Annotated in this window: 66 protein-coding genes and 2 rRNA genes; 24 read left to right on the top strand and 44 right to left on the bottom strand. The window is 75.4% G+C overall.

The features are described 5' to 3' along the window. The first annotated feature begins 302 nt into the window (after window positions 1-302). Window positions 303-791: an HNH endonuclease signature motif containing protein gene (locus VEW93_04365; protein ID HYI61021.1), complete on the top strand. Its 489-nt coding sequence runs from the start codon at window positions 303-305 to the stop codon at window positions 789-791. Between the two features lie 15 nt (window positions 792-806). On the opposite strand, the gene VEW93_04360 is transcribed toward VEW93_04365, so the two are convergent. The 7 genes from VEW93_04360 to VEW93_04330 form a co-directional block, all read right to left on the bottom strand. Next, a complete protein-coding gene (locus VEW93_04360) occupies window positions 807-1,031 on the bottom strand; it encodes a hypothetical protein (protein ID HYI61020.1) in 225 nt (74 codons plus the stop codon). A 49-nt stretch (window positions 1,032-1,080) separates the two neighbouring features. Then, window positions 1,081-2,175 carry a hydroxymethylglutaryl-CoA lyase gene (locus tag VEW93_04355; protein HYI61019.1) on the bottom strand — a complete coding sequence of 365 codons (1,095 nt, stop codon included), beginning with the start codon at window positions 2,173-2,175 and terminating at the stop codon, window positions 1,081-1,083. Window positions 2,176-2,218: 43 nt separating this feature from the next. Continuing rightward, complete coding sequence (locus tag VEW93_04350; GenBank protein HYI61018.1) at window positions 2,219-3,820, bottom strand: acyl-CoA carboxylase subunit beta; 1,602 nt, start codon at window positions 3,818-3,820, stop codon at window positions 2,219-2,221. A gap of 96 nt (window positions 3,821-3,916) precedes the next feature. Further along, complete coding sequence (locus tag VEW93_04345; GenBank protein ID HYI61017.1) at window positions 3,917-4,996, bottom strand: PP2C family protein-serine/threonine phosphatase; 1,080 nt, start codon at window positions 4,994-4,996, stop codon at window positions 3,917-3,919. Between the two features lie 122 nt (window positions 4,997-5,118). Beyond that, entirely contained in the window at window positions 5,119-5,481 is a 363-nt protein-coding gene (locus VEW93_04340) for a DUF4326 domain-containing protein (GenBank protein HYI61016.1), read from the bottom strand. Further along, window positions 5,474-6,901 (bottom strand): FAD-binding oxidoreductase, encoded by a 1,428-nt coding sequence (locus VEW93_04335; GenBank protein ID HYI61015.1) that lies wholly within the window; start codon window positions 6,899-6,901, stop codon window positions 5,474-5,476. Before VEW93_04335 ends, VEW93_04340 begins: the two co-directional genes overlap by 8 nt. A 7-nt stretch (window positions 6,902-6,908) precedes the next feature. Next, window positions 6,909-7,865 carry a crotonase/enoyl-CoA hydratase family protein gene (locus tag VEW93_04330; GenBank protein ID HYI61014.1) on the bottom strand — a complete coding sequence of 319 codons (957 nt, stop codon included), beginning with the start codon at window positions 7,863-7,865 and terminating at the stop codon, window positions 6,909-6,911. Window positions 7,866-8,115: 250 nt separating this feature from the next. On the opposite strand from VEW93_04330, the gene VEW93_04325 reads away from it, so the two are divergent. Then, window positions 8,116-9,474, top strand: coding sequence for a lytic murein transglycosylase (locus VEW93_04325; protein ID HYI61013.1), 1,359 nt, complete (start codon window positions 8,116-8,118; stop codon window positions 9,472-9,474). Window positions 9,475-9,489: 15 nt separating this feature from the next. On the opposite strand, the gene VEW93_04320 is transcribed toward VEW93_04325, so the two are convergent. Beyond that, window positions 9,490-10,593, bottom strand: a complete 1,104-nt coding sequence (locus VEW93_04320) for a tetratricopeptide repeat protein (GenBank protein HYI61012.1) — start codon at window positions 10,591-10,593, stop codon at window positions 9,490-9,492. A 438-nt stretch (window positions 10,594-11,031) separates the two neighbouring features. Here VEW93_04320 and VEW93_04315 point away from each other — a divergent pair, with 438 nt between their 5' ends. The 6 genes from VEW93_04315 to VEW93_04290 are packed head-to-tail and all read left to right on the top strand — an operon-like array spanning window position 11,032 to window position 17,739. Beyond that, window positions 11,032-12,546, top strand: coding sequence for an ABC transporter substrate-binding protein (locus tag VEW93_04315; protein ID HYI61011.1), 1,515 nt, complete (start codon window positions 11,032-11,034; stop codon window positions 12,544-12,546). 29 nt (window positions 12,547-12,575) lie between these two features. Further along, window positions 12,576-13,730 (top strand): ABC transporter permease, encoded by a 1,155-nt coding sequence (locus VEW93_04310; protein ID HYI61010.1) that lies wholly within the window; start codon window positions 12,576-12,578, stop codon window positions 13,728-13,730. After that, entirely contained in the window at window positions 13,711-14,694 is a 984-nt protein-coding gene (locus VEW93_04305) for an ABC transporter permease (protein HYI61009.1), read from the top strand. Before VEW93_04310 ends, VEW93_04305 begins: the two co-directional genes overlap by 20 nt. Continuing rightward, window positions 14,691-15,908, top strand: a complete 1,218-nt coding sequence (locus VEW93_04300) for an ABC transporter ATP-binding protein (GenBank protein HYI61008.1) — start codon at window positions 14,691-14,693, stop codon at window positions 15,906-15,908. The genes VEW93_04305 and VEW93_04300 overlap by 4 nt, the downstream gene beginning before the upstream one ends. Beyond that, on the top strand, window positions 15,908-17,125 hold the full coding sequence (locus VEW93_04295) for an ABC transporter ATP-binding protein (protein HYI61007.1): 1,218 nt from the start codon (window positions 15,908-15,910) through the stop codon (window positions 17,123-17,125). The genes VEW93_04300 and VEW93_04295 overlap by 1 nt, the downstream gene beginning before the upstream one ends. Window positions 17,126-17,151: 26 nt before the next feature. Beyond that, the gene (locus VEW93_04290) at window positions 17,152-17,739 is read left to right on the top strand and encodes a helix-turn-helix domain-containing protein (protein ID HYI61006.1); all 588 of its coding nucleotides are present in this window, start codon (window positions 17,152-17,154) and stop codon (window positions 17,737-17,739) included. A gap of 131 nt (window positions 17,740-17,870) precedes the next feature. Here the strand turns inward: VEW93_04290 and VEW93_04285 are convergent, their stop codons facing one another. From VEW93_04285 to VEW93_04270, 4 genes are read right to left on the bottom strand one after another with little or no spacing between them, the layout of a single operon-like run. Further along, window positions 17,871-19,526 carry an AMP-binding protein gene (locus VEW93_04285; protein ID HYI61005.1) on the bottom strand — a complete coding sequence of 552 codons (1,656 nt, stop codon included), beginning with the start codon at window positions 19,524-19,526 and terminating at the stop codon, window positions 17,871-17,873. Window positions 19,527-19,562: 36 nt separating this feature from the next. Further along, window positions 19,563-20,036: a peptidylprolyl isomerase gene (locus tag VEW93_04280; GenBank protein ID HYI61004.1), complete on the bottom strand. Its 474-nt coding sequence runs from the start codon at window positions 20,034-20,036 to the stop codon at window positions 19,563-19,565. 57 nt (window positions 20,037-20,093) lie between these two features. Continuing rightward, window positions 20,094-21,938 carry a hypothetical protein gene (locus tag VEW93_04275; protein HYI61003.1) on the bottom strand — a complete coding sequence of 615 codons (1,845 nt, stop codon included), beginning with the start codon at window positions 21,936-21,938 and terminating at the stop codon, window positions 20,094-20,096. Next, window positions 21,935-24,682 (bottom strand): glycosyltransferase family 39 protein, encoded by a 2,748-nt coding sequence (locus tag VEW93_04270; protein ID HYI61002.1) that lies wholly within the window; start codon window positions 24,680-24,682, stop codon window positions 21,935-21,937. Before VEW93_04270 ends, VEW93_04275 begins: the two co-directional genes overlap by 4 nt. An 80-nt stretch (window positions 24,683-24,762) precedes the next feature. Here VEW93_04270 and VEW93_04265 point away from each other — a divergent pair, with 80 nt between their 5' ends. Together VEW93_04265 and VEW93_04260 are read left to right on the top strand one after the other, a co-directional pair. Further along, entirely contained in the window at window positions 24,763-25,881 is a 1,119-nt protein-coding gene (locus VEW93_04265; protein HYI61001.1) for an aminotransferase class I/II-fold pyridoxal phosphate-dependent enzyme, read from the top strand. A 103-nt stretch (window positions 25,882-25,984) separates the two neighbouring features. Further along, window positions 25,985-26,857 carry a hypothetical protein gene (locus VEW93_04260; GenBank protein HYI61000.1) on the top strand — a complete coding sequence of 291 codons (873 nt, stop codon included), beginning with the start codon at window positions 25,985-25,987 and terminating at the stop codon, window positions 26,855-26,857. A gap of 9 nt (window positions 26,858-26,866) precedes the next feature. Here VEW93_04260 and VEW93_04255 read toward each other — a convergent pair whose 3' ends face one another. Continuing rightward, window positions 26,867-27,121: a hypothetical protein gene (locus VEW93_04255; GenBank protein HYI60999.1), complete on the bottom strand. Its 255-nt coding sequence runs from the start codon at window positions 27,119-27,121 to the stop codon at window positions 26,867-26,869. Window positions 27,122-27,264: 143 nt separating this feature from the next. On the opposite strand from VEW93_04255, the gene VEW93_04250 reads away from it, so the two are divergent. After that, window positions 27,265-27,501, top strand: a complete 237-nt coding sequence (locus VEW93_04250) for a hypothetical protein (GenBank protein ID HYI60998.1) — start codon at window positions 27,265-27,267, stop codon at window positions 27,499-27,501. Window positions 27,502-27,511: 10 nt separating this feature from the next. Here the strand turns inward: VEW93_04250 and VEW93_04245 are convergent, their stop codons facing one another. Together VEW93_04245 and VEW93_04240 are read right to left on the bottom strand one after the other, a co-directional pair. Then, window positions 27,512-29,128 carry a glycosyltransferase family 39 protein gene (locus tag VEW93_04245; GenBank protein ID HYI60997.1) on the bottom strand — a complete coding sequence of 539 codons (1,617 nt, stop codon included), beginning with the start codon at window positions 29,126-29,128 and terminating at the stop codon, window positions 27,512-27,514. 44 nt (window positions 29,129-29,172) lie between these two features. After that, on the bottom strand, window positions 29,173-30,381 hold the full coding sequence (locus VEW93_04240; protein ID HYI60996.1) for an acyltransferase: 1,209 nt from the start codon (window positions 30,379-30,381) through the stop codon (window positions 29,173-29,175). A 179-nt stretch (window positions 30,382-30,560) separates the two neighbouring features. Between VEW93_04240 and VEW93_04235 the strand changes: the two genes are divergently transcribed. Then, on the top strand, window positions 30,561-32,153 hold the full coding sequence (locus VEW93_04235) for an NAD(P)/FAD-dependent oxidoreductase (protein ID HYI60995.1): 1,593 nt from the start codon (window positions 30,561-30,563) through the stop codon (window positions 32,151-32,153). A 61-nt stretch (window positions 32,154-32,214) separates the two neighbouring features. Here VEW93_04235 and VEW93_04230 read toward each other — a convergent pair whose 3' ends face one another. Both VEW93_04230 and VEW93_04225 read right to left on the bottom strand, forming a co-directional pair. Then, window positions 32,215-33,324 (bottom strand): phosphotransferase family protein, encoded by a 1,110-nt coding sequence (locus VEW93_04230; protein HYI60994.1) that lies wholly within the window; start codon window positions 33,322-33,324, stop codon window positions 32,215-32,217. Window positions 33,325-33,401: 77 nt separating this feature from the next. Beyond that, complete coding sequence (locus tag VEW93_04225; GenBank protein HYI60993.1) at window positions 33,402-34,853, bottom strand: aldehyde dehydrogenase; 1,452 nt, start codon at window positions 34,851-34,853, stop codon at window positions 33,402-33,404. Between the two features lie 235 nt (window positions 34,854-35,088). Between VEW93_04225 and VEW93_04220 the strand changes: the two genes are divergently transcribed. From VEW93_04220 to pgl, 7 genes are all read left to right on the top strand, one after another. Next, complete coding sequence (locus tag VEW93_04220; GenBank protein HYI60992.1) at window positions 35,089-36,672, top strand: hypothetical protein; 1,584 nt, start codon at window positions 35,089-35,091, stop codon at window positions 36,670-36,672. A gap of 49 nt (window positions 36,673-36,721) precedes the next feature. Continuing rightward, a complete protein-coding gene (locus VEW93_04215; protein HYI60991.1) occupies window positions 36,722-37,579 on the top strand; it encodes a hypothetical protein in 858 nt (285 codons plus the stop codon). Continuing rightward, the gene (locus VEW93_04210) at window positions 37,558-37,854 is read left to right on the top strand and encodes a hypothetical protein (GenBank protein HYI60990.1); all 297 of its coding nucleotides are present in this window, start codon (window positions 37,558-37,560) and stop codon (window positions 37,852-37,854) included. The genes VEW93_04215 and VEW93_04210 overlap by 22 nt, the downstream gene beginning before the upstream one ends. A gap of 13 nt (window positions 37,855-37,867) precedes the next feature. Continuing rightward, window positions 37,868-39,442: a hypothetical protein gene (locus VEW93_04205; protein HYI60989.1), complete on the top strand. Its 1,575-nt coding sequence runs from the start codon at window positions 37,868-37,870 to the stop codon at window positions 39,440-39,442. A 73-nt stretch (window positions 39,443-39,515) separates the two neighbouring features. Continuing rightward, the gene (gene tkt, locus VEW93_04200) at window positions 39,516-41,492 is read left to right on the top strand and encodes a transketolase (protein HYI60988.1); all 1,977 of its coding nucleotides are present in this window, start codon (window positions 39,516-39,518) and stop codon (window positions 41,490-41,492) included. Window positions 41,493-41,520: 28 nt separating this feature from the next. After that, on the top strand, window positions 41,521-42,648 hold the full coding sequence (gene tal / locus VEW93_04195; GenBank protein ID HYI60987.1) for a transaldolase: 1,128 nt from the start codon (window positions 41,521-41,523) through the stop codon (window positions 42,646-42,648). 7 nt (window positions 42,649-42,655) lie between these two features. Further along, complete coding sequence (pgl, locus tag VEW93_04190; GenBank protein ID HYI60986.1) at window positions 42,656-43,327, top strand: 6-phosphogluconolactonase; 672 nt, start codon at window positions 42,656-42,658, stop codon at window positions 43,325-43,327. Here the strand turns inward: pgl and VEW93_04185 are convergent, their stop codons facing one another. The 3 genes from VEW93_04185 to VEW93_04175 form a co-directional block, all read right to left on the bottom strand. Then, window positions 43,328-45,646, bottom strand: a complete 2,319-nt coding sequence (locus VEW93_04185) for a tetratricopeptide repeat protein (protein ID HYI60985.1) — start codon at window positions 45,644-45,646, stop codon at window positions 43,328-43,330. Then, the gene (locus tag VEW93_04180) at window positions 45,643-46,887 is read right to left on the bottom strand and encodes an AAA family ATPase (GenBank protein ID HYI60984.1); all 1,245 of its coding nucleotides are present in this window, start codon (window positions 46,885-46,887) and stop codon (window positions 45,643-45,645) included. The genes VEW93_04185 and VEW93_04180 overlap by 4 nt, the downstream gene beginning before the upstream one ends. Before the next feature lie 79 nt (window positions 46,888-46,966). Beyond that, window positions 46,967-49,579 carry a protein kinase gene (locus VEW93_04175; protein ID HYI60983.1) on the bottom strand — a complete coding sequence of 871 codons (2,613 nt, stop codon included), beginning with the start codon at window positions 49,577-49,579 and terminating at the stop codon, window positions 46,967-46,969. 133 nt (window positions 49,580-49,712) lie between these two features. On the opposite strand from VEW93_04175, the gene VEW93_04170 reads away from it, so the two are divergent. The 3 genes from VEW93_04170 to VEW93_04160 all read left to right on the top strand — a co-directional run bounded on the left by VEW93_04170 (window position 49,713) and on the right by VEW93_04160 (window position 53,075). After that, window positions 49,713-50,609 carry a metal-dependent hydrolase gene (locus tag VEW93_04170; GenBank protein ID HYI60982.1) on the top strand — a complete coding sequence of 299 codons (897 nt, stop codon included), beginning with the start codon at window positions 49,713-49,715 and terminating at the stop codon, window positions 50,607-50,609. 73 nt (window positions 50,610-50,682) lie between these two features. After that, complete coding sequence (locus tag VEW93_04165) at window positions 50,683-51,681, top strand: alpha/beta fold hydrolase (GenBank protein HYI60981.1); 999 nt, start codon at window positions 50,683-50,685, stop codon at window positions 51,679-51,681. After that, window positions 51,678-53,075, top strand: a complete 1,398-nt coding sequence (locus VEW93_04160) for an MFS transporter (protein ID HYI60980.1) — start codon at window positions 51,678-51,680, stop codon at window positions 53,073-53,075. Before VEW93_04165 ends, VEW93_04160 begins: the two co-directional genes overlap by 4 nt. Window positions 53,076-53,106: 31 nt before the next feature. On the opposite strand, the gene argS is transcribed toward VEW93_04160, so the two are convergent. The 17 genes from argS to infC all read right to left on the bottom strand — a co-directional run bounded on the left by argS (window position 53,107) and on the right by infC (window position 72,385). Continuing rightward, complete coding sequence (gene argS, locus VEW93_04155; protein ID HYI60979.1) at window positions 53,107-54,861, bottom strand: arginine--tRNA ligase; 1,755 nt, start codon at window positions 54,859-54,861, stop codon at window positions 53,107-53,109. A gap of 43 nt (window positions 54,862-54,904) precedes the next feature. Then, window positions 54,905-56,974, bottom strand: coding sequence for an acyltransferase family protein (locus tag VEW93_04150; GenBank protein HYI60978.1), 2,070 nt, complete (start codon window positions 56,972-56,974; stop codon window positions 54,905-54,907). A 36-nt stretch (window positions 56,975-57,010) separates the two neighbouring features. After that, on the bottom strand, window positions 57,011-58,444 hold the full coding sequence (argH, locus tag VEW93_04145) for an argininosuccinate lyase (protein HYI60977.1): 1,434 nt from the start codon (window positions 58,442-58,444) through the stop codon (window positions 57,011-57,013). After that, window positions 58,444-59,646, bottom strand: coding sequence for an argininosuccinate synthase (locus tag VEW93_04140; GenBank protein HYI60976.1), 1,203 nt, complete (start codon window positions 59,644-59,646; stop codon window positions 58,444-58,446). The genes argH and VEW93_04140 overlap by 1 nt, the downstream gene beginning before the upstream one ends. Before the next feature lie 5 nt (window positions 59,647-59,651). After that, entirely contained in the window at window positions 59,652-60,167 is a 516-nt protein-coding gene (gene argR, locus VEW93_04135) for an arginine repressor (GenBank protein HYI60975.1), read from the bottom strand. Then, the gene (argF, locus tag VEW93_04130) at window positions 60,164-61,057 is read right to left on the bottom strand and encodes an ornithine carbamoyltransferase (protein HYI60974.1); all 894 of its coding nucleotides are present in this window, start codon (window positions 61,055-61,057) and stop codon (window positions 60,164-60,166) included. The genes argR and argF overlap by 4 nt, the downstream gene beginning before the upstream one ends. Beyond that, window positions 61,054-62,256, bottom strand: a complete 1,203-nt coding sequence (locus tag VEW93_04125; GenBank protein HYI60973.1) for an acetylornithine transaminase — start codon at window positions 62,254-62,256, stop codon at window positions 61,054-61,056. Before VEW93_04125 ends, argF begins: the two co-directional genes overlap by 4 nt. Further along, window positions 62,253-63,161 (bottom strand): acetylglutamate kinase, encoded by a 909-nt coding sequence (gene argB, locus VEW93_04120; protein HYI60972.1) that lies wholly within the window; start codon window positions 63,159-63,161, stop codon window positions 62,253-62,255. Before argB ends, VEW93_04125 begins: the two co-directional genes overlap by 4 nt. A gap of 78 nt (window positions 63,162-63,239) precedes the next feature. Then, window positions 63,240-64,409 carry a bifunctional glutamate N-acetyltransferase/amino-acid acetyltransferase ArgJ gene (argJ, locus tag VEW93_04115; GenBank protein HYI60971.1) on the bottom strand — a complete coding sequence of 390 codons (1,170 nt, stop codon included), beginning with the start codon at window positions 64,407-64,409 and terminating at the stop codon, window positions 63,240-63,242. 28 nt (window positions 64,410-64,437) lie between these two features. Continuing rightward, window positions 64,438-65,472 (bottom strand): N-acetyl-gamma-glutamyl-phosphate reductase, encoded by a 1,035-nt coding sequence (argC, locus tag VEW93_04110; protein HYI60970.1) that lies wholly within the window; start codon window positions 65,470-65,472, stop codon window positions 64,438-64,440. A gap of 59 nt (window positions 65,473-65,531) precedes the next feature. After that, complete coding sequence (pheT, locus tag VEW93_04105) at window positions 65,532-67,940, bottom strand: phenylalanine--tRNA ligase subunit beta (protein HYI60969.1); 2,409 nt, start codon at window positions 67,938-67,940, stop codon at window positions 65,532-65,534. Further along, entirely contained in the window at window positions 67,940-68,950 is a 1,011-nt protein-coding gene (gene pheS, locus VEW93_04100; protein ID HYI60968.1) for a phenylalanine--tRNA ligase subunit alpha, read from the bottom strand. Before pheS ends, pheT begins: the two co-directional genes overlap by 1 nt. Window positions 68,951-69,018: 68 nt before the next feature. After that, window positions 69,019-69,780 (bottom strand): HAMP domain-containing sensor histidine kinase, encoded by a 762-nt coding sequence (locus VEW93_04095; GenBank protein HYI60967.1) that lies wholly within the window; start codon window positions 69,778-69,780, stop codon window positions 69,019-69,021. Next, complete coding sequence (locus VEW93_04090) at window positions 69,777-70,568, bottom strand: RNA methyltransferase (GenBank protein HYI60966.1); 792 nt, start codon at window positions 70,566-70,568, stop codon at window positions 69,777-69,779. The genes VEW93_04095 and VEW93_04090 overlap by 4 nt, the downstream gene beginning before the upstream one ends. A 122-nt stretch (window positions 70,569-70,690) precedes the next feature. Then, window positions 70,691-71,053 (bottom strand): 50S ribosomal protein L20, encoded by a 363-nt coding sequence (gene rplT, locus VEW93_04085; protein ID HYI60965.1) that lies wholly within the window; start codon window positions 71,051-71,053, stop codon window positions 70,691-70,693. 50 nt (window positions 71,054-71,103) lie between these two features. Continuing rightward, window positions 71,104-71,301 carry a 50S ribosomal protein L35 gene (gene rpmI, locus VEW93_04080; GenBank protein HYI60964.1) on the bottom strand — a complete coding sequence of 66 codons (198 nt, stop codon included), beginning with the start codon at window positions 71,299-71,301 and terminating at the stop codon, window positions 71,104-71,106. A 34-nt stretch (window positions 71,302-71,335) separates the two neighbouring features. After that, window positions 71,336-72,385, bottom strand: coding sequence for a translation initiation factor IF-3 (gene infC, locus VEW93_04075; protein HYI60963.1), 1,050 nt, complete (start codon window positions 72,383-72,385; stop codon window positions 71,336-71,338). On the opposite strand from infC, the gene VEW93_04070 reads away from it, so the two are divergent. Continuing rightward, window positions 72,353-72,814: a DUF1844 domain-containing protein gene (locus VEW93_04070; protein ID HYI60962.1), complete on the top strand. Its 462-nt coding sequence runs from the start codon at window positions 72,353-72,355 to the stop codon at window positions 72,812-72,814. The genes infC and VEW93_04070 overlap by 33 nt on opposite strands. Continuing rightward, window positions 72,811-73,797 (top strand): UDP-glucose 4-epimerase GalE, encoded by a 987-nt coding sequence (galE, locus tag VEW93_04065; GenBank protein HYI60961.1) that lies wholly within the window; start codon window positions 72,811-72,813, stop codon window positions 73,795-73,797. Before VEW93_04070 ends, galE begins: the two co-directional genes overlap by 4 nt. Window positions 73,798-73,800: 3 nt before the next feature. Here galE and VEW93_04060 read toward each other — a convergent pair whose 3' ends face one another. From VEW93_04060 to VEW93_04030, 7 genes are all read right to left on the bottom strand, one after another. Further along, the gene (locus VEW93_04060; GenBank protein ID HYI60960.1) at window positions 73,801-74,823 is read right to left on the bottom strand and encodes a 2-oxoacid:ferredoxin oxidoreductase subunit beta; all 1,023 of its coding nucleotides are present in this window, start codon (window positions 74,821-74,823) and stop codon (window positions 73,801-73,803) included. Between the two features lie 46 nt (window positions 74,824-74,869). Beyond that, the gene (locus VEW93_04055) at window positions 74,870-76,747 is read right to left on the bottom strand and encodes a 2-oxoacid:acceptor oxidoreductase subunit alpha (GenBank protein ID HYI60959.1); all 1,878 of its coding nucleotides are present in this window, start codon (window positions 76,745-76,747) and stop codon (window positions 74,870-74,872) included. A gap of 484 nt (window positions 76,748-77,231) precedes the next feature. Further along, a complete protein-coding gene (locus VEW93_04050) occupies window positions 77,232-78,245 on the bottom strand; it encodes a tryptophan--tRNA ligase (protein ID HYI60958.1) in 1,014 nt (337 codons plus the stop codon). Beyond that, window positions 78,246-79,133, bottom strand: coding sequence for a fructose bisphosphate aldolase (locus VEW93_04045; GenBank protein ID HYI60957.1), 888 nt, complete (start codon window positions 79,131-79,133; stop codon window positions 78,246-78,248). Between the two features lie 72 nt (window positions 79,134-79,205). Further along, a complete protein-coding gene (locus VEW93_04040; GenBank protein ID HYI60956.1) occupies window positions 79,206-79,895 on the bottom strand; it encodes a tetratricopeptide repeat protein in 690 nt (229 codons plus the stop codon). An 893-nt stretch (window positions 79,896-80,788) separates the two neighbouring features. Then, window positions 80,789-80,905, bottom strand: a 5S ribosomal RNA gene (rrf, locus tag VEW93_04035). 79 nt (window positions 80,906-80,984) lie between these two features. Next, a 23S ribosomal RNA gene (locus tag VEW93_04030) occupies window positions 80,985-81,657 on the bottom strand; the annotation flags it as partial.

The following is an 81,657-nucleotide window of genomic DNA, read 5'->3' as shown; positions in this document are numbered from 1 at the left end:
CCGACCCGGACCCGATCCAACCTGCCGCCCCGGCCGGGCCCACCACGACCGCGACCCCGACCAGCGGTCGGCCCCTGGACCCTCACGACGAGCGCCCGACACCTCAACGACAAGACAGCCCGCCGGTCGACCGACCTTCCGCGAGGGCCCACCGCCACGACCGCCCAGCACCAGGTGCACCGCCCCTGTTCCCCGAGCCTGAACGACTCGACCGAGCTGAACGATCCACCTCCAGCCCCACCTCTGCCGCCTCCCCCGATCCCACCACCAGCCCGCCGCCGAGACCGGACGCACCACCAGGCGTGCCCCTGTCGCAGCGACGCTTCGCCGAACGACGACGCACCGGCGGCAACCGCCGAGCCCCAGCCCAGGTCATGGTCCACGCCAGCTACGAGGCCCTCATCCGCGGCCACACCATCGACGGCGAGACCTGCGACGTCCCCGGCCTCGGACCCGTACCGGTCACCTTCGCCCGCACCCTCGCCCGCGACGCGCTCCTCAAGACCGTGATCACCAAAGGCACCGACATCGCCGTCATCAGCACCGACCGCCGCTACGTCCCCGCCCCCATCCGCGCCGCCCTCATCGCCCGCGACCGCACCTGCGTCGTGCCCGACTGCTCCGCCCGACACCACCTCCAGATCCACCACTGGCGCACCGACTACGCCCACGACGGCCCCACCCAACTCGACAACCTCGCCCGCCTCTGCCGCCCCCACCACGACCTCATCACCTACAGCGCCTGGACCCTCACCGGCGGACCCGGACACTGGGACCTCCGGCCCCCGTGACCCGGGCGGTGTCGGTCAGATGTGGGTGACGACCCAGCCGATGCCCTGGATCAGCCGCCAGCCCAGGTAGACGACCAGCGCGACCATGAGGACGTAGAAGTGCCAGGGCGCCCGGCCGCTGCGCTCCCGGTCCGGCTCGTCGTCGGGGCTGGCGATGAAGGCGCCGCACTCCTTGCACGTCCCGTCCATGGCCAGGGAGCTGGGGTTGTAGAAGCGGTCGCACCCGTCGCACCACGGCACCGCGACACCCTGCCCCACCCTGCCTCGCCGGGGCCAAACGGAGGGTGGGTCAGGCCGAGGGGGCCCGGCGGGTGCGGGGGCCGGCGTGAGCCACGCCGCTGGGGACGGGCCGGCCCACCAGGCCCTCCACCAGCAGGGCGGCGTCGACCAAGCCCTCGATGTCGATGCCGGTGTGCACGCCCAGGTCGTCGAGGAGGGCCACCAGCTCCTCGGTGGCCAGGTTGCCGCCGGCCCCGTGGGCGAAGGGCGACCCGCCCAGGCCCCCCACCGCGGTGTCGAAGCGGGTGATGCCCAGGGCCAGGGCGGCATAGGCGTTCACCAGCGCCGTGCCCCGGGTGTCGTGGAGGTGCAGCCCCAGGCCGGAGAGGCCGTGCGTCTCGACCGAGGCCACCACGTTCCGGGCCCGCGACTCGCCGTGGACCAGGGAGCTGCCGTCCAGGGACAGGGCCCCGTCCAGGGCGGCGACCAGATCGGCCACCCGGCGGGGGGTGGCCATGCCGGTGGTGTCGGCGAAGGTCAAGGCGCTCACCCCGGCAGCAGCCAGGCGACGGGCCAGGGTCACCACCTCGGCGGGGGCGATCTCGCCCTCGTACGGCGACCCGAAGGCGCAGGAGATCACCGCGTCGACCGGGACCCCCACCACCGGCACCTCGTCCAGCTCGGCGCCACCGTGGCGGGCGCCGCGGCCGTCGGCGGCGCGGGCCAACTCGACGATGCGGGCGATGGCCTCCACCGACTCCTCGGTGCTCATGCGCACGTTGCGCTGGTTGTAGGTCTCCGACGCCGAGATGGTCACCGTCAGCTCGTCCAGGTCGGACTCCAGCGCCATCTCCGCCCCCCGGGGGTTGGGCACCAGGGCGGCGTAGGTGACCCCGGGGCGGCGCTCGATGCCGGCCACCACCTCGGCCGCGCCGGCCATGGCCGGCACCGCCTTGGGCGACACGAAGGCCGCCACCTCGATGCGACTGACCCCGGCGTCGGCCAGGGCGTGCACCAGCCGCACCCGGTCCGGCACCGGCACCGGCTCCTCCGGCTGCAACCCGTCCCGGGGTCCCACGTCCCGGATGGTCACCGCGGCCGGCAACGTCACCGTGGCGGGCCGCGCCGTCGTCGCCCCCGGCGCGCTCACCGCTCCCCCCGGCATCGCGTCATCGGCCCGACCTGATCCCCAACCGACAGCAGCACGGTCACACCGGGGGGACGCCGTGGCGGCGATCGGAGAAGTGGCGATCCTTGCCCTCGGCCCGGCCCAGGCGGCGCACCAGCTCGTCGCGCAGGGCCTCGGGCTCGACGACGGCGTCGACCACCAGCTCCGAGGCCAGGCGCAGCAGGTCGACGTCGGCCTCGTAGATGGCCCGCTGCTCGGCCACGAAGGCCTCCCGGGCCACCGGGTCGTCGATCTCGGCGATCTTGTTGGCGAACACCGCGTTCACCGCCGCCTCCGGGCCCATGACCGCGACCTTGGCCGTGGGCAGGGCCAGGGTGGCCTCGGGCTCGAAGGCCGGGCCGGACATGGCGTACAGGCCGGCGCCGTAGGCCTTGCGCAGCACCACGCACACCTTGGGCACCGTGGCTTCCGAGATGGCCGTCACCATCTTGGCGCCGTGGCGGATGATGCCCTGGGCCTCGACCTGGGTGCCGATCATGAAGCCGGGCACGTCGGCCAGGAACACCAACGGGATGTTGAAGGCGTCGCAGCACCACACGAAGCGGGACGCCTTGTCGGCCGAGTCGACGAACAGCACGCCGCCCTTCTGGGCCGGGTTGTTGGCCACGATGCCCACCGGCCGGCCCTCCAGGAGCCCCAGCCCCACCACCAGCTCGGGCGCGAAGAGCGGCTTGAGCTCGAAGAAGCTCTCGGCGTCGACCAGGCCCTCGATCACCGCGTGGACGTCGTAGCCGGCCTTGTCGTCCTCGGGCACGACCCCGGTCACCAGGGGCCGGGCCGGGCCGGCCGGCTGGTAGCGGGGCGGCGTGTCGCGCCAGGACGGCGGGAAGTAGGTGAACCAGGCCCGGGCCTGGTCGATGGCGTCGGCGTCGTCGGTGGCCAGGTTGTCGCCGCACCCCGACACGGTGGCGTGCATGCGGGCGCCGCCGGTCTCCTCCAGGGTGGCCCGCTCACCGATGACCATCTCGGCCATCCGGGGCGAGCCCAGGTACATCGAGGCGTTGCCCTCGACCATGATCACGATGTCGCAGAAGCTCGGGATGTAGGCGCCGCCGGCGGCGGACGGGCCGAACAGGCAGCAGATCTGCGGCACCCGGCCCGAGAGCTTGATCTGGTTGTAGAAGATGCGCCCGGCGCCCCGGCGCCCCGGGAAGAGCTGGACCTGGTCGGTGATGCGGGCCCCGGCCGAGTCGACCAGCCAGAAGACGGGCAGCTCCTGGCGCAGGGCCAGCTCGGTGGCCCTGATGATCTTCTCGACCGTGCGGGCCCCCCACGAGCCGGCCTTGACCGTCGGGTCGTTGGCCACCACCACCACGGTGCGACCGTCGATGCAGCCGGTCCCGGTGACCACCCCGTCGGCCGGGAGGTCGGCCGCCGCGGTGTTGGCCAGCAGGGCGTCCTCCACGAACGAGCCCGGGTCCAGCAGCAGGTCGAGGCGGTCCCGGACGAACAGCTTGCCCTGGCGCTCCAGCTTGTCGCCCACCTTGGCCAGGTTCCCGGCCAGGGCCCGCTCGGCGGCGGCGGCCACCCGGTCGGCGGTGGTGGGCTCGCCCTCCGGCCCCGGCCGCGAGGTCGGCGCCGGGCCGGGGCCGGCAGAGGTCAGGTCGGCGGCCTCGGTCACGGCGGCGAGCCTACCGACCGGGCCAGCGCACCCCGGGAACGACGTGCCAGCCCCGCCGGGCCACGCCGGCCGGAGACCCGGGCCCGAGCCAGGCGGCTACGTGCGGCGGATGGCCAGGATGGCGGTGTCGTCGGTGAGGGGCGTGTCGGCGAAGTCCTTGGCCGCCTCCAGCAGGGTCTTGCACAACACGTCGGGGGCCACACCGGGGTCGCGGCGCAAGACGTTGCCGATGCGCTCCTCGCCGAAGAAGTCGTTGCCGTTGCGGGCCTCGGCCAGGCCGTCGGTGTACATGAGGAGCAGGTCGCCGGTGGCCAGCGGCAGCTCCCGGCTGGTGAAGGCGCCCTGCGGGTCGAGCATCAGCAGGGGGCCGGTGTGGCGCAGGGGCCGCACCTCGCGGTCGTGCCACAGCCAGGCCGTCGGGTGGCCGGCCGAGGCCCAGCGCAGGGTGCCGGCCTCGGTGTCGAACACGACGACGCACAAGGAGATGAACTCCTCGACCCGCTCCAGGGCCGACATGCGGTCGTTCAGCTCCTCCAGGGCCTGCCCCGGGTCGCGGTACTGCCGCAGGAACACCCGCAGGAGGTACTTGGCCTGGAGGGCGGTGATCGAGGGCTCGATGCCGTGCCCGGTGACGTCGCCGATGACCGCGGCCACCCGCCCCCGGCCCAGGTCGTACACGTCGAAGAAGTCGCCGGCCATGACCCCGGTGCCGGCCTTGTACACCCGACCCAGCTCGAAGCCGACCAGGCTGGGCAGCACCTCGGGGGCCAGGCGGGCCGCCCACCGCTGGGGGGCGAGCTGGTCCTGGGTGAGCACCTCCTCGGCCCGGCGTTCGATGTCGTAGCGGTCGTCGGCCAGGCGGGACTCCCGCACGAAGTCGCGGGCCGAGAGCACCGACACCGCCACCGGCACCAGGATCAGGCCGAACAGCAGCTCCACGTCGGCCCGGTCGGAGAGGGCCAGGGCGGCGCACGCCCCGCACAGCACGGCGTACAGGGTGGTGGTGTGCACGTCCTTGCGGAAGGCCGACCGGGCCAGCACCGCGGCGTCGGACGCCGGGCCCCGGTCGGCCAGCACCCGGTGGTACACCCGCCCCAGCCGGCGGGCCGAGCGGGCCCACACCAGGGTGGCGATGCCGCAGGCCACGGCGATGAGGACGAGGACGAGGGAGGTCATGGCAGGGTCGACCGGGCTCGGCCGGAGAGCGGCGGAGGTGCGGGGGCGGCGGGGCGGGTGGCAACCGTCCGACGGAGCCGGCCGCCCGATGGTACCGGTCGCGCGTGACAGCGGGCCGACGATCAGGTGTCGATCCGGTTGGCCAGCTCCAGCAGGATCTCGGCGTGGCAGGGCACCGGACGCCCCTCGGGGTCGACCAGCGGGCACCAGCAGGCCAGGTCGCGACCGGCCAGGGCGGCGCGGACCTCGGCCGGCGTCGGAGCCGGGGGCGTGACGTCGCCCCGCTGCCGGCGGTGCGGGCCGGCTTCGTCGTGCCACGTCGCCTCGCCCTCGACGACCAGGGCCCGGTACAGGCGCACCGCCTCCTCCCGGGTGAAGGGCCCCACCGGGAACGGGTTGCCCCAGCGGGAGGGCCGGGCCACCACGACGGCCCCGGGCGGCTTCCGCCAGCCCCTGGTCCGCCGGAGCTGGATGCGCTCAGGCACCGGCCCGCCCCCCGCGCCGGCCGGGCCCGCCAGCGGCGTCCGGCGGCGGCAGGAGGGCGCCGGGGTTGAGGATGCCGGCCGGGTCGAGGGCGGCCTTCACCGCCCGCATGGCGGCCACCGCGTCGTCACCCCGCTGGCGGGCCAGCCAGGCCCGCTTGGCCGTGCCGACGCCGTGCTCGGCGCTGATGCTCCCCCGCCGGTCGAGCACCAGGCCCAGCACCACGTCGTCGACGGCGTGGTCGTCGGGCGCCACCCCGCTCACGTTCACGTGCAGGTTGCCGTCGCCCAGGTGGCCGAACAGCCACGTCCGGGCCTGCGGGGCCACCGCCGCCACCCGGGCCGGCACCTCCTCGGCGAAGGCGGCCAGCTCCGGCGCCGGCAGCGACACGTCGAGCTTGTGGTGGGGGCCGAGGGCGGCGATGGCCTCGGTCAGGGCCTCACGCGGGCGCCACAGCGCGGCTCGGCGGGGCCCGTCCTCGGCCACCAGCGTCTCGCACACGCCCTCCAGCGCCGCCACCGCCCGGCCCAGGGCCGTGACCTGCTCGCCCACCCCGGCGCACTCGACCAGCACCGTCACCGGGGGCGAGGGCCCGAGGGCGGGGGCGACGCCCAGGTGCCCGGCCACCAGCTCGGCCTCGGCGGCCCGGTAGGCCTCGGCCGCCTCCAACCCGGCCAGGCCCCGGCGCAGCTGCCCCACGGCGGCCACCGCGGCGCCCATCGACCGGAAGCCCAGGGCGGCGACGGCCCGGTCCGGCTGGTGGGCCACCAGCCGCAGCCGGGCCGCGGCCACCACCCCCAGGGTGCCCTCGCTGCCGCACAGCAGGCCGGAGAGGTGGTAGCCGGTGGCGTCCTTCTCCAACCGGCCCAGGTCCCGGACCACGGCCCCCGAGCCCAGCACGGCCTCGACCCCCAGGAGCTGGGCCCGGGTGGAGCCGTGGCGGATGACGTGCAGGCCCCCGGCGTCGGTGGCCACCGAGCCCCCCACCGTGGCCGTGTCCCGGGCCCCCCAGTCGACGCCGTAGGCCCACCCCGCGGCTCGGGCCGCGGCCTGCACGACGGCGATGGGCGTGCCGGCCCCGGCCGTCAGCTGCCCGGCGGCCGCGTCCACGTCGGTGACGCCGGAGAGGCGGGCCAGGGACAGGACCACCTCCCCGGCCAGGGGCACCGACCCGCCGACCAGGCCGGTGTTGCCACCCTGGGGCACGACGGCCACGCCGGCCGCGGCGCAGGCCGCGACCACGGCCCCGATCTCGGCGGTGGACCCGGGCCGGACCACCGCCGGCGTCGCCCCCCGGAAGCGCCCGGTCCAGTCCACGGCGTACCCGGCCGTGACCTCGGGGTCGACCAGGACGTGGGCCGACCCCACGGCGGCCTCCAGATCGCGCCGGAGGGCGGCCGGCAACGGCTCCGGCCCGGTCACGGCCCGCTCAGGCGCCGTCGGCGAACCGGGGGGCGCGGCCCTCCAGCTCGGCCATGACCGCCTCGACCTGGTTGGGGCTGCCCATCAGGGCCTCCATACGCCGGGACTCGTCCACCAGGGACTCCTCCAGCGGGCGGGTGCCGGCCGCGTTGAGGAGGGCCTTGGCCCCCCGGACGGCCTCCGGGTTCCGGCCCGCGATCTCGGCCGCCAGGGCCCGGGCGTCGCCCAGCGGGTCCTCGGAGACGTGGGTGACCAGGCCCAGCCCGTGGGCCTCGGCCCCGGTGATGCGCCGGCCGGTGAACACCAGCTCCTTGGCCACGTCCAGCCCGCACAGCCGCACCAGCATCTGCGGCCCGGTCATGTCGGGCAGCAGGCCCCAGCGGACCTCCATGACCGACAGCTTGGCGTCGGCGGCGGCGATGCGGATGTCCGCCCCCAGGGCGATCTGCAGGCCGCCGCCCAGGACGTGGCCGTGGAGTGCGGCCACCACCGGCTGCGGGAGGGCGTGCCAGACGTGGGCCACCTCCTGGAACAGGTTGGAGGGCCGGCCCGGCAGGCGGTCCACGATCGACCGCGTCCCCGACAGGGCGCTGGCCACCGCCCCCGCGCCGTCGCCGGCCTCGCCACCACCGCCGTTGCTGGACCGGTCGCCGGCCTGGGCCGGGGGCGGGGCGGCCATGGCCCCGAAGCTGGACGTGTCCAGGCCGGCGCAGAACGACCGGCCCTCGCCGTGGAGGACGACGGCCCGCACCGTGGGGTCGGCCGCCACCCGGTCGCCGGCGGCCACGATGGAGGCGAACATGCGCCCGTCGAGGGCGTTCATCTTGTCGGGGCGGGCCAGCCGGACCTCGGCCACCCCGTCGGCCACGGTCACCACCACCCGGTCGGAGTCGGGCTCCCGGGCCGGGGGCCGCTCGGCCCCGGACGACGACGGCGCGGACGGAGCGGGCGCGGAGCTGGTCACGCCCCGAGAGTACGCCCGCCGGAGACCAGGCCCCTGCCGACGAGGCGCTCACGGTGTGGGCGGTGCGGCCGATGGGTAGCGGGTCGGCCGCTGCGCCGGCGACCGGTGTGATCCTCTCGCCGCCGCGTCGCACCCCGAACCACCCATGCGCCCCTCGGACCACCCCGCCCCCCGCCCCGCCGTCGGTCCGGCGCGCCCGTCCGGCCCCGCCCGGGCCGCCGGGGCCCTGGTCACCCGGTCCCTGGTCACGATGGCTGTCGCCGCCGCCCTCGCCGCGCTGGTGGCCGTGGTGCCGGCCGCCTCCGTCGGCGCCCAGGCCGGACCCGGCCGAACCTCCGGCCCGGCCGCCGCCGCGGCCGCACCGACCGACCCCGCCGAGCCCGTCGATCCCACCGGCCCGGCCGACCCCGCGGACCCCGCTGACCCCACCGGCGCCGGCAGCACCGGCGGCGCGCCGGCCGTCGAGGAGGCGCCGCCGGTGGGGCCGCTGCCCGAGCTGGCCGAGGAGCTGGCCGACGTGGAGGTCACCAGCGAGGCCTACGACACGGCCGTGGCCCGCCGGTCACGGCTGACCGACGAGCGGGCCGCGGCCCTGCGGCTCATCCGGGAGAAGACGGTCGAGATCGAGCAGCTCACGGCCCGGGACGCGGCCCTCACCCAGGCCATCGAGGATGCCCGCTCCAACGCCCGCTACTGGGAGGGCCAGGCCGAGCGCATCGCCGCCTCCATGCGGGAGATCGCCATCAGCTCCTACATCAGCGGCTCCGCCGGCTCCCTCGACCCGGTGCTGACCTTCGACGCCGAGGCCCAGCAGGACATGGCCACCCAGGACGTCACCGTGGGCAGCCTGTCCGAGCGCCGGCTGGCCGAGCTGCAGCAGGCCCGCCGCAACGCCCGCAACAACCGCAACACCGAGCAGATCTCCACCGCCCTGCGGGGCGGGGTGCGCGACGGCCTGGCCGCGGCCCGCGCCACCCGCGACGAGGCCACCGCGGACGAGGCCCGCCTGGGGGTGGCCCTGGTCGAGGCCCAGGCCGGCCTGGCCGAGGCGAGCCGGCTGGCCACCGTCGTCGGCGCCGACTTCCCCCTCGTGGTCCTGGACGCCTACTGGAAGGGCGCCGAGCTCATGTCGCTGCTGAGCCCCGGGTGCGGCGTCCCCTGGTGGGGCCTGGCCGGCATCGGCAAGGTCGAGTCGCGGCACGGCACCTACGGGGGGTCCGAGGTCCGGGCCGACGGGAGCCTGACCAAGCCCATCATCGGCATCCCCCTCACCGGCTTCGGGGGGACCGCGGCCATCGGCGACTCCGACGGCGGGGTGGTCGACGGTGACCCCACCGTGGACCGCGCCGCCGGGCCCATGCAGTTCATCCCCCAGACCTGGGCGTCCTGGGGCCGCGACGGTGACGGGAACGACCGGATCGAGATCCAGAACATCTACGACGCCGCCGCCGGCGCCGCCGCCTACCTGTGCGCCAGCGGCGCCCTGGCCGACGACGCCGGGCTCAGCCGGGGCTACTTCTCCTACAACCACTCCCTGGAGTACGTCGCCTCGGTGCTGGCCCAGGCCAAGGGTTACGCGGCCTCGGTCGTCGTGCCCGCCGGGGGCTGAACGCCGGAGCCGGCCTCAGGCCGGGGGATCGGGCCGCAGGCCCGGCAGGGTGAGCTCGCCCTGGTCCGACCGGTCGCCGCCCGTGTCGGCTGCGTCGTCGGCGGTGCCGGGCGCCCCGCCTCCGGAGCCAGGCGCGTCGACGGCGGGGGTCTCGGTCGAGGCCTCGGGCAGGCGGGCGGCCAGGACGTCCACGTCGGCGGGCACCTCGCCCAGGTCGCGCAGCACCGACAGCTCGGCGGTGTCGGGGTCGACCAGCCCGTCGAGGACGTCGAGGTCGTGCTCGGCCTGCTCGGCGTCGCGGTCGCGGCCCAGGTCTCGGAAGGCACCCCGGGCCCGGCGCAGGGCGTTGCGGGCCTCGTCGGAGCGGCCCACGGCGTGCAGGGCCACGCCCATGTTCAGGTCGCAGGCCGCCTCGTCGGCCCGGCGGGCCAGGGAGGAGAAGATGCCCCGGGCGCTGAGCAGCCGCTCGATGGCGTCGTCGGCCTGGCCGTTGTCTAGGAGCGCCACCCCCAGGTCGAAGTCGCTGACCGCGGCCAGGTCGGGGCGCCGGTGGCCCAGGAAGGTGGCCCGGGCGCCGGCCAGCAGGGCCACGGCCTCGGCCACCTCGCCCTCGTCGTGGAGGAGCACGGCCCGGTCCAGGGCGCACACCGCGGCCCGCACCGGCATGCCCACCGCCTCGTAGGCCTGCTCGGCCCGGTGCAGGGCCCGCCGGGCCTCCACGGGCCGGCCGATGGCCCGCAGGCTGCGGGCCGCGGCCACCTCGCAGCCGGCGGCGTCGGGGCCCCGCCGGTCGTCGTCCACGAAGACCCGGCGGGCCCGCTTCAGCAGGGCCAGGGCGTCCTCGTGGTGGTCGGCGTCGGCCAGGCAGTCGGCCGCCAGGCGCTGGGCCCGGGCCGCGGCCACCGGCTGCTGGGCCTGGTGCAGGGCGGCGACGGCGCGGCCCGCGGCCTCGGCCGCCTCCACCGCGCCGCCGGCGGCCCGGCAGGCCAGGGCCAGGGCCACCAGGGCCCGGCCGCTCTCGACGGGGGTGCCGGCGGCGTCCACCGCGGCCCGGGCCGCAGCCACCGGGTCGTCGGAGTCGCCCGGCGCACCCGGCTGGCTGTCCCCCGTGTCGGTCACGGGCCGACCCTATCGCCGGGTCCCCGGCCGGCCCGGCAACCGCTCCCGGAGGCGTGGGGCCCGCCCCCTTCCGACCACGGCCCGGGGCCCGGGGCCGGCCGCGGACCCGCCTCACGGGGGCGGCCACGCTTCCTGAACGCGGTTTGTTGACGCATTGCCAAGGACGTTCTAGGTTGCCGCCGCCACACCGCCATGACGGCCGTCACAAGCCGCCCACGACGTGGTTGCCAAGCCCAATCCACCTCACCGAACCGTTTGGGTGGGCCGCCTCGAGCGGCTCCATCCCGCCACAGGGGGTTCCTCGTGATCCACGTTCGTCGGCGGTCCCACCGCCTTCTCGCCGTCCTGCTTCCGCTGGCGCTGGTCGTCGCCTCCTGCGGAGGAAAGGAAGGGGGCGACGAGAACACGGAGGTCGGTGACCCCGAGCGCGGTGGGTCGGTGACCTACGCCCTGGAGGCCGAGACCACCGATGGCTGGTGCCTGCCGGAGGCCCAGCTGGCCATCTCCGGGATCATGGTGGCCCGGACCGTCTACGACACGCTCACCGCCCCCAACGCCGCGGGCGAGTACGTGCCCTACCTGGCCAAGTCGGTCACCCCCAACGACTCCTACGACGAGTGGACCATCACCCTCCGGGACGGCATCAAGTTCCACGACGGCACCGACCTCACCGCCGAGGTGGTCAAGAACAACCTGGACGCCTACCGGGGCTCGTACGACAACCGGCCCAACGTGCTGCTGTTCCGGTTCGTCCTGGCCAACATCGACACCGTCGAGGTCACCGGGGACATGGAGGTCACGGTGACCACCAAGGTGCCGTGGGTGGCCTTCCCGGCCTTCCTGCACGGCAGCGGGCGCATCGGCATCCTGGCCCAGGCCCAGCTCGACAACGAGGACGCCTGCGACACCGAGCTGATCGGCACCGGGCCGTTCAAGCTGGAGAGCTGGGAGGTCAACCAGGAGTTCGTGGCGGTCAAGAACCCCAACTACTGGCAGGACGCCCCCGACGGCCAGCCCTACCCCTACCTCGACGAGATCCGCTTCCGGCCCATCATCGAGCCCGAGCAGCGGGTCAACGCCATGGAGTCGGGCAACATCGACCTGCTGCACGCCTCCGGGGCACCCGAGTTCCTCACCTTGCGCGACCTGAAGGAGAACGGCCAGGCCAACACGTACGAGTCGGCCGAGAACGCCGAGGTCACGTTCCTGCAGATGAACACGTCCGAGCCCCCGCTGGACGACATCCGGGTGCGCCAGGCCCTGGCCCTCTCCATCGACCGCGAGGACTACCGGCAGGTCATCAACCAGGGCCTGTTCCAGCAGGCCACCGGCCCCTTCGCCCCCGGGTCGATCGGCTACCTGGAGGAGACCGGCTTCCCCAAGGAGGGTGACATCGAGGAGGCCACCCGCCTGGTCGAGGAGTACGAGGCCGAGAACGGCCCCATCGAGCTCACCTACCAGGCCACGCCGGGCACCCAGACCCAGCAGATCGCCCAGTACGTCCAGCAGGCGTTCGGGAACATCGGCATGGACATCAACCTGACCACCATCGAACAGGCCGAGCTGATCTCCAACGCCATCGCCGGCGACTTCCAGATCCAGGGCTTCCGCAACTACCCGGGCGGCGACCCCGACGAGCTCTACGTGTGGTGGTCGACCGGCTCGCCGGCCAACTTCGCCCGCATCGACGACCCGGAGATCCAGCGCCTCCTCGACGAGGGCCGCTCCGAGCCCGACCCCGACGCCCGCAAGCAGATCTACCAGGACCTGAACCGCCGCTTCGGCGAGCAGGTGTGGAGCCTGTGGGCCAACTGGACCGAGTGGATCGTGGGCAGCCGACCCGAGGTCCACGGCTTCTCGGCCGAGGAGCAGCCCAAGCTGCCCGACGGCTCCGCCCCGTTCAAGGGCCTGCCCACCGGGCACCCGGTCCAGGGCATCTGGGTCGAGCAGTGAACCCGGCCTGACCGAGCCCGGATCCACGCGTGCTCTCCTCTTCCCCCCTCCTCAAGACCCTGGTCACCGTCTCGGCGGTGCTCGTGGGCCTGGTGGTGGCCGTCGTGCTGGTGGCCACCGGCAACACCCTCGTCCTCCTGCTCGCCATCGCCGCCCTCCTCCTGGGGGCGGCGGTGGCGACGCTGGGCGTGGCCCAGGTGGCCCGCAAGCTGGCCCAGCTCACCGTGGTGCTCTTCGTGGTCACCATCTTCACCTTCCTGCTCGTGCGGCTGCTGCCGGGCGAGCCCGAGGACCTGCTCGTACCCCTGAGCACCAGCGGTGAGGACGAGACGGCCCGGCGGGTGGTGCAGGAGCGCAAGGACGCCATCCGCGAGGACCTGGGGCTCAACGACTCGCTCCCCTCGCAGTACGTCAGCTGGGTCAGCGACTTCGCCACCGGCGACCTGGGCAACGAGTACACCGTGTCGAGCACCCGGCCGGTGGAGGACAAGGTGTCGCGGGCCGTGCCGGCCTCGCTCCAGCTCATCCTCTACTCCCAGCTCATCGCCCTGCTCATCGCCATCCCCCTCGGGGTGCTGACGGCCTACCGGCAGAACGGCCTGTTCGACCGGATCGCCAACGCCAGCGCCTTCGGGATGCTGTCGCTGCCCAACTTCGCCCTGGCCCTGCTGCTGGCCTACTGGATCGGCGTGCGCTCGTCGCTGCCGGTGAACCCCCAGGGCTACGCCGAGTTCGGGTTGGACACCATGGGCGACCACTTCCGGCAGATGGTCCTGCCCGCGGTCAGCCTGGCCGTGGGCCAGATCGCGGTCTACATGCGCCTGCTCCGCAGCGACATGATCCAGACCCTCCAGGAGGACTTCATCCTCATGGCCAAGTCGAAGGGCGTGTCCAGCAGCCGGGTGCTGTGGCGCCACGCCCTCCGGCCCTCCAGCCTCACCCTGCTCACCGTGGCCGGCCTCAACGTCGGGGCCCTGATCGGCGGGGCCGTGGTGATCGAGGTCATCTTCGGCATCCCGGGCATGGGCTCGCTCATCGCCGAGTCGATCCTGCGCCGCCAGTACGTGGTGCTCCAGAGCTGCGTGGCCATCGTGGCCATCGCCTTCGTGCTGATCAACGCCGTGCTCGACATCGTCTACTCCATCCTCGACCCCCGGATCCGCAATGTCCGCGCTGCCTCCTGACATCGTCGACCCGCCCACCCCCGAGGCGCCGGCCGAGGTCGAGGACGCGGCGGCGGCCGGCGGGGCCAAGCGACCGGGCCTGGGCGTCATCGGGTGGCTGTCGGCGGCGTGGCTGATCCTGGTGGCCCTGGTGGCCATCCTGGCCCCCGTCCTGCCCGTCGACGACCCCACCCAGCCGGTCCGGGGCCTGGCCCGGCAGGGGCTCATGTCCGACGGCCACATCCTGGGCGGCGACGCCCTGGGGCGCGACGTCCTGTCCCGCCTGGTCTTCGGGGCCCGTTCGTCGCTGCTGGTGGGCGTGGGCTCGGTGCTCCTCGGGCTGGTGGTGGGGGGCACGCTGGGGCTGATCTCGGGGTTCCGCCGGGGCCGGGCCGACACCTTCCTCTCCAGCCTGTTCGACATCCTGCTGGCCTTCCCCCAGCTGGTGCTGGCCCTCAGCCTGGTCGCCTTCCTCCGCCCCGACCCGGGCCAGGGCAGCGGGGCGGCGGCGGCCACCGGGGGGGCGGCGGCCGAGGTGCCCAAGAGCGGCCTCACCACCATCCAGATCCTGATCATCGCCCTCGGCGTGGTGGCCATCCCGCTCCTGGCCCGCATCACCCGGGCCACCACCCTGAGCTGGGCCCAGCGCGAGTTCGTGCTGGCCGCCCGGGCCCAGGGGGCGAAGAACGCCCGCCTGATGGTCCGGGAGGTGCTGCCCAACGTGCTGCCCGCCATGTTCTCCATCGCCCTGCTGGGCGTGGGCGTGGCCATCATCGCCGAGGGCGGCCTGAGCATCCTGGGGGTCGGCATCGAGCTGCCCACCCCGTCGTGGGGGAACATGATCGCCGAGAACCGCAACGTCCGGAACGCCCCCACCAACGCCCTGTTCTCCCCGATCGTGGCGGTGTTCCTGACCTTGATGGCCCTCAACTACCTGGGCGACGCCGTGCGCCGGAAGTTCGACGTCCGGGACAGCGCGCTGTGAGCACCGACCACCTCCTCGATGTCCGGGCCATCTCCACCACCTTCGGGACGCCCCGCGGCCCCGTCCGGGCCGTGGAGGACGTGTCCTTCACCCTCGACCGGGGGCACACCCTGGGCATCGTGGGCGAGTCCGGCTCGGGCAAGTCCGTCCTGTCCCGCTCGATCATGGGGCTGGTCCCCAACAACGCCACCGTCACCGGCAGCGTGCGCTTCGACAGCTTCGAGATGGTCGGCGCCTCGCCCCGGGCCCTGCGCAAGGTGTGGGGCGCCCAGATGGCCATGGTGTTCCAGGACCCCATGACGGCCCTGAACCCGGTCCAGAAGATCGGCCAACAGATCATCGAGTCCATCCGGGAGCACCTGGACTACTCCGGCGTCCAGCAGCGGGAGGCGGCCGTGGCCCTGCTGCGGTCGGTGGGCATCCCCGAGCCCGAGCGCCGCCTCTCGCAGTACCCGCACGAGCTCTCGGGCGGCATGCGCCAGCGGGTGGTCATCGCCATCGCCCTGGCCTGCGGCCCGGCGCTGCTCTTCGCCGATGAGCCCACCACCGCCCTCGACGTCACCGTCCAGGCCCAGATCCTCGACCTGCTGGCCGCCCAGCAGGAGGAGCGCCGCATGGGCGTGGTCCTGGTCACCCACGACCTGGGCGTGGTGGCCACCCGGGCCGACGACATCGCGGTGATGTACGGGGGCCGCATCGTGGAGAAGGCCCCCACCGACGTGCTCTTCCGCGAGATGCGCCACCCCTACACCGAGGCCCTGCTCAAGTCGATCCCCCGCCTCGACCTGCCCAGCCACACCCGGCTGGAGGCCATCGGCGGGCGCCCGCCCGACCTGCTCCACCCGCCCCGGGGCTGCCGCTTCGCCCCCCGCTGCCCGTACGCTCGGGAGCGGTGCCACGAGGTGGAGCCCCCGCTGGAGGACGCCGGCGACGGCCACCTGTACCGGTGCTGGTACCCGGTGGGCATCGCCTCGGAGCAGACCACCCTGGCCTCGGTGGTGGAGCACGCCCAGGAGCGCGAGCCGGGCGACGCCGTGGCGGCCGAGCCCGTCCTGGACACGCCGGCCGACGAGGCCTCGGGCGCGGCCACCGACCCCCCCTCCACCCCGCCCCGCGAGGTGGCCACCGGCGCCGGGGACGGCACCACCGGCGATGCCGCCCCGGCTCGCGACGACCCCCCGCCCGCTCCCCCCGCCCCCGAAGGGACCCGCTGATGGCCGGCCACGGCGACGCCCACCTCGGCCCGGCCGACGAGGCGCTCCTGCGCGTCGAGAACCTGCACGTCCGCTTCCCCACCGGGCGGGGCACCGTCTTCGCCGTCACCGACGTGTCCCTGGACATCCGGCGGGGCGAGACGCTCGGCCTCGTCGGCGAGTCGGGCTGCGGCAAGTCGACCACCGGCCGGGCCATCCTCCAGCTCCCGCCCCCCACCGAGGGCAAGGTGCTCTTCGAGGGCACCGACCTGGCCGCCCTGCGGGGCGAGACCCTGCGGCGGGTCCGCACCCGGCTCCAGATGATCTTCCAGGACCCGATCTCCTCGCTGAACCCCAACCGCAAGGTCGAGGACATCGTGGCCGAGGGCATCCGCATCTGGGACCCTCCGCCCCGCTCCCCCATCACCCTGGTGGGCATGGCCCTGGCCGCGGTTGGCGCCGTGGTCCTGCTGCTCTCGGCCTTCGGCGTGCTGGGCCTGTTCGCCGTGGGCGTGGCCCTGCTGCTGGCCGGGGCGGCCGTGGGCCTGGTGCACGTGGTGGGCGGGGTGGGCCAGCGCATGACCGACGCCGAGCGGGCCAAGGTGCACGAGGTGCTGGAGGCCGTCGGCCTCGACCCCGAGGCGGCCTGGGGCCGGCGCCCCCACCAGTTCTCGGGCGGCCAGTGCCAGCGCATCTCCATCGCCCGCTCGGTGGTCACCGAGCCCGACCTCATCATCTGCGACGAGCCGGTCTCGGCCCTCGACGTCTCGGTCCAAGCCCAGATCCTCAACCTGCTCGAGGACCTGAAGGCCCGCTACGGCCTTACCCTGGTCTTCATCGCCCACGACCTGGCCGTGGTCAAGAACGTGAGCGACCGGGTGGCGGTGATGTACCTGGGCCGGATGTGCGAGGTGGGACCGCCGGAGATCATCTACTCCCGGCCCGCCCACCCGTACACCGACGCCCTGCTGGCCGCCATCCCCGAGCCCGACCCGGACCTGCGCCACCAGCAGCGGGAGGCCCTGGCCGGCGAGCTGCCCTCGCCCCTGGCCCCGCCCAGCGGGTGCCACTTCCGGACCCGGTGCCCCCGGGCCCAGCAGGACTGCGTCGAGGTGGTGCCGATCATGGCCCCCACCGGCGACGGGCGCTTCGTGGCTTGCCACCACCCGCTGGTCGACGTACAGGTCGACCTGGCCACCAGCGGCCGGGCCGCACGCAGCGGGCCCGACCAGGGCTGAGCCTCGGCCGGCCGGGGGCAGAGGGCATGGCCGGCAGGACGACGCGAACCCGCCTCGACCCGGGGGTCCGGCGGGCGCTGATCCTCGACGCCGCCGAGCGGGCCCTGGCCGACCGCCTCCCCTCGGAGGTCACCTTCGAGGAGATCGCCGATGCCGCCCAGGTGTCCCGCGGCCTGGTCTACAACTACTTCAAGGACCGGACCGGGCTGCTGGTGGCCCTGGCCGCCCGCACCCTGGAACGGCTCGACCGCGAGGTGCTGGCCGCCCTCGATCCCGGCACCGACCTGGCCGCCCAGCTCGAGGCCCTGGGCCGGGCCTATGCCCGCTACACCCGGCTGAACGCCGACACCTGGCGCCTCATCGCCCGCAGCGGCCTGTTGGACCACCCGGTGGTGCTGGCCGCCCGGGCCGACCGGGTCCGGCGCCTGGCCGAGCTGTGGGGCGGCTCCCCCGACGCCCGCCTGGCCGCCTGGTCGGTGACCGCCCTCTACGAGGTGGCCGTGCTCGACCCGGTACCCGACCAGGCCGGTCGCGACGCCCTGGCCCGCTTCGTGCGCGACCTCATCGGCCCCGGCCTCCGCGACCGCGGCGTGGGCCCCGTCGCCGGCCCCTGACCCGGCCGACGCGGCGCGGCCAACGGGTTTGCGCTCCCGCACCACCAGGTGGGCGGCCAGGTCGGCCGTCGTCCACCCGCCGCACCGCGTGGGGCGTCCCCGCCGGCCCCCCCGATCCCCATGCGACGGGGTCAGGGAGCGGCGGCCACGGCGGCGTCGCGGGCCCAGGCGTAGTCGGGCTTGCCGCTGGGGCTGCGGCGCACCGCGTCCACGGTCACCAGGGCCCGAGGCAGCTTGTAGGGGGCCAGGTGGTCGGCGGCCACGGCCCGCAGCGCGTCGAGCTCGACCACGGCGCCGGGGCGGACGGCGGCCACGGCCACGATCTCCTGGCCGAAGCGCTCGTGGGGTCGGCCCACCACCAGGCAGTCGGCCACCCCGGGGTGGTGGGCCAGGGCCCGCTCCACCTCCTCGGCGAAGACCTTCTCGCCCCCGGTGTTGATGCAGGCCGCCTCCCGGCCCAGCAGCTCGACCCGCCCGTCGTCGGTCCAGTGGGCCCGGTCGCCGGCCACCGAGTAGCGGGCCCCCTCGATCACCGGGAAGGTGGCCGCCGTCTTCTCGGGATCGCCCAGGTAGCCCAGCGGCACCCGGCCCCCCTGGGCCAGCCACCCCAGCGAGCGATCGTCGGGGGGCAGGACGCGGCTGCGGTCCTCGCTGACCACGACGGTGGTGGCCTCGGGCCGGAACGAGCCCCTGATGGCCGGCCGGGCCCCCGGGGCGGTGCCCGGCGAGGCGCCGCCGGAGCGGGTGATGGCCTGGCGGCCCGTCTCCGAGGAGCCGAGGACGTCCACGATCTGGAGGCCGGGGACCAGGTCCAGGAGGTCGGCCTTGACCGGGGCCGACAGGGTGGTGCCGCCGGTCAGGAGGTGGCGCAGGCGCAGGGGGCGGGGCCGGGCCCGCAGCTCGGCCACCAGCGGCCGGGCGAAGGCGTCCCCCACCACCAGCAGCGACGTGGCCTCCTCCCGGATGCACGTGTCGACCACGTCGCCGGGGTCGAAGCGCTCGACCACGTCCTGGATCACCACGGTGCCACCGCCCATCCAGGCGCTGAGGGCGTTCCAGTGGGCGGCGCCGTGCATGAACGGCGGGGCGGGCAGGGCCCGGAGGCGCCGCTCGCGGCCGGCCGCCTCGACCAGCTCGTCGTGGGTGGCGGTGATGCCCAGGCAGGTGGTCAGGAAGTCGGCCTGGCGCCACAGCACCCCCTTGGGCCGCCCGGTGGTGCCGCCGGTGTAGAGCACGTAGCGGTCGTCCCCGTTCCACGCCGGGTCGGGCGGGGCGGGCTGGGCCGCGGCCAGGGCCGCCTCGTAGTCCAGGGCCCCGGGCAGGAGCGGGTCGCCGCTGCCGTCGTCGACCCGCAGCAGCAGCCGGGGGGGCACGGCCATGCGGGCCACGGCGTCGGCCACCACCTCGGCGTAGCGCCCGTGGTAGGCCACCGCCGCGGCCGAGGCGTCGTCGAGCACCTCGACCATCTCCGGCGCCGTGTAGCGCCAGTTGATGTTCACCGCCGCGGCCCGGGCCCGGGCCGCGCCGACCATGCCCTCCAGGTACTCGTTGCCGTTCAGCAGGACCAGGGCCAGGTGCTCGTGGGGCGAGGCCCAGGGCTCGGGGGCGGGGTCGGCCACCGGCCCCACGTCGTGGGCCCGGAGCACGGCGGCCAACCGGGCCGTCCGGTCGGCCACCTCGGCCCAGGACCAGGTGCGGCCCCGCCACACCAGGGCGTCGCGGTCGCCGACCCGGGCCGCGATGGCCTCGTGGGCCGCGGCCAGGGACACACCGGTCGGCTCACCCACGGCCATCGGCTCCTCCGGCGGGGTCCGCGGGGCGGGTCAGTCGGCCTTCTCGGTGACGGTGACGCTGTTCATGCGGTCGCCGACGGCGATGGCCTGGGCCACCTCGATGCCGCTGGTGACGAAGCCGAACAGGTTGTAGAGCTTGTCGAGCTTGCCGGTGCAGTCCTCGATGCAGATGAAGAACTGGCTGCCGTTGGTGTTCGGGCCGGCGTTGGCCATGGCCACCGCGCCCAGGACGTAGTCGGCTCGGACCGGCTCGTCGGCGAACTTGTAGCCGGGGCCGCCCCGGCCGGTGCCGTCCGGGTCGCCGCCCTGGATGACGAAGCCGGCCACCACCCGGTGGAAGGTCAGGCCGGTGTAGAAGCCGGCCCGGGCCTGGGTCACGAAGTTGTTGACGGTCACCGGGGCGAGGGCGGGGTCGAGCACCATGGTGATGTCCCCCTTGTCGGTGCCGAGGACCACCTCGTAGCGGGTGTCGGTGTCGATCTGCATGTCGGGCTGCTTGGCCATGGGGATCGATCCTGCCACGCCGCGCCCCCCGGCCCCGAGCCCGCTCGACCGGCCCCGTCAGCGGCAGCGCCGCCAGAGCTGGTAGGAGGGCCCCTGGTCGCCCACCGGGCAGAAGTGGTCGCGCACCACCTGGTTGGGCGCGTCCGAGCCCACCTCACGGGAGTCGTTGGGCTCGGACCAGGCGTCCCAGGCGTGCGACAGGATCAGCCAGTCCGAGGTGGCCACCTCCCGGGCCAGGCCCGAGTCGGGGGCGTTGGCGATGCCGGGGTCCATCTCGATGTAGCGGGTGCCCGGCGTGGCCTGGGGGAACAAGAAGTAGAAGTAGGCGTCGCTGTAGGGCGTCTTGCGCAGGTCCGCGGTGCCCACCAGCAGCCGCTCCCCGGGCCGGAGCCGGGGCCGGAGCTCGTCCACCACGGCCTGGGCGCTGGCCGCGATGTCCGGCGACCCCAGGTAGAAGGTGCGGTCCCCGTTGCGCACGGCCCAGCCGAAGTACTCGCCCTCCAGGTTCTGGCGGGTCAGGTCCACCCAGGTCCGGGCGGTGTAGGCCGGGATCACGGCGATGACAAGCAGCAGGGGCAGCAGAGCGGTGGCGGTGCGCACCACCCCGGGGTGGAGGCGGGCCCGCCCGGCGACGGTGCCGGCCCGGCGGCGGCGCCGCTCGGACCACCACTCGCCCCACTGCACCACGGCCACGGGCAGGAACACCAGGGAAACGCACGACACCCAGGCCAGGTGGGTGGTGTCCGGGCGCTGGAGGGCCTGGGGCAGGAGGCCGACCCCCAGGGCGCCCACCACCACCAGGATCCGGCTGCGGTGCGAGCCCCCCTCCCGACGGACGGCCACCACGCCGGTGGCCAGCAGGGCCACGGCGGCCAGGGGCAGGGCCCAGAACCACAGGGTGACCTGGGGCCAGGGGCCGAACATGGGGAACGGCCACGGCGGGGTGCGGAGCTGGGCCACGGCCTGCAGGGCGCCGTCGGCCCGGTCCCAGGCCGGGGGGATGGGCAGGGTGCGCCCGCCCCGCAGCTCGAACACCGGCTGCAGGAACATGCCCTCGAACGAGGGGCCCACCCCGGCGGTGGCCAGGTGCACCAGCACCGGCGCCACGCCCAGGGCCAGGCCGGCGGCCACCGGCGCCACCAGGGCCCGGCTCCACCGCCGCCACCCCAGCGCGGCCAGGGCCAGGGCCACGCCCACCACCAGGTCGGGGCGGAACAGCAGGGCGGCGCCCAGCACCACGCCCCCCGCCCCCAGCCACCACCGGGCCCCGGGGCGGGCCTCGTCGAGGTGGCGGGCCCCCCGCAGGGCCAGGGCCGAGCCGATCACGGCCAGGGCCACGGCCCCGTTCCAGGCCAGGGCGGTCAGCCCGATGGGGGTGATGACCAGCAGCACGCCCAGCAGGCCGCACACCGTGGCCACCCGCCGGCCCCACGGCAGGGCCAGGGCGAACAGGCCGAAGATGATGCCCAGGTGCTGGGCCAGGCCGTAGACCCGCTCGGCGGCCAGGGTCGTCCCGGCCACCTTGAACCAGGCGGCCAGGGCCCACAGGCTGCCCGGCCCGTAGAGGTGGAGGAAGTCCCGGTTGGGCAGGTCACCGGCCAGCACCCGTTCCGGGAAGACGAGCATGAAGCCCTCCTCCATGGGCGGCCCCTGGTAGTGGAACAGGGTGGGCAGGGGCAGGGCCACGGCCACGGCCACCACGGCCACGCCCAGGGCCGTGCCCCGCCACCCGGCCACCAGCCACCGCCACCCCCGACGCACGTCGGCCCGTAGGGCCCCCCGGGGCCGGGCCAGCGGGGTGGAGGCCAGGTCCCGCGCCGCCCGGCCCGGGGCGGCGCCGACCGAGGGCCCGTCCCCTGGGTCGACGGTGGGGCGCTCACCCGGCGGGGCCACGCCGGTCACCGGGCCCCCTCCTCGTCCGCCACCGACTCCGCCGGGCCGGCCGACTCGGGCCGGCCCCGGCGGCGGAGCAGGTGGTCGACCAGGACCCCGGCGCCGATCAGGAGGCCCAGCTCCAGCGGGGTGCGGAAGCGGATGGCCCCGTAGGCGTACACGGTGGTGGCCAGGACCATGAGTCCCAGGGCCACCAGGGGCAGCACCAGCACCCGCCGCCGGCGCAGCACCAGCCAGCCCGCCAGCCCAGCCGGGGCCAGCGCCCACCAGGCCCACCGTCCGGCCAGGGCCGCGCCCTCGGGCCGGCCCTCGAACTTGAGGGCGTTGAGGCCGTCGTCCAGGTGGTACACGTCGAGCTCCCGGCCCAGGCGGGCCGCCACCACCGCCGGCAGGCGGTCCAGGTGGCCGGTGGCGTAGCTCAGGCCCAGGCACCGCCAGTAGCGGGCCTTCTCGGCCTCGTTGCCGGGCGGCTCGCCGGGCACCACCCCGTACGGCACCTCGCCGGCCCGGTCGCCCAGGCAGCGCTGGTAGCGGTCGGCCGCCACCGAGTCCGTGACCGGCTGGCCGGCCCGGGCCCGCTCGCGCTGCTGGCAGTTGAACGACCAGTAGCCGAGCTGGCCGGCCACCTGGGCCCCCTCGGTGCCGGCCGGGGCGTGGGGGTCCGGGAGGCCGTAGCTGTCGGGGCAATTGGCGTAGTAGAGGACCTCGTCGCTGTTGGTGGACAGCAGGACGGGCTGGTCGAAGGCGGCCAGGTTGCGCGCCGACCACGGCACCAGCACCAGCAGCCCGCAGGCCCCGGCGGCCAGGCCGGCCCGCACCTTGGCCCCCAACGGCAGGCCCCGGCGCCGCAGCACCACCGGCGCCACCAGAAGCGGGAACAGGAACAGGGCCTCGCCCCGGGCCAGGGCCGCCACCCCCACCACCGCCCCCAGCACCGCGGCCCGCCGCAGGTCGGGGTGCTCCCACCAGCGGTAGGCGGCCAGCACGGCCAGCCCGATGCCGGTGGCGTACACCCCCTCGGGCCACAGGGCCCCGTCGATGACCCACAGGTTGGGGTAGGCGGCCACCAGCACCGCGGTGACCAGGGCGGCCCGGTCCCCGGCCAGGCGCCGGGCCACCAGGGCGGCCACCACCACCACGGCCACCCCCACCAGGGTGGTGAGCAGCTTGTGGGCCAGGAACGTCCGGGCCCCCAGCAACGACCCGGCGGCCAGCCAGGTCGACAGCAGGGGCGGGTGGATGGCCGAGGGGACGGCGATGCCCTGCTCCACCCACCGGAAGGGCTCCGAGTAGCCGATGCGGTCGGCCAGCATGTTGGCCTGGTGGTGGTAGAAGAACGGGTCGCCGCCGTCGGGGTTGCGGCGGTTGATCGACACCAGGGTGAGCAGCCGCCAGGCCAGGGCGCCGCTGGTGACGACGGCCAGCCGGGCCGCGAAGGGGTTCAGCCGCCGCTCGCCCCGGGGCCCGAACAGGCGCCGGCCGGCGGCGGCCAGGGCCGCCCCGCCGGCCAGGGAGCCGAGGACGGTCGCCAGCACCATCGGCCCCAGCCGCTGGGTGCCGGGCGGGCCGCCGGCCCGGGTGGCCCACAGCTGGGCGGCCAGCGGCACGACCAGGAAGGCGCCCAGGGCCACCGGCGCCCCCCACCGGCCGGCCCGGTCCCGGGCCGCGGCCCAGGCCGGGGGCCCGTCGTGGGCGGCGGGGAGGAGAGCCCACAGGACCAGGGCCGCGCCCACCAGCACCAGGCCGGCGCGGGCCACCAGGGTGGCCACCGCCCCCCCCGTGTCGAGCAGGCTGCCGGCCTGGGGACCGGCCGCGCCCACCAGCAGGGCCAGGGCCGTCACCGCCCCCAGGCGGGGGGCGGCGGCCCGCACCGTGGTCCCCGCCCCGTGGGCCAGGGGACCGACACCGACCCGGGCCCCGGCCACCAGGGCCCCCAGGGCCAGGCCGGCCCCGATCACGTCGAGCTGGGCCGGAGGCGCGACCCGGGCCACCGCCGACCAGGCCCCGGGCCCGGTGGTGGCCACGGCCACCCGCAGGGCCAGGCCGACCAGGGCGAGGCCGGCGCCGGCGCCGGCGGCCAGCTCCACCGGCCCCCACCGGCGGGAGCCCGAGCCGGCCAGCCGGGCCCCGGCGGACCGCAGGAGGCGCTCCCAGGCCGGGAGCAGGAGCCACAGCAGCACGGCGGTGGTCAGCACCCAGGCGTGGCCCAGGCGCCCGGCCCCGGCCGGGGGCCACGGGGTGCCGGCCTCGGCCCGGCCCAGCGGCGAGAGCAGCAGCCACTCCCGGACCACGTGGATCCAGGTGGGGGTGGCGGTGTCGGTGGGGACGACCTGGCCGGCGGCCGTGGGGTAGCCGAAGGTGGCCACGGTGACCACCACCCACCACGGCACCAGGACCCGGCGCAGCAGCAGGCGCCAGCCCGCCACCGGCGAGGGCACCGGCGCGGCGGCCAGGGCCCGGGCCGTCACCGACCGCTGGGCCAGGGCGCCGGCGACCAGGAGGAGCAGGGCCAGGCTGCCGTCGAGCCGGCCCAGCAGGCGGCCCAGGTCGGTGGTCGCCGCCCCCGAGCGCCCGGCGGCCCAGCTCACCGCGAACGCCCCCACCAGGCCCAGGGCCACCAGGCCCCGCTCGCCGGCCGTGGTGGCCGGAGCGGGGGCCACCGACGCCGGACCCGGGTCCTCTCGGCCCTCCGGGAGACCGCCTCCCCGCCGGGGCGCGGTGGCGTCCCGGGAGGCGGCGACAGCGACGGGCACGGCGAGCCATCCTACGGGTCCGCCCCGCCTCGACCCCGGATCACGGCCGGTGCCCGCCCGCGGCGTGCCAGGCTCCCGGTGTGCGCTACCGCCGGATGCCCATCGAGGTCGAGTCGCCCGAGCAGATGGGCTACGACACCATCGCCCACAACCTGTCCGAGAGCTCGGTGGCCGACCGCCGGCTGTCGGACCTGGGCCTCGACCTGGACCTGGACGCGCTGGTCCTCTGCTACGGGGACCACCTGGGCGATCCCCTCCTGCGGGAGGCGGTGGCCTCGGCCGCCGACGGGATCACGGCCGCCGACGTCCTGGTCACGCCGGGGGCCGCCTCGGCCCTGTTCTGCCTGGCCACCGCGGTCCTCGAGCCCGGGGACCATGCCGTGGTGGTGCGCACCAACTACGCCACCAACCTGGAGACGCCGCGGGCCATCGGCGCCGACCTGGACGTCGTCGACCTGGCCTGGGACGAGGGCTGGCGCCTGGACGTGGACCGGGTGGCCGCCCTGGTGGAGCGGGGACGGACCCGCCTGATCAGCGTCACCTGCCCCCACAACCCCACCGGCACGGTGCTGGCCCCCGACGACCTCCACCGCCTGGTGGCCCTGGCCGAGAGCAGCGGGGCCGTGCTCCTGGTGGACGAGACCTACCGCGACCTGGCCCACGGCGCGCCCCTCCCCCTGGCCGCCTCCCTCTCGCCCCGGGTGGTGAGCGTGAGCTCGATGTCCAAGGCCTACGGCCTGCCGGGCCTGCGGGTGGGCTGGACCGCCTGCACCGACCCGGCGCTGTCCGAGACGCTGCTGGCGGCCAAGGAGCAGGCCGTCATCTGCGGGGCCACCATCGACGAGCACGTGGCCGGCCGGGTGCTGGCCGAGCGCGACCGCATCCTGCCCCCCATCCGGGCCGACGTGGCCGAGCGCCTGGCCGTGGTCCAGGCCTGGATCGACGGCCAGGGCACCTTCGAGTGGGTGGCCCCCGGCGGCGGGGTGGTGGGGCTGGTCCGGTTCCGGCCCGAGGTCGTCGTCGACGTCGACGCGTTCCACACCGGCCTCCTGGCCGACCACGGCACCTACGTCGGCCCCGGGCACTGGTTCGAGCTCGACGACCGACACTTCCGCCTCGGCTTCGGCTGGCCCACCCGGGCCGACCTGGACGCCGGCCTGACCGGCCTCACCGCGGCCGCCGCCATGGCCTGCCGGTAGCAGCCGGTCGCTCGGACCGCCGGGCGGTCACTGCTACGCTGCTGGGACGAACAGTCGTTCGACGCGCCGGGCGCCCGGCCAACCTCTCCCTCCCCCGGCTCCCGTGTCCCCCTCGCCCGACCTCCGCTCCACCATCGCCGCCCCGGGCGTCGACCTGGGGCTGACGCTCACCACCGTCCGCATGGGGGTGGCCGATCCGTGCTGGACCAGCGCCGCCCCCGGCACCTGGCTGTGGGCCACCCGCACCCCCGAGGGCCCGGGCACGGTCCGCCTCTCCCCCACCGTCGACGGCGTTCGCGTCGAGGCGTGGGGCGAGGGAGCGGGCTGGCTGGTGGCCCGGGCCGCCGGCCTGGTCGGCGCCCTCGACGCCGGGCCCGACCCGGCCGTGACCGCCCCAGCCCCGGTGGGCGGGTTGCTGGAGCGGTTCGCGGCGCTGCGGCTGGCCCGGACGGCCCAGCCCCTCGACGCCGCCATCGCCGCCGTGTGCCGGAGGGGCGTCTCCGCCTTCGAGGCCGGGCGCTCGTGGTCGCTGATGATCGAGGAGTGGGGTGACGAGGCCCCCGGCCCCGGCCACCTGCGGCTGCCCCCCGACCCGGGCCGCATCGCCGCCGCCTCGCCGTACGAGATGCACGTCATGGGCCTGGAGCAGGAGCGGGCGGCCGAGGTGCGGCGCCTGGCCTCGCACCACGCCCGCCTGGAGCTGTCCGCCTCCACCGACGGGGACGCCACCGTGGTGGAGCGCCTGCGGGACCTCCCGGGGGTGGCGCCCGACGTGGTCGACCACGTGTGCGCCGTCGCCCTCGGCGACCCCGACGCCCTGCCCGTGGTCGACGCCCACGTGGTGGCGGCCGTGGTCCGCCTGCTGCGGGCCCCGGGCGACGCCCCGGAGGCCGACCTGGCCGCCGTCCTGGCCCCCTACGGGCCCCAGCGGGGCCGGGTGCTCCGGGTCATCGAGGCGGCGTCGGCCGCCGTGTGACCCGTCGGGCTACTCCTTGACCGCCACCGCGTTGGGGGTCACGTTCATCTTGGGCACGTAGTCGGCCTCGGCCACGTCCCGCCGCTCGCCGGCCACCGTGGACCGCATCTCGGCCCGGCAGGCGGTGCATGGCCCGTAGGCCCGCTCCTCCACGTCCCGCCGGCAGCGGGGGCAGGTGAAGGAGAGGTCGCCGTCGGGGGGCGCCGGGGGCACGACAGCCGCCGTCCACGGCTCGGGCCGGAACGGGGGGGCGGGCTCGCTCATCGACGCCAGCATCGCAGACGGGCCGCCGATCGGCGCGCCGGCCGGCACCCCCACACCGTCCCCAGGCCGGGGCCCGGCCTCCACCGGAGATCCACAGGTCGTGCCCCTTCCGCTGCACAGCCGGGCCGTCGTACCGTCGCCCCATGGCACGCTTCGAGGTGACCCTCCGGGACCGGACCGTCGAGTGCGTGGGCCACGCCGACGCCTACCAGCAGGAGGGCCCCATGACCACGTTCTTCCGCACCGACGGGCGGGACACGGTCGACTCGTGGAGCACCCGGGTGGCCAGCGTGCGGACCGCCGAGGTCCTGCTCATCCGGCGGGCCGACGAGGCGGCCGGCGGCGACCAGGTCGGCGTGGCCGCCCTGCGCAGCGCCTGATCCTCCCCCGTCAGCCGCCCGGGTAGCGGTGGGCGTTGGCCGCCTCGTAGGCGTCGGGGTCGGGGACCACCACCGGCACCCCGGCCGGGCGACCCCGCTGCAGGCCGACGGCCAGGTCCTCGCACGTGCCGACGTGGGTCCGGTACTGGCCCGACCACACCAACCACACGTCGCGGGGGCCGGCCCGGCGCAGGGCCTCCTCGGCGAAGGCCAGGGGGTCGGCGGCGGCCACGCGATCGGTGTAGTCCACCCAGTCGACCAGCTCGGGCCGGGCGAACTCGGGGTAGGTGGCGATGTCGGTGCCGGGTGGGAGCTCCCGGCCCAGCGCCGGGCCCAGCTGGTCCGGGCAGACCAGCACCAGCGGCCCGTCCGGGGCCGCGGCCGGGCCCTCGGCCTCGATGGCGCGGGCGATCTCGCCGGCCTGGGTGCGGGGGTCGCTCACCGCGGCCCGCACCCCGGCCACCGCGCCGAGCAGCAGGACCCCGGCCAGCACCACCCGGAAGGCCACCGGCCCGCTGATGCGGGCCGCCCCCACCCCGGCCAGGACCAGCACCAGGGGCGCCACCACCGCGAAGTAGCGGCTGGCGTAGGCGGCCTGGGCCGCGTACGAGGCCACGGTGGCCACGGCCAGGGTGCCGGCCACCAGCAGGGCCAGGCGGCGCGCCTCGGGCCGGGTGCGCAGGTCCAGCTCGATGCGGGACCCCGCGGCCGGGCGGCCGAACAGGCCCAGCAGCACCAGGACCACCAGGGCCATGGCCAGCAGCACCGACTCCCCGGCGTTGCCGCCGGCCAGGTCCAGCAGCGAGCTGGCCACCGTCTCGGTGGGGACCGAGGGCAGGGCCCACGGCGTGCCGGTGTGGGCCGACTGGTAGAGGAGGTTGGGCAGCCAGGGCAGGAAGGTGGCGGCCCCGACGACCAGGGCCGCGGCCACCCGCAGGGAAGCGGTGCGCCGCCCCGCCTCCCCCCGCCGCTGGGCCAGGCCGGCCCGGGCCAGCAGGCCGACGCCGGCCGCGGCGGTGAGCCAGATCCCCCAGTAGTGGGTCCACAGCAGCGCCCCGGTGAGGGCGGTCAGGGCGGCCAGCCGGCCGGCGGTGGGCCGGTGCAGGGCCCGGTCGGCCACCAGCCACCCGGCCAGGGCCAGCACCATGACCAGCTCGTACATGCGGGCCTCGGTGGCGTAGCGCAGCACGAACGGGTTGAGGGCCACCAGGAGGACGGCGGCCCAGGCCGCCCGGCGCCCCCCGATGCGCCCGGCCGCCACCCAGGCCAGCGGGACCAGGGCCAGGCCGATGGCGCCGGAGAGCAGCCGGGCCGCGGTGGCGGTGTCGCCCACCACCTCCTGCCAGCCGTGGAGGAGCACGTAGTAGAGGGGCGGGTGGCCGTCGCGGCGCAGGGCCCCGGCGATGTCGCCCAGGGGGAGCTCGGCGATGTTGGCGCTCAGGGCCTCATCGAGCCACAGCGGGGAGCGCTGCACCACCCGCAGGACCACCCCGGCCAGGGCCACGCCGGCCACCGCGGCCCCGTCCACGACCCGGCCCCACCGGGGGCGCAGGGCCGGCACGGCCACGTCGGGCCAGGGTCCCGGCCCGGCGCCGGGCCCGTCCACGGTCTCGGTGGAGGAGGGCACGCGCGCACGGTACGTGAGCCCGGGCGATCCACCGCGCATCCCGGTCAGGAGGGGGAGGTGGCCGCCACCTGGCGGCGGACCCGGGCCAGGGGCTTCTCCAGGCCGTACCAGCTGACCGCGGCGGCCAGCAGCCCGAGGGCGAAGGCCCCGGCCAGCAGCAGGGCCACCGGCACCTCCGACGGGGGCCGGTCCAGCCACCCGGGGATGCGCTCCAGCAGGTCCTGGTGCCACAGGTAGAGCCCGTAGGACACGGCCCCCAGCCAGGCCACGGGCCGCATCCGCAGCACCCGGCGGATCAGGCCCCGGTCCTGGTCGCCGAACACGGCCGGCACCAGGAGGGCCACGGCCACCACCCCGAAGCAGGCCTGGCGGGCCTGCCAGTAGCCGCCCCGGTAGCCGCCGTTGAGGGAGGGCTCGCCCAGGCCGTAGGCGAAGACCAGCCAGGCCCCGGCCGCCACCGCCCACCACAGCCCGGCCGGCTGGGCCAGGCGGTCGAGGCGGGCCCGCAGCCGGTCGTCCCGGGCCGCGGCCACCGACAGGACGGCCACCAGCATGCCCAGGGCGAACAGGTCGATGGTGTTGGGCAACCAGGAGAAGGAGACCTCGCGCATGGTGACGACCTGGCCCTCGCCGCCCACGGCCCACACCCGGTCGACATCGGACATGACGGCCCGGGAGAGGTAGCCGGCGACCACCAGGGCCACGGTGCCGCCCACCTCCAGGGCCACCGAGGGCCGGCCCCGGCCCGCCCCCCGCCGGACCGTCGCCACCTTCCGGACCAGGAAGGCCCACAGGGGCACGAACAGGTAGAAGCTCATCTCCGTGTTCAGGCTCCAGGCCGGCACGATGCCGCTCAGGGTGGTGTAGGCGTCGTAGATCTGGAGGAACAGGTAGAAGCGCCAGGGCTGGGGGCCGAGGTCGACCCACCCCAGGCCCCACAGGACGCTGAGGGCCAGCCAGTAGGCGGGCACGATGCGCAGCACCCGCCGCCACCAGAACCGCAGCGGCCCGGCCGGCTCCCGGCCCTCGGCGCCGGCGGCGACGAAGGGCCGGTAGATGAGGAACCCGGAGATCACGAAGAACACCGAGACCCCCATGTCCAGCACCGACACCGGGGTGTAGAGCCGGCCGGTGGCGGCCGAGCCGGCCAGGGTCACGGCGTGGTAGACGACAACGGCGCTGGCGGCCAGGGCCCGCAGCCCCTCGAAGCCGGGGAAGTGGGCCCGCCGCGGGGGCGCCGGCCGTGGATGCACCTCCTCCGGAACGGCACGAGTAGCGTCTGCGGGGTCGGCCGGTCGCGCCTCGGGGACGTCCGTGGTGGGGCCGGCCATGAGGACCGCACTGTACCGCCCGGTCCCCCCCGCTCCTGGCGACGGCCGCGGCGCGCCGGGGAGGACCCGCCCCCCGCCCCGCCCTGGAGATCCAGCGACAGATGAGCGACGAGAGCACCGCCCCCGGACCGGTCGAGGAGGTCGCCTCGGCCCCCCGGGACGTCGAGGTGGTGGTGATCGGGGCCGGGCCCGCGGGCCTGACCGCGGCCTACCAGTTCCACAAGTACGGCATCGCCTCGGTCATCCTGGAAGCCGACGACGTGGTGGGCGGCATCAGCCGCAGCCCCGAGCGGGACGGCTGGCGCTTCGACATCGGCGGCCACCGCTTCTTCACCAAGGTGCAGGAGGTGGAGGACCTGTGGCACGAGATCCTCCCGGCCGAGGACTTCCTGCTCCGGCCGCGCAAGAGCCGGATCTTCTACGACGGCAAGTTCTTCGACTACCCGCTCAAGGCCTCCAACGCCCTCAAGAACCTGGGCCTGGTCGAGGCCGTGCGCTGCGTGGCCTCCTACGCCTGGGCCCGCGTCCGGCCCCCCAAGGACCAGACCAACTACGAGGGCTGGCTGGTGGCCCGCTTCGGGTGGCGGCTGTACCGCACGTTCTTCAAGACCTACACCGAGAAGGTGTGGGGGGTGCCGGTCAGCTCCATGCCCGCCGACTGGGCGGCCCAGCGGGTCAAGGAGCTGTCGCTGGGCAAGGCCATCGTCAACGCCCTGCTGCCCAAGCGGAACCAGAAGGAGATCGCCTCCCTCATCGAGGAGTTCCAGTACCCCAAGTACGGCCCCGGGATGATGTGGGAGGTGTGCCGGGAGAAGGTGGAGGCCCAGGGGTCCAAGGTCCACATGGAGACCGCGGTGACCCGGGTCCGCCACGAGGGGGGGCGGGCCGTCGAGGTCACGGCCACCACCGCGGACGGGGGGACCACCACCTACCCGGCCGACCACGTCATCTCCTCCATGCCCATCTCGGCCCTGCTCACGGCCATGGACCCGCCGGTGCCGGACGAGGTGCGGGCCGCGGCCGAGGCCCTGGCCTACCGCGACTTCCTGACCGTGGCCCTGGTGGTGCCCGAGGACGACGTGCCCTGGACCGACAACTGGATCTACGTCCACGACCCCCGGGTCGAGGTGGGCCGCATCCAGAACTTCGGCTCCTGGTCGCCCTACCTGGTCAAGGAGGGGCGCAACGTGCTGGGCCTGGAGTTCTTCGTGTTCGAGGGCGACCGCATGTGGTGCTCGTCCGACGAGGACCTGGTCGAGCAGGGCAAGCGCGAGCTGGCCGCCCTGGACCTGGTCGACCCCGAACGGGTCGAGACCGGCTACGTGGTGCGGATGCCCAAGGCCTATCCCACCTACGACGAGCACTACCAGGACAACGTGAAGGTGCTGCGCCGCTGGCTGGAGCGACACGCCCCCAACGTCCACCCCGTGGGCCGCAACGGCATGTTCCGGTACAACAACCAGGACCACTCGATGTTCACGGCCATGCTCACGGTCGAGAACATCGTCTCCGGCGCCGGGCACGACATCTGGGAGGTGAACGTGGAGGAGGAGTACCACGAGACCCTCTCGGAGACCTCCACCGCCCGGGGCCCCATCGGCGACGGCACCCGGGGCACGGGCCGCGACGCCCCGGTGATCGCCCGGGCCGACGTGGAGCGGGCCCGGGCCGAGCGGGGCGCCCCCGGCGCCTGAGCGGGCCGGCCGGCGGGCCACCAGCCGATCCCGCCGTGGGGTGTCGGTCAGCGGGGGTCGGTCAGCGGAGGTCGGCGGCGTGGACGTCCATGGCCGCCAGCGCCCGCTCCAGGGCGATGCAGGCCATGTTGGTGCGCTCGAAGTTGGACTCCTGGGGGAACAGCTCGGAGTCCTTGAGCAGCGCCGTGAGCCGGACCATGACGATGGCGAAGCCCGCCCCGGCCAGGATCTCGGCCCAGCGGTGGTCGTGGGCGGAGCGGCCGGTGAGCTCCTCCCACCGCTCGGCCGTGGCCGCGTACGAGGGCAGGCCGGGCAGCCGGGGCATGTCCAGGCCGGCCGAGAGGGTGTGGTCCAGCCACGTGAACCACCCCAGGTCCTGGACCGGGTCGCCCACGTGGACCATCTCCCAGTCGAGCACGGCCGAGACGTGCACCGAGTCGGGGGAGTCGCGCCCGGCGAAGAGCTGGTTGCCGATGCGGCTGTCGCCCCAGCACAGGGTGGGGTCGTGCACGTCCGGCGGGCAGTTCTCCCGCAGCCAGACCAGGCCCAGCTCGGGCACGTCCTGGCGCACGTGGGGCGAGGCCCAGCTCAACATGTCGGCCCACTCGTCGAGGCGGTGGCGCAGGCGGCTGCCGCCGTCGGGGCACGGGTCGAGGTCGCCCAGGCCCAGGGCCAGGTGGTCCACCCGGTGCACGGCGGCCATGGCCTCCAGGCCCCGGTCCCACACGGCGCGCTGGAGGGCGGTGGAGCCGTCCTTGAGCCAGCCCTCCATGCTGTAGGGCGGGTTGTCGGCCGGCGCCTCGCCCTCCACCCGGTCCATGACGATGAACGGGGCCCCCAGCACGCCGGGGTCCTCCTCGTACCAGCGGAGGCGGGGCACCCGCAGTCCGGGCTGGCCGTTGAGGACGGACATGACCCGGTGCTGGGCCTCGAAGCGGTCGTGGGGGAACACGGTGTGCGCCGTGGGCTGCACCCGGACCACCAGGTCGTGGTCGGAGACCCCGTCGCCGTCGTCCCACCGGGCCGTGATGATGATGGTCTCGTTGCTGAACCCGGTGGCCGGGGGGCCGGTGGGCGGGGAGACACGGGCCCGGCTGCCGACGCGGGCACCGATCCAGGCGGCCAGATCGGCTCGGAGGACCTTGGGGTCGCGGGGGCTGGGGAGGGCCATGGCTGAAGTGTCGCCCATGGAGCGGCGGTGTGGGGGAATGGGACAAGCGCCACAGGCCGGCCGGGGCGGGGCCCCGCTCAGCCGCGGGCGGCGTGGGCGATGGTCTGGTGCTCCAGGTAGGCCTCCAGGCCCTCGGGACCCAGCTCGCGGCCCAGGCCCGAGGCCTTGAACCCGCCGAAGGGTGAGCCCATGTCCATCATGAACGTGTTGACGTTGGTGGTGCCGGTGCGGACCCGCCGGGCCACCTCGGCCGCGGCGTCGTGGTCGGCGCCCCACACCGAGCCCGACAGCCCGTAGTCGGAGTCGTTGGCGATGGCCACGGCGTCGTCCACCCCGTCGTAACCGATGACGGTCAGCACCGGGCCGAAGATCTCCTCCCGGGCGATGCGCATGTCGTTGGTGGCATCGGCGAACACGGTGGGTTCCACGAACCAGCCCCGGTCCCGCCCGGCGGGGCGGCCCCCGCCCACGGTGACGCGGGCGCCCTCGTCCCGGCCGGCGGCGATGTAGCCCTCGACCCGTTCCCGCTGGCGCTCGGCCACCAGCGGCCCGACCTCGGTGGCCGGGTCCAGGGCGTCGCCCACCCGCAGGGCCCCGACGGCCTCGCTGAGGGCGTCGACCACCTCGCCGTAGCGGTCGCGGGGGGCCAGGATGCGGGTCTGGGCCACGCAGGCCTGGCCGTTGTTCATGATCCCGTTGGGGACGATACCGGCCACCGCGGCGGCCACCTCGGCGTCGGGCAGGACGATGGCGGCCGACTTGCCCCCCAGCTCCAGGGTGACCCGGCGCAGGCGCTCGCCGCACAGGGCGCCGATGCGGCGGCCGGCGGCGGTGGAGCCGGTGAAGGCCACCTTGTCCACGCCGGGGTGGGTCACCAGGTGCTCCCCCACCTCCCGGCCGGCGGGGACGATGTTCACCACCCCCTCGGGGAGGCCGGCCTCCCCGAGCATGGCGGCCAGCACGAAGGCGTCGAGCGGGGCCTCGGGGGCGGGCTTGATGACCATGGTGCAGCCGGCGACCATGGCCGGGGCCATCTTCAACATGACGATGAACAGCGGCACGTTCCAGGGGATGATCCCGGCCGCCACGCCCACCGGCACCCGGCGGACCTCGGAGGGGCCCATCATCCCGGCCCGCACCTCGGTGAAGGGGTAGGAGCCGGCCAGCCCCACGTACTCGTCGGCCACCATGGTGGCGGCGAAGACCTGCCCCATGAGGGCCCACGACACCGGCGAGCCGTTCTCGCTGGCGATGAGCTCGGCCAGGTCCTGCATGTCGGCGGTGATGGCCCCGGACACGGCGGCCAGGACCGCGGCCCGCTCCTCCGGGGCCATGCGGGGCCAGGGGCCCTCGTCGAAGGCCCGGCGGGCCGCGGCCACCGCCGCGTCGACGTCGGCCGCGGTGCCCTCGGGCACCCGACCGGCCGGCTCCTCGGTGGACGGGTTGGTCACCTCGATGGTCCCGGTGCCGGCCGGCGCCACCCAGTCGCCCCCGATGAAGAGCCGGTCGTGGACGGGGATGTCAGCCATGGCGCGCTCCTGGTCGGGGGTCCGGGGCGACTCTAGGGCCGGATCTGACGGTCCGTCAGGTCCCGGTCCGGGACAGCCCGGAGGTTCGACGCGCGTCGAGCGCGGGTCGCGCACCCGCGGCAACGCGCCGTGGTGTTCACTGCCGCCCGGCGGGCTCCCGGCCCGGCGAGGGAGGGATCGATCTCGGCTCCGTCGCGCCCGCACCGCCGGCCGCACCCGAGAACCGAGGTCACCCGTGCCCCGTCGCACCGCCCCCCGCCATCCCACCCACACCCACCGGCGCAGCCGCCGGGCCGTCGCTGTCGTCGTCGGCCTGGTGGCGGCCGTCGGCCTCACCGTCGCCGGTCCCGGAGCACCGGCCGGGGCCACCACCGCGCCGTTGGTGACCGCGGACGGCATCGGCCTGCGCATCGACGAGACGGCGGTGACCGGGCAGGTCCTGGACGACCTGGTGGCCGCGGCCGACACCGCCGTCGCCGACCGCCTCCAGGACGGCGCCGCGGCCGCCGCCTCGTTCTTCCTGAGCACGCCACCGGACGGCGTCCGGGTGGACTACGAGAGCGACATCACCTTCGACATGGTGCCCCCCAGCGTGGCCCTGCCCGACGGGGGCATGACCCTCACCACCGAGATCACCGACCTGGTCGTCGAGTACTACGTCTACGGCCAGTGGTGGCAGCCGGAGTGCTGGATCTGGGTCACCGCCGATCCGGCCACCGCCACCGTGGAGACGACGGTCGAGGCCGATCCGGGCACCCCGGCCGCGCCCCTCCCCCTGGCCCCCAGCTCGTCGTCGTGGTCGACCAACTGGCCGAACGAGAGCGTGAGCAGCTGGATCTGCAACGCGCACATCGCCAACTACTTCGACTGGGACGCCTTCACCGACCTGAACGACCCCGCCAGCCCCGCCTCCCTCATCGAGGACGACATGGAGGGGCTGCTGGCTGGCCTGGCCGACGACATGTGGGTCGACACCATCGCCCCCGTGCTCGACTCGCTCGACACCCTGGGCGGCTTCGACCTCGACCTGGGCCAGCTCCGCTTCGAGGACCACGGCCTGATCGCCACCGGCGACGTGGACGCCACCGCCGGGGTCGCCATCGGGGCCAGCGGGCCGTACCCGGTGGGCTCCACCGTGGACGCCGGGGTCAGCACCAACGTCAACTCGCTACTGGCCCAGCGGGCGGTGTCGGGCACAGACAGCGACGTCATCGTGTCGCTCCACCCCAACGTGGCCAACCAGTTCCTGACCGCCCTGACCGACCACCTGAACGGCGGCTTCGGCACCACGACCACCTCCAACGCCATCGCCGCCACCCTGGTCGACCCCACGCTGGGCGCCTGCTACGACCCCGGCGACTGGACCGTCCGGCTCACCGCCCAGGCGCCGCCGCTGCTCCTGCCCACCGGCACCGGGGGCCGGCCCGAGCTGCAGCTCCCGCAGATGAGCCTGGGCGTCCGCAACAGCGGCTGCAACCCGGGCGACCCCCGGGTGGCCACCTTCTCCGGCGCCGTCACCGACATCGCCGCCCCGGTCACCGGCACCCCCCTGCAACCCACCTACGACGGCTCGGCCGCCGGCTGGTCGGCCACCCGCACCTTCGCCGACGCGGCCACCGCGGCCCGGGTCCCGCCGGCCACCGACGCGGACCTGGTGCCGTGGATGCGCAGCGCCCTGTCCACCTTCTTCACCCTGCTGGTGCCCGACCTGGCCGACCTGGACGTCGGAGGGCTGGGCGGCCACAGCGCCACCCACTGCACGGCCTGCGGCCGCTACGGCGGCGACCAGCGCGTCACCGAGACGTTCCACCTGCCCTGACGCCCTGACGCTCGCCCCCGCCCCACCACCGCATCCCGAGAGGCTCACCGTGACCCGTCCCCGCACCCCCCGCCGCCGGCCCGCCCCCCGGCCCCGGCGGGGCCGGTCCGCCCTGGCCGCCACGGCCCTGGTCCTGGCGGCGGTGGGCGTCCAGGCCGTCACCGCCGGCCCGGCCGCCGCCACCACCGCCCCCCTGGTCACCCCGGAGGGCATCGGCATCCGCATCGACGAGACGGCCATCGTGGGCCCGGTCCTGGAGGCCACCGAGGCCACCCTGGCCGCCGACGTCCAGGCACTGCTGGAGGCCGGGGCCGACCCCAACCCCGGGATCACCGGGGCCAGCCAGGTGGTGGTGGACGTGGACCTGGCCCTCGGCCTGGACGTGGTGGCCCCCGGGACCGACCCCGACGGCTCCTTCGCCTTCGAGGCCGAGCTCACCGGACTGGAGGTCACCTACACCATCCCCGCCCACGCCTGCACCGTGGAGGTGGCAGCGACCACGGTGACCAGCGCGGTCACCGCCCCGGTCGACCGGGCCGGCCTGCCGGCCACCGCCTTCGACGTCCCCGACGGGACCTCGTCGTGGCCGGCGTGGCCCAGCGTGTCGGCCTCGGCCCTGCCCTGCCTGCTGGCCGTGGACGCCCCCGACCTGTCCACCTGGTGGACCGACCTCACCGACCTGGGCGACCCGGCCAGCACCGCCTCCCTGGTGGAGGACGAGCTGGAGGGCGCGATCGACACGCTGCTGGCCACCATGTGGGCCGAGCAGGTGCAGGTCATCCTGGACTCGCTGGCCACCGCCGTCACCGTCGACCGCCTGGACACCGACGACCACGGCCTGCTCGTCACCGCCGAGGTCGACGCCACCGGCGGGATGGCCCTCCAGTGGCCGGCACGTCCCAGATGATCGGCTACTGGGCCGGCAACTACGACAACGCCGCGGCCCCGGTGAGCTTCGCCCGGACGGTGTTCCCCTTCCCGTTCAACGTCACCTGGCCGGCCCCCGCCTCGTCGGACATCGCGCCCTACGTCCGCCTCGCCGTGGCGGACATGGCCCAGCTCCTCCCCTACCAGTTCAGCCCGGAGATGGTGGTCGGGTGGACCATCCCCGTGAACCGCTGCACCACCTGCGGCCGGACCACCGGCGACCAGCGGGTCACCGAGTCCTTCCTCGTCGGCTGACCGGAGGCCCGCCATGTCCCCCCACCCCCACCCCGACCCCCGTCGCCGCCGACGCCGGGCCCTCGCCGGCCGGGCGGTCGGCCTGGCCGCGGCCCTCCTGGGCGTGGCCGGGGCCACCCTGGTCGTCCCGACCGGGCCCGCCGGCGCCGCCCCCGCCCCACTGGCCACCCCCGACGCGGTGGGCATCCGGGTCGACGAGACCGCCCTCCTGGGCCCCGTGCTCGAGCAGGTCGAGGCCGACCTCACCCCCCTGGTGGAGGCCATCGTCCTGGCCGCCGCCGCCCCCAACCCCGGCCTCCCGGGCTACGACCAGCTCACCGTGGACCTGGGGCTGGAGCTGGGCCTCGACGTCCGGCCGCCGTCGTCCTACGCGCCCCACGGGTCGATCTCAGTGGCGGCCGTCGTCGACGGCCCGCGGCTGGCCTACACCTACATCGGCGCCGGCTGCACCATCGAGGTCGATGGCGACGGCATCACCGTGGCCGAGGCCGCGGTCGACACCCTGCCGGCGGGCAGCGGCCCGCCGGCGGCGGCGCCCTTCACCACGTTGCCGACCCTGGCGTGGTGGCTCCCCCCCACCGTGTCGGTCCCCGCCCTCCCCTGCTTCTCCCTGCTCCAGCAGCCGGCCTTCGACACCTGGCTGGACCAGTTCTTCGACCCCACCCTGCCCACCAGCCCGGTGGCCCAGATCGAGCAGCTGGTCGGGGCGGCCACCCAGGACCTGGTCGAGGACCTGTGGGCCGCCCACGTCGACCCGGTGCTCCAGTCGCTGTCGGCCTTCGACCTGGACATGGGCCAACCGGTGACCGACACCCACGGCCTGATGGTCACCGCCGATGCCGACGCCAGCGCCGGGCTGGTGGTGCCGGGCCTGGGCGGCCCCCACGGGGTGGGCGCGGCCGAGGACTCGGGCACCACCTCCAGCCTGGCCACCCTGCTGGCCGACCGCATCGGGGCCACGGGGCCCCGCGAGGTGATCGTGTCGATCCACCCCAACCTGGCCAACCAGGCCTTCACCGCCCTCACCACCGCCCTGGGCGGCACGCTGTCCACCGTGGCCGTGCCGGCCTCGACCGTCGAGCCCCTCCTGCTCCCGCCGGCGGCCCGGCCCCTCTACGCCGACGCCGACTGGACGGTCCGCCTCCAGGCCGCGGTGCCCCCCGAGGCCCACCCCGTCGCTCCCTCGGGGGCGCCCGAGCTGGATCTGCCCCAGGTCACCGTCACCTTCCTGAACGGCGCCACGACGGTGGCCACCTTCACCGGCTCCCTGGCCGGGATCCCCCTCACCACCCAGGTCCGGCCGGGGGGCACGGCCTGGACCCCGGACCACGAGGCGGCGGCGGCCACGGCCGCCCTGCGCCGAACCCAGGCCAACGTCCACGCCGCCCAGCTCCCGCCCCAGCCGTCGGCCGCGGTGGCTCCTCACGCCCGGTCGGCCTGGGACGCCCTCGACGACACGCCGGCCACGGCCTACGCCGAGCTCAGCCCGACCGGGGGGGCCTACGGCTGGGCCCCCGTCGACCTGTGCACGACCTGCGGCCGCTCGGCCGGCGACGAGCGGTACACGGAGACCTTCGAGGTGGCGTGACCGGGCGAGCGGGAGCGGTCCCGGGCCCGGCGGCCGGCGGGACGGGTGGCGGATGGTCGGTAGTGTGCGGGGCGTGACCGACGCCGACCTCGAGCAGCGCGCCATCAACGCCATCCGGGCCCTGTCCATGGACATGCCCCTGGCCGCCAACAGCGGGCACCAGGGGACGGCCATGGCCCTCGCCCCCCTGGCCCACGTGCTGTGGACCCGGGTGATGACCTACGACGCCACCTCGCCCCACTGGGTCGACCGGGACCGCTTCGTCCTGTCCTGCGGGCACGCCTCAGCCCTGCAGTACGCCATGCTCCACCTCACCGGCTACGGGCTCACCGTCGAGGACATGAAGGCCTTCCGCCAGTGGGGCTCGGCCACGCCCGGGCACCCCGAGGTCCACCACACGGTGGGGGTCGAGGTCACCACCGGGCCCCTGGGCCAGGGGCTGGCCAACGCCGTGGGCTTCGCCCTGGCCGAGCGGTGGCTGCGGGCCACCCACGGCCCCGAGGTCGTCGACCACCACACCTGGACCATCTGCTCCGACGGCGACCTCCAGGAGGGCATCAGCCACGAGGCCGCTTCCCTGGCCGGTCACCTGGGCCTCGGTCGCCTGGTCGCCGTCTACGACGACAACCACATCTCCATCGACGGCCCCACCGACATCTCCTTCAGCGAGGACATCCCGGCCCGCTTCCGGGCCTACGGCTGGCACGTGGTCGAGCTGGGCGAGGTGCCCGAGGACCTCGACGCCATCGAGGCCGGCCTGCGCGACGCCCGGGCCGAGGAGGACCGTCCCAGCCTGGTGGTGCTGCGCACCCGGGTCGGCTACCCCTCGCCCCGCTTCACCGACAGCCACAAGGCCCACGGCAACCCCCTGGACGCCGAGGAGGTGGCCGCCACCAAGGAGGTCATGGGCCTCCCGGCCGACGAGATGTTCTTCGTCCCCGACGACGTGCTCGAGCTGTACCGCCAGGCCGGGACCCGGGGCGGCGACGCCCGCGCCGCTTGGCAGGCCCGCTTCGAGGCCTGGGAGGGCGACAAGGCGGCGTGGGCCGCGGCCTTCGCCGGCGGCGGCATCGACGGCTGGGAGGACGCCCTGCCCACCTACGACCCGGGGGCCTCCCCCGCCACCCGGGTGGCCAGCGGCGACTGCTTCCAGGCCCTCACCTCCGTCGTCCCCGGCCTCATCGGCGGCGGGGCCGACCTGACCGGCAACACCGGCACCACCCTGAAGGAGCTGGGGGTCCAGTCCCGCGACGACCCGGCCGGCCGCCAGGTCTACTTCGGCATCCGCGAGCACGGCATGGCCGCGATCATGAACGGCATGGCCCTCCACGGCGGCACCCTCCCGGTGGGCGGCACGTTCATGCAGTTCAGCGACTACTGCCGCCCCGCGGTGCGCCTGGCCGCCCTCAGCGAGGCCAAGGTCATCTTCTCCTTCACCCACGACTCGGTGGGCCTGGGCGAGGACGGGCCCACCCACCAGCCCATCGAGCACCTCATGGCCCTGCGGGCCATCCCCGGGCTGCGCCTCATCCGCCCCGCCGATGGCAACGAGACCGCGGCGGCCTGGGCCGTGGCCGTGGCCGGGGACGGCCCCACCGCCCTGGCCCTGTCCCGCCAGGGCCTGCCCACCCTGGAGGGCACCGACCCCGACGGCGTGGCCCGGGGCGCCTACGTCCTGTCCCCCGATGGCGCCGATGAGCCCGACCTGGTGCTGGTCGGCACCGGCAGCGAGGTCTCGGTGTGCGTGGAGGCGGCGGCCCTGCTGCGCGACGAGGGCCTGGCCGTCCGGGTCGTGTCCATGCCGTCGTGGGACCTGTTCGCGTCCGAGAGCTTCGAGTACCAGGACGAGGTCCTGCCCGCCGGCATCCCCACCCTGGCCGTCGAGGCCGGCGTGTCGCTGGGGTGGGACCGCTGGGCCGACGCCAGCGTCAGCATCGACCGCTTCGGCGCCTCCGCCCCCGGGGCCGAGGTGCTGGCCGAGCTGGGCTTCACCCCCGAGAACGTGGCCGAGCGCGGCCGCGAGCTCGTCGACGATCTCGCCGACGGCTGACCCCACCCCCCCGCCCCCGGAGCCCCGCATGACCCTCCTGCACGACCTCTACGACCAGCAGGGCCAGAGCCCGTGGCTCGACAACCTGCGCCGGAGCTGGATCCGGGACGGCGACCTGGCCGCCTGGGTCGACCGCGGGGTGCGGGGCGTCACCTCCAACCCCTCGATCTTCCAGAAGGCCATCGCCGGCTCCGAGGACTACGACGAGCAGTTCGCGGCCGGCCTGGCCGCCGGCAAGAGCGTGGAGGACTGCTTCTGGGACCTGGTGGTCACCGACATCGAGGGGGCGCTGGCCGTGCTCCGCCCCACCTACGACACCAGCGAGGGCGGGGACGGCTACGTCTCGGTCGAGGTGGCCCCCAGCCTGGCCCGCGACACCGACGGCACCATCGCCGCGGCCCGGGGCCTGCACGAGCGCATCGACGAGCCCAACCTCTACGTCAAGATCCCGGGCACGTCCGAGGGCCTGCCGGCCATCCAGCGCATGATCGCCGAGGGCCGCAGCGTCAACGTCACCCTCCTGTTCAGCCTCAGCCGCTACGACCAGGTCATCGAGGCCCACCAGGCCGGCCTGGAGGAGCTGGTGGCCTCGGGGGCCCCGCCCGAGGCGGTGCGGCGGGTGTCGTCGGTGGCCTCGTTCTTCGTCAGCCGGGTCGACGCCGAGGTCGACCGCCGCCTCGGCGCGCTGGGCACCGACGAGGCCCGGGCCCTGCGGGGCCGGGCCGCGGTGGCCAACGCCCAGATGGCCTACCAGCTGTTCCGGGAGCGCTACTCGGGGCCCCGGTGGGAGGCCCTGGCCGCGGCCGGGGCCCAGGTCCAGCGCCCCCTGTGGGCCTCGACCTCGACCAAGGACCCCTCCTACCCCGACACGCTGTACGTGGACACCCTGATCGGCCCCGACACGGTCAACACGCTGCCCGACGCCACCCTGGAGGCCTTCGCCGACCACGGCACCGTGGCCCGGGCCGTCGACGCCGACCTCGACGGGGCCCGAGCCGCCCTCGACGCCCTGGCCGAGGTGGGCGTGGACCTGGCCGACGTCACCGAGCTGCTGGAGAAGGAGGGCGTGACCGCCTTCGAGGCCAGCTACGACGACCTGCTGGCCACCCTCTCGACCAAGGCCGCGGCCCTGCGCAGCGGGGGCGGGGCCCCGTGACCGGCCGGTGAGCATCGACGGCCTGACCGTCGTGGGCGACGTTCCGGCCGCCTTCGCCGAGCGGGTGATCGAGGCCTTCGGGGCCCGCCCCGACGACACCTTCTCCCTGGCCCTCTCCGGGGGGTCCACCGCCCGGCGCTGCTACGAGTGCCTGGCCGAGGAGGGCGGCACCCGCGTCGACTGGTGGAAGGTCGACGTCTACTGGGGCGACGAGCGCTGCGTGCCCCACGACCACCAGGACTCCAACTACCGCCTGGCCCGCGAGGCCCTGCTGGACCGGGTGGGGGCGGCCAACGCCACCCACCTCATGCGCTGCGCCGAGGTCGACGCCTACCAGCTCCGGGTGGGCGACCTGGGACGCTTCGACCTGGTCCACCTGGGCGTGGGGCCCGACGGCCACACCGCCTCGCTCTTCGCCGGGGCCGAGGCCCTCGACGCCGACCCCGGGCGCCTGGTGGCCCTCACCGAGGACCCGTCGGGCCGCAACCCCTACCCCCGCATGACCCTGACGCCGGCCGGCATCGCCCGGGCCCGCCTGGTGGTCGTCACCGTGGAGGGCGAGGCCAAGGCCGAGGCCCTGGCCGCGGTGGCCCGGGGCGACGACGTCCCCGCCGCCCGCATCGCCGCCGAGCGCGTCCTCTGGCTGGTCGACGAAGCCGCCGCCTCCCGCCTCCCCTGATCAGCGGTCTGGGTCGTCTGATCCCCCGGTATCGAGGAGGTCGCCGGCCACAGCGCGGACCTCCTCCGGCAGCCCCAGGAGCGCGGCCCCATCACCGGTCTCCTCGTAGACCACCACGGCTCGTGCCAGGGCGATGAGCGGATCGTGGGGGTCTGCCTCGTGCAGGAGGGCTGGCCACAGGGACCGCCAGCCAACCCGCATGGCGCGAGGAGACGATCTCGCTCCGTGTTGGGCCACCACGTGGTCAGCGAAGGCCTGGGTCAGCTCAGGCCTGTGCCCAGACGCAGTGACAGCTCGCTCGATGCTCCGGACCCAACGACCCCATTCGGCTTCTTCACGATTCTCGAAGACGGCGTCGAGGAGGCGCGCCAAGCCCCCCCTCACGAAGTCCAGGGAGCGTCTCGTCATCAGGGCTTGGTCGAGGACGTCTTCCTGAAGCGGACGCACCCCCTCCTTGGCTGCGAGCACCACCAGGCACCACGCCGCGGCGTCGGCGTCCGCCCGCCCGGAGACCAGCTCCTCCTCGTACGCCAGGGCCGCATCCTCGCTACGGCCCACCTTCTCCAAGGTCATGGCCCGCCAGATGTCGGTGGGAGGGAGGCGCGGATCGGCACGCTGCGCGGCGTCGAAGGCAGCCAAGGCTTCCTGGTACCTCGCCAGCAGGTACAGCGCCTGTCCCCGGCCCCAGTGCCCGTTGGCGAGCCCGGGAGCCCTTGCAACCACCTCGTCGAATGCGGCCAATCCCTCATCAGGCCGTCCAAGGCGCAGCAGCAGCTGCGCTCGCAACCCATGTGCGGGCATGAAGTTGGGGTCGAGGACCAGCGCCTCGTCACAGACGTTCAAAGCGGTGAGGCTGTCGCCCAAGAGGGCCAGGGCAGTGGCCTGTCCCAGCCGGACAAGAGGCTGATCAACAGCCTCGATCGTCGCCAGAGCGGTCAAGGCCTCCTTGGGCCGACCCGCGCTGATGGCATCTGCGGCCTCCGCCAGAGCACTGTCCACGGCCCTCGACCCATGTGCTCTCTCGTGCTCGGAGGCCTCGAGCGCAGCCCGGGCGTACGATGCGGCCAGGGGTTCGAGGCTGAGCGACCACTCCTCCAGTCGGTCGCGGTCGTACCAGGTTCGGAGGAACTCCACGACGAGGCGGAGGGGGCGGCCGCGGGACTCCTTGACCTCCAGGCAGTGACGCAGGAGGGGCTCCCGCAGCTCGTAGGCCCGGGTGCGCTTGTCCTTCACCTCCACACCGGGGGGCAGCACCGGCTGGCGGACGTAGCCGAGCTTGGTGAGGTCGCCGAGCTGCTTGGCCGCCACGTTTTCCTTGACGCGGGCCCGCCTGGCGATGTCCTTGACCGCCAGGGCCCCCTCGGCGCGGGCCAGGACGGTCACGATCTTGCGCTGCTGGCCCGAGAGCGCCGCCATCTGGGCCTGGTAGTAGGGGGTCAGGTCGTCGAGGACGGCCAGCAGCAGGCTGACCAGCTCCTCCAACCGCTCGGTGGTGATGCACTCCGACATGAGCACCCAGAGCCGTGGGTGTCCTCCGGCCAGGTGGGCCACCACCCGCAGGCGACGCACGGCCTCGTCGGTGCCCAGATAGGCGACCAGACGCTCCCCGTCCTCACCGCCGCGCAGGGTGGCGATGCGCCCCAGCAGGTCGCGGGCCTCTATGACATCCAGCTCGTCCAGGTGGTCGATGGCGAAGAACCCGAAGAACAGGCCCTTCCGCGTGGCGATGGATGGGGAGATCGACGGGGTGGAGGCCAACAGCACGGTGCGGCGCCCGTTCTGGAGGTAGGCGCGCAGCCGATGCTGGTCGTCGGTCCCCACGCTCTCGAAGATGGCGTCGAGGTTCTCGACCACGACCACCACCACCCGGTCGCCGTGCACGGCGGGCAAGAGCTCCTCGGCCCGGTCGGCAAGGTCCTCGGCCCGGACATCGGCCAACGCCTCGAGAGCGTCGCCAGCCGCGCCCGCCACTTCCGGCGGGGTGAGGGGGTCGCGGGCCAGTTGCCCGATGATCTCCTCGTAGAGGTCCCCGATGCTCGTGATCCCCCACTCGTCTTCGCGCAGCCAGGCGACGGCGATGTCATCGGCCAGGGCGGCGTCGGCGCGGATGCGGTTGACCACGATGGACAGCAGGTGCGACTTGCCCATGCCGCGGGGGCCGGCCACCAAGTGGTGCTCGATGTCGCCCGTGGTGGCCGCGGCGCGCACCGCGCCCTCCAGGCGCTGGGCCAGGGGCTCGCGCTTCACGAAGATGGCCTCCAGCACCTCGGGCTCCATGGTGCTGGGGGTGAACGAGGAGAGCAGCTGGAGGGCGCTCATGGGTGGCCCATCCCCTCCGGCTGCCGGAGGTCGCGCCGGTCGAGCCACGCCTCTCGGATGAGCCGATAGGTGAAGGTCCAGCCGTCCGGGCCCCGCCGGAGGTAGTGGTCGGCCTGGAGCAGCTCGAGCAGCTTGCGGGCCGAGGCCTCGTCGTGTTCCGAGCCGTGGTGCTGGAGGTCGGCGGCCACCTCCGCGGTGGAGGCCGTGCCCCGGACCGCGACGGCGTCCAGAGCCAAGCCCGCCGTGAGGGCATCTTCCCCGTAGTACTCAGGCAGGCGGTCCTCGTAGTGCGCCAGCTCCCACCCGTCGTTGGGGGCGAAGCGAGCATCGGCCGCCACCTGGTCCACGGCGGCCAGGTCGATCGGCTCGCCCAGCCTGGCCAGGTCATCCACCGCGGCGTGGATGAACCACGGGATCCCCTCGCAGACCTCCCCCACCCGCTCAGCGAGGTCCGGCAGAGCGATGACCGGGGTGGTCAGACCATGCTCGGCGGTCCAGCGGAGCAGGGCCCAGGCCAGGCGCCCGGCATCGGCAGGGGCGAGAGGCGGCAGCTCCTCGTCGCGCATGGTGTTGAGCGTCGCCCGATGGCTGCGGCCGTCGCGCAGCGATCGGAGGACGTGATGGAACCCGATCGAGCCGGTGAAGACGAAGCGGATGCGGCGATAGCGGTCCCGCGCCGCCCGCAGCTCGTCGAGCAGGTCGACCGCCACCTCCCAGCCGCAGTCGCGGCGAACCTTGTCCACCATCCAGGGCGCCTCGTCCCAGATCACGACCACGACCTGCTCCTGGGACTCCAGGTGGTCGTCCAACGAGCCGAAGAGATCGTCGAGGGAGCTCCGCCAACCGGGACCCTCCATGTCCGGGAGGGTGACAGGGCCAACGCTCGTGCCCCCCACCTTCTCGACGAGGTCCCTGAGGCGGTGTCGGGCCTTGTCGAGGCCACCGAGGCGCGGCAGCACGTCCTGCGCCAGCAGCTCGGCCAGGCGCCGGGGGCTTCCGACCCCCTCGACGTCGCGGTAGATGACCACCACCTCGTCGGTGGCCCGAGCTTCGAGGACCCGCATGACCGCCGTCTTGCCGACCCGCTTCTCAGCGCTGAGCACGATGCTCTCCCCGGCGCACAGCGCCTCCCACAACCGATCGACGATGGCGTCGCGGTAGAGGACCGAGGCGGCGGTGGGTGATCCGCCCCGCTGAGGGCGGAGCGCCGACGGCGGCGCTTCGTCCTTCCACTGCGACATGCGATCCTCCGGATAGCCAACGAAAAGGGTGTACACCGAATCCGTTGGGCACTTCAAGCACCTTCGGTGTGGCGGAGCTCTACCCCCTGGTCAGGGCTCGGATGCCGGAGGGGCCGACGAGGGCGATGCCGCCGTCGATGGCCACCACGGAGGTGGCGTCACCGGCTTCCACCTGCCACAGGACCGAGCCGTCGTGGTTGGAGTGGACGGTGACCTGCGAGCCGCTGAGCAGGGCCAGGCCGGTCTGGAAGATGGCCACCGAGGAGCGGTCGGCGGTGGGGGGCAGGGCCTCGTCGGCCACCACCTCGCCGGTGGTGGTGTCGATGACCCGGAGCCGCACGCCGGTCCACCCGGCGATCAGGCGGCTGCCCTCCCCGAACCAGATGCCGTTGCCCTGGGCCGAGCGGAGGAGGTCGCGATCCAGCGACGGGTCCAGCACCAGGCGGTCCCGGGCCTCCCGCCAGGTGACGGTGCCGGTCGGGGACTCCAGGCCCAGGTCACCGGACTCGGCCGAGACGATGACCCGGCCGGCGGCGGTGGAGACGGCCAGGGGGCGGCCCACCGTGACCCCGCCGTCGGAGAGGGGCTGGCGCCAGCGGATCGACCCGTCGGCCCGGTTCAGGCCCACCACCTCCCCGGCGGTGGCCACCACCAGGACCTGGCCGAAGACCACGCCGTAGCGCGACGACGGGAACTCGTCGGCCGGGGCGGCCGGGACCACCTCGGGGGCGCGCCACCGCTCCTCCCCGGTGGCCAGGGCCCGGGCCACCAGGACCCCGTCGAGGGCGACGTAGACCGTGTCCTCGTCGGTGGCCAGGACGGTGCCGGTGTCGCGCCGCTCGGTGCCGTCGCCCACGGCGACGGTGACGTACTCGTGCACGTTCCCGAGGACGAGCACGACGTGGTCGGTCGAGATCTGGGGGTTGGGCAGGTACGGGCCGTCGCTGTCGTCGACCTGGACGCTCCACCGCTCCGAGCCGTCGCCGGGCTCGATGGCCCGGTAGGTGCGGCGCCCCCCGTCGGAGGTGGCCACCACCAGGGCGTCGGCGGCCCGACCCAGCCCGGCGTCGGCCCCCACGCCCAGGTCGACGGAGTACGCCTGGGCCCCGTCGGCCGCGGCGTGGCGGCTGAGGGTGAGGTTGCCGGCGGGGTCGCCGCGCAGGGCGACCAGGTCGCCGTCGACGCCCACGATCGAGCACACGCCCTCCTCCACGCAGGCGCCGTCGAGCTGCCAGCCGCCGGTCGGGGCGGCCGAGGTCCCGGTGGGCACGGCCAGGGGGGCGCCCAGCGGGGTGTCGATCTCCTTCAGGAACTCGGCCCCCTGCGGGCCGCCCTCGTCGTCGGGCGCAGTGGTCCCGCCCGCCTCATCAGCGGTGGTGGTGGCCGCCTCGGGGTCGTCGTCCCCGCCCCCCAGGACCAGGGCCGCCCCCACCCCGGCGGCCACCAGGAGGAGCACGACCACCACCGCGGCCACCAGGGGGCCCCGCCGGCGACCGGGGGCCCGGCCGGCGCCGGGCGGCGGGGTGGCGCCCCCGGGCGGGGAGCCGGCCGGGTCGTGGGGGCGCAGCACGGCGGTGGCGCCGGCATCCGCGGCGCCGCCGCTCGGCGGGCCGGCGGCCGCCGATCCCGCACCGACCACCGTGGGCGGCGCCGGGACCTGCGTGGGCGGGACGGGCGTGGGCGGCGCCGGGACGGGCGTGGGAGGGGGTGGGCCGGTGACCACCGGGGCCATCCCCAGCACGGTGGCGTCGAGGGCCGGCGAGGGCGGGGGGGTCGGCGGCGCGGTGCGGGTCGACCGGGCCGGGGTGACGGGCAGGCCCCGGTCGGCCTGGATCCGCTGGAGCTGTCCCGCCACCTCGGCCGCGCTCTGGGGCCGGCTCCCCGGCTCGGCCCCCAGCGTCGTCCGGACCAGGTCCCGCAGCGGCGCCGGCACCGCCGGCGGCAGCGGGGGCGGCTCGGAGCGCAGCACCCGGGCGATGGTGGCGGCCGGCGGCTCGTCCCGGTCGCCGCCGAAGGGGCTCGACCCGGTCAGGAGGGCGTGGAGGGTGGCCCCCAGGGACCACACGTCCGCGGTGGGCCCGGGCCGGTGGCCGGAGAGCACCTCGGGAGGCGTGAAGGGGATGGTGCCCACCAGGGTGCCGGTGGCGGTGTTGGTGCCCTCCGAGAGCCGGGCGATGCCGAAGTCGCCCAGCTTGGGGGCCCCGTTCTCGTCCAGGAGCACGTTGGCGGGCTTGACGTCGCGGTGGAGGATGCCGGCGTCGTGGGCCGCGGCCAGGGCGTCGGCCACGTGGACGCCCACGTCGAGCACCTCGGCCCACGGCATCGGCCCGTGGCGGGCCACCCGGTCGTGGAGCGAGCCCCCGGGCAGGTGCTCCATCACCAGGTAGGGGTGGCCGGCGTCGGTGGTGCCGGCGTCGTGCACGGTGACCACCGCGGGGTGGCCGGAGAGGCGCCCGATGGCCCGGCACTCGGCCAGGAACCGCCGCTCCCGCTCGGCGTCGTCGAGGGTCTCGCCCAGCAGCTTCACCGCCACCCGGCGGCCGAGCCGGCCCTGCTCGGCCAGCCACACGGTGGCGAAGCCGCCCGAGCCCAGGCGCTCGACCAGCACGTAGCCCGGCGGCAGGGGCACGCCCCCGATGGCCGGCGGGGGCGGCGGGCCGGCGTCCGGCCCCGGGGTGGGTTGGTCAGCCATCGGGATCGCCCCATCCTCCGTCGTCGACCGCCACGCGGGAGCCGACTGTACCCCTGCCCCCCGGGGGCCGGCGCCAGGGCGGGGACCCCCGGCCGGCCTCACCTCGCCCGCCCCCGGGCCGATGAGGACGGGGATGGTCGTCGCCCCCGCTCCCCCGGCCCCCGAGCCGGCCCCGGACCCGGCGGCGCCGGTGGCCCCGGCCGGGCCCACGGTGCGACGCCTCCGCTTCGAGTGGCCGGCCGACCTGGACCCGGACTGGACGCCGCAGCGGCCCGAGCTGGCCTGCGTGGCCAACGCCGTGTCGCTGCTCATGCCCCACGCCGAGCCCTACGTGGCCGGCGCCGTCCGGGACGCCCTGCCCGACCTCCCCGACGACCTGCGGGCCGAGGCCGAGGCCTGGATCGGCCAGGAGACGGCCCACCACGGCGCCCACCAGCGCCTCAACCGGGTGCTGGTGGCCCGCCGGCCGGCCCTGGCCCGGATCGAGCGCTGGATCGGGCGCTCCTTCGTCGCCCTGGCCCGCCGCCGCGGGCGCCGGTTCGCCCTCGGCTACGCCGCGGGCTTCGAGGCCCTGGCCTTCGTGGCCGCCCGGTGGGTCGACCGGCGGGCCCACGACCTGCTGCGGGGGGCCGACGTGGTCCCGGCCACGCTCTTCCTCTGGCACCTGGCCGAGGAGGTGGAGCACAAGGAGGTGGCCTTCGACGTCCACCGGGCCGCCGGCGGGACCCGCCGGTCCCTGGCCCTGGGCACCGGGGTGGCCGTGGTGGCGATGGCCTGGTTCACGGTGCTGGGCACGCTGGTCGGCCTGGCTCGCTCGGGTCGCCTCTGGCGGCCAGTGGCCCACTGGCGCCTGCTGTGCTGGTCCTTCGGCTTCCTCTTCGAGCTCCTGCCCACCCTGGCCGCCACCCTCCTGGCCGGCCACCACCCGTCCCGCATGGCCGACCCGGTCTGGCTGCCGGTGTGGCTGCGCTCCTACGACCCCGCCACCCGCACCATGCCGGCCTGGTCGATGGACATCGTCCGGCCCTGACCCGGCCACCGGCGGCCCGGCCGCCGGGGAGGCACCCGGGCCGGTCGGCCCGACCCGTGGGTACCCTGCCGCCGTGCCCGGTCCCCCGCGCCCCGCCCCCGACGACCCCGGCCCCGCCTCCGGCCCTGACCACGGCCCCGGCCACCGGCGGAGCGACCCGGGCCCGCCCGCCCGCCGCCGGGTGCGGGGCGACGGCGTCGACCTGTCGGTGGCCGAGTGGGGCACGCCCGGACCCGGGCCCACCACCGTGCTGGTCCACGGCTACCCGGACTCCTCGACGGTGTGGCACCCGGTGGTGGCCGCCCTGCGAGCCGGCGACCCGGCCCGGCACGTGGTCGCCCCCGACGTGCGGGGCGCGGGCCGCTCCGACCACCCCCGGCCGGTGCGGGCCTACCGGCTGCCCCGGCTGGTGGCGGACCTGGTGGCGGTGCTGGAGGCCACCTCCCCCGGACGCCCGGCCCACCTGGTGGGCCACGACTGGGGCTCGGTCCAGTCCTGGGCCGCGGTGGCCGACCCGCAGGCCGCCACCCGGATCGCCTCCTTCACCTCCCTCTCCGGTCCGCCCCTCGAGCTGGCCGGGGCCTGGGCCCGGGCCCGGCTGCGCCCCCACCCCGCCGACCTGCGGGCCCTGGCCCGGCAGGCCGCCCGCTCGTCGTACGTGGGGGCCCTGCTGGTCCCCGGCTTGGGCCCGGCGGCGTGGCGGCTCGGCCTGGGCCGAGCGTGGCCCCGGCTCCAGCGCCAGCGCGAGGGCGTGGCCACCGACGCCGACTGGCCCGGCCCGGGGCTGGTCGACGACGCCGTGGCCGGGGTGGGCCTGTACCGGGCCAACCTGGGCCCCGGCGCCCCCCGGACCCCCGGGGCCCCGGCCCGGGTCCCGGTGCAGGTGCTGGTCCTGGAGGACGACGCCTTCCTGACCCCGTCCCTGTTCGAGGGGATCGGGACCCTGTCCCCCGGGGCGCGCCTCCGCCGGGTCGAGGGCGGGCACTGGGCCATCCGCCGCCACCCCGACCGGGTGGCCTCCTGGATCGACGACCACATCGCCGCCTCCTCGGGGCCGGGGACCGGCCGGTGACCGTCCCGGCCCCGGCGGCCCCCCCGGGCGTCCCGGCCGCCACCGGCGGGGTGTGGGCCCCCGGGCGCCGGCTGCTGACCGCGGGCCTGGTCCTGACCATCACCCTGGCCGCCTTCGAGTCGCTGGCCATCGCCACCGTCATGCCCGTGGTCGAGGACGACCTGGGGGACCTGGCCCTCTACGGCTGGGTCTTCAGCGGCTTCTTCCTCGGGAGCCTGGTCGGCATCGTGGTGACCGGCGTGCTCACCGACCGGCGGGGCCCGGCCCTGCCCTTCGCCCTCGGGCTGGCCCTCTTCGCCGCCGGGCTGGTGGCCGGGGGCCTGGCCGACTCCATGGCCGTGCTGGTGGCGGCCCGGGTGGTCCAGGGCGTGGGCGCCGGCACCATCCCCGCCTCGGCCTACGCCAGCGTGGCCCGGGGCTACCCCCCGGCCGCCCGGCCCCGGATCTTCGCCATCATGTCCACGGCCTGGGTGGTGCCCGGCGTGGTGGGCCCGTCGTTGGCCGTGGTGATCGAGCACGCGGCGTCGTGGCGGGCGGTGTTCCTCGGCCTGCTGCCCCTGGTGGCCCTGGCCGCGGCCATCACCGTGCCCTCCCTCCTGGGCCTGGGCCGGGCCGCCCCCCGGGCCCGGGCCGGTGACGGGGCCCGCCTGGGCCACGTCGCCCTCCTGGTCCTGGGGGTGGGGGCCGTGCTGGCCGCCGGCCAGGCCTCGACCGCCCTCCTGGCCGTGGCCCTGGTGGCCGCCGGGGCGCCGATCGCGGCGTTGGCCTTCCTCCGCCTCGTGCCCCCCGGCACGGCCCGCCTGGCCCCCGGCCTGCCCGCCACCGTGGCCGTGCGCGGCATCCTGACCTGGTCCTTCTTCGGGGCCGACGCCTTCATCTCGCTGGCCGTGACCACGGGCCGGGGGGGCTCGACGTTCCTGGCCGGGGCCGCGCTCACCGTCACCTCGGTGCTGTGGAGCGCGGGGGCCTGGATCCAGGAGCGGGTCATCGGGCGCACCGGCCCCCGGCGCCTGGACCGCATCGCCTTCCTGCTGCTCGCCGCCTCGGGCCTGGCCATGGTGGTGGTGGTGCTGGCCCTGCCGGCGTGGGCCGCGGTCGGCGCCTGGGGGGTGGCCGGCCTGGGCATGGGCCTGGGCTACGCCCCCCTCTCGGTCACCGCCCTGGGCGCCGCCGCCCCGGGCCGGGAGGGCGAGGCCTCGGCCGCCCTGCACCTCTGCGACGTGCTGGGCGTGTCGATCGGCACCGGCCTGGCCGGCGCCGTCGTGGCCCTGGGCGACGGCCGGGGGTGGGACGTCTCCTCGGGGCTGGCCCTGGCCTTCCTCCTCGGGGTGGCGGTGGCCGGCGCCGGGGCCGGGGCCGCCCGCCGCCTCCCGGCCCGCGTCCCGGCCCACTGACCGGCCGCCGCGGGGACGGCCGCCGAGGGCGCTACATGCGGGGCGGGGCCTCGATGCCCAGGAGCCCGAGGCCGGTGGCCAGGGTGCGGGCCGTGAGGTCGCAGAGCACCAGGCGGCTGGCCCGCTGGCCCTCGTCGGCGGCCCGCAGGACCGGGCACGCCTCGTAGAAGGTGGTGAAGGCCTGGGCCAGGTCGAACAGGTAGCCGCACAGGCGGTGGGGCTGGGCCGTCGCCGCCGTGGCCCGCACCGCCCCCTCGAAGCCCAGCAGGGCCAGGGCCAGCTCCCGCTCGGGCCGCTCCCCCAGCCGGAGGGCGGCGGGGTCGAGGGCCGCGGGGTCGACCTCGCCCCGGCGGAAGATCGAGCGGATCCGGGTGTGGGCGTACTGCAGGTAGGGCCCGGTGTTGCCCTCGAAGGCCAGCATCCGGTCGAAGTCCAGGACGTAGTCCTTGACCCGGTCGCTGGACAGGTCGGCGTACTTCACGGCCCCGATGCCCACCGCCCGGGCCACGGCCGCGGCCTCGGCGCCGGCCAGGTCGGGGTTGCGCTCGGCCACGGCCGCCGCGGCCCGGTCGACGGCCTCGTCGAGCAGGTCGACCAGGCGCACCGACGACCCGGAGCGGGTCTTGAACATCTTGCCGTCGGCGCCCAGCAGGTTGCCGAAGGGCACGTGCTCGGCCACCACGCCCTCGGGCAGCCACCCGGCCAGGCGGGCCACGGCGAAGACCATCTCCAGGTGGTCGCGCTGGGGGGCGCCGACGACGTAGAGCGAGCGCCGGGCCCCGAGGGTGTCGACCCGGTGGCGGAGGGCGGCCAGGTCGGTGGCGGCGTAGCCGTACCCGCCGTCCCCCTTGCGCACGATCAGGGGCTGGGGCTCGCCGTCGCGGCCGGTGAAGCCGGGGGGGAACACGCACTCGGCCCCGTCGTCGGTGACCAGCAGGCCGGCCCCGTCGAGGTCGGCCACCACCGCGGGCAGGGCGTCGTTGTAGGCGCTCTCCCCCACGATGTCGTCGGGGGTGAGGAGGACGCCGAGCCGGTCGTAGACGGCTTGGAAGTAGGCGGTGGACTGGTCGACCAGCACCCGCCACAGCCGCAGCGTCTCCGGGTCGCCCGACTGGAGGGCCACCACCCGGCGCCGGGACCGGTCCTTGAACCCGTCGTCGGTGTCGAAGCTGGCCCGGGCGGCGCGGTAGAAGCCGTTGAGGTCGCCGACCGAGAGCTCGGCCACGGCCCGGTCCTCGCCCACCTCCACCAGGTGCTCGATGAGCATGCCGAAGGGCGTGCCCCAGTCGCCCACGTGGTTCTGGCGCACCACCGGGCGGCCCAGGTGCTCCAGCACCCGCACCAGGGCGTCGCCGATGACGGTGGAGCGCAGGTGCCCGACGTGCATCTCCTTGGCCACGTTGGGCGCCGAGTAGTCGACCACCACCGGCCCGGCGCTGGTGTCGGCCCCGACCCCCAGCCGCTCGTCGGACCAGGCGGCCCGGGCCAGGCCGGCCAGCGCCCCGTCGTCCAGGGTGAGGTTCAGGAAGCCGGGGCCGGCGATCTCGACGGTGGCCACCAGGTCGCCCACGTCCGCGGCGGCCGCCACCTCGGCCGCCACCTCCCGGGGGTTCCGGCCCAGCCGCTTGGCCAGGGCCAGGGCCCCGTCGGCCTGGAAGTCGGCCCGGTCGCTGCGGCGCACCGTCGGCGGGGCCGGCACCTCCGCCGGGTCGGCCCCGGCCGCGTCGCGCACGGCGGCGAAGGCGGGGACCAGGCGGTCGGTGAGCAGGGCGAGGGGGTCGGCCACGCCTCATCGTCCGGCCCGGCACCACCGGCGGTCAAACCCGCGCTCAGAGGCGGGCCCCGGCGGTGCGGAGCAGGGCGGCGAAGGCGCCGGCCCGGTGACGGACGAAGCGGGCGCTCAGGTGGTTGTCGTCGCGGTGGACGATGACCCCGTCCAGCAGGGCCGGGCAGGTCCCCCCCGGGCAGCCGATGGGCGTCGGGTCGATGACCCCGGCGGCGGGGACAGCGGCCACCGCCTCCCGCAGGGCCGTGTTGTAGCGGGGCACCACCGCGTCGGCGGCGACCGGGAAGTCGCAGGCGTGGCGGCCGGCCTGGCCCCGGCGGATCAGGCAGGCCGGCACCCGCTCGGGCAGGGTGGGGATGGTCTCGCTGACCACCACCCGGGCGCCGCCGGCCGAGAGGGTGCGCAGCGTCCAGTCCCAGCCCTCCCGCCACAGGCCCAGGTGGGCCGGGTCGGTGGGGTGCACGTCGCGCCCGCCCGACACCAGGCCCCGGACGTGGGACCGGGTGGCCACGATGACCACGTCGGGGGCGAACCGCTCGACCAGGTCCCGGTAGACGTGGTGGCGCCACTCGGCGCAGGCCGTGTCGGTCACCCTCCGGCCGTCGGGCTGGAGGGCGTAGGCCACGACGTCGTTGGCCGGGCACCCGCCCCGGGTGGCCCGGACGATGCGGGCGTCGCTGCCCTCGGCCAGCTCCTCCAGGGCCGGCTGCCACTGCTGGGCGTGGGAGTCGCCCACCAGGGCCACCACCGGGCCGTCGCCGTCGCGGTGCACGCACGGCTCGCTGCCGGCCGGGGACGGCCAGTCCTCCTCGAAGTAGGGGCAGCGGCCGGGCTCGGCCAGGTCGCGCACCGCCACCAGGGCGGCCTGGTCCCAGTCGTCCCGGGGCTGGAACAGCGGGTAGGCCACCGCCCCGGCCACCAGCGAGAGGGCCAGGCCGGTGCCCACCACGGCCGCCGGGCGAGCCGCCCCGGCCAGCCGGAAGCGGACGGGCCGCTCGACCACCAGGTACGACACCAGGGCCAGGGCCCCGGTCACCGCCACCAGGGCCGGGCGCTCGGCCAGCCCGGGCCGGTCCACCTCGGGCCGGGCCGCCACCAGGGGCAGGAACACGATCACCGGCCAGTGCCAGATGTAGAGGCTGTAGGACAGCCGGCCCACGGCGGCCAACGATCGGTGCCCGACCAGCCGGGCCACGGGGCCGGGCGGGGCCAGGTCGACCCCGGCGATGAGGGCCAGGCTGGCCCCGGTGACGGCCAGGCCGGGCCACCCCGGGTAGGCCGAGGCGTCGGTGACCCGGTGGGCCAGGGCGGCCAGGGCGGCCAGGGCGGCCACGGCCGAGACGCCGGCCGCCCCCCGCCCGGCCCGGGTGTCGGGGAAGGCCCACCCCCGGTGGCGGGCGGCCAGGGCCAGCGCCGCGCCGGCCAGGAGCTGGTAGGCCCGGGTGTGGGTGCCGTAGTAGGTCAGCGACGACCCGGCCAGGGCCACCGAGGCCACGGCCGAGGCCACGGCCAGGACCAGCACCGCGGCCAGCAGGCGGCCCACGGCGTCACGGGCCCGGCCCCGGGTGGAGAGGCGGTAGAGGCCCAGGAACAGGGCCGGCCACACCAGGTAGAACTGCTCCTCCACGGCCAGGGACCAGTAGTGCACCAGGGGGCTGGGCACGTCGCCGGGGGCGAAGTAGTCGCCGCCGGCCAGGGCGGCCCGCCAGTTGGCGCTGTAGAAGGCGGCGAAGGTGGTGTCCCACCCCAGCGCCTGCTTCTGCACCGGGTCGAACAGGTGGTGGCCGGCCACCATGACCGCGGCCAGCACGGCGATCGACGCCGGCAGCAGCCGCCGGGCCCGGCGGGCGTAGAAGCGGCCCAGCCCCACGGTGCCCCGCCCGGTGGCCTCCCCCACCAGGAGACCGGTGATGAGGTAGCCGGAGAGGACGAAGAACACGTCGACGCCGACGAACCCGCCGGGGATCCAGGCGTAGCCGAGGTGGAACAGGATGACCATGGCCACGGCCACGGCCCGGACGCCGTCCAGGTGGGGCCGGTAGCCCCGGGTGGCCGGGTCGGACGGGGACGGGGCCGGCGGGGGTGCGGGGGCCGTGGCGGCGGGCGCGGCCATCAGCGGGCGGGGCGGCGAGGCACGGGGACGCCCCGGTCAGGCCGCGGGGAGGCGGTCCCGGTCGGCGGCCAGGCGGGCCCGGAAGCGGTCGAGCTGATCGGCCACCGGGCCGGGGCCGCCGCCACCCCGGGTGGTGCGCCGGGTGACGGGCACGCCGGGGGCGATGAGGGCGGCGGCGTCGGGCCCCAGCCGCTCGTCCGCGGCCACCAGGTCGGCCAGGGCCCCCTCGCCGGCCAGGGACCGGCGGACCAGGTCGCCCACCACCGCGTGGGCGTCGCGGAAGGGCGTGCCCCGGGCCACCAGCAGCTCGGCCAGGTCGGTGGCGGCGGCGGCCGGGGTGTCGGCGGCGGCGGCCATGCGGTCGGTGCGGAAGGTGGCGGTGGCCACCATGCCCTCCCAGGCGGCCAGGGCCAGCAGCACCTGCCGGACCGAGTCGAACAGCGGCTCCTTGTCCTCCTGGAGGTCGCGGTTGTAGGCCAGGGGCAGGCCCTTGAGGGTGACCAGCAGGCCGGTCAGGTTGCCGACCAGGCGCCCGGCCTTGCCCCGGGCCAGCTCGGCGATGTCGGGGTTCTTCTTCTGGGGGAGCATGGACGAGCCGGTGGCGTAGGCGTCGTCGAGGGTGACGAAGCCCACCTCCTCGCTGGCCCACAGCACCCACTCCTCCCCCAGGCGCGACAGGTGCACGCCGCACAGGGCCAGGGCGAAGAGGGCCTCGGCCACGAAGTCGCGGTCGCTCACCGCGTCCAGGCTGTTGTCGAAGGCGGCGGCGAAGCCCAGGTCGGCGGCCGTGCCCTCGGGGTCGAGGGGCAGGGACGAGCCGGCCAGGGCGCCGGCCCCCAGGGGCGACACGTCGGCCCGGGCCCGGGTGGCCAGCAGGCGGTCGAGGTCGCGGGCCAGGGCCCAGCCGTGGGCCAGCAGGTGGTGGGCCAGCAGCACCGGCTGGGCCTGCTGGAGGTGGGTGTAGCCGGGGAGGTAGGCGTCGCCGGCCTCGGTGGCCCGGTCCAGCAGCACCTCCTGCAGGGCCAGCACCCGGGCGGCCACGTCGGCCAGGGCCCGCTTGGTCCACAGGCGCAGGTCGGTGGCCACCTGGTCGTTGCGGCTCCGGCCGGTGTGGAGCTTGGCCCCGGCCGGGCCGGCCAGCTCGGTGACCCGCCGCTCCACCGCGGTGTGGATGTCCTCGTCGCTGGGGGCGAAGGCGAAGGTGCCGTCGGCCAGCTCGGCCTCGACCCGGTCCAGGGCCCCCAGCACGGCGCCGGCCTCGTCGCCGTCGAGCAGCCCGCCCCGCACCAGGCCCCGCACGTGGGCCCGCGACCCGGCGATGTCGTCGGGGGCCAGCACCCGGTCGAACGGGAGGCTCACGGTGAAGGCCAGGAGGGCCTCGGCCGGGCCCCCGGCGAAGCGGCCGTGCCAGAGCGTGCGGCCCTCGGCGGCGTCCCCGTCCCCGGCGGGGGCGGGCGTGTCGTCGGCCATCAGTCCCGGTCCCGGAGCGAGCCCTGGCGGGCGGCCCAGGTCTCGATGCCCAGGCCCCACAGGCGCACGAAGCCGGCCGAGTCCTCGTGGCGGAACGAGTCCTCGGCGTCGTAGGTGGCCAGCTCGTAGTCGTAGAGCGAGTGCTGGCTGCGCCGGCCGGTGACCGCGCAGGAGCCCGGCGCCAGGTGCAGCCGCACCTCGCCGGTGACGAAGGCCTGGCTGGAGTCCACGAAGGAGTCGAAGGCCTGCTTGAGGGGGCTGAACCACAGGCCGTCGTAGATGAGCTCGGCGTAGCGGGGCTCGACGCGGGCCTTCTCCCGGTCGAGGTCCCGCTCCAGGCAGATCGACTCCAGGTCCTTGTGGGCCATGATCAGGGCCAGGGCCGCCGGGCACTCGTAGGTCTCCCGGCTCTTGATGCCCACCCGCCGGTTCTCGACCATGTCGATGCGGCCCCAGCCGTAGGAGCCGACCAGCGTGTTGAGCGTCTCGATGACCTCCAGCATCCCCAGCCGCTGGCCGTCGATGGAGGTGGGCACGCCCTGCTCGAACCCGATGACCACGTCCCGGGGCTCGGTGGCGGTGGGCCGGGTCAGGAGCCACACGCCGGGGGGCGGCACGGCCCACGGGTCCTCCATCTCGCCGCACTCGATGGCCCGGCCCCACAGGTTGTCGTCGATGGAGTACACCTTCTCCTTCGTCGCCTGGATGGGGATCTGGTGGTCGTACGCGTAGTGGATGGAGTCCTCGCGGGTCATGCCCCAGCCCCGCACCGGGGCCAGCACCTCCAGGTCGGGGGCCAGGGCCCGGGTCGAGACCTCGAAGCGGACCTGGTCGTTGCCCTTGCCGGTGCAGCCGTGGGCCACGGCGTCGGCCCCGTGGTAGCGGGCCGTCTCCACCAGGTGCTTGACGATCACCGGGCGGGACAGGGCCGAGACCAGCGGGTAGCGGCCCTCGTACATGGCGTTGGCCTTGAGGGCGGGGGCCACGAAGTCCTCGGCGAACTCCTGGCGGGCGTCGACCACGATGGCCTCGACGGCGCCGGCGGCCCGGGCCCGCTCGCGGACCACGTCCCAGTCGTCGGAGGCCTGGCCGACGTCCACGGCCAGGCACACGACCTCGACGCCGTAGTGCTCGATCATCCACTTCACGGCTACGGAGGTGTCGAGACCTCCGCTGTAGGCCAGGACGACGCGCTTGGGCATGGGTGCTATCTCTCTTCCTTGGGGGTGAGGCCGGCCAGGTCGCGGAGGCGCTCGGCGAGGGCTGCCGCCGGGCCGGTGACGGGGCGGTCGGGGTCGTTGACCACGACGAAGAGGGTGTCGTCGCCGGCCACGGTGCCGGCCACCTCGGGCACGTCCGCCCGGTCCAGGGCCGAGCCGACCACGTGGGCCGAGCCCGGCGGGGTGCGAAGGACCACCAGGTTGTCGGTGGCGGAGACCTCCACCACCCAGTCGCCGAACACCCGGCGCAGGTGGTCGTCGGGGGCCCGCTGCTCGCGGGGCAGCTCGGGGATGGCGTAGGCCGACTCGCCGTCGCCGGTGCGGACCTTGATGGCCCCCAGGTCGACCAGGTCCCGGGACACGGTGGCCTGGGTGGAGGCCACGCCCTCGGCGGCCAGGAGGTCGACGAGTTGCTCCTGGCTGGTGACCCGGTGCGAGGCCAGCAGCTTGGCCACCAGGTGCTGGCGCTGGGTGCGGCCCATGCGGGGCGGCCCGGCGGTCACGGCCGCACCCCCAGCAGCCAGGCCAGGGCCCCCCGGGCGGCGTGGAGCCGGTTGGCGGCCTGGGGCCACACCCGCGACGACGGCCCGTCCAGCACGTCGTCGGTGACCTCCTCGCCCCGGTGGGCGGGCAGGCAGTGGAGGAAGACGGCGTCGGCCGTGGCCCGGGCCATGAGGGCCGTGTCCACCCGGTAGGGGGCGAACAGGGGGCGCCGGGCCGCGGCCTCGGCCTCCTGGCCCATCGAGTACCAGGCGTCGGTGGACACCGTGTCGGCCCCGGCCACCGCGGCCCCGGGGTCGTCGGTGACCCAGAGGGAGCCGCCCAGGGCGGCCACCCGGGCCACGTCGGCGTCGGTCGGGCCGTAGCCCTCGGGGCTGGCCACCCGGACCGCGACCCCGGTCATGGCGCAGGCCAGGGCCAGGGACCGGGCCACGTTGGAGAAGTCGCCCACCCAGGCCAGGGTGCGCCCGTCCAGGCCCCCGGCCTCCAGCAGGGTCAGCAGGTCGGCGATGGCCTGGAGGGGGTGGGCGTCGTCGGAGAGGAGGTTGACCACCGGCACCGAGCCGGCGGCGGCCATCCGCCCCAGCACGCCGTGGTCGAACACGCGGGCGCAGATCACGCCGTGGTACTGCGACAGGGTGCGGGCCACGTCCTCGGCCGTCTCCCGCTCGTCGATGCCGACCTCGTCGGGCCGCACGTAGACGGGGTGGCCGCCCAGCTGGACCACGGCCATCTCGGTGGAGTGGCGGGTCCGGCCCGACGGCTTCTCGAACAGCAGGGCCGCGCCCCGGCCCTCCAGCACCCGCCGCAGCGAGCGGTCGTGGGCCAGGACCAGCACCTCCTCCAGCTCGGCGGGGGCGAGGTCGTCCACGTCCAGCAGGTGCCGGGTCACGGTGCCACCTCGGCCACGGCCGCGGCCACCACGTCCAGCGCCTGGTCGACCTCGTCCTCGGAGACGGTGAGGGGCGGGGCGAAGCGCAGGGCGGTGGGGGTGACGGCGTTGACGATCAGGCCCCGCCGGAGGGCGGCAGCGGCCACCGCCTTGGAGTCGAGGCCGTCGAGCTCGGCGGCCAGCAGGAGCCCCAGGCCCCGCACCGAGGCCACCCCGGGCACCTCGGCCAGCCCGGAGGCCAGCCGGGCCCCGAGGGCCGCGGCCCGCCCCGGGGCGTCGATGGCCTCCAGCTCGGCCAGGGTGGCCCGGGCCGCGGCGGCGGCGAAGGGCTGGCCGCCGAAGGTGCTGCCGTGGTCGCCGGGCTCGAAGGTCTCGGCCACCTCGGCCCGGGCCCAGCACGCCCCGATGGGCACCCCGTTGCCCAGGGCCTTGGCCATGGTGACCACGTCGGGCACCACGCCGAAGTGGTGGTGGCCGAACCAGCGGCCGGTGCGGCCCAGGCCGGTCTGGACCTCGTCGATCATGAGGAGGGTGCCGGTCACGTCGCACAGCTCCCGCACGGCCCGCAGGTAGGCGGCCGAGGCCGGGTTCACGCCCCCCTCGCCCTGGAGCGGCTCCAACAGGACGGCGGCCACCGTGGGGTCGAGGGCCGCCTCCAGGGCGTCGATGTCCTCCCAGGCCACGTGGCGGAACCCGGGGGGCAGGGGCTGGAACGGCTCGTGCTTGGCCGGTTGGCCGGTGGCGTGCAGGGTGGCCAGGGTGCGGCCGTGGAAGGAGCCCAGGGCCGAGACGACCACGTGGCGGCCCCGGCCCCCGAACCGGCGGGCCAGCTTGAGGGCGCACTCGTTGGCCTCGGCCCCCGAGTTGGCGAAGAACACCCGGCCCCGGGGGCCGTCGCCGGCCCAGCCGTCGGCCCAGGCCGGGGTGCCCAGCAGCCGGTCGAGGGTGGTGGCCACCTCGGGGCCCACGTCGTTGCCGAACAGGTTGGACACGTGCAGCAGGGTGCGGGCCTGGGTGGCCACCGCCTGGGCCACCGCCGGGTGGCTGTGGCCCAGGCTGCACACGGCCAGGCCGGTGAGGAAGTCCAGGTACTCGGTGCCCTGGTCGTCCCACACCCGGGTGCCCTCGCCCCGCACCAGGGTGAGGGGCGGCGCCCCGTAGGTGGGCATGAGGGGCGGGGCGATGGCCGGCGCGCTCACGACGGGCCTCCGGCCGACCGGGTGACCATGGTGCCCACGCCCTCGTCGGTGAGCAGCTCCAGGAGCAGCACGTGGGGGATGCGGCCGTCGAGGATGTGCGACGAGCCCACCCCGCCCTCCACCGCGGCCAGGGCCGCCTCCACCTTGGGGATCATGCCGCCGGCGATGACCCCCTCGGCGATGAGCAGCCGGGCCCGGGCCACCGACAGGCGCGACACCAGCGACGCCGGGTCGTCGACCGCGGTCAGCACCCCGGGGACGTCGGTGAGGTAGATGAGCTTCTCGGCCCCCAGGGCCTCGGCCACGGCGATGGCGGCGCTGTCGGCGTTGATGTTGTAGGCCTGCCCGTCGCCGTCGGCCCCGATGGTGGAGATGACCGGCACGAAGCGCTGCTCGATGAGGGTGTCGAGGATCGTCCGGTCGACGCCCACGACGTCGCCCACGTAGCCGAGGCCGGGGTCGCGCTGGGCGGCGGCCAGCAGCCCGGCGTCCTCGCCCGAGAGGCCCACGGCCACCGGGGCGTGCCGGTTGATGGCGCTCACGATGTCGCGCCCGATCCGGCCCCCGAGGACCATGCGGGCCACGTCCAGCGTCTCGGCGTCGGTGACCCGCAGGCCGTCGCGGAACTCGGTGCCCAGGCCCAGCCGCCCGAGCATCTCGTCGATCTGGGGGCCGCCGCCGTGGACCACCACCGGCTTCAGGCCCACGGCCCGGAGCAGCACCACGTCGGTGGCGAAGGACCGGGCCAGCTCGGCCTGGCCCATGGCGCTGCCGCCCAGCTTGATGACCACGGTGCGCCCGGCGAAGGCCTGGATGTAGGGCAGGGCCTCGACCAGGATGGCGGCCCGCAGGGCGGCGTCGACCTGGTGGAGGGCCAGCTCCGGCTTGTCGTGTCCGGGGGCCATCTCCCCATCTTATGCACGTATCTGCATGGCCATGCAACACGGTTCCCCCGGCCGGCGCCCGGGCCGGCGGGGCCTGGGTCAGCTGGTGCCCATGTTCTCGTCGACGTAGGCGTGGCTCAGGTCGTTGGTCAGGACGGTGGCCGTGCCCGCCCCCAGGCCCAGGTCGCAGGCGATGTGCAGGTACCGCTGGTCCATGTGGGCCGCCACCGCCTCGGCGTCGTGGGCCACCGACACCCCGCCGGCGGCCACGGTCACCCCGCCGTAGGCCACCGCCACCCGCTCCTGCTCGAAGGTGATGCCGGCCGAACCCAGCTCGCTGGCCAGGCGGCCCCAGTACGGGTCGCGCCCGTACCACGAGCACCGGCACAGCACGCTGCGGGCGATCTGCCGGGCGCCGGCCCGGGCCTCGGCGTCGGAGGCGGCACCGGTCACGGTCAGCCGGACCACCTTGGTGGCGCCCTCGGCGTCGTCGGCCATCTGCTCGGCCAGCGAGCCGCACACCGAGGCCACCGCGGCGGCCAGGTCGGCCTCGTCCACCGGCCCGGCCTCGCCCGAGGCCAGCAGGAGCACTGTGTCGTTGGTGGAGGTGCAGCCGTCGGTGAGCAGGGCGTTGAAGCTGCCCTCCACCCCGGCGGCCAGCACCCGCCGCAGCGTCGGCCCGTCGGCCTCGGCGTCGGTGGTGAGCACGGCCAGCATGGTGGCCATGGCCGGGGCCAGCATGGCCGCCCCCTTGGCCATGCCCCCGACCACGGCCGCCCCCGCCGTGGCCACCGCCTCCTTGCGCCGGGTGTCGGTGGTGAGCAGGGCGTCGGCCGCCGCCGCCCCGCCCTCCTCGTCGTCGGTGAGGCCGGCCACCAGGTCGGTCACCCCGGCCAGCAGCGGCTCGACGGGCAGGGGGATGCCGATGAGCCCGGTGGAGCAGACCAGGACCTCGTCCTCGGCGCAGCCCAGCTCGGCGGCCACCGCGGCGCAGGTCCGCTCGGCGTCGGCCCGCCCCGGCCCGCCGGTGCCGGCGTTGGCGTTCCCGCTGTTGAGGACCACCGCCGCGGCCCGGCCCCCGGCCGAGGCCAGGTGGCCCTGCGACACCTGGACCGGGGCCGCGGTCATGAGGTTGGAGGTGAAGACCCCGGCGGCGGGGACGGGGCGCCCGTCGGCCGTGGCCACCAGGGCCAGGTCGGCGTGGCCCGAGGCCTTGATGCCGGACGCCACCCCGTGGGCCACGAACCCCCGGGCGGCCACGACGCTCATCGGGCCGCCCCTGTGCCGCCGGGGCCGCTCACGGGTAGGAGCCGATGGCCGAGAGGCCCAGGGCCTCGGGCAGGCCCAGGACCAGGTTGGCGCACTGGACGGCGGCGCCGGAGGCCCCCTTGCCCAGGTTGTCCAGGGCGCACAGGGACACCACCCAGCCGGTGCGCTCGTCGAGGACGGCCGACACGTGGGCCGCGTTGGAGCCGTGGGTGGCCTTGGTGGACGGCGAGCCCGGGACCACGGCCACGAACGGCTCGCCGTCGTAGGCGTCGCCCAGGGCGGCCCGCACGTCGGCCGCGGTGGTGCCGGGCCGGGGGCGGGAGTAGCAGGTGGCCAGCATGCCCCTGCTCATGGGGACCAGGTGGGGGGTGAACACCACCTGGGCCGGGGCCCCGGCAGCCCGGGTGAGGGTCTGCTCGATCTCGGGGGTGTGGCGGTGGCGCCAGTCCCCGTAGGCGGTGACGTCGCCATCGGCGGTGCAGAAGGCGGTGGCCGGCTTGAGCGACCGGCCCGCCCCCGATACGCCGCTCACCGCGTCGACCACGATGCCGGTGGGCTCGACCAGGCCGGCCCGCAGCAGCGGGGCCAGGGCCAGGGCCGCGGCCGTGGGGTAGCACCCGGGCCCGGCCACCAGGGTGGCGGCCGCCACCTCGTCCCGGAACAGCTCGGGGAGGCCGTAGGCGGCCTCGGCCAGCAGCTCGGGCACGGCGTGGGCCTCGCCGTACCACTCGGGGTACAGGGCGGCGTCGGCCAGGCGGAAGTCGGCGGCCAGGTCGACCACGGCCCCGACCCGGGACCGCAGCTCGGGCACCACGGCCTGGCTGGCCCCGTGGGGCAGGCCGCAGAACACCAGGTCCAGCCCGTCGGCCGCCGCCGGCTCCCACCGGTCGAAGGTGCGGTCGCCGTAGGCGCTGACCAGGCTGGGGTACAGCCCGGCCACGGGCTGGCCGGCCTGGGTGTCGCCGGTGGCCAGGACCACGTCGAGCTCGGGGTGCCCGGCCAGCAGGCGGAGCAGCTCCGCCCCCGTGTACCCGGACGCTCCGACGATGCCCACCTTGGCCATGGGCACAGTCTATGCGAATGGGCGCATCACTATGCAACCTGTCCTTCGACCCGGGGTGGTCAGCCCCGGAGGGTGGCGCCGTGGGCCTCGGTGACGGCGGCCACCAGGGCGGCCCGGGCCTCGGCCACCTCGGTGTCGGTGAGGGTCCGGTCGGGGGCGTCGAAGCGGACCCGGTAGGCCAGGGACCGGTGGCCCTCGGCCACCCCCGCCCCCCGGTAGGTGTCGAACAGGCCCACCGACCAGACCAGGGGCGAGGCCCCGGCCAGGGTGCGCTCCACCGCGTTGGCCGAGACCGCGTCGGCCACCTCGAAGGCCAGGTCCACGTCGCTGGAGGGGAACCGGGACGCCGGGCGGTAGGCCGCCCCTCCCCCGCCCTCGGTGGCCAGCCGGAGCAGCCGGCCCAGGTCGACCTCCAGCCACGCCACCCGCTGGCCGATGCCGTGGGCGGCCAGGACGTCGGGATCGACCTCGCCCACCGAGCCCACCTCGGCGCCGGCCACCAGGGCCACGCCGGAGCGCGACGGGTGCAGGCCCGGGCGGGCCCCGTTGGCCACCTCGGCGCCGGCCAGGCCCAGGCGGGCGGCCAACCCCAGCCAGGCCCGCACCGCCACGGGCGCCTCGGCCCCGGCCAGGGCCAGGGCCAGGTGCTCCCGCTCGTCGGGCAGCAGGTCGGGGCGCCCCGGCCCCGCCCCCTCGCCGGCGCCCCGCTCCCCGGCGGGCAGGAACACGTGGCCGATCTCGAACAGGCGGACACCCTCGCTGCGACGGGCCGCGTTGGTGGCCACGGCCCGCACCAGGCCGGGCAGGAGGGTGGTGCGCAGGACCGACTCCTCGGCCACCAGCGAGTTGTGCAGCCGGATGCCCTCGGCCGGGAAGCCGCACGCCGCCAGCTGGTCGGGGGCCAGGAACGGCAGGGGCATGACCTCGGCCAGGCCCAGCCCGGTGCACAGGCGCCGCACCTCGCGCCGGCAGCGCTGCACCGGGGTCAGCCGGCCGGGCACCGCGGTGGCCAGCTCGCGCCGGGGGATGCGGGCGTAGCCGTGGTGCCGGGCCACCTCCTCGACGACGTCGATCTCGCTCTCGGAGTCGTAGCGCCACGAGGGGACGGCCACGTCCAGGTCGCCCGGGCTGTCGGCCGCCGGCGTCGCCACGTAGCCGATGGGGTCGAGGAGGCCGCCGATGGTGGCCCCGTCGAGGTCGGTGCCCAGCACCTGGTTGACCCGGGCCGGGCGCACCCGGACGGGGGCCCGGTCGGGCAGGTCCCCCCGCTCATCGACCACCCCGGGGGCCAGCGTGGTGCCGCAGATCTCGGCGGCCAGGGCCGCGAAGCGGGCGGCGGCGGCGGGGATCACCTCGGGGTCGCAGCCGCGCTCGAAGCGGGCCGCGGCCTCGGTCCGCAGGCCCAGGCGCCGGGCCGTGCGCCCCACCGAGCGGGGCAGGAACCAGGCCATCTCCAGGGCCACGTCGGTGGTGGTGGCCGCGATCTCGGCCGAGGCGCCGCCCATCACGCCGGCGATGCCCAGCGGCACGTCGTCGCCGCCGCAGATGAGGAGGTCGTCCCCCGTGCAGGTGCGCTCCACGTCGTCGAGGGTGGTGACGACCTCGTCGGGCCGGGCCCGCCGGACGCGGAACCCGGCCCCGGGGACGGCGGCCAGGTCGTAGGGGTGGTTGGGCTGGCCCAGCTCCAGCATCACGTAGTTGGAGATGTCGACCAGGGCGCTGATGGGCCGCATGCCCAGGTGGGTGAGGCGCCGCTGCATCCACTCCGGCGAGGTGGCGGTGGGGTCGAGGCCCCGCAACACCCAGGCCGTGAACCGGCCGCACAGGTCGGGGGCCAGGACCTCCACCTCCAGCGCCCCCGGGGCCGGGGCGCCCCCGGTGGCCGGCGCCCGGTCGGGCAACGAGAAGGGCACGCCCAGGTGGGCGGCCAGGTCGCGGGCCAGGCCGGCCACGCACAGGGCGTCGGGCCGGTTGGCGTTGACCTCCAGGTCCCACAGCACGTCCGGAGCCAGGCCCAGGGCCTCCACGATGGGGGTGCCCGGCACCGGTCCGGGGGCCAGGATGCGGATGCCGCCCTCGTCGGCCCCCAGGCCCAGCTCGGCCGACGAGCAGAGCATGCCGTTGGACCACTCGCCCCGCATCTTGCGCCGGGCGATCTCCATGCCGTCGGGCATGGTGGTGCCCAGGGTGGCCAGGGGCACCAGGTCGCCCTCGGCCATGTTGAAGGCGCCGCAGCAGATCTGCAGGGCCTCGCCGTCGCCGGTGTCGACGTCCACCAGCTGGATGCGGTCGGCCTTGGGGTGGGACCGGAGGGCCAGGATGCGGGCCACCACCACGCCGTCGAGGCCCTCCCCCAGCCGGGTGACCTCCTCGACCGGGGTGCCCAGGTCGTTGAAGGCCTGGCCGATGACCTCGGGGGCGTGGTCGAAGGGGGCCATCTCCTGGAGCCAGGACAGCAGGACCTTCATCAGAACTGCTCCAGGAAGCGCACGTCGACCGAGAGGATCTCGCGCAGGTCGGGGACGCCGTGGCGCATGAGGGCCAGGCGGTCGACGCCGAAGCCGAAGGCGAAGCCGGTGAAGGTCTCGGGGTCGATGCCGCCGTTGCGGAGCACGTTGGGGTGGACCATGCCGCAGCCGCCCAGCTCCAGCCAGCTCCCGTCGGGGCGCTGCACGTCGAACTCGCCCGACGGCTCGGTGAACGGGAAGTACGACGGCCGCAGGCGGGAGGTGTAGCCGGCCCCGAAGTAGGCCCGGGTGAAGGCCTCGATGGTGCCGGCCAGGTGGCCGAAGGTGATGCCCCGGTCGACCACCAGGGCCTCGATCTGGTGGAAGGTGGCCAGGTGGGTGGCGTCACGGGCCTCGTTGCGGTGCACCCGGCCGGGGGCGACCACGTAGATGGGCGGCTCCTGCTGCTCCATCACCCGGAGCTGCACCGGCGAGGTGTGGGTGCGGAGCACCACGTCGCCCGGCTCCCCGGCCTCGACGAAGAACGTGTCCTGCATGTCCCGGGCCGGGTGGTAGGGCGGCAGGTTGAGGCCGGTGAAGTTGTGCCAGTCGTCCTCCACCTCCGGGCCCTCGGCCACGGCGAAGCCCATGCCCACGAAGATGTCCTCCAGCTCCTCCATGGTCTGGGTGACCAGGTGCAGGTGGCCCGGTCCCCCCTCGGGGCGCACCTCGGTGAGGTCGAGCCGCTCGGCCGCCAGGCGGGCGGCCCGGGCCTCGGCCTCCAGCTCGGCCCGGCGCTCGGCCGCGGCCCGGCCCACCTCGCCGTTGACCCGGTTGAGGGCCAGGCCGGCCTCCCGCCGCTGGTCGGGCTCCAGGCCCCCGAGAGCGCGCTTGGCCGCGGCCAGGGCCGACTGCTTGCCGGTCAGCTCGGCCACCCGGGCCCGGAGCGTGTCGAGGTCGGGGGCCTGGCGCAGGGCCCGCTCGGCGGCCGCGCCGATCTCGGTGATGTCGTCGATCACGGACGCGCCCATGGCGGCTCACCCTGCCAAGGCTCGCCCGCCCCCGACAAGTCGGTTCGGCCCGGCGGCGGGCGCGGCCCCTACGGGCCGGGTGGGGCGCCGACCGGCAGCGTGAAGGTGAAGGTGCTGCCCTGGCCGGCCACCGACGCCGCGGTGAGGGTGCCGCCGTGGGCCTCGACCAGGCCCCGGCTGATCCACAGGCCCAGGCCGGTGCCGGTGGGCCGGCCCACCTCGCGGCGGAAGAACCGCTCGAAGACCCGGGGCAGGTCCTCGGGCGGGATGCCCGGTCCCCGGTCGTGGACGGCGACGGCCACCACCGCACCGCCGGCCGCCACCGCGCCCTCGATGCGCAGGCCCTCGGGGCTGGCGTACTTGGCCGCGTTCTCGACCAGGTTGGTGAGCACCTGCTCCACCTTGTCGGCGTCGGCCAGCACCTCGGGGAGGTCGTCGGGGAACGAGAGCTCCACCTCCAGCGCCTCCTCCTCCAGGGCCACCTTGTCGACCACCGAGCGGGCCAGGGCCGGCAGGTCCACGATGCGGGTGCGGAGGTGGAGCCGGCCCTTCTCCAGGCGGGAGATGTCCAGGAGCTCGGTGAGCATGCGGGTGACCCGGTCGGCGTCGTGGCGGACCTGCTCGAGCATCTCCTGCTTGCGGTCGTCGGCGATGCCGTCCCACCGGGACAGGAGCAGGCTGGTGAAGCCCTTGATGGAGGTGAGCGGGCTGCGCAGCTCGTGGCTCACGGTGGCGATGAGCTCGATGGCGTCGACCGGCTCCTCACCGGCCGGTGGCGGCCCGGCCGCCCCGCCGTCCGGTGGCGGGGCCGGGGGCTGGGGAGCGGTCACGGGTCCATGGTGGCGGCCCGCCCGGCGCCGGTGCGGGATCGTTGCCGGACCACCTCGAAGGCCAGCACCGAGCCGGCCACGGCCACGTTCAGGGACTCCACCCGGCCCCGCATGGGCAAGGAGGCCCACGCGTCGACGGCGGCGGCCACCTCGTCGGGCAGGCCGTGGGCCTCGCTGCCCAGCACCAGGGCCACCGGGCCGGCCAGGTCCACCCGGTCGGGCGGGGCGCCGTCCCGGGCCCGGGTCCCGACGGTCCGGACGCCGGCGGCGGCCAGCTCGGCCAGCACGGCGGCGGCCGGGCCCCGTCGGATCGGGACGCGCAGCACCGAGCCGGCCGAGGCCCGGACCACCTTGGGCGACCAGGGGTCGACCGAGCCGTCGGTGAGGACCACGGACGTGGCCCCCACCGCCTCGGCGGTGCGGAGGAGGGTGCCGGCGTTGCCGGGGTCGGCCACCCCCACCAGGACGATGTGGAGAACGGGCCCCCCGCCCTCCCCCGCGGGGGCGGCGCCGGGGATGCGGGCCACCGCGGCCAGCCCGTGGGGGGTGGTCACCTCGACGTGGCCGCGCAGGCCGCCGGCGACGGCCCAGCAGGGCACGGCGGCCGCCTCGGCCGCGGCCAGGGCGGCGGCCACCTCGGGCCGGTCCAGGGCGTCGGGGTCGACATAGGCGGCCTCCACCACCACCCCGGCGGCCAGGGCCTCGGCCAGCAGCACGGGCCCGTCCAGCACGAAGCGCCCGGCCTCGGCCCGGGCCCGGTTGTCGCGGGCCAGGCGGCCCAGCTCCACCACCCGGGGGTTGCGGGGCGAGAGGGACGGCGGAGACGCGGCGGATCCGCCCGGCCCGGGGGGCGTGGGCGGATCCGTCGGAGGGGTGGGGCGGCGCACGGGAAGCCGCCGGGTCGGGCCGCTCAGGCCGCGGGCTGGGCCTCGGCGGCCACCTTCACCAGGGCGGCGAAGGCCTGCGGGTCGGCCACCGCCAGCTCGGCCAGCACCTTGCGGTCCACGTCGACCTGGGCGATGCGCAGCCCGCTGATGAAGCGGCTGTAGGACATGCCGTTCTCGCGGCAGGCGGCGTTGATGCGCTGGATCCAGAGCTTGCGGAACTCGCCCTTGCGGGCCCGGCGGTCCCGGTAGGCGTACTGGAGGGAGTGCATCACCTGCTCGTTGGCGGCGCGGTACGAGCGGCTCTTGTTGCCGTAGTAGCCCTTGGCGCGCTCGAGGGTGGCCTTGCGGTGCTTCTTGCTGCTCACGGATCGCTTGACGCGGGCCATGGTTCGTTCCTCTTCTCGTCAGGTCGGTCGGGGCGGGGGCCGGGCGGGTGCTACCGGCGCCCGAGCAGGCGCTCGATGCGGGGGGCGTCGCCGGGGGCCACGTCGACGTCGGCCGAGAGGCGACGCGTCCGGGTGGAGGGCTTCTTCTCCAGGATGTGCCGCTTGTTGGCCTGCTGGCGCCGGAGCCGGCCGGAGCCGGTGGTCTTGAAGCGCTTGGCCGCGCCGCGGTGGGTCTTCATCTTGGGCATTGTCGTGTCCTCGGTGGGAGCGGTGGAGAAGGGGCTACGAGGCGGCGGCGTCGCTGTCGGCCGGGGCGGCGGGGGCCGGGGCCGGGGCGTCGTCGGGGTCGGCTGCCTCGGGGGCGTCGGTGGGAAGGGGGGCGGAAGGGGCCAGGGGTGGGGCGGGGGCGTCGGGAGCCGGGGCGGCGGCGACCGGGGCGGTGCCGTCGACGGCGGCGGCCTCGGCCTCCTCCTTGAGCTTGGCGGCGTGGGCGGCCTGGGCCCGCTTGTCGGGCGCCAGGACCATGATCATGTTGCGGCCGTCCAGCTTGGGCACCACCTCCACCCGGGCCAGGTGGACGACCTCGTCGGCGACGTGGTCGAGGATCTTCTTGCCCAGCTCCGGGTGCGCCATCTCGCGCCCCCGGAACATGATCGTCACCTTCACCTTGTGGCCCTCGGCGAGGAACCGCTCGACCTTCTTGGTCTTGGTGTCGAAGTCGCCGGACCCGATCTTGGGCCGGTACTTCATCTCCTTGATGACGACGTTGGTGCTCTTGCGGCGGGACTCCTTGGCCTTCTGGGCCGCCTCGTACTTGTACTTGCCGTAGTCCATGATCCGGCAGACCGGCGGGTTGGCCTTGTCGGCCACCTCCACGAGGTCGAGATCCAGTTCACGGGCTATGGCGAGGGCCTCGGGCAGCGGTCGGATCCCGATCTGGGACCCGTCGGCTCCGACCAGGCGGACCTCACGGGCCCGGATGCGGTCGTTGATGCGAGGCTCGTCGTTGTGCGGCGGCGCAGCTATGGCCGGTCTTCCTTCATGCGGTGGGTGCTTCCTCCGGTGCGGGGATGGGATGATCCGAAGCCGCAAAAAGAACGATGCGGACGCCGGGAAGCCGACGTCCGCGAACGGCCCCTGAGGACCTTGCGTCGATCGACCCGGCGCACCGCTGGTGGCCGGGTGGGAGCCGAGGCCCCGCTTCCGTGTTCGGATGTGGCGCCTAGGGTACGGGCGTTCCGCCTGCGACCGCAACCGAGCGCCCCCGCACGCCCCCCGACGACGACTGAGAGAGTGCCCATGAGCAGCCTGTGGACCCCCGGTGGCGAGCACGAGGTGCCCCGCTCCCGGACCGAGCCCGACCCCGCCGGCGCGGCCCCCCCGGAAGGGCCGGAGCTCGACCCGGAGACCGAGGCGGCCCTGGCCGCCATGTCCCCCGAGGAACGGGCCCAAGCCGAGCAGATGATCGCCGAGATGGCCCGGGCCCGGGACGAGCTGGCCCGCACGCCGGCCGCCGTGGTGGTGTCCAACCACGCCATGGGCCTCTACGAGCTGGGTGCCATCCACCTGTCCCAGCAGCCGCCCAACCTGGACCAGGCCGCGCTGGCCGTCGACGGGCTGGCCGCCCTGGTCGGCGCCCTGGAGGGCCGCCTGGGCGAGCACGAGGCCACCCTGCGCCAGGCCCTGACCCAGCTGCAGATGGCCTTCGTGGAGCTCGGCCGCCGGGCCGCGGGGGGCGACGAGCCCGCTCCCGAGGGATGACCGTCCTCGTCACCGGCGGCGCCGGCTACATCGGGGCCCACACCGCCCGCCTGCTGCGGGAGCGGGGCCGCGACGTGGTGGTCCTCGACTCCCTGGAGGGGGGTCGGCCCGAGGCCACCCTGGGCGCCCCGCTGGTGGTGGGCGACATCGCCGATGCCGACCTGGTGCGGGCCACCGTCGAGGAGCACGGCGTGGAGGCCATCATCCACTTCGCGGCCTACAAGGCGGCCGGCGAGTCCATGGAGCAGCCCGGCCGGTACTTCGCCAACAACGTGGGCAAGGCCAACGCGCTGTTCGACGCGGCCCGGGCCGTGGGGGTGGACCGGGTGGTGTTCTCCTCCACCTGCGCGGTGTACGGCACCCCCCAGGGGCTGCCGGTGGCCGAGGACCACCCCCTGGCGCCGGAGAACCCGTACGCCGAGAGCAAGCGGATGGTCGAGCAGATGCTCCGCTGGTACTCCGAGCTCCACGGGATGCGCTCGGTGAGCCTGCGCTACTTCAACGCCGCCGGCGCCTCGGCCGACGGCCGCATCGGCGAGGACTGGACCGTCACCTTGAACCTGGTCCCGCTGGTGATGAAGGCGGCCCTGGGCCGCATCCCGCAGGTCACCGTGTTCGGCACCGACTACCCCACCCGCGACGGCACCGGCGTCCGCGACTACGTCCACGTCGAGGACCTGGCCGACGCCCACGTGCGGGCCCTCGACCACCTGGAGGCCGGCGGCGAGACCACGCACGTCAACCTGGGCACGGGGGTGGGCTCGACCGTGCGCGAGGTGCTGGACATGGCCCGGGAGGTGAGCGGGGTCGACATCCCCTCGGCCGACGCCCCCCGCCGCCCCGGCGACGCGGCCGAGATCTACGGCGACAACCGCCGGGCCCTGGACCTGCTGGGCTGGCGCCCCGATCGCGACCTGCGCACCATCCTCACCTCGGCCTGGGCCTGGCACTCGTCCCACCCCGACGGCTACGACACGGCCTGAGCCTCAGGCCTCCCAGGTGGGGCGGGAGTGGAGCAGCGCCTCCAGCTCGGCGGTGTTGCCAGCTTGGGCCGCGGCCAGCTGGCGGTCGGTCTCGGCCCCGTAGTCGGGCTGTTCCACGGCCCGGAACACGCCGATGGGGGTGGGCTCGTGGGGCCCGGTGGCCAGGCGGCTGAGCATGAAGGCCAGGGCCGGGTCGGGGCGGGCCTCGTCGTGGACCAGCAGGGCCTCGGGGCCGGCCTCGGCCACGTCGACGACGCGGGGGCCGTCCCGGCCGTCGAGGACCACGCCCCGCTCCCCCTCGGCCCCGAAGCGGATGGGCTCGCCGTGGCGCAGGGGGATGAGCATCGACTCGCGGTTGCCCCGTGACGTGATGGCCCCGAAGGCGCCGTCGTTGAAGACGTTGCAGTTCTGGTACACCTCGACCAGCGCCGCCCCCCGGTGGTCATGGGCCCGGCGGATGGTCTCCATCATGTGGGCCCGGTCCATGTCGTGGGTGCGGGCCACGAACGTGGCCTCGGCCCCCAGGGCCAGGCTGACCGGGTTGAAGGGTTGGTCGAGGCTGCCGAAGGGGGTCGACTTGGTGACCTTGCCCCGCTCGCTGGTGGGCGAGTACTGGCCCTTGGTCAGCCCGTAGATCTGGTTGTTGAACAGCAGGATGGTGATGTCGACGTTGCGGCGCAGGGCGTGGATGAGGTGGTTGCCGCCGATGGACAGGGCGTCGCCGTCGCCGGTGACGACCCACACGTCGAGGTCGGGGCGGGCCATGGCCAGGCCGGTGGCGATGGCCGGGGCCCGGCCGTGGATGGTGTGCATCCCGTAGGTGTCCATGTAGTACGGGAACCGGGCCGCGCAGCCGATGCCGGACAGGAACACGGTGTCCTCCCGGGCCACGCCCAGGCTGGGCATGAGCGTCTGCACCGCCTTGAGGATGGAGTAGTCGCCGCACCCGGGGCACCAGCGGGGCTCCTGGTCGCTCGACCAGTCCTTGGCCGTGGTGGTGGGCTCGGGCACGAGGGTGTCGGTCATCGGTGGCTCCCGGCGGTGGCGAGGGGCGGGCGGGGCCGGGCCGGGCTCACGCCCCCAGCTCCTTGGCGATGGCGGTCTCGATCTCGGCCGCGGTGAAGGGCACGCCCCGGACCTTGGTGACGGAGTGGGCGTCGACCAGGTACTCGGCCCGCACCAGGCGGGAGAGCTGGCCCAGGTTCATCTCCGGCACCAGCACCCGGGGGTGCCGGGCCAGGAGGGGCCCGAGGTCGGGCGGGAAGGGGTTGAGGTGGGTGAGGTGGCCGTGGGCCACCCGCAGGCCCCGGGCCCGGCACCGGTTCACCCCGCCGTCGATGGCGCCCCACGTGGAGCCCCACCCCAGGACCAGGATGTCGGCGCCGTCGGTGTCGCCGGTCAGGGTGACGGGCCCGATGTCCTGGGCGATGCCGGCCACCCGGCGGGCCCGCAGCTCGACCATGTGCTCGTGGTTGGCCGGCTCGTAGCTGATGTTGCCCGAGCCGTCCTCCTTCTCCAGGCCGCCGATGCGGTGCTCCAGGCCCGGCGTGCCGGGCACGGCCCAGGGCCGGGCCAGGGTGGCCGGGTCGCGCTGGTAGGGCCAGAACAGGGCCTCGCCCTCGGGGCCGGTGTGGTTGGGCTCGGTGGCGAAGGGGACCGAGATGTCGGGCAGGTCGGCCACCTCCGGCAGCCGCCACGGCTCCGACCCGTTGGCCAGGTAGCCGTCGGAGAGCAGGATCACCGGCGTCCGGTAGCGCAGGGCGATGCGGGCCGCCTCGATGGCCACCGCGAAGCAGTGCGACGGGCTGCGGGCCGCCACCACCGGCACCGGCGACTCGCCGTGGCGGCCGTACATGGCCTGGAGCAGGTCCGAGGCCTCGGTCTTGGTCGGCAGCCCGGTGGAGGGGCCGCCCCGCTGGATGTCGATGACCAGCAGGGGCAGCTCCAGGCTGACGGCCAGGCCCAGGGCCTCGGCCTTGAGGGCCAGGCCCGGCCCGCTGGTGGTGGTCACCCCCAGGTGGCCCCCGAAGGCGGCCCCGATGGCGGCGCCGATGCCGGCGATCTCGTCCTCGGCCTGGAGGGTGCGGATCCCGAACTCCTTGTGCCGGCTCAGCTCGTGGAGGATGTCCGAGGCGGGGGTGATGGGGTAGCTGCCCAGGAACACGGGCAGGCCGGCCAGCTGCCCGGCGGCGATCAGGCCCCAGGCCAGGGCGGTGTTGCCGGTGATGTTGGTGTAGGTCCCGGGGGCCAGGCGGGCCGGCTTGACCCGGTAGGGCTGGTCGAACAGCTCGGCCGTCTCGCCGAAGGCGTGCCCGGCCCGCAGGGCGACCAGGTTGGCGTCGCGGACGGTGGGCGAGGCGCCGAACTTGGTCCCCAACCAGTCGACGGTGGGCTCCAGGGGCCGGGTGTACATCCACGACAGCAGCCCCAGGGCGAAGAAGTTCTTGGACCGCTCGGCGTCGCGGGGCTTCACCCCCAGGGGCTGGACCGCCTCCTTGGTGAGGGAGGTCATGGGCACCTCGTAGAGGGTGTAGCCCTCCAGGCTGCCGTCCTCCAGGGGGTTGGTGCGGTAGCCGGCCTTGGTCAGGTTCCGCTCGTCGAAGGCGTCGGTGTTGACGATGAGGGTGCCGCCGGCGGCCAGGCGGGCCAGCTCCTTGCGGAGGGCGGCGGGGTTCATGGCCACCAGCACGTCGGGGGCGTCGCCGGGGGTGGTGATCTCGTGGTCGGAGATCTGGACCTGGAAGGCGCTGACCCCGGCCAGGGTGCCGCCCGGGGCCCGGATCTCGGCCGGGAAGTCGGGCAGGGTGGCCAGATCGTTGCCGAACAGGGCGCTGGCGCTGGTGAAGCGGTCCCCGGTGAGCTGCATGCCGTCGCCCGAGTCGCCCGCCACCCGGATGATGACCCGGTCGAGCTCGACCGGTTCGGCACCGGTGGGTTCGGTCACGGTCACGGGAGGGCCCCCTGTGCGTCGTCATCGACTGCGCCGCTCACGGTACCCGGGGTGGCGTGGGTTGCGACGCATGTCACCTGATTCGGCGGCCGCCGGAGCGCCGCCGCGCCTCACCCGGGCCGAGGACGACGCTGGCCGCCCGCACCGGGGTGCGGGCGGCCGGGCGCCTGAGCTCCCTCCGCCGCCAGCAGGAAGACGGGCGGTGCGAGCTCGGACGGCGTGCCCCCACCCAGCAGGGCGGCAGGGGCGCGCCGAGGTCGACGATCAGGCTCGGGTGACGACGTCCGGGGTGGCAGGGCCTCGCCCGGCCCGCGGTGATCGGCCCGTCTTCGTCCGTCGTGCCATGGAGGCCCCCTTGACGTGAGGTCGGCATCTCCGGGGCCCCACCGGTCCCGGACTCCACCCGCCACTGTGACCGACGCAACATTGCCGGAGTTGCGCGACGGCGGCCGGGGCCCGCGAGTCGTCGTCGGCGGGCGGGTCGCTACATGCCGACCGCGGCCCGCACCCGAGCGACCAGGTCGTCGGCCCGGGCCCGGGCCCGGGCCGCCCCCTCGGCCAGCACGTCGTCCAGCTCGCTGCCGGGCGCCATCAGCTCGTCGTAGCGGGCCCGCAGCGGGGCCAGCTGCTCCTCCAGCACCTCGGCCAGCTGGTTCTTCAGGTCGCCCCACCCCATGCCGCCGGCCTCCAGGCGGGCCCGGGTGGCGGCCACCACGTCGGCCGGGGCGAACTGCTCGAGGATCTGGAACGGGGCCGAGGAGTCGGGGTCCTTGGGGGCGTCCACCGGCGTGCTGTCGGTGACTATGCCCCGCACCAGCTTCCGCAGCCGCCCGGCCGGGGCGAAGAGGGGGATGGTGTTTCCGTAGCTCTTGCTCATCTTGCGACCGTCGAGGCCGGGCAGGGTGCGCCCGCCGTCGTCGCCGGGGACCACCGGCTCGGGCACCACCAGGGTGCAGGCCGCGCCGTAGAGGGCGTTGAAGCTGCCGGCGATGTCGGCCGCGTACTCGACGTGCTGGACCTGGTCCTTGCCCACCGGCACCACGTGGGCCCCCATGAGCAGGATGTCGGCCGCCATCAGCACCGGGTAGTTGTAGAGGCCCATGTTGACGTGGTGGTCGGGGTGCTCCCCCGCCGCCTCGTTGCGGTCCCGGGCCGCCTTGTAGGCGTGGGCCCGGTTCATGAGCCCCTTGGGGGTGACGCAGGACAGGACCCAGGCCAGCTCGAAGGTCTGGGGGACGTCGGACTGCCGGTAGAACGTGGTGCGCTCGGGGTCGAGCCCGGCCGCCAGCCAGGTGGCCGCCACCGACCGGGTGTAGCGCCGCAGCTCGGCCGGGTCCCGGATGGTGGTCAGGGCGTGGTAGTCGGCGATGAAGTAGACGGTGTCGGCCGTGCTCGTCCGGGCCAGGGCCGGGGCGATGGCCCCCACGTAGTTGCCCAGGTGGGGCTCACCCGTCGGCTTGATCCCGGTCAGGGACACCGGGCGGGCTGGGTCGGCCATTCAGGCGATGGAGGCGTCGTAGATGCCCTGGATGGCCGCGTCGAGGGAGGCGTCGAACTCGGCGTCGCTCTGCTGGGCGGTGAGGCCCTCGGTCAGGGCCCGCGAGAAGCTGGCGATCACGCCCGGGTTGAGGGCCAGGCGGCGGTTGGCCTCGTCGCGGCTGTAGCCCCCGGAGAGGGCCACCACCCGGGCCACCCGGGGGTGGTCGACCAGGTCCTGGTAGAAGCCGGGCTCCTCCGGGAGGGTCAGCTTCAGCATCACCAGCTGGTCAGGGCCCAAGGAGTCGAGGTGCTCGGCGATGGCCGCCGAGAGCAGGGCCTCGGCCTCGGCCTTGGACGGGCTGTGGATGTCGATCTCGGGCTCGATGATGGGCACCAGGCCGGCGGCCACGATGCGCCGGCCGACCTCGAACTGCTGGTCGACGACGGCCGCGACGCCCTTGGGGTCGGCCTCCTTGACCACCGAGCGCATCTTGGTCCCGAACATGCCCTTCTCGACGGCCCGGCCCAGCAGCTCGTCCAGCCCGTCGATGGGCTTCATGACCTGGGCCCCGTCGGCGTCGGCGGCCAGGCCCTTGTCGACCTTCAGGAACGGGACGACCTGCTTCTCGGACCACAGGTGGTCGCCGGTCCCCCGCCCCTCGACCTCGCGGTCCATGGTCATCTCGAACAGGATGGCCCCCAGCACCCGGTCACCGGTGAAGCTGGGGCTGGTGACGATCCGGCTGCGCATCTCGTGGATGCGGTCGAACATCTCGGCCTCGTTGCCGTAGGCGTCCTCGTCCACGCCGTAGAGCCGCAGGGCCTTGGGCGTGCTGCCCCCGCTCTGGTCCAGGGCGGCGATGAAGCCCTTCCCGTGCCTGACCTTGTCCAGCTGCTCCTGGTTCATGCTCTGGTGTCGTCCTCACGTCGGGGCTGCTCGGCCCCCTCATCTTGGCCGACCAGCCCCGGTCGCGACCAGCTACCGGAGCGTGTCGAGGCGGTCCGCGGCGTCGGCGAAGTCGGGGTCGACCCCGACGATCCAGGCGAACAGCTCGCGGGAGCGGCTCACGTCGCCGGCCCGCTCCCGCAGGTCGGCCAGGGCGTACGCGGTGCGGAGGTGGTGCTCCCGGGGCTTGCGGCCCCGGGGGGCCGCCTCCAGCAGGCGGATGGCGTCGGCCAGCCGGCCCCGGTCGGCCAGGGAGCCGGCGGCCACGATCCGGCCCTCGGCCACCAGCTCGGCCGACGGCGACGCCTCCCGCAGCTCGTCCCACAGCGCCTCGGCGTCCTGGTGGCGGCCCAGGGCCCGGTAGCAGTCGGCCAGCACCGGGTGCTGGTCGACGGCGCCGGAGAGCTCGCCGAAGGCCTCCAGCTCCTTGGCCGCCGGGCGCCACCGGCCCAGCTGGTAGAGGGTCAGGCCCAGCAGCTCCCGCACCGAGGCGGCACCGGGGGCGGCGCGGGCGATGGGGCTCAGGACCTTGCGGGCCTCGTCCAGCCGCTCGTTGGCGAAGGCCCGGGCCCCCTCGGCCACGCGGCGGGCGGCCCGGCTGCCCTTGGCCGGGCCCAGGGCCCGGACCAGCTCGGCCTCCACCAGCTCGGTGTCGATGGGCGCGGGCCGGTCCCGCTTCCGGGGGCCGGGCCGGGGCTTCGGCTCGTCCTCCCGCACCCACACCTCGGGCTCGTACGGGGCCGGCGGCGTCAGCTCCGGCGGGTTGCGCCGGGCTCCCGTGCCGTCTCGACCCGAGTCCGGGCGACCCGCGTCCCGGCGCCCCCCGCCCGCGTCCGGGCGCCGGTCACGGTCCCCGCGCCCCGGCGCATCGCCGGTCCGCCCGGGCCGGTCGTCACGCCCGCTGCTGCCTCGGTCCGTCCTCCCCGCGGGCCGGCCCCCAGCACCGCCCCGGGTGCTCCGGGCGTCGTCGGCCGAGCCCCGGCGAGAGCCGGGTCGGCCCTGGTCGTCACGCTTGCGCTCCCACAGGGGTCGGCCGTCGGGCCGACCGTCCGGGCGGGGCCGGCGGCTCGGAGCCCCGGGTCGCCCGGCCCGCGGCCCCCCGTCGGCCCGGCGGACCGGCCGCCCGGACTGGTCGAGCCGGCGGGGGCGGTCCTCGCCGGGGCGCCCCCGGTCCGGTCCGCTTCCGGCCGGTCGCCCTCGGGCGGGACCGCCTCGGGCCGGGCCGCGCCCGGCCGGGCCCCGACGGGCCTCGCTACCGCCCCGGACGTCGTCGTGCATGCGCCCGGCGCCCCGGCGGGCCACACCGCCCCACTGGGGCCGATCCACGGGGGGGCGATCCCCACCCCGGTCCCGGGAGCCAGGGCCACCGGAGCGCCCCCGGGGAGGGCCTCCGGGACGCCGACCGGCGCCCGAGGCGGGCCCGCCCCCCCGGGGCCCCCGGCCCGGGCGCTCGTCCTCGTCGTCGTCTGGCCGGCCCCCCGGTCGTCGGCGATCGTCGGGTCCGGGGGAGGGCATCAGGGCAGCGTAGCGGTGGCCTCCGGAGCGACCCCAGCCCGCCTCCCGCTGGCGAGGGGACGCGAAGAAGGCCCCCCGCGAACGGGGGGCCTTCTCGAGAAATCCGGCGGCGACCTACTCTCCCAGGGGATCTCTCCCCAAGTACCATCGGCGCAGAAGGGCTTAACTTCCGTGTTCGGAATGGGAACGGGTGTGACCCCTTCGCCATCGCCACCGAAACCTGTGTTGTCAACAAAGGCGCGGCCCCGAGGGGCCGCTGCTCCTTGAACACTCCATAGCGAGCACAAACATCTTTGTAAATCCAAGCCCTCGGCCGATTAGTACCGGTCGGCTGAACATGTTGCCATGCTTACACCTCCGGCCTATCAACGTGGTGGTCTATCACGGGCCTTACCTGGTTAACCCAGTGGGAAACCTCATCTTGAAAAGAGCTTCGCACTTAGATGCCTTCAGCGCTTATCTCGTCCGTAGGTGGCTAACCAGCCGTGCCCTTGGCAGGACAACTGGCACACTAGAGCTACGTCCATCCCGGTCCTCTCGTACTAGGGACAGCTTTTCTCAAGTTTCCTCCGGCTGCAGAGGATAGGGACCGAACTGTCTCACGACGTTCTAAACCCAGCTCGCGTACCGCTTTAATGGGCGAACAGCCCAACCCTTGGGACCTTCTCCGGCCCCAGGATGCGACGAGCCGACATCGAGGTGCCAAACCCTCCCGGCGATGTGGACTCTTGGGGAGGATCAGCCTGTTATCCCCGGGGTAGCTTTTATCCGTTAAGCCACGGCCCTTCCACTCGGAACCGTGGGATCACTAAGCCCGACTTTCGTCCCTGTTCGGCTTGTCGGCCTCACAGTCAAGCTCCCTTATTGCCTTTACGCGCTCCGGCCGATTGCCATCCGGCCTGAGGGAACCATTGGGCGCCTCCGTTGCTCTTTAGGAGGCGACCGCCCCAGTCAAACTCCCCACCAGCCA

This window comes from Acidimicrobiales bacterium (assembly GCA_035630295.1).
GTDB lineage: Bacteria > Actinomycetota > Acidimicrobiia > Acidimicrobiales > Iamiaceae > Iamia.
Note: the sequence above shows the minus strand (reverse complement) of the source record. Positions and strands in the feature narration are given on the sequence as shown.

Excerpts from the sequence above, each read along its gene's own strand:
- VEW93_04355 (HYI61019.1), bottom strand. The coding sequence starts at position 2,175 with ATGCCGGGGGGAGCGGTGAGCGCGCCGGGGGCGACGACGGCGCGGCCC.
- VEW93_04345 (HYI61017.1), bottom strand. The coding sequence starts at position 4,996 with ATGACCTCCCTCGTCCTCGTCCTCATCGCCGTGGCCTGCGGCATCGCC.
- VEW93_04325 (HYI61013.1), top strand. The coding sequence starts at position 8,116 with ATGGCTGTCGCCGCCGCCCTCGCCGCGCTGGTGGCCGTGGTGCCGGCC.
- VEW93_04305 (HYI61009.1), top strand. The coding sequence starts at position 13,711 with ATGTCCGCGCTGCCTCCTGACATCGTCGACCCGCCCACCCCCGAGGCG.
- VEW93_04295 (HYI61007.1), top strand. The coding sequence starts at position 15,908 with ATGGCCGGCCACGGCGACGCCCACCTCGGCCCGGCCGACGAGGCGCTC.
- VEW93_04290 (HYI61006.1), top strand. The coding sequence starts at position 17,152 with ATGGCCGGCAGGACGACGCGAACCCGCCTCGACCCGGGGGTCCGGCGG.
- VEW93_04280 (HYI61004.1), bottom strand. The coding sequence starts at position 20,036 with ATGGCCAAGCAGCCCGACATGCAGATCGACACCGACACCCGCTACGAG.
- VEW93_04255 (HYI60999.1), bottom strand. The coding sequence starts at position 27,121 with ATGAGCGAGCCCGCCCCCCCGTTCCGGCCCGAGCCGTGGACGGCGGCT.
- VEW93_04250 (HYI60998.1), top strand. The coding sequence starts at position 27,265 with ATGGCACGCTTCGAGGTGACCCTCCGGGACCGGACCGTCGAGTGCGTG.
- VEW93_04235 (HYI60995.1), top strand. The coding sequence starts at position 30,561 with ATGAGCGACGAGAGCACCGCCCCCGGACCGGTCGAGGAGGTCGCCTCG.
- VEW93_04230 (HYI60994.1), bottom strand. The coding sequence starts at position 33,324 with ATGGCCCTCCCCAGCCCCCGCGACCCCAAGGTCCTCCGAGCCGATCTG.
- VEW93_04225 (HYI60993.1), bottom strand. The coding sequence starts at position 34,853 with ATGGCTGACATCCCCGTCCACGACCGGCTCTTCATCGGGGGCGACTGG.
- VEW93_04205 (HYI60989.1), top strand. The coding sequence starts at position 37,868 with ATGTCCCCCCACCCCCACCCCGACCCCCGTCGCCGCCGACGCCGGGCC.
- tal (HYI60987.1), top strand. The coding sequence starts at position 41,521 with ATGACCCTCCTGCACGACCTCTACGACCAGCAGGGCCAGAGCCCGTGG.
- VEW93_04185 (HYI60985.1), bottom strand. The coding sequence starts at position 45,646 with ATGAGCGCCCTCCAGCTGCTCTCCTCGTTCACCCCCAGCACCATGGAG.
- VEW93_04180 (HYI60984.1), bottom strand. The coding sequence starts at position 46,887 with ATGTCGCAGTGGAAGGACGAAGCGCCGCCGTCGGCGCTCCGCCCTCAG.
- VEW93_04175 (HYI60983.1), bottom strand. The coding sequence starts at position 49,579 with ATGGCTGACCAACCCACCCCGGGGCCGGACGCCGGCCCGCCGCCCCCG.
- VEW93_04170 (HYI60982.1), top strand. The coding sequence starts at position 49,713 with ATGGTCGTCGCCCCCGCTCCCCCGGCCCCCGAGCCGGCCCCGGACCCG.
- VEW93_04150 (HYI60978.1), bottom strand. The coding sequence starts at position 56,974 with ATGGCCGCGCCCGCCGCCACGGCCCCCGCACCCCCGCCGGCCCCGTCC.
- argH (HYI60977.1), bottom strand. The coding sequence starts at position 58,444 with ATGGCCGACGACACGCCCGCCCCCGCCGGGGACGGGGACGCCGCCGAG.
- VEW93_04140 (HYI60976.1), bottom strand. The coding sequence starts at position 59,646 with ATGCCCAAGCGCGTCGTCCTGGCCTACAGCGGAGGTCTCGACACCTCC.
- argB (HYI60972.1), bottom strand. The coding sequence starts at position 63,161 with ATGGCCCCCGGACACGACAAGCCGGAGCTGGCCCTCCACCAGGTCGAC.
- argJ (HYI60971.1), bottom strand. The coding sequence starts at position 64,409 with ATGAGCGTCGTGGCCGCCCGGGGGTTCGTGGCCCACGGGGTGGCGTCC.
- argC (HYI60970.1), bottom strand. The coding sequence starts at position 65,472 with ATGGCCAAGGTGGGCATCGTCGGAGCGTCCGGGTACACGGGGGCGGAG.
- pheT (HYI60969.1), bottom strand. The coding sequence starts at position 67,940 with ATGAAGGTCCTGCTGTCCTGGCTCCAGGAGATGGCCCCCTTCGACCAC.
- pheS (HYI60968.1), bottom strand. The coding sequence starts at position 68,950 with ATGGGCGCGTCCGTGATCGACGACATCACCGAGATCGGCGCGGCCGCC.
- rplT (HYI60965.1), bottom strand. The coding sequence starts at position 71,053 with ATGGCCCGCGTCAAGCGATCCGTGAGCAGCAAGAAGCACCGCAAGGCC.
- rpmI (HYI60964.1), bottom strand. The coding sequence starts at position 71,301 with ATGCCCAAGATGAAGACCCACCGCGGCGCGGCCAAGCGCTTCAAGACC.
- VEW93_04070 (HYI60962.1), top strand. The coding sequence starts at position 72,353 with ATGAGCAGCCTGTGGACCCCCGGTGGCGAGCACGAGGTGCCCCGCTCC.
- galE (HYI60961.1), top strand. The coding sequence starts at position 72,811 with ATGACCGTCCTCGTCACCGGCGGCGCCGGCTACATCGGGGCCCACACC.
- VEW93_04060 (HYI60960.1), bottom strand. The coding sequence starts at position 74,823 with ATGACCGACACCCTCGTGCCCGAGCCCACCACCACGGCCAAGGACTGG.
- VEW93_04050 (HYI60958.1), bottom strand. The coding sequence starts at position 78,245 with ATGGCCGACCCAGCCCGCCCGGTGTCCCTGACCGGGATCAAGCCGACG.
- VEW93_04045 (HYI60957.1), bottom strand. The coding sequence starts at position 79,133 with ATGAACCAGGAGCAGCTGGACAAGGTCAGGCACGGGAAGGGCTTCATC.